Source organism: Bradyrhizobium sp. Kon37 (genome assembly GCF_055807535.1).
Genome location: NZ_JBVVOY010000001.1, coordinates 164548 through 277298, shown reverse-complemented (window position 1 = coordinate 277298; position 112751 = coordinate 164548). Strand labels below are relative to the sequence as shown.

Annotated in this window: 107 protein-coding genes, 1 tRNA gene, 1 pseudogene and 1 riboswitch (2 of these 110 only partly in view); of the genes and pseudogenes, 58 read left to right on the top strand and 51 right to left on the bottom strand. The window is 64.8% G+C overall.

Annotated features, from left to right (window positions below; genetic code table 11):
• The 3 genes from AC0L3J_RS01435 to AC0L3J_RS01425 form a co-directional block, all read left to right on the top strand.
• Positions 1-450, top strand: the 3' end of a protein-coding gene (locus AC0L3J_RS01435) for an acetylornithine transaminase (RefSeq protein ID WP_473345623.1). The gene continues 753 nt to the left of window position 1, outside the view; 450 of the gene's 1203 nt are visible here — the last part of the coding sequence; the start codon falls outside the window, past its left edge; the stop codon is at positions 448-450.
• The gene (argF, locus tag AC0L3J_RS01430) at positions 450-1385 is read left to right on the top strand and encodes an ornithine carbamoyltransferase (RefSeq protein WP_473292908.1); all 936 of its coding nucleotides are present in this window, start codon (positions 450-452) and stop codon (positions 1383-1385) included. Before AC0L3J_RS01435 ends, argF begins: the two co-directional genes overlap by 1 nt.
• Positions 1386-1622: 237 nt before the next feature.
• Positions 1623-2642, top strand: a complete 1020-nt coding sequence (locus tag AC0L3J_RS01425; RefSeq protein ID WP_473345622.1) for an Hsp33 family molecular chaperone — start codon at positions 1623-1625, stop codon at positions 2640-2642.
• Between the two features lie 109 nt (positions 2643-2751).
• On the opposite strand, the gene apaG is transcribed toward AC0L3J_RS01425, so the two are convergent.
• Positions 2752-3144: a Co2+/Mg2+ efflux protein ApaG gene (gene apaG / locus AC0L3J_RS01420; RefSeq protein ID WP_027514422.1), complete on the bottom strand. Its 393-nt coding sequence runs from the start codon at positions 3142-3144 to the stop codon at positions 2752-2754.
• 204 nt (positions 3145-3348) lie between these two features.
• On the opposite strand from apaG, the gene AC0L3J_RS01415 reads away from it, so the two are divergent.
• Genes AC0L3J_RS01415 through AC0L3J_RS01405 form a run of 3 tightly spaced genes read left to right on the top strand, consistent with a single transcriptional unit; the run spans position 3349 to position 6398 of the window.
• A complete protein-coding gene (locus AC0L3J_RS01415) occupies positions 3349-4614 on the top strand; it encodes an OpgC domain-containing protein (RefSeq protein ID WP_473345620.1) in 1266 nt (421 codons plus the stop codon).
• A complete protein-coding gene (locus AC0L3J_RS01410) occupies positions 4614-5393 on the top strand; it encodes an SGNH/GDSL hydrolase family protein (protein ID WP_473345619.1) in 780 nt (259 codons plus the stop codon). The genes AC0L3J_RS01415 and AC0L3J_RS01410 overlap by 1 nt, the downstream gene beginning before the upstream one ends.
• Positions 5394-5405: 12 nt before the next feature.
• A complete protein-coding gene (locus AC0L3J_RS01405) occupies positions 5406-6398 on the top strand; it encodes an SGNH/GDSL hydrolase family protein (RefSeq protein WP_473345617.1) in 993 nt (330 codons plus the stop codon).
• Positions 6399-6521: 123 nt separating this feature from the next.
• Here the strand turns inward: AC0L3J_RS01405 and AC0L3J_RS01400 are convergent, their stop codons facing one another.
• Positions 6522-7718, bottom strand: a complete 1197-nt coding sequence (locus tag AC0L3J_RS01400; RefSeq protein WP_473345616.1) for an O-succinylhomoserine sulfhydrylase — start codon at positions 7716-7718, stop codon at positions 6522-6524.
• Positions 7719-7788: 70 nt separating this feature from the next.
• A riboswitch (SAM riboswitch) is annotated at positions 7789-7868 on the bottom strand.
• 80 nt (positions 7869-7948) lie between these two features.
• On the opposite strand from AC0L3J_RS01400, the gene AC0L3J_RS01395 reads away from it, so the two are divergent.
• The 4 genes from AC0L3J_RS01395 to AC0L3J_RS01380 all read left to right on the top strand — a co-directional run bounded on the left by AC0L3J_RS01395 (position 7949) and on the right by AC0L3J_RS01380 (position 12595).
• Complete coding sequence (locus tag AC0L3J_RS01395; RefSeq protein ID WP_473345615.1) at positions 7949-9085, top strand: 2'-deoxycytidine 5'-triphosphate deaminase; 1137 nt, start codon at positions 7949-7951, stop codon at positions 9083-9085.
• A 105-nt stretch (positions 9086-9190) separates the two neighbouring features.
• Complete coding sequence (locus tag AC0L3J_RS01390; protein ID WP_473345614.1) at positions 9191-9601, top strand: PAS domain-containing protein; 411 nt, start codon at positions 9191-9193, stop codon at positions 9599-9601.
• 123 nt (positions 9602-9724) lie between these two features.
• Positions 9725-10777 (top strand): hypothetical protein, encoded by a 1053-nt coding sequence (locus tag AC0L3J_RS01385; RefSeq protein WP_473345613.1) that lies wholly within the window; start codon positions 9725-9727, stop codon positions 10775-10777.
• A gap of 372 nt (positions 10778-11149) precedes the next feature.
• On the top strand, positions 11150-12595 hold the full coding sequence (locus AC0L3J_RS01380; RefSeq protein WP_473345612.1) for an MATE family efflux transporter: 1446 nt from the start codon (positions 11150-11152) through the stop codon (positions 12593-12595).
• Here the strand turns inward: AC0L3J_RS01380 and AC0L3J_RS01375 are convergent.
• From AC0L3J_RS01375 to AC0L3J_RS01355, 5 genes and pseudogenes are all read right to left on the bottom strand, one after another.
• On the bottom strand, positions 12592-13065 hold the full coding sequence (locus AC0L3J_RS01375; RefSeq protein WP_473345611.1) for a hypothetical protein: 474 nt from the start codon (positions 13063-13065) through the stop codon (positions 12592-12594). The genes AC0L3J_RS01380 and AC0L3J_RS01375 overlap by 4 nt on opposite strands.
• A 100-nt stretch (positions 13066-13165) precedes the next feature.
• A pseudogene (locus tag AC0L3J_RS01370) lies at positions 13166-13566 on the bottom strand (SRPBCC family protein).
• A gap of 137 nt (positions 13567-13703) precedes the next feature.
• On the bottom strand, positions 13704-14063 hold the full coding sequence (locus tag AC0L3J_RS01365) for a VOC family protein (protein WP_473345610.1): 360 nt from the start codon (positions 14061-14063) through the stop codon (positions 13704-13706).
• A gap of 56 nt (positions 14064-14119) precedes the next feature.
• Entirely contained in the window at positions 14120-14959 is an 840-nt protein-coding gene (locus AC0L3J_RS01360) for a helix-turn-helix transcriptional regulator (RefSeq protein WP_473345609.1), read from the bottom strand.
• A gap of 9 nt (positions 14960-14968) precedes the next feature.
• Positions 14969-15547, bottom strand: coding sequence for a methylated-DNA--[protein]-cysteine S-methyltransferase (locus AC0L3J_RS01355; protein ID WP_456767239.1), 579 nt, complete (start codon positions 15545-15547; stop codon positions 14969-14971).
• A gap of 171 nt (positions 15548-15718) precedes the next feature.
• On the opposite strand from AC0L3J_RS01355, the gene AC0L3J_RS01350 reads away from it, so the two are divergent.
• The 6 genes from AC0L3J_RS01350 to AC0L3J_RS01325 all read left to right on the top strand — a co-directional run bounded on the left by AC0L3J_RS01350 (position 15719) and on the right by AC0L3J_RS01325 (position 19700).
• Positions 15719-15792: transfer RNA gene (locus AC0L3J_RS01350), tRNA-Gly, on the top strand.
• A gap of 276 nt (positions 15793-16068) precedes the next feature.
• Positions 16069-16602, top strand: coding sequence for a DsrE family protein (locus AC0L3J_RS01345; protein ID WP_473345608.1), 534 nt, complete (start codon positions 16069-16071; stop codon positions 16600-16602).
• Positions 16603-16628: 26 nt separating this feature from the next.
• Positions 16629-17693, top strand: coding sequence for a TAXI family TRAP transporter solute-binding subunit (locus tag AC0L3J_RS01340; protein ID WP_473345607.1), 1065 nt, complete (start codon positions 16629-16631; stop codon positions 17691-17693).
• Positions 17690-18502 (top strand): hypothetical protein, encoded by an 813-nt coding sequence (locus tag AC0L3J_RS01335; RefSeq protein ID WP_473345606.1) that lies wholly within the window; start codon positions 17690-17692, stop codon positions 18500-18502. The genes AC0L3J_RS01340 and AC0L3J_RS01335 overlap by 4 nt, the downstream gene beginning before the upstream one ends.
• A gap of 138 nt (positions 18503-18640) precedes the next feature.
• Entirely contained in the window at positions 18641-19222 is a 582-nt protein-coding gene (locus AC0L3J_RS01330) for a helix-turn-helix domain-containing protein (RefSeq protein WP_473345605.1), read from the top strand.
• A 10-nt stretch (positions 19223-19232) separates the two neighbouring features.
• A complete protein-coding gene (locus AC0L3J_RS01325) occupies positions 19233-19700 on the top strand; it encodes a GNAT family N-acetyltransferase (protein WP_473345604.1) in 468 nt (155 codons plus the stop codon).
• Position 19701: 1 nt separating this feature from the next.
• Here AC0L3J_RS01325 and AC0L3J_RS01320 read toward each other — a convergent pair whose 3' ends face one another.
• Positions 19702-20229, bottom strand: coding sequence for a DUF1003 domain-containing protein (locus tag AC0L3J_RS01320; RefSeq protein ID WP_473345603.1), 528 nt, complete (start codon positions 20227-20229; stop codon positions 19702-19704).
• Positions 20230-20341: 112 nt separating this feature from the next.
• Here AC0L3J_RS01320 and AC0L3J_RS01315 point away from each other — a divergent pair, with 112 nt between their 5' ends.
• From AC0L3J_RS01315 to AC0L3J_RS01280, 8 genes are all read left to right on the top strand, one after another.
• A complete protein-coding gene (locus tag AC0L3J_RS01315) occupies positions 20342-21400 on the top strand; it encodes a LacI family DNA-binding transcriptional regulator (RefSeq protein WP_473345602.1) in 1059 nt (352 codons plus the stop codon).
• A gap of 83 nt (positions 21401-21483) precedes the next feature.
• Positions 21484-22938 carry a xylulokinase gene (gene xylB, locus AC0L3J_RS01310; protein ID WP_473345601.1) on the top strand — a complete coding sequence of 485 codons (1455 nt, stop codon included), beginning with the start codon at positions 21484-21486 and terminating at the stop codon, positions 22936-22938.
• Positions 22939-24261: a xylose isomerase gene (gene xylA / locus AC0L3J_RS01305; RefSeq protein WP_473345600.1), complete on the top strand. Its 1323-nt coding sequence runs from the start codon at positions 22939-22941 to the stop codon at positions 24259-24261. It begins immediately after the preceding gene.
• 12 nt (positions 24262-24273) lie between these two features.
• Positions 24274-25032, top strand: coding sequence for an ATP-binding cassette domain-containing protein (locus tag AC0L3J_RS01300; RefSeq protein WP_473345599.1), 759 nt, complete (start codon positions 24274-24276; stop codon positions 25030-25032).
• Positions 25032-26114, top strand: a complete 1083-nt coding sequence (locus tag AC0L3J_RS01295) for an ABC transporter permease (RefSeq protein ID WP_027565874.1) — start codon at positions 25032-25034, stop codon at positions 26112-26114. The genes AC0L3J_RS01300 and AC0L3J_RS01295 overlap by 1 nt, the downstream gene beginning before the upstream one ends.
• A 94-nt stretch (positions 26115-26208) precedes the next feature.
• Positions 26209-27141 (top strand): sugar-binding protein, encoded by a 933-nt coding sequence (locus AC0L3J_RS01290; protein WP_247426944.1) that lies wholly within the window; start codon positions 26209-26211, stop codon positions 27139-27141.
• Between the two features lie 103 nt (positions 27142-27244).
• On the top strand, positions 27245-28222 hold the full coding sequence (locus AC0L3J_RS01285; protein WP_473345598.1) for an aldo/keto reductase: 978 nt from the start codon (positions 27245-27247) through the stop codon (positions 28220-28222).
• Positions 28223-28225: 3 nt separating this feature from the next.
• Entirely contained in the window at positions 28226-29074 is an 849-nt protein-coding gene (locus AC0L3J_RS01280; RefSeq protein ID WP_473345597.1) for an amidohydrolase family protein, read from the top strand.
• Between the two features lie 21 nt (positions 29075-29095).
• Here AC0L3J_RS01280 and AC0L3J_RS01275 read toward each other — a convergent pair whose 3' ends face one another.
• A complete protein-coding gene (locus AC0L3J_RS01275) occupies positions 29096-29899 on the bottom strand; it encodes an ATP-grasp domain-containing protein (RefSeq protein ID WP_473345596.1) in 804 nt (267 codons plus the stop codon).
• Between the two features lie 394 nt (positions 29900-30293).
• Between AC0L3J_RS01275 and AC0L3J_RS01270 the strand changes: the two genes are divergently transcribed.
• From AC0L3J_RS01270 to AC0L3J_RS01260, 3 genes are all read left to right on the top strand, one after another.
• Positions 30294-31067 (top strand): ferredoxin--NADP reductase, encoded by a 774-nt coding sequence (locus AC0L3J_RS01270; protein ID WP_007597827.1) that lies wholly within the window; start codon positions 30294-30296, stop codon positions 31065-31067.
• 223 nt (positions 31068-31290) lie between these two features.
• Positions 31291-32991, top strand: coding sequence for an FMN-binding glutamate synthase family protein (locus AC0L3J_RS01265; RefSeq protein WP_473345595.1), 1701 nt, complete (start codon positions 31291-31293; stop codon positions 32989-32991).
• A 99-nt stretch (positions 32992-33090) separates the two neighbouring features.
• Complete coding sequence (locus AC0L3J_RS01260) at positions 33091-33333, top strand: PilZ domain-containing protein (protein WP_007597823.1); 243 nt, start codon at positions 33091-33093, stop codon at positions 33331-33333.
• A 180-nt stretch (positions 33334-33513) separates the two neighbouring features.
• On the opposite strand, the gene AC0L3J_RS01255 is transcribed toward AC0L3J_RS01260, so the two are convergent.
• Positions 33514-34809, bottom strand: coding sequence for a hemolysin family protein (locus AC0L3J_RS01255; RefSeq protein ID WP_473345594.1), 1296 nt, complete (start codon positions 34807-34809; stop codon positions 33514-33516).
• Between the two features lie 238 nt (positions 34810-35047).
• Between AC0L3J_RS01255 and AC0L3J_RS01250 the strand changes: the two genes are divergently transcribed.
• Together AC0L3J_RS01250 and AC0L3J_RS01245 are read left to right on the top strand one after the other, a co-directional pair.
• A complete protein-coding gene (locus AC0L3J_RS01250; protein ID WP_473293008.1) occupies positions 35048-37123 on the top strand; it encodes a methyl-accepting chemotaxis protein in 2076 nt (691 codons plus the stop codon).
• Between the two features lie 117 nt (positions 37124-37240).
• Positions 37241-37972: a sulfite exporter TauE/SafE family protein gene (locus AC0L3J_RS01245; RefSeq protein ID WP_473345593.1), complete on the top strand. Its 732-nt coding sequence runs from the start codon at positions 37241-37243 to the stop codon at positions 37970-37972.
• A 7-nt stretch (positions 37973-37979) separates the two neighbouring features.
• Here AC0L3J_RS01245 and AC0L3J_RS01240 read toward each other — a convergent pair whose 3' ends face one another.
• The 3 genes from AC0L3J_RS01240 to AC0L3J_RS01230 all read right to left on the bottom strand — a co-directional run bounded on the left by AC0L3J_RS01240 (position 37980) and on the right by AC0L3J_RS01230 (position 41556).
• Positions 37980-39950 (bottom strand): carbohydrate porin, encoded by a 1971-nt coding sequence (locus AC0L3J_RS01240; RefSeq protein ID WP_473346054.1) that lies wholly within the window; start codon positions 39948-39950, stop codon positions 37980-37982.
• Between the two features lie 396 nt (positions 39951-40346).
• Entirely contained in the window at positions 40347-40610 is a 264-nt protein-coding gene (locus tag AC0L3J_RS01235; protein ID WP_007597808.1) for a hypothetical protein, read from the bottom strand.
• A gap of 139 nt (positions 40611-40749) precedes the next feature.
• Entirely contained in the window at positions 40750-41556 is an 807-nt protein-coding gene (locus AC0L3J_RS01230; protein WP_473345592.1) for a creatininase family protein, read from the bottom strand.
• Positions 41557-41694: 138 nt separating this feature from the next.
• Here AC0L3J_RS01230 and AC0L3J_RS01225 point away from each other — a divergent pair, with 138 nt between their 5' ends.
• Genes AC0L3J_RS01225 through AC0L3J_RS01205 form a run of 5 tightly spaced genes read left to right on the top strand, consistent with a single transcriptional unit; the run spans position 41695 to position 46069 of the window.
• Positions 41695-42717 (top strand): ABC transporter substrate-binding protein, encoded by a 1023-nt coding sequence (locus AC0L3J_RS01225; protein ID WP_027565862.1) that lies wholly within the window; start codon positions 41695-41697, stop codon positions 42715-42717.
• A gap of 10 nt (positions 42718-42727) precedes the next feature.
• A complete protein-coding gene (locus AC0L3J_RS01220) occupies positions 42728-43573 on the top strand; it encodes an ABC transporter ATP-binding protein (protein WP_473345591.1) in 846 nt (281 codons plus the stop codon).
• Positions 43570-44388, top strand: a complete 819-nt coding sequence (locus AC0L3J_RS01215) for an ABC transporter permease (RefSeq protein WP_473345589.1) — start codon at positions 43570-43572, stop codon at positions 44386-44388. Before AC0L3J_RS01220 ends, AC0L3J_RS01215 begins: the two co-directional genes overlap by 4 nt.
• Positions 44388-45377, top strand: a complete 990-nt coding sequence (locus tag AC0L3J_RS01210) for a 2-hydroxyacid dehydrogenase (RefSeq protein ID WP_473345588.1) — start codon at positions 44388-44390, stop codon at positions 45375-45377. Before AC0L3J_RS01215 ends, AC0L3J_RS01210 begins: the two co-directional genes overlap by 1 nt.
• The gene (locus tag AC0L3J_RS01205) at positions 45377-46069 is read left to right on the top strand and encodes an AprI/Inh family metalloprotease inhibitor (protein ID WP_473345587.1); all 693 of its coding nucleotides are present in this window, start codon (positions 45377-45379) and stop codon (positions 46067-46069) included. The genes AC0L3J_RS01210 and AC0L3J_RS01205 overlap by 1 nt, the downstream gene beginning before the upstream one ends.
• Positions 46070-46135: 66 nt before the next feature.
• Here AC0L3J_RS01205 and AC0L3J_RS01200 read toward each other — a convergent pair whose 3' ends face one another.
• Positions 46136-47524: a peptidoglycan-binding protein gene (locus AC0L3J_RS01200; protein ID WP_473345586.1), complete on the bottom strand. Its 1389-nt coding sequence runs from the start codon at positions 47522-47524 to the stop codon at positions 46136-46138.
• Between the two features lie 253 nt (positions 47525-47777).
• On the opposite strand from AC0L3J_RS01200, the gene AC0L3J_RS01195 reads away from it, so the two are divergent.
• Positions 47778-48152 (top strand): hypothetical protein, encoded by a 375-nt coding sequence (locus tag AC0L3J_RS01195; RefSeq protein WP_473345585.1) that lies wholly within the window; start codon positions 47778-47780, stop codon positions 48150-48152.
• Positions 48153-48315: 163 nt separating this feature from the next.
• Positions 48316-48636, top strand: coding sequence for a glycine zipper domain-containing protein (locus AC0L3J_RS01190; RefSeq protein WP_473345584.1), 321 nt, complete (start codon positions 48316-48318; stop codon positions 48634-48636).
• Between the two features lie 32 nt (positions 48637-48668).
• Here the strand turns inward: AC0L3J_RS01190 and AC0L3J_RS01185 are convergent, their stop codons facing one another.
• Entirely contained in the window at positions 48669-49580 is a 912-nt protein-coding gene (locus AC0L3J_RS01185) for a DMT family transporter (protein WP_473345583.1), read from the bottom strand.
• Positions 49581-49746: 166 nt separating this feature from the next.
• Here AC0L3J_RS01185 and AC0L3J_RS01180 point away from each other — a divergent pair, with 166 nt between their 5' ends.
• The 3 genes from AC0L3J_RS01180 (at position 49747) to AC0L3J_RS01170 (ending at position 51462) form a co-directional block, all read left to right on the top strand.
• Positions 49747-50166: a nuclear transport factor 2 family protein gene (locus AC0L3J_RS01180; RefSeq protein ID WP_473345582.1), complete on the top strand. Its 420-nt coding sequence runs from the start codon at positions 49747-49749 to the stop codon at positions 50164-50166.
• A gap of 11 nt (positions 50167-50177) precedes the next feature.
• Positions 50178-50693: a DUF3237 domain-containing protein gene (locus tag AC0L3J_RS01175; RefSeq protein WP_473345581.1), complete on the top strand. Its 516-nt coding sequence runs from the start codon at positions 50178-50180 to the stop codon at positions 50691-50693.
• A 79-nt stretch (positions 50694-50772) separates the two neighbouring features.
• Positions 50773-51462 carry a TetR family transcriptional regulator C-terminal domain-containing protein gene (locus AC0L3J_RS01170; protein WP_473345580.1) on the top strand — a complete coding sequence of 230 codons (690 nt, stop codon included), beginning with the start codon at positions 50773-50775 and terminating at the stop codon, positions 51460-51462.
• Between the two features lie 51 nt (positions 51463-51513).
• On the opposite strand, the gene radC is transcribed toward AC0L3J_RS01170, so the two are convergent.
• The 3 genes from radC to AC0L3J_RS01155 form a co-directional block, all read right to left on the bottom strand.
• Entirely contained in the window at positions 51514-52227 is a 714-nt protein-coding gene (radC, locus tag AC0L3J_RS01165) for a RadC family protein (RefSeq protein WP_473345579.1), read from the bottom strand.
• A gap of 99 nt (positions 52228-52326) precedes the next feature.
• Entirely contained in the window at positions 52327-53145 is an 819-nt protein-coding gene (gene map / locus AC0L3J_RS01160; RefSeq protein WP_018460078.1) for a type I methionyl aminopeptidase, read from the bottom strand.
• Between the two features lie 128 nt (positions 53146-53273).
• On the bottom strand, positions 53274-54590 hold the full coding sequence (locus AC0L3J_RS01155) for a mechanosensitive ion channel family protein (RefSeq protein ID WP_473346053.1): 1317 nt from the start codon (positions 54588-54590) through the stop codon (positions 53274-53276).
• A gap of 435 nt (positions 54591-55025) precedes the next feature.
• Here AC0L3J_RS01155 and AC0L3J_RS01150 point away from each other — a divergent pair, with 435 nt between their 5' ends.
• Positions 55026-56819 carry a potassium/proton antiporter gene (locus AC0L3J_RS01150; protein WP_473293074.1) on the top strand — a complete coding sequence of 598 codons (1794 nt, stop codon included), beginning with the start codon at positions 55026-55028 and terminating at the stop codon, positions 56817-56819.
• A 186-nt stretch (positions 56820-57005) separates the two neighbouring features.
• Here AC0L3J_RS01150 and AC0L3J_RS01145 read toward each other — a convergent pair whose 3' ends face one another.
• Genes AC0L3J_RS01145 through AC0L3J_RS01125 form a run of 5 tightly spaced genes read right to left on the bottom strand, consistent with a single transcriptional unit; the run spans position 57006 to position 61689 of the window.
• Complete coding sequence (locus AC0L3J_RS01145; RefSeq protein ID WP_473345578.1) at positions 57006-57917, bottom strand: polysaccharide deacetylase family protein; 912 nt, start codon at positions 57915-57917, stop codon at positions 57006-57008.
• Between the two features lie 4 nt (positions 57918-57921).
• Positions 57922-58722, bottom strand: a complete 801-nt coding sequence (locus AC0L3J_RS01140; RefSeq protein WP_456767267.1) for an ABC transporter permease — start codon at positions 58720-58722, stop codon at positions 57922-57924.
• On the bottom strand, positions 58719-59582 hold the full coding sequence (locus tag AC0L3J_RS01135; RefSeq protein WP_456767268.1) for an ABC transporter permease: 864 nt from the start codon (positions 59580-59582) through the stop codon (positions 58719-58721). The genes AC0L3J_RS01140 and AC0L3J_RS01135 overlap by 4 nt, the downstream gene beginning before the upstream one ends.
• Positions 59579-60658 (bottom strand): ABC transporter ATP-binding protein, encoded by a 1080-nt coding sequence (locus tag AC0L3J_RS01130; protein ID WP_456767269.1) that lies wholly within the window; start codon positions 60656-60658, stop codon positions 59579-59581. The genes AC0L3J_RS01135 and AC0L3J_RS01130 overlap by 4 nt, the downstream gene beginning before the upstream one ends.
• Entirely contained in the window at positions 60655-61689 is a 1035-nt protein-coding gene (locus AC0L3J_RS01125; RefSeq protein WP_473345577.1) for an extracellular solute-binding protein, read from the bottom strand. Before AC0L3J_RS01125 ends, AC0L3J_RS01130 begins: the two co-directional genes overlap by 4 nt.
• A gap of 207 nt (positions 61690-61896) precedes the next feature.
• Between AC0L3J_RS01125 and AC0L3J_RS01120 the strand changes: the two genes are divergently transcribed.
• Positions 61897-62652 (top strand): GntR family transcriptional regulator, encoded by a 756-nt coding sequence (locus AC0L3J_RS01120; protein WP_456767271.1) that lies wholly within the window; start codon positions 61897-61899, stop codon positions 62650-62652.
• 181 nt (positions 62653-62833) lie between these two features.
• Here AC0L3J_RS01120 and modC read toward each other — a convergent pair whose 3' ends face one another.
• The 5 genes from modC to mepA all read right to left on the bottom strand — a co-directional run bounded on the left by modC (position 62834) and on the right by mepA (position 66932).
• On the bottom strand, positions 62834-63496 hold the full coding sequence (modC, locus tag AC0L3J_RS01115; RefSeq protein WP_027565845.1) for a molybdenum ABC transporter ATP-binding protein: 663 nt from the start codon (positions 63494-63496) through the stop codon (positions 62834-62836).
• A gap of 2 nt (positions 63497-63498) precedes the next feature.
• The gene (gene modB, locus AC0L3J_RS01110; RefSeq protein ID WP_473345576.1) at positions 63499-64194 is read right to left on the bottom strand and encodes a molybdate ABC transporter permease subunit; all 696 of its coding nucleotides are present in this window, start codon (positions 64192-64194) and stop codon (positions 63499-63501) included.
• A gap of 12 nt (positions 64195-64206) precedes the next feature.
• Positions 64207-64992, bottom strand: a complete 786-nt coding sequence (gene modA, locus AC0L3J_RS01105) for a molybdate ABC transporter substrate-binding protein (protein WP_473345575.1) — start codon at positions 64990-64992, stop codon at positions 64207-64209.
• A 180-nt stretch (positions 64993-65172) separates the two neighbouring features.
• A complete protein-coding gene (locus AC0L3J_RS01100) occupies positions 65173-65676 on the bottom strand; it encodes a hypothetical protein (RefSeq protein WP_473345574.1) in 504 nt (167 codons plus the stop codon).
• A gap of 311 nt (positions 65677-65987) precedes the next feature.
• Entirely contained in the window at positions 65988-66932 is a 945-nt protein-coding gene (gene mepA / locus AC0L3J_RS01095; protein WP_473345573.1) for a penicillin-insensitive murein endopeptidase, read from the bottom strand.
• A gap of 53 nt (positions 66933-66985) precedes the next feature.
• Here mepA and AC0L3J_RS01090 point away from each other — a divergent pair, with 53 nt between their 5' ends.
• Both AC0L3J_RS01090 and AC0L3J_RS01085 read left to right on the top strand, forming a co-directional pair.
• The gene (locus AC0L3J_RS01090; RefSeq protein WP_473345572.1) at positions 66986-67237 is read left to right on the top strand and encodes a hypothetical protein; all 252 of its coding nucleotides are present in this window, start codon (positions 66986-66988) and stop codon (positions 67235-67237) included.
• Positions 67238-67399: 162 nt separating this feature from the next.
• Positions 67400-69556 (top strand): EAL domain-containing protein, encoded by a 2157-nt coding sequence (locus AC0L3J_RS01085; RefSeq protein WP_473346052.1) that lies wholly within the window; start codon positions 67400-67402, stop codon positions 69554-69556.
• Positions 69557-69600: 44 nt separating this feature from the next.
• Here the strand turns inward: AC0L3J_RS01085 and AC0L3J_RS01080 are convergent, their stop codons facing one another.
• The 3 genes from AC0L3J_RS01080 to AC0L3J_RS01070 all read right to left on the bottom strand — a co-directional run bounded on the left by AC0L3J_RS01080 (position 69601) and on the right by AC0L3J_RS01070 (position 73493).
• Positions 69601-70344, bottom strand: coding sequence for a hypothetical protein (locus tag AC0L3J_RS01080; RefSeq protein WP_473345571.1), 744 nt, complete (start codon positions 70342-70344; stop codon positions 69601-69603).
• Positions 70345-70551: 207 nt separating this feature from the next.
• Positions 70552-71706 carry an acyl-CoA dehydrogenase family protein gene (locus tag AC0L3J_RS01075; RefSeq protein WP_473345570.1) on the bottom strand — a complete coding sequence of 385 codons (1155 nt, stop codon included), beginning with the start codon at positions 71704-71706 and terminating at the stop codon, positions 70552-70554.
• 161 nt (positions 71707-71867) lie between these two features.
• Entirely contained in the window at positions 71868-73493 is a 1626-nt protein-coding gene (locus AC0L3J_RS01070) for an amidase family protein (RefSeq protein ID WP_473345569.1), read from the bottom strand.
• 257 nt (positions 73494-73750) lie between these two features.
• Here AC0L3J_RS01070 and AC0L3J_RS01065 point away from each other — a divergent pair, with 257 nt between their 5' ends.
• Positions 73751-75151: a TAXI family TRAP transporter solute-binding subunit gene (locus AC0L3J_RS01065; protein ID WP_473346051.1), complete on the top strand. Its 1401-nt coding sequence runs from the start codon at positions 73751-73753 to the stop codon at positions 75149-75151.
• Positions 75152-75205: 54 nt separating this feature from the next.
• Here AC0L3J_RS01065 and AC0L3J_RS01060 read toward each other — a convergent pair whose 3' ends face one another.
• Positions 75206-75667, bottom strand: coding sequence for a GNAT family N-acetyltransferase (locus AC0L3J_RS01060; protein ID WP_473345568.1), 462 nt, complete (start codon positions 75665-75667; stop codon positions 75206-75208).
• A gap of 123 nt (positions 75668-75790) precedes the next feature.
• On the opposite strand from AC0L3J_RS01060, the gene AC0L3J_RS01055 reads away from it, so the two are divergent.
• Positions 75791-75964 (top strand): hypothetical protein, encoded by a 174-nt coding sequence (locus tag AC0L3J_RS01055; RefSeq protein ID WP_473345567.1) that lies wholly within the window; start codon positions 75791-75793, stop codon positions 75962-75964.
• Between the two features lie 14 nt (positions 75965-75978).
• A complete protein-coding gene (locus AC0L3J_RS01050; protein ID WP_473345566.1) occupies positions 75979-76188 on the top strand; it encodes a hypothetical protein in 210 nt (69 codons plus the stop codon).
• Between the two features lie 20 nt (positions 76189-76208).
• Here AC0L3J_RS01050 and AC0L3J_RS01045 read toward each other — a convergent pair whose 3' ends face one another.
• Positions 76209-76532 (bottom strand): response regulator, encoded by a 324-nt coding sequence (locus tag AC0L3J_RS01045; protein ID WP_456767282.1) that lies wholly within the window; start codon positions 76530-76532, stop codon positions 76209-76211.
• Between the two features lie 181 nt (positions 76533-76713).
• Here AC0L3J_RS01045 and AC0L3J_RS01040 point away from each other — a divergent pair, with 181 nt between their 5' ends.
• Positions 76714-77487: an SDR family NAD(P)-dependent oxidoreductase gene (locus AC0L3J_RS01040; RefSeq protein ID WP_473345565.1), complete on the top strand. Its 774-nt coding sequence runs from the start codon at positions 76714-76716 to the stop codon at positions 77485-77487.
• A 129-nt stretch (positions 77488-77616) separates the two neighbouring features.
• On the opposite strand, the gene AC0L3J_RS01035 is transcribed toward AC0L3J_RS01040, so the two are convergent.
• Positions 77617-77910, bottom strand: coding sequence for a hypothetical protein (locus AC0L3J_RS01035; protein ID WP_473345564.1), 294 nt, complete (start codon positions 77908-77910; stop codon positions 77617-77619).
• Positions 77911-78128: 218 nt separating this feature from the next.
• Complete coding sequence (gene lepA / locus AC0L3J_RS01030; protein WP_007597755.1) at positions 78129-79940, bottom strand: translation elongation factor 4; 1812 nt, start codon at positions 79938-79940, stop codon at positions 78129-78131.
• Positions 79941-80054: 114 nt separating this feature from the next.
• Between lepA and AC0L3J_RS01025 the strand changes: the two genes are divergently transcribed.
• Complete coding sequence (locus tag AC0L3J_RS01025; protein WP_473345563.1) at positions 80055-81737, top strand: glycosyltransferase family 39 protein; 1683 nt, start codon at positions 80055-80057, stop codon at positions 81735-81737.
• A gap of 126 nt (positions 81738-81863) precedes the next feature.
• On the opposite strand, the gene AC0L3J_RS01020 is transcribed toward AC0L3J_RS01025, so the two are convergent.
• The 5 genes from AC0L3J_RS01020 to AC0L3J_RS01000 form a co-directional block, all read right to left on the bottom strand.
• A complete protein-coding gene (locus tag AC0L3J_RS01020; protein WP_473345562.1) occupies positions 81864-82181 on the bottom strand; it encodes an HPr family phosphocarrier protein in 318 nt (105 codons plus the stop codon).
• Positions 82178-82579 (bottom strand): PTS sugar transporter subunit IIA, encoded by a 402-nt coding sequence (locus tag AC0L3J_RS01015; RefSeq protein WP_007597752.1) that lies wholly within the window; start codon positions 82577-82579, stop codon positions 82178-82180. The genes AC0L3J_RS01020 and AC0L3J_RS01015 overlap by 4 nt, the downstream gene beginning before the upstream one ends.
• Positions 82580-82712: 133 nt before the next feature.
• Positions 82713-83252 carry an HPr kinase/phosphorylase gene (locus AC0L3J_RS01010; RefSeq protein ID WP_473345561.1) on the bottom strand — a complete coding sequence of 180 codons (540 nt, stop codon included), beginning with the start codon at positions 83250-83252 and terminating at the stop codon, positions 82713-82715.
• Positions 83249-85054, bottom strand: a complete 1806-nt coding sequence (locus AC0L3J_RS01005; protein WP_473345559.1) for a stimulus-sensing domain-containing protein — start codon at positions 85052-85054, stop codon at positions 83249-83251. The genes AC0L3J_RS01010 and AC0L3J_RS01005 overlap by 4 nt, the downstream gene beginning before the upstream one ends.
• Before the next feature lie 116 nt (positions 85055-85170).
• Entirely contained in the window at positions 85171-85872 is a 702-nt protein-coding gene (locus AC0L3J_RS01000) for a response regulator transcription factor (protein WP_007597749.1), read from the bottom strand.
• 242 nt (positions 85873-86114) lie between these two features.
• On the opposite strand from AC0L3J_RS01000, the gene AC0L3J_RS00995 reads away from it, so the two are divergent.
• From AC0L3J_RS00995 to AC0L3J_RS00985, 3 genes are all read left to right on the top strand, one after another.
• Complete coding sequence (locus AC0L3J_RS00995; RefSeq protein ID WP_473345557.1) at positions 86115-86864, top strand: HugZ family pyridoxamine 5'-phosphate oxidase; 750 nt, start codon at positions 86115-86117, stop codon at positions 86862-86864.
• 63 nt (positions 86865-86927) lie between these two features.
• Positions 86928-89522, top strand: a complete 2595-nt coding sequence (locus AC0L3J_RS00990; protein ID WP_473345556.1) for a CHAT domain-containing protein — start codon at positions 86928-86930, stop codon at positions 89520-89522.
• Positions 89523-89821: 299 nt separating this feature from the next.
• Positions 89822-91438, top strand: a complete 1617-nt coding sequence (locus AC0L3J_RS00985) for a phosphoenolpyruvate carboxykinase (RefSeq protein WP_473345555.1) — start codon at positions 89822-89824, stop codon at positions 91436-91438.
• 165 nt (positions 91439-91603) lie between these two features.
• On the opposite strand, the gene AC0L3J_RS00980 is transcribed toward AC0L3J_RS00985, so the two are convergent.
• Together AC0L3J_RS00980 and AC0L3J_RS00975 are read right to left on the bottom strand one after the other, a co-directional pair.
• The gene (locus AC0L3J_RS00980) at positions 91604-92419 is read right to left on the bottom strand and encodes an acyl-CoA thioesterase (protein ID WP_473345554.1); all 816 of its coding nucleotides are present in this window, start codon (positions 92417-92419) and stop codon (positions 91604-91606) included.
• A gap of 94 nt (positions 92420-92513) precedes the next feature.
• Positions 92514-95030: a glycogen/starch/alpha-glucan phosphorylase gene (locus AC0L3J_RS00975; protein ID WP_473346050.1), complete on the bottom strand. Its 2517-nt coding sequence runs from the start codon at positions 95028-95030 to the stop codon at positions 92514-92516.
• 230 nt (positions 95031-95260) lie between these two features.
• On the opposite strand from AC0L3J_RS00975, the gene AC0L3J_RS00970 reads away from it, so the two are divergent.
• Complete coding sequence (locus AC0L3J_RS00970) at positions 95261-95494, top strand: hypothetical protein (RefSeq protein WP_473345553.1); 234 nt, start codon at positions 95261-95263, stop codon at positions 95492-95494.
• Between the two features lie 63 nt (positions 95495-95557).
• On the opposite strand, the gene AC0L3J_RS00965 is transcribed toward AC0L3J_RS00970, so the two are convergent.
• Positions 95558-95848, bottom strand: coding sequence for a GIY-YIG nuclease family protein (locus AC0L3J_RS00965; RefSeq protein WP_473345552.1), 291 nt, complete (start codon positions 95846-95848; stop codon positions 95558-95560).
• A gap of 189 nt (positions 95849-96037) precedes the next feature.
• Between AC0L3J_RS00965 and AC0L3J_RS00960 the strand changes: the two genes are divergently transcribed.
• Positions 96038-96469, top strand: a complete 432-nt coding sequence (locus AC0L3J_RS00960) for a hypothetical protein (protein ID WP_027514353.1) — start codon at positions 96038-96040, stop codon at positions 96467-96469.
• A gap of 116 nt (positions 96470-96585) precedes the next feature.
• Here the strand turns inward: AC0L3J_RS00960 and AC0L3J_RS00955 are convergent, their stop codons facing one another.
• Entirely contained in the window at positions 96586-97362 is a 777-nt protein-coding gene (locus AC0L3J_RS00955; RefSeq protein WP_473345551.1) for a DUF2865 domain-containing protein, read from the bottom strand.
• A 267-nt stretch (positions 97363-97629) separates the two neighbouring features.
• Positions 97630-98193, bottom strand: coding sequence for an orotate phosphoribosyltransferase (gene pyrE, locus AC0L3J_RS00950; protein ID WP_018460046.1), 564 nt, complete (start codon positions 98191-98193; stop codon positions 97630-97632).
• A 174-nt stretch (positions 98194-98367) separates the two neighbouring features.
• Here pyrE and AC0L3J_RS00945 point away from each other — a divergent pair, with 174 nt between their 5' ends.
• Positions 98368-98994, top strand: coding sequence for a glutathione S-transferase family protein (locus AC0L3J_RS00945; protein WP_473345550.1), 627 nt, complete (start codon positions 98368-98370; stop codon positions 98992-98994).
• A 122-nt stretch (positions 98995-99116) separates the two neighbouring features.
• Here the strand turns inward: AC0L3J_RS00945 and AC0L3J_RS00940 are convergent, their stop codons facing one another.
• The 3 genes from AC0L3J_RS00940 to AC0L3J_RS00930 form a co-directional block, all read right to left on the bottom strand.
• The gene (locus AC0L3J_RS00940; RefSeq protein WP_106941212.1) at positions 99117-99752 is read right to left on the bottom strand and encodes a LysE family translocator; all 636 of its coding nucleotides are present in this window, start codon (positions 99750-99752) and stop codon (positions 99117-99119) included.
• Positions 99753-99991: 239 nt separating this feature from the next.
• On the bottom strand, positions 99992-103072 hold the full coding sequence (gene polA, locus AC0L3J_RS00935) for a DNA polymerase I (protein ID WP_473345549.1): 3081 nt from the start codon (positions 103070-103072) through the stop codon (positions 99992-99994).
• 251 nt (positions 103073-103323) lie between these two features.
• Positions 103324-104391 (bottom strand): acyltransferase family protein, encoded by a 1068-nt coding sequence (locus tag AC0L3J_RS00930; RefSeq protein ID WP_473345548.1) that lies wholly within the window; start codon positions 104389-104391, stop codon positions 103324-103326.
• Between the two features lie 193 nt (positions 104392-104584).
• Between AC0L3J_RS00930 and AC0L3J_RS00925 the strand changes: the two genes are divergently transcribed.
• The 4 genes from AC0L3J_RS00925 to AC0L3J_RS00910 all read left to right on the top strand — a co-directional run bounded on the left by AC0L3J_RS00925 (position 104585) and on the right by AC0L3J_RS00910 (position 110839).
• On the top strand, positions 104585-105901 hold the full coding sequence (locus tag AC0L3J_RS00925; protein WP_473345547.1) for a UDP-glucose dehydrogenase family protein: 1317 nt from the start codon (positions 104585-104587) through the stop codon (positions 105899-105901).
• Between the two features lie 135 nt (positions 105902-106036).
• Positions 106037-108514, top strand: a complete 2478-nt coding sequence (gene hrpB, locus AC0L3J_RS00920) for an ATP-dependent helicase HrpB (RefSeq protein ID WP_473345546.1) — start codon at positions 106037-106039, stop codon at positions 108512-108514.
• A 125-nt stretch (positions 108515-108639) separates the two neighbouring features.
• The gene (locus tag AC0L3J_RS00915) at positions 108640-109149 is read left to right on the top strand and encodes a TIGR02281 family clan AA aspartic protease (protein WP_473345545.1); all 510 of its coding nucleotides are present in this window, start codon (positions 108640-108642) and stop codon (positions 109147-109149) included.
• Between the two features lie 190 nt (positions 109150-109339).
• Positions 109340-110839: a phosphomannomutase/phosphoglucomutase gene (locus tag AC0L3J_RS00910; protein WP_473345544.1), complete on the top strand. Its 1500-nt coding sequence runs from the start codon at positions 109340-109342 to the stop codon at positions 110837-110839.
• A gap of 133 nt (positions 110840-110972) precedes the next feature.
• Here AC0L3J_RS00910 and AC0L3J_RS00905 read toward each other — a convergent pair whose 3' ends face one another.
• From AC0L3J_RS00905 to nudC, 3 genes are all read right to left on the bottom strand, one after another.
• Positions 110973-111482 carry an Lrp/AsnC family transcriptional regulator gene (locus AC0L3J_RS00905; RefSeq protein ID WP_027514344.1) on the bottom strand — a complete coding sequence of 170 codons (510 nt, stop codon included), beginning with the start codon at positions 111480-111482 and terminating at the stop codon, positions 110973-110975.
• A gap of 67 nt (positions 111483-111549) precedes the next feature.
• A complete protein-coding gene (locus AC0L3J_RS00900) occupies positions 111550-112503 on the bottom strand; it encodes a sugar kinase (RefSeq protein WP_473345543.1) in 954 nt (317 codons plus the stop codon).
• A 6-nt stretch (positions 112504-112509) separates the two neighbouring features.
• Positions 112510-112751 carry the 3' end of an NAD(+) diphosphatase gene (nudC, locus tag AC0L3J_RS00895; protein WP_473345542.1) on the bottom strand. Its footprint extends 697 nt past the window's final position, so 242 of the gene's 939 nt are visible here — the last part of the coding sequence; its start codon lies off the right edge, out of view; it ends in the stop codon at positions 112510-112512.

Sequence of the window (112751 nt, the reverse complement as noted above, 5' to 3'; positions counted from 1 at the left end):
GGCTTCCCGATCGGCGCCTGCCTTGCGACCGCGGAAGCGGCGTCCGGCATGACGCCGGGCTCGCACGGTTCGACCTTCGGCGGCAATCCGCTCGCGATCTCGGCGGCGAACGCCGTGCTCGACGTCATGCTCAAGCCCGGCTTCTTCGACCACGTGCAGAGGATGTCGCTGCTGCTCAAGCAGAAGCTCGCCTCCGTGATCGACCGTCACGGCGATGTCGTCAGCGAAGTGCGCGGCGAGGGCCTCCTGATCGGCATCAAGGCCGTGGTGCCTTCCGGTGATCTCGTTGCCGCCTTGCGCGCCGAAAAGCTGCTCACCGTCGGCGCCGGCGACAATGTCGTGCGTTTCCTGCCGCCTTTGATCGTCACCGAAGCCGAGATCGAGGACAGCGTCGGGCGGCTCGAGCGCGCCTGCACGGCCTTGTCCGGCAACAAGCGGGCGGCAAGCTGATGAGCAAGTCGCCCGATAAAGCACCGAAGCACTTCCTCGACATCAACGAGCTGCCGCTGTCGGAGCTCAAGCGCATGCTCGCCGCGTCCACCGCGATGAAGGCGAAGCAGAAGGCGCATCAGCCGGTCAGGCCGCTCGAAGGCAAGACGCTGGCGATGATCTTCGAGCGCCCCTCGACGCGGACGCGGGTGTCGTTCGATGTCGCCATGCGCCAGCTTGGCGGCGAGCCCATCATGCTCACCGGCGCCGAGATGCAGCTCGGCCGCGGCGAGACCATCGCCGACACCGCGCGCGTGCTGTCGCGCTATGTCGACGCCATCATGATCCGCATCCTCAATCACGATGCCCTGCTGGAGCTTGCGGCAAACGCCACCGTGCCCGTCATCAACGGCCTGACGCGGCGCTCGCATCCCTGCCAGGTGATGGCTGACCTCATGACCTACGAGGAGCATCGCGGCCCGATCGAGGGCAAGACCGTGGCCTGGACCGGCGACGACAACAACGTGCTGGCGTCCTGGGCGCACGCCGCCGAGCGCTTCAAGTTCCAGCTCAATGTCGCGACGCCTCCGGAGCTCGCGCCGAAAAAGGCGATGCGCGACTTCATCAAGGCGACCGGCGCGCCGATCATGCTCGGCACCGATGCCGAAGCCGCCGTGAAGGGCGCCGATTGTGTCGTGACCGACACCTGGGTGTCGATGGGCGACAAGGAAGGCGAGCACCGCCATAACGTGCTCAAGCCCTATCAGGTCAATGCCCAGCTGATGTCGCTGGCCAAGCCCGATGCGCTGTTCATGCACTGCCTGCCCGCCCATCGCGGCGAGGAGGTCACCGACGAGGTGATCGACGGTCCGCAATCCGTCGTGTTCGACGAGGCCGAAAACCGCCTCCACGCGCAGAAGGGCATTCTGGCCTGGTGCTTCGACGCGGTGAAGTAACGCGGGCCGGTGAAGTAGCTTTGGATCGTCGTCCTGGCGAAAGCCAGGACCCATTACCACCGGCCGTGGTTTGGCGAAGATCGGACATTCATCGCATGCCGCGACTTCTCCCTGGGGTAATGGGTCCTGGCTTTCGCCAGGACGACACTGAATTTGCTGTATCGTGATCAAACCAGTGTCCAGATGGGCTGCTCCGAACCCCTTCCAATTCCGCCTTCCGACCCCAGATAAAGCGCCATGGTTTCCCAATCCCCTGACATGAAAACCGGGCCCGAGGGCCCGGTTCGCGCGCCATCCGCGGTTCCGATCGATGACGCCGTGCTGCCCTATGAGGTCGACGCGCTCGACGTGCGCGGTCGGCTGGTGCGGCTTGGTCCGGCGCTCGACGAGATCCTGACCAAGCACGATTATCCGGCGCCGGTCGGCAAGCTGCTCGGCGAGGCCATCGTGCTGACCACGCTGCTCGGCTCGGCGCTGAAGTTCGAGGGCCGCTTCATCCTCCAGGCCCAGACCGACGGTCCGGTGTCGTTCCTGGTCGTGGACTACCAGGCGCCGGATCGCCTGCGCGCCTATGCGCGCTACGACGCCGCGCGCCTCGATGAGGCCAAGGATTTAGGCAAGACTTCCGGCGCGCTGCTGGGCCACGGTCATCTCGCCATGACCATCGACCAGGGCCCCGACATGAGCCGCTACCAGGGCCTGGTCGCGCTCGACGGCGGCAGCCTCGAAGACGCCGCTCACGAATATTTCCTGCGCTCTGAGCAGATCCCGACCCGTGTGCGCCTCGCCGTGGGCGAGGAGTGGCGTTCGAACGACGGCGGCAAGCATCGCTGGCGTGCCGGCGGCATGCTGATGCAGTTTTTACCGAAGGCGCCCGAGCGCGCGCGGCAGGCCGATCTGCATCCCGGCGATGCGCCCGAAGGCGTCGAAGTGCATGCCGTCGCTGAAGACGATGCCTGGGTCGAGGCGCGCTCGCTGATCGAGACCGTCGAAGATGTCGAGCTGATCGATCCCGAGCTGTCCGGCGAGCGGTTGCTCTACCGCCTGTTCCACGAGCGCGGCGTGCGCGTGTTCAATCCGCTGCCCTTGAAGGCGCAATGCTCCTGCTCGCGCGATGCGGTGGCATCGATGTTGAAGAGCTTTTCGTCCGACGACCGTGCCGCGATGGTCAAGGACGACAAGGTCGTCGTGACCTGCGAGTTCTGCAGCTCGGTGTACGAGTTCACACCGGATGAGGCGGGCGTGGAAGACGCGTAAAGGCGTTAGCCCGTAGCCCGGATGGAGCGCAGCGCAATCCGGGGCCGCTCGCCCGGCGTTCGGCACCTTCCCGGATTACGCTGCGCTCCATCCGGGCTACGGGACCGCGCTAATTCAGCACCCGCTTGTTGTCCGGGCTGTCCAGCGAGAACGTCGGCACGTCGATCTCGAAGCGTTCGCCGGTTGCGCTGACCATCTGGTAGCGGCCAGTCATGAAGCCCGAGGCGGTCGTGAGCGGCACGCCGGAGGTGTATTCGAAGCGTTCGCCGGGGGCGAGCGTCGGCTGCTCGCCGACCACGCCCTCGCCCTTCACCTCCTGCTGCCGGCCGGTGGCGTCGGTGATGATCCAGTGCCGCGTCTTGAGCTGCACGGTCTCGTCGCCGGAATTGGTGATGACGATGGTGTAGGCCCAGAAATAACGGGAGCGGTCGGCCGACGACTGCTCCGGAACAAAGTTCGGCTCGACGGTCACTTCGATCTGGCGGGTCACGGCGCGGTACATGATTGCCATCATACCGAAAACCGCTCGGGAACCAAACGCCGGAGGCGGTCCTAGCGACATCGTCCCGCCAGAATTCGCAGGGAAGTACACGTCCAAGGTACGTCAAAGTGTCTTTGCATGTGATCCGGTCGCTTTGCGAGATGACGGCCGGACCGGTACACTCCTTGCCACGTCGCGATTTGCGGAAGGGTTTTTAGGCCCCCGATGACCATTGCCGACCAAGTGACGGGATCGACGATCGCGGGAACCGCCAAACCTGTGGAGGTCAAGTCCGCGGGAACGAAGCGGCGCGCGGCCGCGCCGGCCATTTCGCTGCCCGCCATCGGCGAGCGCGAGCTCCGGCTCGACCTGTTCCGCGGCCTGGCGCTGTGGCTGATCTTCATCGACCATTTGCCGCCGAGCCTTCTGACCTGGTTCACGATCCGCAATTACGGCTTCAGCGACGCCACCGAGATCTTCATCTTCATCTCCGGCTATACCGCCGCCTTCGTCTACGGTCGGGCGATGTTGGAATCCGGCATCGTCGTCGCCACCGCGCGCATTCTGCGGCGCGTCTGGCAGATCTATGTCGCCCACGTCTTCCTGTTCACGATCTTCCTTGCCGAGATCTCCTACGTCGCGACCAGGTTCGAGAACCCGCTCTACACCGAAGAGATGGGCATCATGGATTTCCTCAAGCAGCCCGACGTCACCATCGTGCAGGCGCTGCTGCTGCGCTTCCGTCCCGTCAACATGGACGTGCTGCCGCTCTACATCGTGCTGATGCTGGCGCTGCCCTTGATCCTGTGGCTGATGAAATGGCGCCCCGACGTGACGCTCGGCCTCTCGGTCGCGCTCTACGCGGTGACCTGGGAATACGATCTCTACCTGTCGGCCTATCCGAACGGCTTCTGGGCCTTCAATCCCTTTGCCTGGCAATTGCTGTTCGTGTTCGGGGCATGGTGCGCGCTCGGGGGTGCGCGACGCATGTCGCACATTCTGGCTTCGCGGGTGACGATGTGGATCGCGATCGCCTATCTGGTCGCGGCATTCTACGTGACGCTGACCTGGTATGTGCCGCAGCTCTCCCACTTCATGCCGAAGCGGCTCGAGCAGTGGATGTATCCGATCGACAAGGCCGACCTTGACGTGCTGCGCTTCACGCATTTCCTGGCGCTGGCCGCGCTCACCGTGCGCGTCCTGCCCCGGGACTGGCCGGGCCTGAAATCGCCCTGGCTGCGGCCGCTGATCCTGTGCGGCTCGCATTCCCTTGAGATATTCTGTCTCGGCGTCTTCCTCGCCTTTGCCGGCCATTTCATCCTGGCCGAAGTCTCGGGCGGCCCGGTCATGCATGCGCTAATTAGTCTCTCCGGAATCCTGATCATGTGGGCCATGGCCTGGCTGATTTCGTGGTACAAGCGGGTGGCTGACAAGAGCGGTTCGAAAACCAAAAGCGCCGTCGGCAGCGCCGATATGGCGGGAGGGGGCTGATGAAGGCGAAGGTTTTCCTGAGCCTGATCCTGCTGTGCGGTGGTCTCGCCGCGCCTCCGGCGCGCGCGGACGATGCTGCGCCTGCTGCTTCGGCCGCGCCCGCAGCCTGCGAAGTGCCGTCCTATCTGCTCACCAGCGAAAGCCAGCTTCCCAAGGTCGCCGATGCCATCAAGGCCGGCAAACCGCTCGAAATCCTGGTCATCGGCAGCCGCTCGACCACGATTCCGGCCTCCGAGGACAGCTCTTATCCGGCGCGGATGCAGGCCATCCTGAAGGAGAAGCTGCCGCCGTCCGAGACTGTGCACGTCTCCGTAGAAATACAGAGCAAGAAAACGGCCGAGGAGGCGGCCGCCAGCTTCGTTAAGCTGATGGAAGCAAAAGCGCCTACTTTGGTCATCTGGCAGACCGGGACTGTCGATGCTATTCGAGCCATTGATCCCGATGATTTTCGCGGCGCGGTGACCGAAGGGGTTGTTGCGTTGCAAAAGGCAGGGGCTGACGTCGTCTTGATGAATTTGCAGTACAGTCCGCGTACCGAAACCATGATCTCGGTGCCGCCATACCTCGACAATATGCGGGTGGTGGCGCAGGAGCACGATATTCCGCTGTTCGATCGTTTCGCGATCATGCGGCAGTGGAATGACCAGGGGCAGTTCGACCTGTTCAGCCCGTCGCGCGGGCCTGAGCTGGCGAAACAGGTCCATGATTGCCTTGGCCGGGCGTTGGCACAGTTCGTGATCGACGCTGCGCATCTGGAGCCGGCCCAGCAGCAAAATTGAGGTCTAGCGTTAATGAGTTCTCTCCGCCCTTTTTGCCTGACGGCATGGCTGGCTGCGTCCGCCGCAGCGCTGCTGCTGTTGCTGAGTCCGGCCTCGCAGTCGCACGCGCAGACGCAGGCCGCGCAGGCAACGCCGGCCCCGCAGCAGTCGGCTAATCCGGCTCCCGCTTCACCGTCCCAGACCGCTGTCGCAGCGACGTCCCCCGAGCAGCGCGGCATCACGGCGCGCGCCATCGACAAGGTGAAGCAGGTCGCGAAATCCGCCGGCGACGTCTTCAGCCGCGTGCCCTGCCTGTCGCCGAAGGGCGGCGCGAAGGCGATGGGCTCGCTGCCGCATGTCGCGGGCAAGCTCGTCGCCGGCCAGCCCGTCGTCATCGTCGCGTTCGGCTCGTCCTCGACCGCGGGATTCGGCGCGAGCTCGCCGGAGTTCAACTATCCCAATCGCCTTGCCGCGCAGCTGCACCGGCACTATCCGACCGCCGACATCACCGTCGTCAATGCCGGCGTCGGTGGCGAGGACGCGCCCGAGATGATGAAGCGCCTCCAGAAAGAGGTGATCGACGTGCATCCGGATCTGGTGATCTGGCAGGTCGGCACCAATGCGGTGCTGCGCAATCTCGATCCCGGCGATACCGCCAAGCTCGTCGAGGACGGCATCAGCCGCATCCAGGCTGCCGGCGGCACCGACGTCGTGCTGGTCGATCCGCAATATTCGCCCGCCGTCAACCAGCGCGCCGAGAGCGCCGGCAAGATGGTGAAGCTGCTCGGCAAGGTCGCCGAGCTCCGTCACGTCGGCATCTTTCCGCGCTTCGAGGTGATGCGCGACTGGCACGAGAAGCAATCGCTTCCGGTCGAGAGCTTCGTGATCGCCGACGGCCTGCACATGAACGATTGGGGTTACGCCTGCTTCGCCCAGCTCCTCGGCGACGACATCATCCGCTCCGTCGGCCAGATCAAGCTCGGCGTGAACGTGCCCGCGGACGTGCGGACGTACCGGCCGATGTGAGCATCGGTGCGTAGGGTGGGCAAAGGCGCGCTCTTCGCGCGCCGTGCCCACCATCTATCGGCACCGCCATCGTGAATGGTGGGCACGCTTCGCTTTGCCCACCCTACGATGTCGAATGCCTGGCTACGCCTTCTCCAGCGCCGCGGTCAGATCCTCGATCAGATCGTCCGCGTGCTCGAGCCCCGCCGAGAAGCGGATGAAGCCCTCGCTGATGCCCAGCGCGGCGCGGTCCTCCGGCTTCAAACGCTGATGCGTCGTGGTGGCCGGATGCGTGACGAGGCTCTTGGCGTCGCCGAGATTGTTCGAGATCTTGGCGAGCTTGAGCGCGTTGAGCACGCGGAACGCTGCCTGCTTGCCGCCCTTGACCTCGAGGCCGACCAGCGTCGAGCCACCGCGCATCTGCTTCTTCACCAATGCAGCCTGCGGATGATCGGCGCGGCCGGGAAACACCAGCCGCGAAATCTTCGGATGGCTCGCCAGCACGTCCGCAATGCGCGCGGCCGTCTCGGTCTGCGCGCGCACGCGCACGGCGAGCGTCTCCAGCCCCTTGAGCAGGACCCAGGCGTTGAACGGCGAGATCGACGGGCCGGTCTGGCGCATGAAATTGTGGATGTGCTCGGCGATGAACGCTTCCGAGGACAGGATGATGCCGCCGAGACAGCGGCCCTGGCCGTCGATATGCTTGGTCGCGGAATAGACCACGACGTCGGCGCCGAGCGCGAGCGGGCTCTGCCAGATCGGAGTGGCGAACACGTTGTCGACGACGAGCCGCGCTCCGCCGCTGTGTGCGATCTCGGCAATGCCGGGAATGTCGAGCACGTCGAGCGTCGGGTTGGTCGGGCTCTCCAGGAAGAGCGTCTTGGTGTTCGGCTTCATGGCGCGCTGCCACTGGTCGAGATCGAGACCGTCGACCAGCGTGGTCTCGATGCCGTAGCGCGGCAGCAAATCCTGCACGACGTAGAGACACGAGCCGAACAGCGCGCGCGAGGCCACGACGTGATCGCCGGCTTTGAGCGGCGCCAGGATCGCGGTCGTCACCGCGGCCATGCCGGTCGCCGCCGAACGTGCCGCTTCGGCGCCTTCGAGCTCGATCATGCGCCGCTCGAACATCGAGATGGTCGGATTGGAGTAGCGTGAATAGATGAAGCCGGGGTCCTCGCCCTTGAACCGCGCCTCGCACTCCTCGGCGCTGTTGTAGACGTAGCCCTGGGTCAGGAACAGCGACTCCGAGGTCTCGCCATATTGCGAGCGCAGGGTGCCGGAATGAACCAGGCGAGTTTCGGGACGGTAGTGGGCGGTTGGCGCCGGGGACTTCGACATAGGACCTCCTGAAGTGACCATCGGAAATGGTCACAAAAAAACCGGCCTGGAATATCTCCACGGGCCGGGATCACAGAGGTCCCCGGCCTGTTTAGCGACTTATTTAACGTGGCTGCAAGCCGGCCGGCTCAAATCACCACGGGATAAGTCATGCTCATATTCCGCAATGCCCTTTCCGTCAAGACGTCCATCGGATAGCCGTAAAACACTCATATTTCCCGCATGTCGGGATGTGTTTGATCCCTGATGAGGACCCCGGGTTGACGTTCACGGTCGCCGCCGACGCCAATGGTATCCTGCCCGACCGCATGATCGCGGCGATGGCGGAGGGCGGTCTCATCCTGCCCGCTTACGACTTCGTCGAAAGCCAGATCCAGCCGGCGAGCCTCGACCTTCGCCTCGGCGACATCGCCTATCGCGTTCGCGCCAGCTTCCTGCCGGGCCCCGGCGCCACTGTCGCCGAGCGCATCGACGAGTTGAAGCTGCACGAGTTCAGCCTCGCCGACGGCGCCGTGCTGGAGACGAACTGCGTCTACATCGTGCCGCTGCTCGAAAGCCTCGCGCTGCCGCCGGAGATCGTCGCGGCCGCCAACCCGAAAAGCTCGACCGGCCGGCTCGACGTTTTCACCCGCGTGATCGCCGACGGCACCCGCCGGTTCGACATGATCGGTGCCGGCTATCACGGTCCGCTCTATGCCGAGATCAGCCCGAAGACGTTCCCGGTGCTGGTCAGCGAGGGCTCGCGCCTGAGCCAGGTGCGCTTCCGCACCGGCGATGCCATCCTCAATATCGACGACCTCGAGGCGCTGCATGCGACCGAGCGTCTCGTCGATGTCGACGATGCCGATCTCACCGGCGGCGTCGCCGTCTCTGTTGATCTTTCCGGCGAAAAGAGCGGCGGCTTCGTCGGCTACCGCGCCAAGCGCCACACCGGCGTGATCGACGTCGATCGCCGCGCTGGCTATTCCGTCGAGGAGTTCTGGGAGCCGATCTCGGCCCGCCCCGACGGCAGCCTGATCCTCGATCCCGGCGAGTTCTATATCCTCGCGTCGAAAGAGGCCGTGCAAGTGCCGCCCGATTACGCCGCGGAGATGGTGCCGTTCGATCCGCTGGTCGGCGAGTTCCGCGTGCATTATGCCGGATTCTTCGATCCCGGCTTCGGCTATGCCGGCGCCGGCGGGCTGGGGTCGCGCGCCGTGCTCGAAGTGCGCTCGCGCGAGGTGCCGTTCATCCTCGAGCACGGCCAGATCGTCGGCCGCCTCGTCTACGAGAAGATGCTGGCCCGTCCCGACGCCATGTACGGCCAGCGCATCGGCTCCAACTACCAGGCCCAGGGCCTGAAGCTGAGCAAGCATTTCCGGGTGTAGCGATCATCCGTCGCCCGGATGGAGCGCAATCGTCATCCGGGAAAGTCTCACTTGTGGCACGATCCCGGCTTACGCTGTGCTCCATCCGGGCCACCAGGTGCTGACATGACCAATTCATCCCAACTGGACGCACATATTGTCGACGACGTTGCCGATGCGCTGATCTATTCGGATCGCTCCGGCACCATCATGCGCTGGAATCGCGCATCGTCCGCACTGTTCGGCTTCTCCGCGGACGAGGCGCTGGGCCAGAATCTCGACCTGATCATTCCCGAACATCTGCGCGCCGCGCACTGGAAGGGTTTCGAGGCCGCGCTAGCCAGCGGCGCGATGAAGCTTGCGGGCAAGCCGACACTGACCCGCGCGCTGCACAAGGACGGACGCAAGCTGTACATCGAGATGACCTTCGCGCTGGTGCGGGACGCCGCTGGAGTGGTGCAGGGATCGGTGGCGATGGCCCGCGACGTCACCGAGCGCGTCGAGCGCGAGCGGGCCGCCAAGGCTTCGCAAAATTAAGCCTGCGCAAAATTCGTGATGCGGAATTGGCGAGCCGGCGTGCAGGGCGCCCTGCATGCGGCTCAGCTTGTCCGTCGCCGGCTGCAGTGACACACTCGATCAAAACAACGATCGGGAGCGAACATGACCGCCGCATCTGACCCCGCGCAGGAAGCTCAATGGAAACGCTGGCGCGCGGTTGCCGATCTCTATCACGCCTATTTCACCGGTCTGATCCTCACCGTGGTCACGCGGCGCGGCACGGCGGATGCTGCCGAGTTCGTCTTCCGCGTATTCCGCCGCCAGCAGCAGGAGCGCTTCCTGCCGGGGCTGGAGAAGCTCGGGCTGAGCCATCTGCCGCCAGCAGTCGCCGCCGCGCAATATCACTACCTCTCGAACTGGATCGGCGGCGTGCACGTCGAATACATGCACGAGAGCGACCGCAAAGCCTGGATCCGCTATCCGCCGCCGCGCTGGATCTGGAAAGGCACTGCCATCTGCGGCGTGCCGGGCGAAGTCTCTCGCGCGATGCTGCGCGGCTGGCACGCCAACAACGGTGTGGCGCTCGGCGATACCAGATTGGGGTTCGTCTGCACCAAGCAGAGCGTCGACGGCCAGGACGGGCTCGAAGGCTACTATCACCAATATGACCAGCCGCTCGAGCTCGACCAGCGCCTCGTGTTCGCACGGCATCTCGAAGCGCCGCTGTTCGATGCAGCCGCGGCTCCGGCGTTGCCGGTCGCAAGCTGGCCGAGACCGCGACTGGAAAAAGCCTATCGCAATTACGCCATGGAATATGTCCGCACCGCCGCGCCCGTGATGGTGCAGCTGTTCGGTCCGGAGGATGCGGGCTATCTCCTGCATCTCACCGGCAAGCTGATCGGGATGCAATATTTTGATGAGGTCGCTGCGGCGCTGTCGATGGGCCGCGGCGGTGCGCGCGAATTCGCGGCGTTCCTCGGCGCGCTGTTGGCCGCGCAGGACGATGTGGCTGAGCCGACGCAATCCGAAGGCGCGTTCGAAATCCGTCAGCAGAGCTGGAAATTGATGGACGACGTCGCCGATCACCACCCCGCTTGCGCCAAAGTGCTGGCGGGGTTGTTCGAAGGGCTCGCGGCCGGATGCGGCCGGCACATCGGCGTGCAGCTGTCCCCGACATCGGGTGGCCGTCCGCCATTGCTCTGGACGATTGGGTAGACGACGGCGCCACGGCACCTTCACCTCGCCCCGCTTGCGGGGAGAGGTCGGATTGCATCGAAGATGCAATCCGGGTGAGGGGGAGTCTCCGCGAGGGCAGCTGTCACCGAATTTGCTGAAGCAGCCCCTCACCCCAACCCTCTCAGCGCGAGCGAAGCTCGTCGCGGCCCCGTAAGAACGGGGAGAGGGAAAAGAAAGAGGAGTCCAATTCCTCCACGAAATGCGCTGCCGCAGGGCACGCCTGCACCTGGCGCAGGAGGAATCGCTGCGTGTCGTGCTAACAAGCCTCTCGTTGCGCCCTGCGCGCGAACCAATTCATTGGCACACCCAAGCATTGCTGCGCCGCAAATGGCGCTTTCCCCCGGAGAGGACATGTCAGACATCGCCGAAATCCCGGTCGATGAACAGGAGCGTCCGCTGCCGCCGCCTCCGCGCCCCGTCAGGAGCGCGCTGATGGACGGGCCGATCCTGCGCACGCTGCTCGGACTTGCCTGGCCCAACGTGGTCGCGCTCTCGGCCGGCACCTGCACCGTGATCGCGGAGACCTCCTATATCGGACGTCTTGGCGTGGAAGCGCTGGCCGCGATGGCGCTGGTGTTTCCGACAGTGATCCTGACCATGACCATGTCGGGCGGTGCGATGGGCGGCGCGGTGGCCTCCGCCATCGCGCGCGCGCTCGGCGCCGGCGATCGCGAGCGTGCCGGGACGCTCGCCGCGCACGCGCTGCTGATCGGAATCAGCTTCGGCCTCGTCTTCATGCTGGGCATGCTGATCTTCGGGCCGCGCGTTCTGGAAATGCTCGGCGGTCGCGGCGATGTGCTGACGCATGCGATCGCCTACACCCAGGTGTTTTTCGGCGGCGCGGTGCTGCCCTGGCTGCTCAACACCATGGCCGGCGTCCTGCGCGGCACCGGCAACATGAAGCTGCCGTCGCTGTTGATCCTCAATTCCGCGGCCTGGCAGATCGTGCTCGGCGGCACGCTCGGCCTCGGGCTCGGTCCGGTGCCGCAATTCGGCATGCGCGGCGTGGCCGCCGGCGCGCTGATTGCGTATTGCATGAACATCGGCGTGATGGGCTGGTACCTGTTCTCCGGCCGCGCCCGCGTGACGCCGAAGCTGCGCGGACTTCGCATCCAATGGGCGATGTTTTTCGACATCCTCAAAGTCGGCGCCATCGCCTGCTTCTCGCCGCTGCAATCGGTGCTGACGATCTCGATCTTCACCCACCTGCTTGCGAAATTCGGCACCGCGATCCTCGCCGGCTATGGCATTGGTGCGCGGCTGGAATTCCTGCTGACCTCGATCGCGTTCTCGTTCGGCATCGCCTCGGTGCCGATGATCGGCATGGCGGTCGGCGCCGGCCGCATCGCCCGCGCGCGGCGCATCGCCTGGATCGCGGCGGCGAGCGCCTTCGTCGCCGTCGGTGCACCGGCGTGCCTGGTCGCAGCCTTCCCCGATCTCTGGGTCAACATCTTCACCGACAGCGCGACCGTGCGCGCCACCAGCCATCAATATTTGTCCACGGTGGCGCCGTTCTACGCCTTCATCGGCCTCGCCTCGACGATGTATTTCTCGTCGCAGGGCGCTGCGAAGGTGATCGGACCGGTGCTGGCGCAGACTGCGCGGCTGATCTACATCTCGGCGGTCGGCTGGTGGCTGTCGACACATGATGCCACCGCGCAAAGCTTCTTCTGGCTGGCGGCGAGCTCGATGGTCGTGCTCGGCCTGCTCTCGTGCTCCAGCGTGGTGCTGACGCGCTGGGGACCGCGCCAAACCAAACCTGCGATCAGGCCGGCTCTGTCGGCCGCTGCGGACTAGCGATGCCTGTGGCGGCGATGGCCGCCACTGCCGCCGACATTGGCGAGCCGCATCAGTTGCGGAATCATCGCCATCATGTCGCCGCCGCCCGTGCCGCCGATTCCGGTCGGCATGTAGCCGCCGCCGGCCGTCGGCGCGTAACCGCCGTAATTGGGCGCACCGAAACCGCCGCCGAGATTGCCGCCGCCGAGGCCGCCAATTCCGCCGCCGCCCATCATGCCACCAAGACCACCACCGCCATTCTCCATCATGCGGCTCATCATCGGGCCCATGGTCTGCATCATCATGCCGAAGCGGCGCTTGCCCATCTTGGCCTTCATCATCTCCAACATCGGCGCCATCTGGGTCATCATGTCCTCGCCGCCGGCACCGCCGCCGCCGAGGAACTGCGCCTTTGCCGGTCCGCTCGAAATCGAAAACATCAGCAGCACGGCGGCCGCCTGGCAGATCACCTTGTCCGCACCTCTCATGGCCTGCTCCTCGCGTGCGGGACGCCGCCGGGAGAGCGGAGCCAACCGGACGCACGCCGCCATGGTTAGTGCGGACGAGGGTTGAACTCCGTGAGAAAGATCACGCAGCTGCGGCCGGAAACGCTCGGTGTATGGCGGGACGGCGTCCTTGGTCTGTCCCTGCACATAGGACGCGAGCTCGTTCGGCAGCATGTCGATGATCCAGACCAGGCGGCATCTCCGCTCGCCCTCGGCGATCACCTGCACCGAGGCGCTGTAATGCTTCAGACGTTCGTTGTTGATCGCGTAGACCAGCCGCTGCCGCCCGTCGTCGCAATCGACCAGCACTTCGCGCGCCACCGATCCGTTGGCAAAGGTGACGACGCGCGCGTCGCCGTCGAGCGTGCAGGCCGTAACGAAGCCCGGCGCCAGCCGCCGATGCAACGCGCCGAAATCGCGCACCGCATCCCAGACGTCGTGAGCCGGGGCGGGGAGGGGAATGTCATTGTGTATGGAGGCCATTGGTAAGTATCCTTGATTTGCGACGGTGGTTGCCAAGCCGCCGTCATTGCGAGCGCAGCGAAGCAATCCAGAAATGATTCCGCGGAGGCAGTCTGGATTGCTTCGTCGCAAGGGCTCCTCGCAATGACGGAGCGTACTCACACACAGACTGCCTCGACATTGTTGCCGTCGGGATCGATCAAAAACGCCGCGTAGTAAGTCGGGCTGTAATCCTTGCGCGGGCCGGCGCCGCCATTGTCGCGGCCGCCGCTCTTCAAGCCTTCGCTATGGAATGCCTTGACCGAATCATGATCCCCCGCGCGAAACGCGATATGCGCGCCGTCGGCTTTGCGCCCTTTATTCAGGTGCAGCCACAGCGCCGGCTCGCCCTTCGGCCCGAAGCCGGCATAACCATCGCCGCTCGAGCACAGGACATAGCCGAGCGGCGCCAGCACCGCGGTGTAGAAGCGCGTGGCGGCATCGAGGTCGGCAACGCGCAATCCGATATGGTCGTACATGGTCGTCTCCATTGCCAAAGCGCGCCGCAATCGGCGCGCGCCGGAGACGAACCTAGTCAGTTGAGGGCAAGCTGCTCTTGGAGAATCTTGCGCTCTCCCTTCGAGGCCTGACGGAACTTGGTCGGCGATACGCCGGCGGCGCGGTGGAAGGTGCGGACGAAGTTGGAGAGATCGCCGAAGCCGACGTCATAGGCGATGTCGGTGACGGCGATGTCGTCGTCGGTCAGCAGCCGCGCCGCATGCCGAAGGCGCGAGCGCACCAGATATTGATGCGGGGTGACGCCGAGCACGGCGGAGAACAGCCGCAGGAAATGGAACGGGCTGAGCCCAGCCTGCCGCGCGGCCTGTTCGAGGTCGACCTCGGCATGCGAATTGGCGTCGATCCATAGCGCGGCTTCCACGGCGCGGCGGCGGTCGCGTGCGGTCGGTGTCGTTGGCTTGCGCGCCTTGCCCGAGACGACATCGACGAAGCGGCCGGCGAGGATCTGACCGACCTCGTCGAGACCGAGGTCGCTGTTGCCATCTGCTGCCGTCTGGGCGAGCTCGCCCAGCACCATCAGCTCGGGCAGCGGCGGGGTCGCGCCGACCTGCCAGACGTCGCGCCGGCCGCCGAGCGCGTCGACCAGGTCCTCGCTGAGGAAAAAGGACAGGCAGACGTCGCCGGCGACGTGCTCATGCGTGCAGGTGTATTCCTCGCCCGGCGCGCCGACCAGCATCGACCCCGCCACCAAATCGAAGAAGCCGGCGCGGCAATGACAGCCAAAGCTGCCGGCGCGGACATAGGCGATGGAATGGCCGGTGCGGCACTCCGCAAACGGGCTGTCGTCCGGTCCCGCGTCGCAGCGAAACTCGGAGACGGTCATCGAGGGCGTGGTCAGCAGCGTGGTTGCGTCCATCCCGCCTATCTAGGTGGGCGCTCGGGGCGGGGCAACGGGCAGCAGGACGTCGAACAGCGTCTTGCTGGCGATCGGATGGGCGCCCTCGAGCGACAGCAGCCGCCGCTTGGAGATCACGCCGCCATAGGGCGAGAGCCGGTCGGTGTAATTGCCGGCCTCCAGCACCCGGTGGCAGGGAACGATCAGCATGTAGGGATTTCTCGCGATCGCTTGGGCTACCGAATGCGCGGCGCCGGAGGCGCCCAGCGTCTTGGCGATCTCGTGATAGGTGCGCGTCTCCCCGCGCGGGATGGCGCAGGCGGCTTCATAGACCCGCCGGTTGAAACCGGGCACCCCGCTCGCGTCCAGGCTGACCTCGGAAAAATCAGCATCGCTGCCTTGCAGCAAGCCCACGATGCCCTCGATCGCGAACGCGGCGTTCGCGGAAGGCCGCTGCTCGCGCGCCTCGGGATGGACCTGGAAAATCCGGCGGCGGGTGTCGATCTCCCGCGCCTCCGGCAATTGCACGGCGACGATACCGGTGCTGCTCCAGATGATTCCGCAGCGCCCTATGGTCGTGTCGAATATCGCGTAGCCACGCCCCACCATGCACACGCCCCACTCAGTGCACGTCTCCCCAGACAGATAATCATAACACCGCCACAATCCGGCGCACCCAAAATCTTGGCGGAAACTCAAGAAGGGGCAGGCGGGCTGCGCCAAAGCGCTTGGCGAGATGCGCCGTCTCGGCTAATCAGAGCGGGCGCAGGCTGCGCATCCGCGGGCGTAGTTCAATGGTAGAACGGCAGCTTCCCAAGCTGCATACGAGGGTTCGATTCCCTTCGCCCGCTCCAAAGCCTCGGCCGCAGCACAGTCGCACTGACTTGAAGTCTCCCTTGGCGATCCGCCCGGGCGCAATGGGACGTGGAGCTGACGCTCGCTGCGCTTAATCCATTGCGCTTAGCACGAACTGCAGGCTGTCGAAGGGCGGGCCGGGAGTTCATGTTTCCCGGTCCGGGTCACCGCCAACGCAAGTCCAGTGCGCAACACCTGCGGGCTCACTGAGGTCCTGGTCCGGATCAAGCGAGTTGCACTCCGGGTCGAGCGCAAATCGCAGACGGAGATGGTCCATGCGTGATGCACGAATCCATATCGCCGCAGCTATGCTCGCGACATTCGCAATCGGCTCGGTGTACGCCATGAGCTCCGTGCAACAGCCGCCGGCCTCTGCGACTTCTGCCCACGCCATGATCCCGAGGAAGCAACCAGCCGTGCGCCCGGTCAAGCCGGCGCCGCACAGGCTCGTGATCCAGGTCAACCAGAACGACGCCGCCGTGATGAATCTCGCGCTCAACAACGCCACCAATGTGCTCGACTATTACCGCAAGAAGGGCGAAGAGGCCGATGTCGAGATCGTGGCGTTCGGTCCTGGATTGCACATGCTGCGCAAGGACACGACGCCGGTCGCCGATCGCATTCACGCCATGACGGACCTCGCCTTCCCGAACAAGGTTCGCTTCGCCGCATGCGGCGTCACTCGGGAGGGGATGGAAAAGAAGGAAGGCAAGCCGCTCGAGCTGCTGCCGGAGGCTTCCATGGTTGCCTCGGGTGTCGTGCGGATGATGGAGCTGCAGGAAAAGGGCTGGAGCTACGTCCGGCCGTAGACAGGAACCAACGAGGGGAGGCCGGGATGATGCGCAAGCTGCTGTTCGTGCTGGCCGTGTCGCTGTTCGCGTTGCCCGCGTCCGCCCAAACTGCCACAAGGCCCGGCGCTGCCAAACAGACGGCGGAATCGGTCGCGTTGGCGCCCGCGCGAGGGAACCGGTCGGTGCGGCCCGCTCAACAGCGGACGGCCGAAGAGGATGTGAGAGATCGCATCAATGCAGGCACGGTCGGATTAGCCGCCGGGCTCCTGGAAGGCGCACCGCTCCGCTTCGCGACCGAGATCTCGCGCGTGGTCAACGAGAGCGGAAAGGTGCACGTGCTTCCGGTGGTGACGCGCGGACCGACCGAGAATGTCAACGATGTGCTCTATCTGAAGGGGATCGACATCGCGATCATCAACAGCGATTCGCTCGACGAGTATCGCGCGCAGGTGCCCGAGATCGGAAAGCGCATCGTGCACGTGATGAACCTATTCCCGTCGGAGCTGCATGTCTTCGTGCGTCCCGAGATCAATTCGCTGGCCGACCTCGCGGGCAAGAAGGTGAACTTCAACACGCAGGGCACGGCCGCCGCCTATTCGGGTCCACTCATCTTCAGTCGTCTCGGCATCGAAGTGGAGAAGGCCTTCGTGCCTCACCCGGCCGCGCTGGAGCAGATGCGCAAAGGCGAGATGGCGGCTGTGGTTTTCGTCACGTCGAAGCCGGTGGACGCGTTCGTCAAGCGCAAATGGGACGACGGCTTCAAGTTCCTGCCGGTCCCCTGGGGTGCCAAGCTGGCGGACTATTATGTGCCGGCCTCTCTAACGTCGGCCGACTATCCCGCTTTGGTGCAAGCAGGGCGGGATATCGAGACGATCGCGGTGCCGACGGTGCTGGTCGCCTATAACTGGAATCCTGGCACCCCACGCCATGACAGGGTCACGGCTTTCGTGAATGAATTGTTCAGCAGGCTCGATCAGCTGCGCGCGTCCGGCTTCGATCCGAAGTGGAAGGAGGCCAATCCCGGTGCGGGCGTTCCCGGACTCCAGCGCCTCAAGGCGGCTGAGAACTGGCAGGAGTCCCAAATGTCCAATCGGACGGGACGTCCATGAGACGGCTCGCCGCCGTCCTTTTCGCCAGCCTTGAGATCGCGGAAGCCCATGGTCAATCCGCCTCCAGCACGCTTAGGGGTCTGGACCAGTGCTTTGCCCAGACGCGTGCAGCGGAAGCCGCCTGCGATCAGGCGGGCATCGACACCGCGCTGCGTCTCGGATGCAGGCTGAAGGCACACAGCGCGGAGAAACGGTGCCTCGATAGCCTGTTCGCCAACAAAGACGAGGTCCGACAACCCAGCGATATCCCATCCAAACCGCACGCCGATATGCAGCCGTTGCCACTCGAAGCTGAACCGGCGCCGGCGATGACGCCGGCCAATCGGGACGACGCAATCGCGGGACCGTCAATCGCCGAGGGCTGGTTGATCAGCGAGACCACGTCTCCAAGGGACTTCTCGCCGCTCTTCGTCGCCAAATTGTATGCGCTTGCCCCGGTGACGGCCAATGCACCAGAAATGCTCGTGCTACGTTGCCGTAACCAGCGGACCGAGCTGTCCCTTGGCTCTAATGGCCTCTGGCGCGCGTTGCGCGGAGGGGAAGTCGACGTCGCGATCTCTCCCGACCAGGTCACGGCGCGGCCAATGCGTTGGCGATTGGCATCTGACGGTCGCACGGCGTCCATGCCGGAGGATCCGGTCCAATTGGTGCGCGCATTGCGCGCCGGAAAGGCGTCTATCTCCGTTACCGACGGTGCGGGGCGCAACACCAGCGCCATCTTCGAGCTCGCCGGCGTCGATGCCGTCCGCGCCAGGCTCGCAAGCGCCTGTCGCTGGACGAATGCGACGGTCGAATCCCGAGGACGATGAACGGATTTTGCGCCGAGGATGCATTCGCGTGCGCCGAAATTCTAATATATTAGCATCTCATCCCCGGCATTCGCTGTTTCCCGCGCTAGGCTCTCTCCCAAGCAAATGCGGCTGCCGAAACAACGTTCGGATAGGGCTATGGACCAGCAAAAGCTCGATCGCGCGATCGGTCGTCGCTTGAAGACGGTGCGGACGCAGGCCGGCATGACGTTGAACGAGCTTGCCGCGCGCTCCGGCGTCAGCCGGGCGATGATCGGGCGGGTGGAGCGGGCGCAGAGCAGTGCGACGGCTGCGCTGCTCAACAAGCTCTGCGCGGCGCTCGATGTCACGCTGAGCGACGTCGTCGCGCTCGCGGAGAAGCCGCCGGAGCGGCTGGTGCGGCTCGCCGACCAGCCGCATTGGCGCGATCCCGACAGCGGCTATCGCCGCCGCCACGCCTCGCCGACGGACGCGGCGAGCGGCATCGAGATCATCGTCGTCGATTTGCCGGCCGGCGCGCGGGTGCCATACAGCCCTTGGGGGCGCAATGCCTTCACCCAGCAACTGCTGATGCTGGAGGGCGCGATCGCCGTGCACATCGACGCGAAGGCGGTTCGCCTGCGCGAAGGCGACTGTCTCGATTTCGACGTGATGCGCGCGGTGATCTTCGAGAACGAGACCAGACAGGATGCGCGCTACGTCATCATCACGCGCCGCGGCGCGTCCTACGGCAAGATGTGAGACGCTGACGATGCAGATCCGCACCGGCGACACCTTTGACCCGCGCGTCATCGCGCTGCTCGACCATCACGTCACGGCGGCGCGGGCGCAGACCGCGCCGGGCAGCGCCCATGCACTCGATCTCGCCGGGCTGCGTGCCCGGGAAGTCGCGTTCTGGACCGGCTGGGACGGCGACACGCTGGTCGCCACCGGTGCGCTGAAGTCGCTGTCGGGAGCGCATGGCGAGGTGAAGTCGATGCACACGCTCCAGACCACGCGGCGGCGCGGCTTTGGCGGTGAGATGCTCCGCCACATCATCACGGAAGCCCGCGCGCGCGGCATGGCGCGGCTCAGCCTCGAGACCGGCTCGTGGGACTATTTCAAGCCGGCGCACGCGCTCTACCAGGCGCATGGCTTTGTCCTCTGTGGCCCGTTCCAGGGCTATGTCGAGGATCCCAACAGCCTGTTCCTGACCCTGGATCTGTCGGCGAGCCGATAGCTCAGGAGCGCGTCTCCTCGATCCTGTCGAGCACGCGCTCGGGGGCGATGTCGCGGCTTGCTTCCTCCAGATCGCGCTTCGAATCGGGCTGGACGTCGAGCCGCTCGGCGATCTGCGTGAGGAGGCGGGCTACCTTGGTCAATTCGTGCTCGGCGAGCAGGCTGATCTGGAGATCGAGATCGGCGCGCTTGTCCGCTGCTGCGCTCATGCGGTTCTGCGAGATCAGCACGAAGGTCGACAGGAAGATCGCCTCGACCGAAGCAATCATCGCCAGCACCACGAAGCTCTCGTCCCAGGCCGGGATTCCCGGCAGCCAGTGCAGATTGGCGATGATCCAGAAGCCGAACACCGCGACATGGAGGTAGACGAACGCCATGCTGCCGGTGAACGCCGTGATCGCATCGGCGACCTTTTCCTGACCCTTGGCGGCGCGCTGCTCGCGGCGGCGGCGCTCGACCAGAGCCTGGATGTTGCGCTCGAGCGTCGGGCTCAATCCCTCGCCGGGATCATGGGTGATATCGTTACGCACGGGGCAGCAACGGCGGATGGGAGAGGCTGTTCCTGGGCTCAGCTGCGGGAAAATGCCTGCCGCCCCTCAAAATGAGTTGCGTACCTCAAAACACCTCTGCTAGCCTTCAGCCATGGCCGAGACGCTCACCACGACCGCGCTGACGCTGAAGGACATCGCCCGCCAGGCCGGCGTCAGCCTCGCGACGGTGGACCGCGTCCTGCATAATCGTCCGGGCGTGCGGCCGGATACGGTCCGGCGCGTCAAAGAGGCGATCGAGCGCAATTCGTTCCAGCCGCACGTGGCCGCCGCCGAGCTCGCCCGCGGCCGCGCCCGCCGTTTCGCCTTCGTCATGCCGTCGGGGCCGAACCCGTTCATGCAGCAGATCCAGGACTATCTCGGCGAGATGTCGGGCTGGCTGTCGTCCCGCCGCCTCGGCGTCGAGACCGTCGCAACCGACGTGTTCGATCCGTCCGTGCTCGCGGCTTCCCTGGAGGGGCTCTCGGACGATTACGACGGCATCGCCGTGGTGGCGCTCGACCATCCCGGCGTTCGCGCCGCCATCGACGATCTCGTCGATGCCGGCGCCAAGGTCGTGACGCTGGTCTCCGACGTGCCGTCGTCGCGCCGGCACCATTATGTCGGCATCGACAACATTGCCGCCGGACGCACCGCCGGCGCGCTGGTCGGGCGGCTGGTCGGCCAAAAGTCCGGCAAGGTCGCGATCGTCGCGGGCTCGCAGGGCCTGCGCGACCATGCCGAGCGCATTTTTGGCTTCAACCAGGTGATGGCCTCTGAATTCCCCGGTCTCAGCGTGCTGCCGGTGCTCGAAGGACGCGACGAGGACGCGCGTTCGGAACAATTGTTGGCGCGGCTGTTGAGCCGGCATGCCGACATCGTGGGCCTTTATAATGTCGGCGCCGGCACGCAAGGCGTCGCCAACGCGTTGAATGAAAAGGCCTTGAGCGATGCCGGCCGCGACAGGCAGGTGGTGTTCGTCGGACACGACCTCACCGCGCTGACGCGTCGCCTGCTGCTGCAGGGCGTGATGCATGCCGCGATCTCGCAGAACCCCGGACACGAAGCGCGCGCCGCGGTGCGCGTGCTGCTCGCGCTCGCCCGTGGTGAGCCGATCTTGCGCGAACAGGAGAAGATCAGGATCGACATCGTGATGCGGGACAATCTGCCTTAGCGGCAGGTGGAATTCAAAACGACCCCGTTGCGGATAAGGCGACCTTGAGTTCGCGCACTGCAACAGGCGAAAGGGAGGATGGCGTGTATCTCGGAATCGACATCGGCACATCAGGTGTGAAAGCGGTGCTCGTGAGCGAAGCCGGCGCGGTTGTCGCGACGGCGGCGCGCGAGCTTGCGCTGTCGCATCCCGCGCCGCTGTGGTCCGAGCAGGATCCCGATGGCTGGGTCGATGCGGCGGTCGGCGCGGTCGACGATCTTGCCGCCCGCCATCCGCGCGAGGTCGCGCGGGTGCGCGGCATCGGGCTATCGGGCCAGATGCATGGCGCGACGCTGCTGGACGAGGACGGAGCGCCGCTGCGTCCCGCGATCCTCTGGAACGACGGCCGCTCGCACGCCGAATGCGTCGCGCTGGAGCGGCGCTGCCCGTCGCTGCACACGATCGCCGGCAATCTGGCCATGCCCGGCTTCACCGCGCCGAAGCTGCTCTGGGTCGCCAGGCACGAGCCAAAAATCTTCGCGCGCGCCGCAAAGGTGCTGCTGCCGAAAGCCTATGTCCGCTATCGCCTGACCGGCGAGATGATCGAGGACATGTCGGACGCGGCCGGCACGCTGTGGCTCGACGTCGGTCTGCGCCGCTGGTCGGCGCTGCTACTGCATGCCACCGGGCTCGATCTCCATCACATGCCACGCCTCGTCGAGGGCAGCGAGGTCAGCGCGACGCTCGCGCCGGACTACGCGCAACGCTGGGGCATGGCTAGGAATGTCGTGGTCGCCGGCGGCGCCGGCGATAATGCCGCGAGCGCGATCGGGCTCGGCGCCATCGCGCCGGGCGATGCGTTTCTATCTCTGGGAACCTCAGGTGTGGTGTTCCGCGTCACCGATCGGTTCGCCCCCGCGCCGGCCTCGGCCGTGCATGCGTTCTGTCACGCACTGCCCGGCCGCTGGCATCAGATGGGCGTGATGCTGTCGGCTGCGGCTTCACTGGCCTGGCTCGCGGGCGTGATGGAGGTTCCGGCCGCAGCGCTGCTGGCGCCGCTCGGAGAGCGCGTCGATGGACCGAGTCCGGTCAAATTCCTGCCTTATCTCGACGGCGAGCGCACGCCGCACAACGATGCCGCCGCCAGCGGTGCCTTCGTCGGCCTGCGCGGTGCGACCGGGCGCTCCCAGATCGTTCAGTCCGTGCTCGAAGGCGTCGCCTTCGCCGCGCGCGACAATCTGGCGGCACTGAGCGCGGCCGGCGGACCGCTTGCCGAGGTTGATCTCGTCGGCGGCGGTTCGCGCTCGCCGCTGTGGGCGCAGATCTGCGCCGATGTGCTCGGCATCCCCGTCCACCGCGTCGAGGAGGGCGAGGTCGGTGCCGCGCTCGGTGCCGCCAGGCTCGGCCGGCTTGCCGCCACCGGCGAAGACGCGGCTGCGGTTTGCACCCGTCCGCGGCGGCTTGCGAGCTTTACGCCTCGCGCATCCGTGGCTGCGGCCTATGACGAGGCCTATCGCCGCTGGCGCGAGCTTTATCCTGCGTTGAAGGAGTGTGCCTAAGTGAACGCGTCAGTGAATTTCTTCGATACAAGCGTACCTGTCGCCTTCGCCGGCAAGGATGCGGGAAACACGCCCGCCTTCCGCTGGTACGACAAGGACCGCCTCGTCCATGGCCGCAGGATGGAAGACCATCTGCGCTTTGCGGTCTGCTATTGGCACTCGTTGTGCTGGCCCGGCGGCGATCCCTTTGGCGGCGAGACGTTCCTGCGGCCCTGGCATCACGGCACCGATGCGATGGCGCAGGCGCGCGCCAAGGCCGGCGTCGCCTTCGAGCTGTTTCGCCTGCTCGACGTGCCCTTCTTCACCTTCCACGACGTCGATGCGGCGCCGGAAGGGAACTCACTCGCGGAATCCGTCGCCAACCTCAATGCCATCGCCGATCTGTTCGAAGCGAAGATGGCCTCGAGCAAAGTGCGCCTGCTCTGGGGCACCGCCAATCTGTTCACGCATCGCCGCTACATGGCGGGCGCGGCCACCAATCCGGACCCCGAGATATTCACCTATGCCGCCGGCCAGGTCCGCGCCGCGCTGGAGGTGACGCACCGTCTCGGCGGCCAGAACTACGTGCTGTGGGGCGGGCGCGAGGGCTACGAGACGCTGCTCAACACCGACCTCAAGCGCGAGCTCGACCAGCTCGGCCGCTTCGTCTCGCTCGTCGTCGAGCACAAGCACAAGATCGGCTTCAAGGGACCGATCCTGATCGAGCCGAAGCCGAAGGAGCCGACCAAGCATCAATATGATTTCGACGTCGCCACCTGCTACGGCTTCCTCGCGCGTTACGACCTGCTGAAGGACGTCAAGCTCAACATCGAGCAGAACCACGCCATCCTCGCCGGCCACTCCTTCCATCACGAGGTCGCGCTCGCGGAGGCGCTGGGCGTCTTCGGCTCGCTGGACATCAACCGCGGCGACGATCTGCTCGGCTGGGACACCGATCAGTTCGCGATGAACGTGCCCGAGCTCGCTTTGGTGTTCCACGAGCTCCTGGGCCGCGGCGGTTTCAGCTCCGGCGGGCTGAATTTCGACGCCAAGATCCGGCGCCAGTCGATCGATCCCGACGATCTGATCCATGCCCATGTCGGCTCGATGGATGCCTGCGCGCGTGCGTTGCTCGCCGCCGCGGACATGCTCGACGCCGGCGTGCTCACCGCGCCGCTTGCGAAACGTTACGAGGGATGGGCCGGGCCCGAGGGCCGCGCCATTCTCGGCGGCCAGCGCTCGCTCGCCGAACTTGCCGACCGCGCGCACGGCCCGGGCTTTGACCCGCAGCCGCGCTCGGGCCGGCAGGAATATCTTGAATCCCTCGTCAACCGCTACGTCTGAGGAAGGCCGCTGATGACAAATGCACAAGCGACACCGGTCCTCGAGCTGACCGGCATCGGCAAGGAGTTCGGCGCGATCCGCGCGCTGCATGACGTCGACATGCACGTCCTCCCCGGCGAAGTCGTCGGCCTGATGGGCGACAACGGCGCGGGCAAGTCGACGCTGGTCAAGATCATCGCCGGCAATTTCCGCCCCAGCCATGGCGAAATCCGTTTCGCCGGCAGCGCGGTTCATTTCAACCGGCCTGTCGATGCCCGCGGCGTCGGCATCGAGGTGGTCTATCAGGACCTTGCGCTCGCCGACAATCTCACCGCAGCGGCGAACGTCTTTCTCGGCCGCGAGCTCAAGCGCAGGATCGGGCCGTTCGCGTTGCTCGACCACAAGGCGATGGCGGCGCGTGCGCTGGAGCTGTTCGGCGAGCTGCGCTCGGAGACGCGCCCCGACGATCTCGTCAAGCAGATGTCGGGCGGCCAGCGCCAGGCGGTTGCGATCGCGCGGACGCGGCTCTCCAATGCGAAGCTGGTCATGATGGACGAGCCCACGGCCGCGATCTCGGTCCGCCAGGTCGAGCAGGTGCTCGGCCTGATCCACCGGCTGAAGGAGCAGGGCGTTGCCGTGATGCTGATCTCGCATCGCATGCCCGACGTGTTCGCGGTGTGCGATCGCGTCATCGTCATGCGCCGCGGCGAAAAGCGGGCCGACAAGCCCATCCACCAGACCTCCCCCGAGGAAGTCACCGCCCTGATCACCGGCGCGAAGGAGGCGGCGTGATGGCCATGCCCATGGAATCCCCGATCACCTTCTCGAATGTCGGCAAGATCAGATGGTGGCAGCGCGGCATCTTCGCGTCCCAGACCGGCTATGTCCTGCTCGCGCTGGCGGTGCTGCTGGTGGTCATGCATTTCGCCAGCCCGTACTTCTTCACCGAGGGCAACATGCAGAACGTGGCGAAGAATTTCTCCTTCATCGCCATTGCCACCCTCGGCGTCACCTTCGTGATCATCACCGGCGGCATCGATCTGTCGGTCGGCTCGATGATGTGCTTCTCCGCCATGGTCACCTCGATGGTGATGACCGAGCTGTCGGCGCCCGGCTCGCCCGCAGGCTCCCTGTTCGTGCACATGGCGGCCGACGGCAAGACCGTGCTCGCCAATGTCCCCGGCCTGATCCTGGTGGTCTCGCTCCTAGCCGGTCTCGGCGTCGCGCTGCTCGCCGGCCTCGTCAACGGCTTCTGTATCGCGGTGCTCGGCCTGTCACCGTTCGTCACCACGCTCGGCATGCTCTCGATCGTGCGCGGGCTCGGCTATGTCGTCTCCAATGGGCGCGGCAGCTTTCCGGGTGGACCGGATGCCGATTATTTCTACGCGCTCACCTCGGGCGACGTGCTCGGCGTGCCCGTGCCGTTCATTTATCTGATCGTCCTCGCGCTGGCGATGGCCGTGGTGCTGCACCACAGCTCGTTCGGCCGCCACGTGTTCGCGCTCGGCGGCAACGAGAAGGCGGCCGAACTCACCGGCATCCCGGTCGTGCGGGTGAAGATCGAGGTGTATGTGATCTGCGCGCTCGCCGCAGGCCTCCAGGGCATCATCATCTCGGGCTGGCTCGGGTCGGCGCCGGCCAACATGGCGACGTCCTACGAGCTCAACGTGATCGCTGCGGCCGTCATCGGCGGAGCCAATCTCGCCGGCGGCATCGGCGGTCCGCTCGGCGCCATCGTCGGCTGCGTGCTGCTCGAGGTGATCCGCAACGGCCTCGTGCTCGCCCAGGTCAGCTCCTACTGGCAGCAGACGCTGGTGGGCGTGATCATCATCCTGGCCGTATTGGTCGACCGCATCCGCTCGCGGATGATCTGAAACGAAATCGTTCCGGGACGGCAACGAAAATGCCGCCTGTCCGCTTCCCGGACGATCTCAAGAGGACAGGCGCCAAAGAAGGGTGGAGGAGACGATGAGGAAATTTCTACTTGCCGGCATCGCGGTCGCGATGATGGCTACGCCGGCGTTTGCCGCAAACTACCGGTTCGTGATCGTGCCCAAGGCGATGAACAATCCGTTCTTCGACTTCGCGCGCGACGGCTGCCTGAAGCGTGCGAAGGAGCTCGGCAATATCGAGTGCATCTACAAGGGGCCGGTCGAGCACGAGCCGGCGACGCAGGCCCAGATCATCCAGGACTTCGTCACCCAGAAGGTCGACGGCCTCGCCATATCGGTTGCCGACGTCGCGGCGATGACCAAGTCGATCGACGCGGCGACCGCGGCCGGCATCCCCGTCATCACCTTCGACGCCGATGCGCCCGGCGCCAAGCGCATCGCCTATATCGGCACCAACAACAAGGAGTTCGGCGTGGCCCTCGGCAAGCAGCTCCTGAAGCTGCGGCCTGACGGCGGCAAATACGCTATGGTCTCGGGCGGTCCCGGCGCCAAGAACCTCGCCGAACGCGTCGACGGCGTCCGCGAGGCGTTGAAGGGCTCGAAATGGACCGAGGTCGCGGGCTCGCCGACGTTCTGCAACGACGATCCCGCGCTGGCGGTTCAGCAGATGACTGACATGCGCACCGCGACGCCCGACCTCGCCGCGATCGTTCCCATCGGCGGCTGGCCGATGTTCGCCCCCGAAGGCTTCAAGGCCTTCGCGTCCAGATACAAGAAGGATATCGATTCCGGCAAGTTCACGCTTGTCGTGGCCGATACGCTGAAGATGCAGCTCGAGCTGTTGCGCGATGGCTATGCCAATGCGCTGGTCGGCCAGCGTCCGTTCGAGATGGGCGAGAAGGCGATGGACACGCTGCTCGCCATCAAGAAGGGCGAGAAGGTGCCGGAGATCGTCTATACCGGCCTCGATCTCGTGACCAAGGACAACGTTGCGCAAATGTTGAAGTAGGAGCGTCGCCAGCCCCGCGCTCCTGCGTGCCTCTCCCGCTTGCGCTTTTCGCAAGCGGGAGAGATGATTTTGGCTGTTGGGGAAGACTGTTGAGGCAATGGGAATGAAAAGGTCGCGGCTCGGCTCTCTCGATGTCACGTCACTCGGCCTCGGTTCCGCCCCGCTCGGCGGATTGTTCACCCCCGTCAGCGATGCCGATGCGGAAGCGACGATCGCCCGCGCCTGGTCGCTCGGAATCCGCTTCTTCGACACCGCGCCGCTCTACGGCTTTGGCCTCGCGGAGCGACGCCTCGGCGCATTCCTGCGGCAACAGCCCCGTGATTCCTACGCCATCTCGACCAAGGTCGGCCGTCTGCTGCGTGCGCCGGATGGCGCTGCCTCCGAGGACGAGCATTACAAGGGCACGTCGCGCGAGCGGCCGGTGTTCGATTTCAGTTATGACGGCGTGATGCGATCGGTGGAGGAAAGCCTGGCGCGGCTTGGGCTCGATCGCGTCGATGTCCTGCTCGTGCATGATCCCGACGATCACTACGACGACGCCGTCGCCGGCGCTTTCCGCGCGCTCCAGCGCCTGCGCACTGAGGGCACCGTCAAGGCGATTGGTGCGGGCATGAACCAGTCGGACATGCTGGTCCGGTTTGCAGAGGCCGTTCCGGTCGACTGCTTCCTGCTCGCCGGCCGCTACACGTTGCTCGACCAGGGTGCGCTGGATGCGCTGTTCCCGGTCTGCGCCGCGAAGAACATCGGCATCCTGCTCGGCGGCATCTACAACAGCGGCATCCTGGCCAATCCGCACACGGGCGCGAAGTTCAACTATCAGGACGCCGATGCGGCACTCGTCGCCCGCACGCTCGCGCTCGACGAGCTTTGCCGAAAGCATGGCACCGAACTGAAAGCCGCCGCGCTGCAGTTCTGCATGGCCCATCCGGCGGTTACGGTCGCCGTGATGGGTGCGCGCAACGCCGCGGAGATTGCCGACAACATCGCGATGTCGGAGATGGCGGTGCCGGCGGCGTTCTGGCAGGAGCTGCGTGCGCGAAAACTCGTCGACGCCCGCGCGCCATTGCCGGGCGGAGCGTAAGGCATGATCATCGACGCTCACCAGCATTTCTGGGATCCCGCGCGCGCCGACTATCCCTGGATGGACGCGCCCGAGCTCACGCCGATCCGGCGTGCCTTCGGTCCGGCCGATCTCGCGCCGCTTCTGAAAGCCGACGGCATCGACGCGAGCATCCTGGTGCAGTGCCGTTCCGCGCTGGCGGAGACCGAGGAATTCCTACGGATCGCGCATGCGACGCCCTCGGTGATCGGCGTCGTCGGCTGGGCCGATCTGACCGACGCTGCACTTGGCGAGACGCTGGACCGGCTGCGCGCTTTACCCGGCGGCGACAAGCTGGTCGGCATCCGCCACCAGGTCCATGACGAGGCCGACCCGGATTGGCTGTTGCGCGAGGACGTCCAGCGCGGCCTCACGGCTGTGTTCGCGCACGATCTCGCCTACGATTTCCTGGTCCGCACCCGCGAGCTGCCGGCCGCGATCGCAACCGCACAGGCCTTCCCGCAGGCGCGCTTCGTGCTCGACCACGCAGCCAAGCCGCCGATCGCCGATGGCGGAAGCACTGAATGGTCCAATGGCATCGCGGCACTCGCGGCCTGCGGCAATGTCTGGTGCAAGGTCTCGGGGCTGGCGACGGAGGCGGTTTGGAGCGACTGGAATGCGGAGCGGCTGTTTCCGTTCGTCGCGCACGCCGCGACATGCTTTGGCGAAGATCGCCTGATCTTCGGCTCGGACTGGCCGGTATGTTTGCTCGCGGGAAGCTATGGTGAGATCAAGGGCGCGCTGGAGAGCTGCCTGATGAAGCTCGGGCCGCAGGTGCGGGAGAAGGCGTTCGGCGTGAATGCGAAGGCCGCGTATCGGTTGGCGGTGAGTTGAAGCCGACAGCGTGCGTGTTGCTCAGCGTTCGTCCCCGAACACCCGATCCAGCGCTGCATCGTACGTCCTCTGCACCAGCTCCGGATGCAGCTTCGCCAGCGTCTCCATCATCACGCCGGAATTGATCTCAAGCACGCGCCAGACGCCGTCGACGTAGACGAGGTCGATCGAGGCGAAGGCGATGCCGATGGCATTGGCGGCGTCGATGGCGAGCTTTGCGCAGCCTGCGCGTAGATCGCCGTCCTGCATCAGCACGGGCTTTGCACCCGCATCGAGATTGTGCCGCCAATCCGAGCCGCGCTGCTTGCTGTAGACGACGAGTGGCACATCATCGAGCAGCACCACGCGAACTTCATCCTCGATCACGACATAGGGCGAGATCACGAGTCCGGCGCTCATCGAAAAGGCTTCGCCAACCGCATGATCGAGTTCTGTTTCCGTCGTGACCCTGAAGACGGATCGTCCCGACGTCCCCTCGTTCGGCTTCACCACCACGCCTTGCGGATTGTCGCGAAGCAGCGCCAGCATTGGCTCTCGCCAGGCGACGCCGACAACCTTCTCGCCCAACTTCGGATTGAGGAAGAGGCGATGGGGAATGCAGGGCACGCCCTCGAGCGTGAGCACCTCGGCGGTGGCCGATTTGTCGTTGGCCAGCCGGTGCGCGATGGCGCTGTTGAGGCCGATGTCGTAGCCGAACGCGAAGCGGCGCTGCCCGCCCCGGCGCATCGCGAGCAGCCAGCCATCGGCGCGGACATCGAGCGCGATGCCATGGGTGGCGCAATAGCGCTTGATCGCCTGGACGAAAATCCGCTCGCCGTTCGCCATGTGTCTCAGTCGCCCGTCCCAGTCGCCAGTTCCAGTTGGCGCCAAAAGCCGCAAAAATCCGCGAAACGGCGCCAAATGGGAGTGAAATCAGAGCTATTCTTAATGAAATTCTCGCGAGCGCCACGGAAATTAAGTGCTGTATTCGAGCCCCGGGGGGAAAAGAAATTGCCCTCCACATGCGCCGGACAGCAGATCCATTAATGATGTGACCATTTCCGCCGCAAATGCCGGTTTGACCGGCATCAATTGCATCCGGAACGAGGTTGATTATTGGTCTCAATGGCGTAGATCACACACGCGAAATCCTCCGCCATGGCAATGGTGTCCGCTCCGCTTTCAGGGGCCGGGCAACGCTTTTGCCCTAAAACCGCAATTATTCGGAATATCGAAAATCATGAGCGCGTTTTACCGAGAGAAGGTTCTTTCCGTCCAGCACTGGACCGACACCCTGTTCAGCTTTCGCGCAACCCGCGATTCCGGCTTCCGCTTTCAGAACGGCCAGTTCGCGATGATCGGCCTCGAGGTTGAGGGACGCCCGCTGCTCCGCGCCTACAGTATGGCGAGCGCCAATCACGAGGAAGAGCTCGAGTTCTTCTCAATCAAGGTTCAGGACGGCCCGCTGACGTCGCGTCTCCAGAAGATCAAGGAAGGCGACACCATCCTGGTCGGCCGCAAGGCGACCGGCACGCTGATCACCGACAATCTCATTCCCGGCAAGCGGCTGATGCTGCTCTCGACCGGCACGGGCCTGGCGCCCTTCGCCAGCCTGATCAAGGACCCTGAGGTTTACGACCAGTTCGACAGCATCGTGCTGGTGCATGGCTGCCGTCAGGTCTCCGAGCTCGCCTATGGCGAGAAGCTCGTCGCCGGTCTTCGCGAGGACGAACTGTTCGGGGAGTTGCTCGCGGACAAGCTCATCTACTACCCGACCGTGACTCGCGAGCCGTTCAAGAACCGCGGCCGCATCACCGACCTCATCAGCTCCGAGCAGATCTTCAACGATATCGGCCAGGGCCCGCTCGACATCGCGACCGACCGCATCATGATGTGCGGCAGCCCGGCGATGCTCGAAGAGCTGAAACTGATGTTCGAGGGCCGCGATTTCGTCGAGGGCTCCGGCAACAAGCCCGGCCATTTCGTGATCGAAAAGGCGTTCGTCGAGCGGTAGGCCCTCTCGACGTCGTCCTGGCGAAAGCCAGGACGCTTGCCTGGGTAAAGCGCCTTGACCGGTTAGTGCCCATTCCGAGCCCTGCTGCACCGCAGCAGCCCGCCCATCGGGCTGATTGATTTGTCCCCGCCGAATTCGCTAGCCTGAAACAACCGCCGCGTCATATCCGTATGACAGGCGCGGGCGTATCGTACCGCCTCATGCTGGCGAGAGGGTGGGAATCGTGGCCGACGAGAATAAGACGCAGGAATCGCCCAACTTATCGCCCAAACGGCTGCCGCTGGCGGAAGAGGGGATCATGGAAACCCTGCTGCTGCCATTCTCCCCGCGGTTCATCGTCCTGACGATCTGCGCGGTGGTCACCGCGCTGCTGATCGGCATCGGCATCGCCGACCGCAAGATCTTCGACATCCTGCTGATCCCGATCCTGATCTTCGGCGCGCTGACGGCTCTTGGCGTCCGCGACCTCATGCAGAAGGGCCACGCCGTTCTGCGCAACTATCCGATCTCGGCGCATATCCGTTTTTTGCTCGAAGAGATACGCCCGGAGATGCGGCAGTATTTCTTCGAGAGCGAGAAGGACGGCATGCCGTTCTCGCGCGACATCCGTGCGGTGGTCTATCAACGCGCCAAGATGCAGCTCGACAAGCGTCCGTTCGGCACCCAGGAGGACGTCTACCGCGAGGGCTATGAGTGGATGCATCACTCGGTCTCGCCGAAGACGCATGCCGAGGAGAAATTCCGCGTCACCATCGGGGGGCCGGATTGCGCCAAGCCGTATTCGGCTTCGGTGTTCAACATTTCCGCGATGAGTTTTGGCGCGCTCAGCCCGAACGCCGTGCGCGCGCTGAATGCCGGCGCCAGGAAGGGCGGCTTCGCGCACGACACCGGCGAGGGCGGCTTCAGCCCCTATCACGCGGAGATGGGCGGCGACATCATCTGGGAGATCGGCTCGGGCTATTTCGGCTGCCGTCATCTCGACGGCGCCTTCGATCCCGAAGCCTTCGCGCGCGTCGCGAGCCAGGACCAGATCAAGATGGTCGAGCTCAAGATCAGCCAGGGCGCCAAGCCCGGTCATGGCGGCGTGCTGCCGGCGGCGAAAGTCTCGGAGGAGATTTCAAAGATCCGCGGGGTCGCGATGGGTGAGGATTGCATCTCGCCGGCCTCGCATCGCGCCTTCTCGACGCCTGTTGGCATGATGCAGTTCATCGGCGAGATGCGAAAGCTCTCCGGCGGCAAGCCGACCGGCTTCAAGCTGTGCATCGGCCACCCCTGGGAATTCTTGGCGATCTGCAAGGCGATGATCGAGACCGGCATCTATCCCGACTTCATCGTCGTCGACGGCAATGAGGGCGGCACCGGCGCCGCGCCGCTGGAGTTCATGGACCATCTGGGCATGCCGATGCGGGAGGGCGTCAGTTTCGTTCACAACGCTCTGATCGGCATCAACGCGCGCGACCGCATCAAGATCGGCGCCTCCGGCAAGATCGCCACCGCCTTCGACATGGCACGTGCCATGGCGATCGGCGCGGATTACTGCAATTCGGCGCGCGGCTTCATGTTCTCGCTCGGCTGCATCCAGTCGCTGAGCTGCCACACCGACCGCTGCCCGACCGGCGTCGCGACCCAGGACCCGACGCGGGCGCGCGCGCTCTATGTGCCGCTCAAGATCGACCGCGTGCACAATTATCACCTTGCGACGCTGCACTCGCTGACCGAGCTGATCGCCGCGGCCGGTCTCGAACATCCGCAGCAGCTGCGCCCGATCCACTTTTCCCAGCGCACCTCGACGACGGACGTGAGATCGTTCGCGCAGCTTTATCCGTCGCTGCGTCCGGGCGAGCTGCTCGAAGGCACCGAAGACCCGCGCTTCCGTGATGCCTGGCGGATGGCGCGGACCGAGACGTTCCAGCCGGCGCTGTAGGCGCCGATGCACTGGCAAGGCCGCAGGCCCCGGGCACAAAAGCATCGTGATGAGGGCTGCGTTTAACGCTTGGTTCAACTTTGGGTGTAGATTGTCGCCATGGACGAGCGGCGCGACAAGGCAAGGCATCGCGTGCTGAAGGCCGGAACGATCGAGTTCGGCGGCGGCGGCGCGATCGACTGCACCATCCGCAACCTGTCCGATACCGGCGCGGCGCTCGACGTCAGCAGTCCGGTCGGCATCCCCGACCATTTCAGCCTGTTCGTCCAGGCCGACGGAACACATCTCGCCTGCACCGTGATCTGGCGCAAGGAAAAGCGGATCGGGGTGAGATTCGGGTGAGGGCCAGCGCAACAAATTCCACTGTCGTCCCGGCGAAGGCCGGGACCCATACCGCGTGATTTATCGATAGTGCGCAGACGGCAGCACCGCGCAACTCTCAATCTTCGCCAAACTCAATTGTGTGGTTATGGGTCCCGGCTTTCGCCGGGACGACGTGTTGAGAGTATCGCGAGCGCGCGCTCACCCCGTCTCGACTTCACCCAGCCGGCTCGCGAGAATCTTGTCGATCCTCCGTCCGTCGAGATCGACCACCTCGATGTGCCAGTCGCCGAAGTCGAAGGCGTCGCCGACATCAGGCAGCACGTTGAACTGCTGCAGCACCAGGCCGGCGACCGTGTTGTAGCGGTGCGGCGGCAGTTCGATGCCGAGCAGCTCGCCGAACTCGTCGACCGGCATCCAGCCTGAGACCAGCAGCGAATCGTCCGCGCGCTTGACATAGGCCGGTTCCGGCGGGCCTTCCTCGGAATGGAAGGCGCCGACGATCGATTCCAGAATGTCGGCCGTCGTCACGATGCCTTCGAAGGCGCCGTATTCGTCGTAGACGAGGCCGACATGCACCGGCGCAGCCTTGAGGATCGCCAGCACGTCGCGCGCATCGGCCGACGCGGGAATGCCGGGCGCCTCGCGAACCAGCACGCGCAAATCCGGCGTGCGCTCGTTCATGAAGGCGACCAGCAGGTCCTTGGCCTGGAGCACGCCAATCGGCTTGTCGCGGTCGCCGTCGGACACGGGAAAGCGTGAATGCGGACTCTTGGCGATGATTGCTTGAATGCTCTCCGGCGTATCGTTCAGGTCGATCTCGTTGACCTCCGTGCGCGGCGTCATGATCGCGCCGACCGGCCGGTCGCCGAGCCGCATCACGCCCGCGATCATCTCCTTTTCGCCCGACTCGAGCACGCCCGCGGTTTCGGCCTCGCTGACGAGATGATGGATCTCGTCTTCCGACACCTTCTCCTCCGACTTGCCGCCCTGGCCGAGCAGCGTGAGGATCAGCTTGCCGGAGAGATCGAGCAGGAAGACCAGCGGCAGTGAGACCTTCGCAAGCACGTGCATCGCGGGTGCGACCCTGACCGCGATGCTCTCGGGGTCACGCAGGGCCACCTGCTTCGGCACCAGCTCGCCAACGATCAGGGTGGCGTAGGTGATGAGCGTGACAACCAGGCCCACTCCGACGATGTCGGCAATTCCTGCGGACAGGCCGAGCTCGAGCAGCCACTGCGTCAGCCGCTGTCCGAGCGTCGCGCCCGAGAACGCGCCGGAGAGGACGCCGACCAGGGTGATGCCGATCTGCACCGTCGAGAGAAACTTGCCGGGATCGGCCGCGAGCGTCAGCGCCCGCTCGGCGCCGCGGACGCCCTTTGCGGCGAGCATCGACAGCCGGGCCGGGCGCGACGAGACCACGGCCAACTCGGACATGGACAGCAAGCCGTTGATGACGATCAGGACGACGACGATGGCGAGTTCGGCCGAGAGCATTGATGTTCCGAGGTAAGGGAGTGTGGCCCGGATGGCGGCACAGGCATTGATATAGGTATTCGAGGAAGAAATGCCGACGATTCTGTCGCATTGGGCATCGCGAAGGAACTTCGGCGACCCCGTCCCGGAAGGCAATCCCCGATACCCCGCGGAACTACGGGCATGCCGTTGCTTAACGGGCTCTTAGCGGCAACCGGCTAAGTTTTCGGCATTTGCAGGAATGTATTCGGGGGATCAGATGCGGATCGGGAAGCTCTTTGCGCTGTCGATGCTGACGGTGACGGTGTTTGCAGTCATCCTTGGCGCCGAGGTGCTCATACCCCAGGCGCGCATCTTCACGAACCGCTCCGACGCGATCAAGACGGTCGACGCCTTTGGCGCGACCCTGATGGTCAGTCAGCACGTTGCCGGCCTTCGTGCTCCCTACATTTCCCCGATCTTCCAGGAGAATTCTGCGACGCAGGTCCAGATCGAAGCCGCCGCGAAGGCCGCGAAAGCGGTCGATGCCGCATTCGAGGGGGCCAGGCGTGCCATCATGGTGCTGGATGATTCCGGACCGATGATCGAAAACCTGGACCGTACCGCGCGGCGGCTCAAGGACATCACCACGGCGGCAGACCGCGCGATGAGCCTTCCCCTGGCGGCACGCGACAGCGCTGTGGTCAAGGGCTTCCTTCCGGGCGTTGCCGAGGTCATCGGCAATATCGAGCCGATCATGAACCGGCTCGAAGCGAAGGTCATCAATGCTGATTCCTCGCTTGCGGCGCTGTTGAGCCTGGCGCGAACGGCGCAGGATCTGCGCGTCTCGGCCGGCAGCCGCGCCGCCACGCTGTCCCCTGCGCTGAGCGCACGCCGACCGCTCACGGCTCCCGAATTCTCGCTGATGGATCGTATGCAGGGGCGTGTCGAGGCCGACCGCGAGCGCATCGAGGCCGGCATCGACGAACTCGGAAGCCCGCCCCGCATCGCCACGGCGCTGAGGGCGGCGACCGACTCTTACTTCGGGAAAGCAGCCGCTGCCGTGGACAAGGAGATGCCCACGGCCCGTGGTGACGGCAAGTACGGCATCAACGCCGAAGAGCTGGCCAACGTCATCGTACCCGCCATCCAGATGTTCTACGGCGTGCGCGATGCCGCGCTGGCCGAAGCTGCCGAGCGCGCCTCGGCCGCGCGCGACGGCGCGTTGGCGATGTTCGCGCTCGCGGGCGTGGCGGTGCTGGCGTTGCTGGGGACACTTGGTGGCGTGACCATGATGCTGCGCCGGCGCGTGGTGACGCCGCTCAGCCGGCTCGCGGACGTGATCGCAACGCTTGCCGCCGGACAGCACGAGGTCGAGATTCCCGTGACGGGCCGCAATGACGAGATCAGCCAGGTGGCGGGCTCGCTCCAGCACTTCAAGGACTCGCTCTCCGCCAAGAAGGCCGCCGACGAGGCCGCTGCGGTCGAAGCCGAGGCAAAACTCCGGCGCAGCCAGCGCATGGACCAGATCGCGCGCGATTTCGAAGCGTTGATCGGCGACGTCATCAACACGGTGTCGTCGGCATCGTCGGAGTTGGAAGTGTCGGCGGGAACGCTGACGAGCACCGCCGATCAATCGGAAAAGGTCACCGCGACCGTCGCGGCCGCCTCCGAGCAGGCCTCCAGCAACGTGCAGACCGTTGCCGCGGCCGCGGAGGAAATGGCGTCCTCGGTCGACGAGATCGGCCGGCAGGTCCAGGACTCCGCGCGCGTGGCCAGCGAAGCGGTGCAGCAGGCAGCGCGGACCAACGACTATGTCGGCGAGCTCGCCAAGGCTGCGGGCCGGATCGGCGACGTGGTCGAGCTCATCAGCCAGATCGCGGGCCAGACCAATCTTCTGGCGCTCAATGCCACGATCGAGGCGGCGCGCGCCGGCGAGGCCGGGCGCGGCTTCGCCGTGGTCGCCTCAGAGGTCAAGGCGCTGGCCGAGCAGACCGCCAAGGCCACCGGCGAGATCAGCCAGCAGATCACGGGAATCCAGAGCGCGACAGAGGATTCCGTCGGCGCCATCAAGTCGATCAGCGACACCATCACCCGCATGTCCGAGATCGCATCGGCGATCGCCTCCGCGGTCGAGGAGCAGGGCGCGGCGACGCGGGAGATTTCCCGCAACGTGCAGCAGGCGGCACGCGGCACCCAGCAGGTCTCCGCCAGCATCGTCGACGTGCAGCGCGGCGCGAGCCAGACGGGATCGGCCTCCTCCACCGTGCTTGCGTCAGCGAAGTCGCTGTCCGGCGAGAGCAGCCGCCTCAAGGTCGAGGTCGGGAAATTCCTGGACGCGATCCGGGCTGCATAAGAAGGTCATTGTGAAGGGAAGCGGCTTCACCTAGGCTCGCAGCACCGGGGATGTCGCAGCCTCCCCGTAAAGTGGTGATCCCACGCAAGCGCTGCTCGCTGACGTTTGGAGCGAGCAATGGACGGGATCACGATCGAACTACCGCTTTTCCTGTTAGCAACCTTCGCCGGCGCGTTCGTCGCCGGCCTCTCCGGTTTTGCCTTCGGCCTCGTCGCGGCATCGCTGTGGCTTTATGTGCTGACGCCGCTTCAGAGCGCCAGCCTGATCGTCGGCTTCGGCCTCCTGGTGCAGGGCTACTCGGTCTGGAAGCTGCGCAGCGCGCTCGACTGGCGCCGGCTATGGCCCTTCATGATCGGTGCCGTCGTGGGCGTGCCGGTCGGCGTGTCACTCCTGACTTCGGCCGATCCCAAGAGCGTCCGGATCGCGGTTGGAGCGATCCTGATCGTCTACAGCCTCTATGCGTTCTTCAGGCCAAAGCTCAACGTCGCGACCATCGTGCCGCCGGCCGCCGACATGACCATTGGTTTCGTCAACGGACTGCTGGGTGGATTGACCGGCCTTGCCGGCATCATCGTCACCATCTGGTGCAATCTGCGCGGCCTGCCCAAGGAGGTCCAGCGCGCCACGTTCCAGCCCGTCGCAGTCGTGGTGTTCGCCACGGCGGCACTCTTCCTGGGGGCCAAGGGGGCGCTCACGCTCGACACCGCAAAGCTGTTCGCGCTCGGCCTGCCGTTTCTCTTTGCGGGAACGTGGCTCGGGCTCAAACTGTTCGGCCGCATCGACGAGGCCACGTTCCGCAAGATCGTGCTCGCGCTGCTGTTGGTCTCGGGCGTCGCGCTGCTGTTCTGAGCCGCGCTCAGAACTCGCCGTGCAGCCGTCCCGAGAATACCGACACCGGGCCGCGATCAGCGTTGTAGGCAGGGTTGACGATCAGCTGGTAGTCGGCGGTGAGGGTGAGACTCTTGTTCAGCGCGTAGGCGTAATAGGTTTCGAGGATGCGCTCGCGGCGGTAGTTGAGCGCGCCATCGCCGATGAGAACACCGAGGCCGCCGGCGGCCAGGAAGTCGCGATAATCCTGCGAGATGGCATTGACGGCGCCACCGACGCCGATCACGTCATCGGGCCGGCCCCATTTCGTGCCCTTGATCGACAATCCCGCGGACAGGCTGCGGTGAATGTCGGTGAAGGCCAGCGTCTCGGTCTTGCCGTCGTTCCAGCTGCAGCGGCTGAACAGCCCGACATCGTCGGTGATCGCCTGCTCGAGGTTGAGCACATAGCCATACTTCAGACGGCCGCGCCGGGTCTGCGCGATGTCGAGGTTGAGCGCGGGATTGGCCAGCGTCTCGCGGAAGCTGCCCATATTGGCGCTGTCGAGCCAGCCGATGGTCCTGAGCTTGCCGGGTTGGCCAAGCAGCGAGAAGCGCGTTTCGAGCTCGAGCACGTACTGGCCGCGCTCGCCGACCCTGGTGTCGAAATGATTCGAATTGGATTCGGCGACCATCAGGAAGTAGCCGCCGCGCAACGCCCACTGCTTCTGGTTCAGCTCGGCGGTGACGCCGTAGGTGAGGCCAACCTTGTCGGCGGAATAGTCGAACGCGCCTGGCGCCCACAGCGACCAGTTCATGAAGTCCTTGCGGGTGTCCTTGGCGTAGGCGTTGCCGTCGAACACGTCGATCACCGGGAATTTGCCGGCCTGCACCGTGAGCCTGGAAACATCGACCTTCTGCCCGAGCTGCAACTGGCCGCTCGCGAGCTCTTCCTGCTCGCCGCCAAAGCCGAACGTCTGGCGCACGAACAGGCGCGAGGTGTTGTAATGCGGATAGGGAAAGTTCGACTTCTGCGCCTCGCCGTTGGGGAAACCGGCGGCACCAACGGTGTCGTTCAGTCCAAATCCCTGCAGCAGTTCGGGATTGTAATAGACCTCGCCGCCGTCCCACAGCTTTGCATTCAGGAACAGGCTGTTGCTCCAGGTCGCCTTGGCCTGCCTTGATGGCGAGAGCGAATTCGGGCCGGTGTAGAGGGCGGGGAACGAGGGGTAGCCTTGCGGCAGATACGTGCTCTGGCCGTGGATCTCCCAGCGGTCCGATTCCGTGTCGATCAGCGAGCTCTTCGGGCTGTAGCTCGGCATGCCCGGCCAATCGACCTTGCGGTTGAGGCCGAGCCGGACCGACTGGAAGTCGAGCGATGACGAATTGTATTGGGCGCCGGTGGAGAAGGCGACATTGGCGCCGTCGAAGCGGCTGTAGAGATATTCGATCCGCGCGCTCCAATGCGGCGCGAAGCCGTACTCGATGCCGCCACCGGCGATCCAGCCGGGCCTCGTGCTCAGGATTTTCGGGACTGCTTCGCCCGTGGCCGGCGTGTCGAAATAGCGCTCACCCATCCAAGCAAAGCCGCCGGTGGCATAGACCAGCCAGGGGCCACTGGTGTAGCCGACGCGGCCGCGCAGGCTCGCGGTGTAGTCCCATTGCTGCGTGACGGTGTTCGCGGGTGTCGCCAGGAAGGACACGATCGAGTTCGAGGTGATGTAGTTCGGAAACGAGAAATCGCCTTCGACGCCGAGAAGCCAACCGGAATTGAGCCGGTAATTGTAGCCGGCCTGCACGCCGCCGATCATGCCGCTGAAGACGCCGCTGTCGTTGATGCCGGTGCCGTCGTTCAGCGCAAAGCGCGACGAGCCGAGGCTGTAGCCGGCGTGCGCGCCGATATAGAGCCCGGTCCAGTCGTAGATCGCTTTCAGCGCAGGTGCCTTCAGCGGCAGATCGGCCGCGCGGCTGGTGGCGGGCAAAGCCAAGACGCCCGTGGCAATCGCCGCAGCCGTCCGCAAATACCTGTAACGGTGACCCCTCAACGTCAAAACGCACGCCCCCAAAGCGAGTGTGTCCACTCGCCGCACTATCCCTGCCGATTCGCGGCGACCCTGTCATCAGGATTAGGTGCTCTGCGGTCGGTCGAGATGATCTCGATCCGGCGCGACTTCTTCCCAAGCCCCTGAGCCTGTTGCGAACCTTATTGCGATTAATTCGCAATAGCAACTGATGCGGATTGCCGCAGGGGATGGTTCGCACCGCTGTGTGACGGGACTGCAACAAATTCCCGAGGCGCTAAAACAGTTGACCCCGCCCGGGGGGACATCCGGGCGGGGTCGGGGGCACGACACGGGGTGGATGAGGCGCCCGTGTCGGACGCAGGATCCACGTGAGATCGGCCTCAGGGCCTGAAATCAGAAGCAGGTGCGAACGCGGCCGACGTACTGGCCAAAGGCGTTGTACTGGGCGGCCCAGCCGCAGCGGTGATAGCCGTTGTAATAGGGGTCGTTGCTAGCGGCGATCGCGGAGCCGACGACGGCGGCGGTGGCGATGCCCAGGCCGACGCCGACGCCCCAGCCGAGCGGCTTGGCTTGCGCCTGCGAGGTGGTGGCGACGACGCTGCCAGTCAGGGTGAGCGCGGTGAGGGCAACTGCAAAAATCTTGGTCTTGATCGACATGTGAAACTCCATCCGGGTTGAGGCGGTCCGTTGTGGCCCGCGTACCGAGTTGGACGGAGGCTCCGCGCGTCCGGTTCGAAACCGGCAAAAGCGGAGGTCGAGTTTGACTCTTTCCCGAATGTTTCCAGGAGGATAGGCGCTAACCGAGAGGGCCTTTGGCGAGCCTGTTCACGTCGAAGTTATCAACCTCGGCAAGCAGCTCGCAAAAAGCGCGAGCGCCCTGGTCGATCAGCTGCTCGCCCTTCGCGGCCACGGCCAGCGTCGCATTTCCGACGGCGCCGCTTGGGTTGAGATCCTGCGCCTGCCAGGCGAACGGTGCGGGTCGCTGCGTCGACAGCCAGCGATATTGCTGCTCCATCGCGATGCTGCTCGCGGGAAAATCCGCGATCGCATCAACGCGCACCTGATCGGGATAGCGGGCCAGCATGATTGAGGTCTCGACTGCACCGCCGTGGATGCCGTGCCGTACTTCGCCGGCCGGGAACAGCTGGTCCGCGCCCGACAGCCGCGACCACGACGTGGTCACCACGAACAGCTTCTGATGTGCGCGAAGATCTTGCGCGATCAGCATCATGGCCGCGCTGTTGCCGCCATGGCTGGTGATGATGACGAGCTTCTTCAATCCGCGGCGCGCGATGTCTTCGCCGATCGCGGTCCATTTTTTCAACGCGATGTCGGTCGGCAGCGTCTGCGTGCCCGGATAGTCGACATGCTCGGTGGAAATCCCGATCGGTTCAACGGGCAGGAAACTGGCCGGAGCGCTCTCGGGCAGGAGCTCGCGCACCCGCGCCAGATAGGTGTCGGCGATCAGCACGTCGGTCTCGAGCGGCAGATGCGGGCCGTGCTGCTCGGTCGCCGCCAGCGGCAGCACTGCGATCCAGCGCGACACCTCGGCGGGGCTGGCATCGGCCCAGCGGATCTCGGTCCAGTCGCGGGAAGGCGTCATCAAGGTTTCTTTGCCCGAATTTGTCACGTAATTTGGGTTATCAGGGGACGCGGGCCAGGCCGGCTCGCGTCCCTGAATGTCTTGCGGTTTTATCGCGTTGCTTGGACATCGGCTAGAAGCGATCGACGGAGTCCCATCATGAGCCCTTCTCATCTGCGGCGAGCCTTAACGGCGGGCCTGATGGCCGCTTTGGTCTCGGTCGTTCCGGCGCGCGCCGAAACCCTGGACAAGGTCATGTTCGGCACCAATTGGGTCGCCGAGGCCGAGCATGGCGGCTTCTTCCAGGCGGTTGCCGACGGCACCTACAAGAAATATGGGCTGGACGTCACCATCGTCCCCGGCGGGCCCAACGAGAACAACCGGATGCTGCTGATCGCCGGCAAGATCGATTTCTTCATGGCAGCGAACACGCTGATGTCGTTCGACGCGGTCGCCAACAACGTCCCGGTCGTCACCATCGCCGCGGTGTTCCAGAAGGATCCGCAGGTGATGCTGACGCAGCCCGATGCCAAGGTCGCCAAGATCGAGGATCTCAAGCCGCTGACGCTGTTCGTCTCCAAGGAAGGCATGACCAGCTATTTCCAGTGGCTCAAATCCGAATACGGTTTCAGCGAGAAGAACGTTCGCCCCTATAATTTCAATCCGCAGCCCTTCATCGCCAATCCCAAGAGCGCGATGCAGGGTTACGTCACCTCCGAGCCCTTCGCGGTCGAGAAGGCCGCCGGCTTCAAGCCCAACGTGTTGCTGCTCGCCGATTACGGCTTCAACACCTATTCGACCCTGATCGAGAGCCGCCGCGACGTGGTCGAGAAGAAGCCCGACCTGGTGCAGCGCTTCGTCGATGCCTCCATGGTCGGTTGGTACAATTACATCTACCGCGACAATTCCGCGGGCAACGCCATGATCAAGAAGCTCAATCCGGAGATGACCGACGAGCTGCTCGCCTATTCCGTTGCCAAGATGAAGGAGTACGGCATCGTTGATTCCGGCGATTCGCTGAAGAACGGTATCGGCGCGATGAGCGACGAGCGCTACACCTCCTTCTTCAACAAGATGGTGAAGGCGGGCGTCGTGAAGGCAGACCTCGATTTCCGCAAATCCTATACGCTGCGTTTCGTCAACAAGGGCGTCGGCGCCGAGCTGCGCCCGAGCAAGCCGTAGCGCAAGGCCGATGTCATCAGTCCAAACGTCGGCGGGGGTCGAGACCGGCCTGACGGCCCTTGCCGTCAGCCTGCGCGGCGTGACGAAGACCTATGACAACGGCGTGATGGCGCTCGGCCCGCTCGATCTTGCGGTGCGCAAGGGCGAGTTCATTTCGTTGCTGGGACCGTCAGGTTGCGGCAAATCCACTGCGCTGCGGCTGATCGCCGAGCTCAGCGCGCCGTCATCAGGAATCGTGAGGCTGGCGCGTCGGGAGGGCGGACCCCAGCCAGGTCTTGTTCAACCAGGTCATATTCAACCAGGTCATGGCATCGGCTTCGTGTTTCAGGAGCCGACCCTGATGCCCTGGACCAGCGTACGCGAGAACGTGCGATTGCCGCTGAAGCTCGCAGGCGTTCCGAAGGCGGACGCGCGCGCGCGTGCCGACGAGGCGCTGGCGAGCGTCGGGCTTGGCGATTTCGCCGACGCCTTTCCGCGCGAGCTCTCTGGCGGCATGAAGATGCGGGTGTCGCTGGCGCGTGCGCTCGTCACCGACCCTGATATCCTCCTGATGGATGAGCCGTTCGCGGCGCTCGACGAAATCACGCGCTTCCGCCTCAACGATGATTTGCTCGCGCTGTGGCGCAGGCTCGGCAAGACCGTCATCTTCGTCACGCATTCGGTGTTCGAATCCGTCTATCTGTCGCAGCGCGTGGTGGTGATGACGGCGCGGCCGGGCCGCATCCAGGCCGACTTCCGCATCGAGACGGTCGAGCCGCGCGGCGAGGAGTTTCGCACTTCAGTCGCCTATTCCGACTATTGCCGGAAAGTGTCGGCGGCGCTGGCGCCGTCCTATGCGGGGCAGTCGACGCTATGAACGCGCAAGCTTCCGTCACTGCGAAGCCGTCGGGCGCGCAACGTGCGGTGCGCTTCGCGCTGCCCGTCATCGTGTTCGCGGCGGGACTGCTCGCCTGGGAGCTCGTGGTCCGCGTCAAGGACATCCCGCCTTACGTGCTGCCGGCGCCCTCCGTCATATTCGTGACACTGATCAAGGATTGGTCGGTGCTGTCACAGTCGCTCGCCGCGACGCTGCTGACCACGCTTGAAGGGTTTGTCGCGGCCAGCGTCGGCGGCATCGCGCTGGCACTGCTGTTCAACCAGTCCAAATGGGTGGAAGCATCGCTGTTTCCCTATGCCGTGGTGCTTCAGGTCACGCCTGTCATCGCGATCGCGCCGCTGCTGCTGATCTATCTGGAGCAGCAGACCGCGGTCGTGGTCTGCGCCTTCATCGTCGCCTTTTTCCCGGTGCTGTCCAACACCACGCTCGGACTCAATTCGGTCGATCGCAACCTCGCCGGCCTGTTCCAGCTCTATGGCGCCTCGCCGCAGCAAACCCTGCGCTTTCTCAAGCTGCCGGCGGCGCTGCCTTACATTCTCGGCGGCCTGCGCATTGCCGGTGGCCTGTCGCTGATCGGCGCGGTCGTGGCCGAGATCGCGGCGGGAACGGCCGGGGCCGGCTCCGGGCTCGCCTACAGGATCGCGGAATCCGGCTACCGATTGAACATACCCCGCATGTTCGCAGCGCTGCTGCTGTTGTCGCTGGCCGGGATTGTCATCTATGGGGTGCTGGCGCTAATTTCCCACCTCGTTTTACGGCGCTGGCACGAGAGCGCGCTTGGAAAGGACAACTGATGACCACCGGTTCGATTTCGTCCGAAAAGATCGACCTTCTGATTTATGGGCCGGTCCGGCCGATCCTCGAGAACGGGTTTTCCGATCATTTCGTCGTGCACAAGGCGGAGACGCGGGGCGATCTCGAGCGGCTGACGCCGGCGATCCGCGAAAAGATCCGCGGCGTGGCGGTGACCTATCACACCGTGCGCGCCGACCGGGATTCGCTGTCGCAATTGCCCAAGATCGAGATGGTGGCGAGCTTCGGCGTCGGCTACGACCACGTCGACGCCAAATACGCCGCCGAGCACAACATCATCGTCACTAACACGCCCGACGTGCTGACCGAGGAGGTCGCCGACGTCGCGATGGGGCTTCTGATCTCCACGGTGCGTGAGTTCATCAAGGCCGATCGTTATGTGCGCTCCGGTCTCTGGCAGACCCAGAACTATCCGCTCAGCGTCGGCTCGCTGCGCGATCGCAAGGTCGGCATCGTCGGCATGGGCCGGATCGGACAGGCGATCGCGCGGCGGCTCGATGCCTCGCTGGTGCCGGTGGTCTATCACACCCGCAATCCGTCCAAGGACGTCGCCTACAAGCACTATCCCGATCTGATCGAGATGGCGAAGGCGGTGGACACGCTGATGGTGATCGTGCCCGGTGGCGCCAGCACGAACAAAATGATCAATGCCGAGGTGCTGAAGGCGCTCGGCCCGCGCGGTGTACTGGTCAACGTCGCGCGCGGCTCGGTGATCGACGAGCCGGCTCTGGTTCAGGCGCTCAAGTCCGGCACCATCCTTGCGGCCGGCCTCGACGTGTTCGCGGCCGAACCGAACGTGCCGGACGAGCTCAAGACCATGCAGAACGTCGTGCTGCTGCCGCATATCGGCTCGGCCTCGGTGGTGACGCGCAACGCGATGGACCAGCTCGTGGTCGACAATCTCAAGTCCTGGTTCTCAGGCAAGGCGCCGTTGACGCCGGTTGCGGAAACGCCTTTCAAGGGGCGCTGATGAGAGTTCTTCGGGTCGTTGGATTCGCCGTCGCGGCCTCCTTGGCCGCGATCGGCATCGCGCAGGCGCAGGATACGACGACCCTGAAGAAGGAGATGCCCGGGCAGTGGGAGCTCTCGACCACCGAGCGCAGCAAGACCTGCGTCGTCACGCTCAAGGCCGACACTGCTGCTCAAGGCTTCAAGCTCGAGCTGGAGCCGGCCTGCAAGTCCGCGCTGCCCTTCACCAAGGACATCGTCGCCTGGAGCGTCAGGGGTCTCGACATCGTCCGCTTGCAGGATTCGAGCGGTGAAGCCGTGATCGACTTCACCGAGGTCGAGGCCGGCATCTTCGAGGGTCTGCGGCAGGGCGAGGGCGTCTACATCCTGCAAGATCTCGCCGCCGCCCGCTCGATGGCGAAGTCGATGGACCAGATGATCGGCGACTGGTCGATCGTGCGCGGCAACGGCCAGCCGGTCTGCGGGCTGACGCTGACCAACACCGAAGCCGGCCCGGACAATTTCCAGGTCTTCCTGAAGCCGAAATGCGACGCGGCCATCGCGCAGTTCAACCCGACGCAATGGCGGCTCGACCGCGGACAGATCATCCTGCTGTCGAAGGCCGGCGAGGCCTGGCAGTTCGAGGCCGACGACAATGCGCAATGGCGGCGCGTCCCCGACACCGCCGATCCCCTGATCATGCTGCGTCAGTAGGCGCCGCGAAACGCGACCTCATCCTGAGGGCCCGCCATAGGCGGGCGTCTCGAAGGATGGCCCAGACTACGTCGTCGGCTTGGGCGGCGGCGCGGTGCCTTGGGCCCACTTCTCCATCTTGCCGAGCACGCCCCAGGCCGTGAGCGCCAGCGAGATCGGCATCGCGAATTGGCCGAGGCCCGGCACCGCCGACACCAGCGTCCCGAGCAACCCGGCAAGACCGCCAGCGTTGGGGCTCGCCGTCACCGACGACAGCAGCGCCGTGATCAGCGAGCCGCCGATGCCGAGCGCAGTCTTCTTGCCGTCGAGCATCTTGCCGATGGTCTCGCCGAGCGCGCCATTGACCTGGCCGAGGACGGGCTTGCCGTCCCGGTTGAGCAAGGTGCCGAGCAGGTCGACGACCTGCTTCAACTGATCGACGGGGGCGGGGCTGGTCGGGGTGAGGGGTCCTGGCATGGGGGCTGTCTTGTTGACGAGGGAAAAGAGCCGTTCGAACAGGCTAATCGGATCATTCGTGGCGGGCAGCGTATTGCCCGATGTCGTCGTTGCCGGGATCACGGCGCCGACCGGTGGCCGCAGCAATTGCGCGAGATCCTCCAGCCGCTTCATGATCCTGGACACATCGCCGCTCGATCCGGTGGGGCGCGACTGTACAGCGCGCGTGAGGGCGGCGACCGTGGCGCCATCGAGAAGTCCGGTATCCCTCAGGCCGTTCTGCTGCTGAAACTGCGAGACCGCGGTTCTGGTCTTCGGTCCGCTGATGCCGTCCTCGGCGAGCGGCGGATTGGCGCCGAGCTTGTTGAGCGCCTGCTGCATGAGAACGATCGTCGACGCCGCGTCGTCCTCCGGTTCGGCGCGGCTCGCGAATTGCGGGCTGCCGTCGAGGCTGATCGAGGAATCCAGCGACATCATCGCATGCAGGATCACAGCCGCGCCGAGCTGGGAATCGACATGGTTCGAATCAAACTCATGATCGCGGACGAATTTGCCGGCCCTTGCCTCGGGCGGGCCATACAGCGTCGAACCGCCATAGAGATAGGGCGAATTGCAGCCCTTGGCGTGATAGCCGAAGCCGTTGAACGCTTCCAGCCGGAACAGAATCCGCGCGATCCCCCAATCGTGAGCGCCGACGAAATTCTCAATCCTGAAGGCGTCCACGGCGCCGTCCACGAACGTGGCAAACGGGCCGCGCCCCTTCGGAACGAGCGTCGTCACGCGATGAAGCGTTTCGCCGTTGCCGAGATAAGTGTCGAAATCGAAATTGGACTCGCGGTAATGGCAGAGGGCAGCGAAATACCAGGGGACGCCGGTCAATCGCTCGATCTGTTGATAGGTCGCCTTGCCGTTAATGGCCTTGCGCGCGACTGCGTTCGCGTCGGAGAGGCGTGAAGGCCGGATCTCGAGATTGGCCCAATTTCGCTCGTATTCGCTTTTCAGACTCTCGAATGAAATCATTTTCCGCTCCCGCAATAAATGGATTATCGCAACTCCGCGTCAGATGAGGTGAACCAGGTGCCGTGACAGGGCGTGAGCCCAGCGTGATCTCCCGCAAGTCTGGCAGGCCGCCGGCGCGGTGCGTGTGAAGTGGGTTACAGCCTCGCTGGGAAAAATGAGCGGCACGACCGGGATCAGGGCGGCCGCCCGCGAGGGAACCGGCAGGGCCGCTGCTCCGTTAGCGAGACGAGGCAGTCCGGCTAAGGAGTCCTGCATGACCACGCGCGTCCTCGCGATCGGCATCGAGCCCGGCAACGCGGACTACAGCGCATTCCCGCAGCTCACGCCGGAGCTCGTGCGCAACTATATCGATGCGCAGCTGCTGCGCCTGCGCGATCTCGGTTACGAGGTCACGAGTTGCCTGATCGATCTCGATGCCGCGGCGGAAGCCGCCGTCACGGCGACGTTGCGCGAGGAGAATTTCGACTGCATCGTGATCGGCGCGGGCCTGCGCGAGCCCAGGGAGCGCCTGCTGCTGTTCGAGAAGGTGCTCAACCTCGTCCACCGCCTGGCGCCCGACGCTGCGATCTGCTTCAACACCACGCCGGCCGACACCGCCGAGGCGGTGCAGCGCTGGGTCGATGCTTGAGATGAATGGGGGCGGCCCGCGCTGCACACGGGACGTGGCCTGAGCCGCCTTCGAGCCGAGCCTCCGACGCCATCGCGAGAGTGCGGGTCCCGGCATGGTGATTTTTCTGGTCCGAATCCGGCTGCGGCGCTATGACTCGTCTGACCACAGGGGGAGGGCGAGCATGCTTCGAGGTCTTCGCATTGGAAGTTTCGCTATTGCGGCATGTCTGACAGTTGTGCTGGCGATGCCGGCTCATGAGGCGGCAGCGCAGGACGCCATTGGCGGTGCCATCCTCGGCGGCGTCGGTGGAGCGATCGTGGGGGGCGCCATCGGCGGAGGCCGCGGCGCTGCCATCGGCGCTGTCGTCGGTGCCGGCACGGGCGCTGCAATCGCCTCCGAGGGCGAACGCCGCCGCTCCGGCTATTACGCCTATCAGCGCGGCTGCTACATGCAGCGCCGGGACGGCTCCTACGTTCCGGTCGATCCGCGCTATTGCTACTGAGCGATCGGCCCGATCGCGTTTGACGTTGGCGATCACAATCCATCGGGCGGCAGGCCGGTCGTGCTTGGCGCCACCGGTCGCGCCTGCGCGCGCTCGCGGTAGAACGCGTAGAGACCGGACAGCACGATGATCGTCGCCCCGGTCACCATCATGGCGTCGGGCCTGTCCCCGAACACCAGATAGCCGAACAGCATGGCCCATAGCAGCGCGGAATAACGGAACGGTGCCACCGCCGAGATATCGCCTGTTCGCAGCGCCAGGATGATGCACTGATAGCCGATCAGGATCAGAACCGCGGCGAACGCCAACAGTGCGAGCGCCCGGCCGGATGGCGGCGTCCAACCGCCGAGCGGAACAACGATGCCGGCTCCGGCGATGGTAACGCTAACGGCGGTCAACAGGGTGACGAACAGCGATGGAATTGGCGCGGGTATTCGCTTGGTCGCGAGGTCGCGGATCGCGCAGAAAACGACCGAGATCAGCACGAGCAGGGAAAATTGGTTGAACCCCTCGCCCCCGGGGCGAACGATGATGAGAACGCCGATAAAGCCGGCCGTGATCGCCAGCCAACGCCGCCAGCCGACGGGTTCGTCGAACGTCAGGGCCGCACCAAGCGTGATGGCGAGTGGCAGCACCTGAAGGATCGCCGTGGCATTCGCCAGAGGCAAGTTCGCGATCGCCGCCAGCAACAATATCGTTCCACCGATTTCGCCGGCCACCCGTAGCATGACAGCCTTCATGATCAGCACGCGTAGCGGCCGCAGCGCCCTCTGATGCTTTGCGAGGGCTGCGATCAGCACCACCGCGAACAAGCCGCGCACCAGCATGATCTGACCGAAATTCATCTCGGCGGACACCGCCTTGGTGATCGCGTCGTTGATGGTGAAAGCGGCCATGGCCGAAGCCATCAGCAGGCTTCCGCGAATATTCAGGGAATAGGCCAAATCGGTTTCCAGGCCGGACTATCTCGCGTCTGTGTCTTCAGACGAACGCCGGTAACGGTAACTTACCCGAGGCCTCGAATAAAACAATACGGTCGACCGTATTGACATGCTGTTTTGTAGATCATAGGCTTGTGTACGAGTTCAACAATCCTTTGGAGGGTCGACCATGACGGCAACGACTGTGTTGAAAACCGCAGCCACCAAGTTTGACATCGCGGCGGTCGCGGAGCGCTATTTGAGCGCCTGGATAGCCCACGACCCGGCTGCCATCCTCGCGATGCATGCGCCGCAATCAACGTTTCAGGCGCACGGTCGGACCAACGTGATTCGTGGTATCGACGCGTTGCGTACAGAGTTCACCCAGGTTTTCGAGCGTTACCCCGGTTTTGCCGCCGAGACGCATCGCCTCTTGTTCGGCGAGCGGCACTGGACGCTCGACTGGACACTGACATTCGAGCCAGCCGGCAAGACGCGCCGTGGATTTCGTGCGCTGGACGTTGTTGAGGTGGACGACAGCGGACTCGTCACACGCAAGGACACGTTCTTCGATTTTTCGCAGGTCAAGGCAGCGTTCGAAGCGGCATGACGGAGGCGAGCATGACCAGCGCAAAAACTCTCGTCGCAAACCAGAGGAAACCGCTGTTCGACCGGGCGTTGATCGACGCGTTGCCGGTCGAGCATCTGTGCGATCTCAGCATCGATCTGGAATTGGGCCAGGTGATCTCGACTCCCCTCGGCACTCGTTTGACCTTTGTGGTCAAAGGCGGTCGCTTCGAAGGTCCACGCTTCCGGGGTGAAATGCTGCCGGGCGGCGGCGACTGGGTCTCCCTCGGCGCCGACGGCACCAGTCGCATGGACGTTCGCGCAACCATGCGCACCCATGATGGTGTTCTCATCCATTATGAGTCGCATGGCGTCCTCAGGTACCCGCCAGATGGCCGTCAGCGTCTGGCGAAAGGCGAACGGTTGTCCTTCGACGAGAGCTATGTGCGGCCGACGCCCAGGTTCGAGACGTCAGACGAGCGCTACGCGTGGCTTTGTGGAATCGTGACCGTTGGCTACGGTGAGTACGGTCCGGGCCGCATCGATCATCGGATGTTTATCATCCTCTGAGCCTTGCGGCGAAGCAGCAGGTGGCCACATCGACTGCCGGATGTGCTAAGTCTCTGAGGATCATGTTAGGATTGTACAAATGCGGGCGCCAAGGTCGCCAAAAGTCAAGCCCGCGCGCAGCCCATTGACTTCGAGACTGGCCTCGCCGGACCGACTGCCTGTCGACGAGACCACGGACAAGCGACTGCTTCGCGGCCTGCGCTCGCGAAAATTGGTGTTGGCCAGGGCCGTCGATATTGCGTCCCTGGAAAGCCTGGAGGGCCTGAGTTTCGGGCGGCTTGCGACCGAAACCGGAATGAGCAAGGCCGGCATTCAAGCCTTGTTCGAAACCAAGCAGACCCTTCAGAAGGATACCTTCGCTTGTGCCCTCGATATGTTCCGCGACTTCGTCGTTCGTCCCGCCGAAGCAAAACCGCAAGGCGTCCACAGATTTCGGGAGTTGATTGACCGATGGCTGCAATATGCCGAACGGCCGCTTTTCGCCGGCGGCTGTTTCTTCGCGGCCAACCTCACTCAACTTGACTCCCACCCAGGGCCGCTGCGCGACCTGGTGGCGGGCGCTCAAAGGGCATGGGTCGCTCGACTTTCCGCCGAGCTGAAACATGCGGTCAAGCAAAAGGACATCGTCAACTCGGATCCCGAGCTCTCCGCGTTCCAGATCGAAGCCGTCCTCCGTTCGGCGAACACCGCGTTCCGGCTCGGCGAGCCGACCGTTACGCGCAAGGTATGGCGCGTCGTGGACAGCTTCTTGACCGCCGCCGACAAATAACGGGTTGTTCTGCGGTGCGCTGGCCGCCGGGCCGCCGGCCTTTCGACATCGCTAGATCAGCCGCATCCCGCGCAAACTCGCATGCCCGCTCTTGCCGACGATGATATGGTCGTGGACGGCGATGCCGAGCGGTTTTGCGATGTCGATGATCGCCTTGGTCATCTGGATGTCGGCCTGCGACGGCGAGGGATCGCCTGAGGGATGGTTGTGCACCAGGATCAGCGCGGTCGCGGACAATTCCAGCGCGCGCTTGATCACCTCGCGCGGATAGACCGGGGTGTGATCGACGGTGCCGGTCTGCTGCACCTCGTCGGCGATCAGCTGGTTGCGCTTGTCGAGGAACAGCAGGCGAAACTGCTCCTTGTCGGCAAACGCCATGCTGGTGCGGCAATAGTCGATCACCTCGTTCCAGGACGACAGCGCGTTGCGGCTGTTGACCCCGCCCTTGGCGACGCGATGCGCCGCCGCCGCGAGCAGCTTGAGCTGGTGGATCGCGGATTCGCCGATGCCGTCCACCTCGCGCAGGCGCGCCACCGGCGCATGCACGACCTCGGCAAACGAGCCGAAAATCTTGATCAGCGTCTTCGCCAGCGGCTTGGTGTCACGCCGCGGCAGCGCCGGAAACAGCGCCATCTCCAAAAGCTCGTAGTCGCTGAGCGCGTCCGCACCCGCGCTGTAGAAGCGCTCGCGCAGCCGTTCGCGATGGCCGAGATAGTGCGGCGCTTCTTCGGGCTTGCTCTTGTCGTGGTCGGGCTTGGCGGGCATCGGCCGCCAGCATTGCCGCGGATAATCGTTTTTGCAACCGTCAATTGCGGCGGCAAATCCGGTTCACGTCAGCCGGCGACCCGAAGGTCGGCCGCGCCCTCACCCGATCTGCTTCTCGCCGTGCCGCTCCGACAGCGTAAAAATCTCGACGCCGGTGGCGGTGACGCCGACGGAATGCTCGAACTGCGCCGACAGCGAGCGGTCGCGGGTCACGGCGGTCCAGCCGTCGGAGAGGATCTTCACATGCGGCTTGCCGAGATTGATCATCGGCTCGATGGTGAAGAACATGCCGGGCTTGAGCTGCACGCCTTCGCCGGGCCGGCCGATATGGATGATGTTCGGTTCGTCGTGGAACATGCGCCCGAGGCCATGGCCGCAGAAATCGCGTACCACGCTCATGGCCTGCGGCTCGACGAAACTCTGGATGGCGTGGCCGATGTCGCCGGTGGTGGCGCCGGGCTTCACCGCGGCGATGCCGCGCATCATGGCCTCATAGGTCACCTCGATCAGCCGCTCGGCCTTGCGCGCGATCGGGCCGACCGCATACATCCGGCTGGAATCGCCGTACCAGCCGTCGACGATGAAGGTAACGTCGATGTTGACGATGTCGCCCTCTTTCAGCGGACGGTCGCCGGGCATGCCGTGGCAGACCACGTGGTTGAGCGAGGTGCAGGTCGAATAGCGGTAGCCGCGATACATCAGCGTCGCCGGATAGGCATTGTTGCTGAAGGCGAAGTCGCGGACGAACTGGTCGATGCGGTCGGTCGGAACGCCGGGCCCGACGATGTCGGTGAGCTCGTCGAGGCACTTCGCCACCAGCGCGCCCGCCTTGCGCATGCCGGCAAAGGCGCTTGGCCCATGCAGCTTGATCTGCCCGGTCTTGCGGAGCGAGGTATCGGTAGCTTCGACGTAGCTCATGCGGATGCGGTCTTCTCGGCACGGGGCCGGTATCGAGGTGGGCGCAAGGGACTGATTTAAGGCCCTAATTTAATGATCGCGAGCCTTCATGCAAGCCAAGCTTGTCGGGCATGCGCCCGAAAACCGGCTCAATTCGGGACTTCCATGATGGTTTCCACCGGTAGGGCGCCGCCGCGGACGCGGATTTCGCGGACGGGGTAGGGAACCCGGATGCCCTCGCGCTTGAAGGCCTCCCACAGCGCCAGCATCACGTCGCTCTTGACGTTGTCCATGCCATCAGGATCGGCGATCCAGAAGGTCAGCGAGAACTTCATCCCGGCTTCGGCGAACTCGGTCAGGATGCAATTCGGCGGCTTGCCCTTCTGTGCGCGCGCATGCGCGGCCGCGGTCTCGGCGGCGAGCTTGCAGACCAGCCGCGGATCCGCGTCGTAATTGGTGCCGAAGGCGATCTTCACCAGCGTGTTCTTGTCGGTGTAGGTCCAGTTGACGACCTTTTGCGTCACCAGATCCTCGTTCGGCACCAGGAATTCGCGGCCATCGCCGGCGGCGACGGAAATATAGCGGGTCTTCATCGCGCTGATCCGCCCGGTGTTGTCGCCGATGGTGACGAGATCGCCGGGCTTCACCGATTTGTCGGCGAGCAGGATGATCCCCGAGATGAAATTGGCGACGATCTTCTGCAGGCCGATACCGATGCCGACGCCGACCGCACCGGAGAACACCGCGAGCGCCGAGAGATCGATGCCGACCGTGCCGAGCGCGATCACGATCGCGACCGCAAGCAGGCCGATGCGGATGATCTTGACCAGCAGCACCTGCACGGATGGCGTCAGATCTGTGGTCGAGTTGATCCGGCTCTCGGCGAAATTGCTGGCGATGTTGGTGAGCCAGAGCGCGATGAGCAGCAGCGCGCCGGCCTTGATCACGAGCAGCGGCGTCAGCCGCAGGCCGCCGAGCACGATGGCGAAGGAGTCGAGCAGGTCGACCGTCGCATCGAGCTGGCCCACGATCGAGAGCGCCGCGACGAACCAGGCCGTGATCGACACCAGCTTGACGATGAAGGCGTTGCGCAGCACTGAGGTCACCAGCCGGACCGCGAGCCAGGCCAGGCCCAGCTTGGCGGCGACCATCAGGAGATAGCTGCGGCTCGGCCAGGTGGCGTGGTACATGATCACGCGCGAGATGATCACGAGCAGCGTGAACACCGCCGTCGAGGCGCTGGAGACCATCACCCGGGCGAAGTGCCGGAGCGGCAGCGGCCAGCGCATCGCCAGCGAGGTCATGTCGACGCGGTTGCGGACGCCAGCTTCCGCGGCATAGGCGAGTCCCGCCGCGGCCAGGATCAGGCCGAATTGCAGGTAGAACCAGGGCGAGGAGATTTCGGCCCCGACGCTGCGCGCGGTGGTCTGCACGAACTCCATGAAGTCTTTGAGGTCCATGTCTATCGGTCTCGTCGGGGAGCGGGCGGGAGATGTTGATTCGAGCGCGCCGGAGAATCCCACAAACGGCCCGGCCGGACCACCGATACACCGCCAAGTGAAGTGCGTTAAGGCCGCAAAATGCGGGCAGATTGCCGCGAGCGGGAGAAAATGGGTTGGCGTGCAGGGGCGGCGACGATAAGGATGCTGAAGCGCATGTTTTCGAGACGGGCAAATCTGTTGGTCGCGGCACACTTCACCTCGCCCCGCTTGCGGGGAGAGGTCGAAATTCAAGCGCAGCTTGAATTTCGGGTGAGGGGGACTCTCCGCGAGTCCCACTGTCACCACCCCCGCGGAGGCTCCCCCTCACCCCACCCTCTCCCCGCAAGCGGGGCGAGGGAGTACCCGGCCGGTGGCCCCCTGACTGAAATCGTCGATCTCCCGGAGTAACCGCAGCACCGCATGGCTTCCCTCGACACTGTCAGCCTCGCCATATTGCTCGGCGCCGTCCTGGTGTTGGCCGGGATCCTGTCAAGCCTGCTTGCGCTGCGCTTCGGCGCGCCCCTTCTGCTCGTCTTCCTCGCGATTGGCATGCTCGCGGGCGATTCCGGTCCCGGACAGCTGCAGTTCGACGACGTCCGAACCACCTATCTGGTCGGCTCGGTCGCGCTCGCACTGATCCTGTTCGACGGCGGCTTGCGGACCCGCTTTGCCAGCATCCGCACCGTGCTCGCGCCTTCCATGGTGCTCGCGACCGTCGGCGTGCTGCTGACCGCGCTGATCACGGCACCGTTCGCAAAATATGCGCTCGACCTCAACTGGACGGAGTCGCTGCTGGTCGGCGCCGTGGTGGCTTCGACTGACGCGGCCGCAGTGTTCCTGCTGGTGCATACCCAGGGCCTGCGCCTGCGCCCGCGCGTCGGCGCGACGCTGGAGGTGGAATCCGGCACCAACGATCCCTTCGCGATCTTCCTCACCCTGATGCTGGTCGAATACATCTCGCTGGGAACGGGCACGGCCGCGCACGTGGTGATGGAGTTCGCCCAGGAGGCCGTGCTGGGCGCCGTCGTCGGGGTGATCGGCGGGCGGCTGGTCGTCATCGCGCTCAACAAGGTCGCGCTGCCGCAGGGCCTCCATGCGCCGTTTGTCACCACCGCCGCGCTCGTCATCTTCGGCGGCTCGCAGATCATGCACGCCTCGGGATTTCTCGCGGTCTATCTCGCCGGGATCATCATCGGTAACCGCCCGACGCGCGCGCATAATTCGGTGGTGGCCTTTCTGGACGCCGCGACCTGGCTGGCGCAGATCGTGATGTTCGTGCTGCTCGGCCTGCTGGTCTCGCCGAGCCGGCTTGGCGGCAGCGTGCTGCCGGCGGTCGGGATTGCGTTCGTCCTGATGCTGGTGGCGCGGCCGATCGCGGTGTTCGTCTGCCTGGCGCCGTTCCGCTTCAACTGGCGCGAAAAGATCTTCATCGCCTGGACCGGCCTGCGCGGCGCGGTCGCGATCTTCCTGGCCTCGATCCCGATGCTGGTCGGGCTGTCGAAGGCCTATCTCTATTTCGACGTCGCCTTCGTCGTCGTCATCATCTCGCTCCTGCTGCAGGGCTGGACCCTGGGGCCGGCCGCGCGCAAGCTGCATGTGGCGCTCCCGCGCGCCGAGCGCGGCCCGCGCCGTGTCGAACTGGATCTGCCTGGGCAGCTCGAGCAGCAGCTCGTCGGCTATCCGGTGCGGTCCAAGAGTCTGTATTTTCGCCGCGGCCTGATCCCGTCCTGGTCGAAGCCGACGCTCGTGATCCGCAAGGAGAACATTTTGACGCCGGCGGAAGCCGAGCCGATCGCGCCCGGCGATTACATCTATCTGCTGGCGCCCCCGGAAAAAGCCGAATCGCTCGACCGCTTTTTCGTCGACATGCAGCCGAGCTCGGCGCCGGACCCGCATCTGCTGGGCGACTTCATGGTCTCGGGCGAGCACACGCTCGCTGAGCTCGCGGAGATCTACGGCGTGAAGGCCGGCGAAGACGAGAGCAAGCTCACTTTGGCCGATTATTTCGACGTCCATCTCGACCGCGCGCCGAAAGAGGGGGCGGAGCTCGTGCTGGATCCGATCGTGCTCGTGGCGCGCTCGATCTCCGGTGGCCGAGTCAACGTCGTCGGCCTGCGCCTGCCGGAAGACGAGGAAACGCCCGCGCCATTGACGCGCAGGCAGGTCCTGCGGCGCAAGCTGGCGGATTTGTGGAGCTCGGTGGCCGGGGTTTAGGGCTCGCGCCGTTTTGCGAGCCGCTCCCACACCCTCGCTCTCATCGCCCGCCTTTGTGCGCGATTGCGCACTGGGGCGGGCAATCCAGTATTCCAGAGGCAGTCGTGATAGAGCCGAGACGCCGCGGCGTACTGGATGCCCCGCGTGCGCGGAGCATGACATCTTCTGTGTGGTGACGGCTGGAGATCACGCCCCCGCCGGCACCTCCTGCATCCAATGCCGCGCGATCGCCGCTCGCGGCGCGATCCACGCCGCGCCGCTTCCGGTGATGTGTGCCAGGATCCGCTCCAGCGCGCCGATCCGGCCGGGGCGGCCGATCATGCGCAGATGCAACCCGATCGACATCATCTTTGGTGCCGTCTCGCCTTCGCGCTTGAGCCATTCGAAGGCGTCGATGACATAGTCGGCGAAGTCGTTTCCGCTGAAACGCGCGGCGTTGTAATACTGCATGTCGTTGGTGTCGAAAGCGTAGGGCAGCACCAGATGCTGCTTGCCGGCGACCTCCTTGTAGTAGGGCAAGTCGTCGTTATAGGCGTCACTGTCGTAGAGGAAGCCGCCGTCCTCGACCAGGAGCCGCCGCGTGTTCGGTGAGGTCGCCGAGCGCGTGTGCCAGCCAACCGGGCGCTGCCCGGTGGCGCGCTCGATCGCCGCCACGGTCCTGGCAATGATTTCGCGCTCGCTCGCTTCATCCATGTCGGCGTGGCTCTGCCAGCGCCAGCCATGGGCCGAGACCTCGTGGCCGCGGGCAATGGCATCGCGCGCCAGCTCCGGCGAGCGTTCGACCGCACGGCCGCAGGAGCTCACTGTCGCCTTGACGCCGTAGGCGTCGAACAGGTCCATGATGCGCCACCATGCAGCGCGCGTGCCGTATTCGAAATGACTGTCGATGCAGGAATCCGGGCCGTCGAGCTTGTGAACCACTTCGTAGATCGCCTCGTTGGCCGCATCGCCGTCGTTGACGGAAAACTCCGAGCCCTCCTCGAAATTCACCACCAGCGACACCGCGACGCGCGCGCCGTTCGGCCAGTGCGGGTTCGGCAGCTTGCCGCGATAGCCGGCGAAGTCGCGATGTGAGACGGGTTGCTTTGCTTCGCTCATGGAATCAGTCCGTGGTTCCGGCCATGCGATGCAGGCCGACGACGCGGTCGCTGACGAACAGCAGGATCACCGTGCCCGCGAGGATGAGGGTGGAGAGCGCCGCGAGCGTCGGGTCAGGCGCCTCCTCGATATATTGCAGCATGCGGATCGGCAGCGTCTTGGTGCGGACGTCGGCGAGGAAGATCGATACCGGATAATTGTCGAACGAGGCCAGGAACGAGAAGATTCCCGCGATCAGGAATGACGGCGCCAGCGCCGGCACCATCACCCGCAATACGCTGCCGGGATAGGTGCAGCCGAGCGTTCGCGCCGCCTCGATCAACGTGAAGTCGAACCGCGCGAGACCCGCGATCATCGTGCGCGCGACATAGGGTAGCGTGATGACGAGATGTGCGACCAGCAGCGTCGCCCAGGGCGCGGTGAAACCGACGGCGCGAAAGCCCTGCAGCAGCGCGATGCCGAGCACGAGGCCCGGCATCATCAGCGGCGAAACCAGCGCGGTCGCAAAGATGCCGGCGCCCGGCAGCTTTCCGCGCGCGATCGCGATCGCCGCGAGCGTGCCTGATATCAGCGAGATCGCCGTCGACAGCAGCGCGATCTGAAGCGACAGCAGCAGCGACGGCCAGAAGCCGTCGAGCCGGCCGATCTTGCCGTACCAGCGCGTCGATGCGCCGGTCAGCGGCAGGTCGAACACCGGTGTCGGCGAGAAGCTCGCGGCGGCGATCACCAGCAGCGGCGCGATCAGGAACAGGGCCAGCCCGATCGCCATCACCCAGCAGACGATGATTGCGGCGCGCGTCATCATTTCGGCTCCCGCGACAGGCGCGCACTGAGCGCAACGATCGCGATCGCGATCGCCAGCAGCACGACGCCGGCGGCGGCACCGAAGCCGGGTTCGCGCGCCAGCAGATAGGCTTTTGCAATGGCAGTCGCGAGCGTCGGGTATTTTTCGCCAATCAGGAGCGTTGGCACCACATAGGCGGAGACCGAGAGCGAGAACACCAGCGCCACGCCGGCGACGATGCCGGGCAAGGTCAACGGCAGGATCACGCGAAAGAACGTCACGACCGGCGAGGCGCCGAGCGTGGCGGCGGCTTCGGCATAGCGCGGATCGAGCTGCGCCACGATCGCATAGATCGGCAGGATCATGAACGGTAGGAAGATGTTGACAGCGCCAACGATCAGCGCCGTCTCGGTGAAAATCATCCGGATCGGGTCTTCGATGATGCCGAGCGCGATCAGCGTCTCGTTGACGATGCCGTCGCTGCGCAACAGGATCGTCCAGGCAAACGCCTTGACGATGACGCTGGCCGCCAGCGGCAGAAACAGCGTCGCCAGTAGCACGGAGCGCAAGGCACCGCGGGCGCGCGCCAGCGCGAAGGCGGCGGGATAGCTGATCAGAAAAGCGATCAGCGTCGTCAGCAGCCCGAGCCGCAGGGAATTCCAGACCACGCCGAGATAATAGGGCGTGCCGAGCAGGCGCCTGTAGTTGGCGAAGGTCAGTCCGTTGGCATCGACGACGCTGACGCCGAGCAGCAGCACCAGCGGCAGCGCGAACACGCCGGCGATGATGACGAAGGACGGCAGCACGAATCCGATCGCGGCGAGCCGCTCGCGATCGACCGATGGCGCGGCCATGGGTGCCGGAAGGGCCGCCTCGGTCATGCCTGCGCCTCGATCGGAAATGCAAAGGTCTCCGCCACCGGCCAGCTCAGGCGAATCTCGTCATGCACAATAGGAATCGTGCCGTCGCGCCCGGAGAGCTCTGCGAGCAGGCTTTCACCGGCCCCGGCATCGACCTCGACCAGCGTGCGCGAGCCCTGGAACACCACGGAGCGGACCCGGCCCGCGGCCGTATTCGCTTCGCCTTGCGCGCCGATCCGAAGCTGTTCGGGGCGCGCTGCGACGATGACAGGCGAACCCGCCCGGAAGTTGCCGACCGCCGACAAGCGGCCGACCTTGGTCTCGACCTCCACCTGGCCGTTGCCAGCCGCCAGCACCGTGCCGGCAATCCGTGTCGAGAGCCCGACGAAGTTGAGTGCGAACAGGCTTGCGGGACGCAGATACAGCTCCCGCGGCTCGGCGAGCTGCTCGATGCGCCCCTTGTTCATGACCGCGACACGGTCGGACATGGTCAGCGCCTCGTCCTGATCATGCGTCACGAAGATCGCGGTGGCCTTCACGTCCTGGAGCAGGCGGCGCAGCTCGACCTGCATCTCCTCGCGCAACTTCCGATCGAGCGCCGACAGCGCTTCGTCGAACAGCAGCACATCGGGCTCGACAGCGATGGCGCGCGCCAGGGCCACGCGCTGCTGCTGGCCGCCCGACAGCGCCGTGATGCGCCTGCTGGCGAGATGGCCCAGCTTGACCAGCGACAGCGCGCGTTCCACTGCGGCGTCGATCTCGCGCCTCGCCGCGCCGCGCACCTTCAGCCCGAATGCGATGTTGCCGGCGACGGTGAGATGCGGAAACAGCGCGTAGCTCTGGAACACCACGCCGACATTGCGCTTGTGTGGCGGCACGTGGGTGACGTCGCGCCCGGCGAGCTCGACCTTGCCGGTGTCTGGTTGCGCCAGGCCGGCGATGGCACGGAGCAGCGTGGTCTTGCCGCAACCGGACGGGCCGAGCAGCGTGACCAGCTCGCCGCGCCGGATGGTCAGGTCGATGTGGTCGAGGACTGTCGTGGGTCCGTATGTCTTGGAGACGCCGCGAACGACGAGATGCGGGGCGGCCTCGCTCATGTCATCTCCTTGCTCCAGCGGTCGACCCAGGAGGCGCGGTTCTTGGCCACGAATGCCCAGTCCGGCGCGAACAGCGAAGCCGGGTCCGGGAAGCCCGCCGGCGTCGGCGTGCCCTTGTTGGTGGGCGCGACGAAAGCCTTGTCGGCGAGGATGATCTGCGCTTCCGGGCTCAGGAAGAAGTCGATCACGGCATCGGCGAGATCGCCGGCCGGTGCGCCGTTCACCTTCGCGATGCCCGACGGCATCGCAAAGCCGCCGTCCTGCGGAACGGCGAGATCGACCGGTGATCCTTCCGCCTTGCGGATCAGCGTGTAGGCCGAGAATTGGCCGCCGATCATCCACGCCTCGCCCTGCTCCATCAGATTGATGGCCTGCGGCGCGTTGGTGTAGACATTCAAGAGGTTGGCCCTCAGCTCCTTCACCTTCTTGAAGGCGGCGTCGATCTCGTACTGCGCCTCCTTGTAGGGCTTGCCGGTCTCGAGATGGGCGGCCGCGAGCAGCGTCCAGAATCCTTCGGTGTTCGACAGCGACGGCACGATCACCTTGGAGGCATATTTCGCGTCCCACAGGTCGGACCACTTTGCGGGCGCCGTCTTCATGCGCTTGGTCGAATAGGCGATGCCGGCCCAGGGCCGCTGATAGTTCGCCCACATTCCGTCCTGATGCACCGAGCCGTCGACCAGCTTGCCGAGGTTGGCGATCGCCGCTGCCGACATCTTGGTGATCAGGCCGTCGCTGGCTGCCGGCAGCATCACCGGATCGTCCATGATGACGACGGAGATTTTCGGCGCGGCCTTGTCAGCCTGCATCTTCTGGAGATTGGTCAGCGAGTTGGTGCCCTCATAGAGCACCTTGCAGTCGAGCTTCTTCTCCAGCACGGGAAACAAATCGGCATTGAAATATTTCGCGGCGCCCGCGGGGCCGCCGATGACGATCTCCCTGGGCGCGGCGCGCAGCCGCGCAGGGGCGGCAATGATCGCGGCCAGGGCCGCGCCGGATGTCAAAACGCTGCGTCGGGAGGGGGTGTGCATGGGCATGTCCCGTTTGTTGTGCGTAAAGCTTGCAGCGAGGACGCAGCAAGCGGCGTGCCAAATGTGCACATTTTATTAATTATGAGTTGTATCAATGGGCTGAGCGGATGGTGATCCTGCCCCCTGCGCGGCGCCTGCATGCCGACAAGGCAAATGTGCACATTTTTTGGAGGTGACGCTGCGCAGTCTTTGGGCCTAGCTACCACCATGGCGACGCAGCGTAGGCGAGACGACAAGGGAAGCGGCAAGAGGAACGGCAAGGCCAATCCGGCGGAGGACGAGGCGGTCTATCAGGCCATCCTGCACGCGCTGCTGGAAGGCAAGCTGAAGGCCGGCGCCAAGCTCGCCGAGCCGCCGCTGGCCGAGATCTTCGGCGTCTCGCGCGAGCGCATCCGCAAGGTGCTGCATCGGCTCGGCGCCGAGCGGCGGCTGGAGATGATCCCCAACCGCGGCGCTCGCGTGCCGCGTCCGACGCTCGACGACGTCCGCAGCGTCTACGAGGCGCATCGCGTGCTCGAGGCCGGCGTGCTGACGCAGCTCGTGCGTCGTGTCGACGATGCCCTGATCGAGCGGCTGACGGCGCATCTCGCCGAGGAGCGCGCCGCCGCCACGCGCGGCGACCGCGCCGCCTCGGTGCGGCTGTCGGGCGCCTTTCACGTTCATCTGGTGGAGGCGCTCGGCAATGCGGAGCTGACGCACTTCCTCGCCGATCTGCTCAGCCGGTCCTCGGTGATGGTCTCGGTCTACGAACCCGCCAGTGATTCGATCTGCGCCGTGGATGAGCACGGCGCCATCATCGAAGCGCTGCGCGCCCGCGATGTGGCAAGAGCGATTGCGGTCTCGCGCGAGCATTTTTTGCATGTGGAGAGCCGGCTGCATCTGGACGACGATGCGGTGCCGGCGAGCGAGGATTTGACCGCGGTGTTCGCGGCGGTGAAGCCGAAGCGGCGGAAGTCGCGTTAGCCCCCGCTGTCTCCTCAATGTCGTCCCGGCGAAGGCCGGGACCCATAACCACAGGAAGTCATTTGGCGAAGACTGTCTGTTATTCTTCGCCGGTACTCCCACTGCCGCCTACCGATAAAGCACGCGGTATGGGTCCCGGCCTTCGCCGGGACGACGGCGGTGGGTGTGACGGCCGGTATGGCTACGTCAGCACCTTCACCCCGCCGAACGACGTCACGCGGCCCTGTTTCAGCATCACGATCTGCGTCGCGAGCTGGCGCAGCTCGGCGACATCGTGGCTGACATAGACCATGGGGACGTTCGCCTCGTCGCGCAGCCGCACCAGATAGGGCAGGATCTCCAGCTTGCGGCCCTCGTCGAGCGCGCCGAGCGGCTCGTCGAGCAGCAGCAGGCGCGGCCGCGACAGCAGCGCGCGACCGAGCGCGACGCGCTGACGCTCGCCGCCGGAGAGCTTTCCGGGGCGACGCCCCTGCAGCGCGCCGATGTCGAGCAGCTCGATGACGCGCTTGTGCTGCGCCGGGTCGGGCGCGAGGCCGTTCATTCGCCTGCCATAGTCGAGATTTTGCGCGACGTTGAGATGCGGAAACAGCCGCGCATCCTGGAACACATAGCCGATGCGGCGGCGCCAGGTCGGGACATGAATGCCGGCCGCGCTGTCGTCGACGGTCTCGCCGTCGATCACGATGGTGCCGCGGTCGGGCCGCAGCAGCCCCGCGATCATGTTGACCAGCGAGGTCTTGCCGGCGCCCGACGCTCCGAACAGGCCGATGACGCGGCCTTCGCTTTCGAAAGATGCGGACAGCGAGAACTCGCCGAGCTGCTTTTCGATGTCGACGCGCAGCATGGTCAGTTCCCGTGCAGGCGCGCGGTGGCGCGGCGGGCGAACCATTCGGCGGCAATCAGCGCGCCGAGCGCCAGTACGATCGAGACGATCACGAGCCGTCCCGCGGCGGCGTCGCCATCGGGGGTTTGGATCAGCGAATAGATCGCGGACGAAATCGTCTGGGTCTCGCCGGGAATGTTGGAGACGAAGGTGATGGTGGCGCCGAATTCGCCGATCGCTTTGGCAAAGCCAAGCACCATGCCGGCGAGCACGCCGGGCAGCGCCAACGGCAACGTCACCGTGAAGAACACTTTGAAAGGAGTGGCGCCCAGCGTCTCGGCGGCCTGTTCGAGCCGGCGGTCGATCGCCTCGATCGACAACCGCATCGGGCGCACCAGCAGCGGAAACGCCATCAGGCCGCAGGCAAGCGCAGCACCGGTCCAGCGGAAGGCGAAGACGACGCCGAGAGTATCGGCCAGAAAACCGCCGACGAGGCCGCGGCGGCCAAAGGTCAGCAGCAGCAGATAGCCGGTGACGACAGGCGGCAGCACCAGCGGCAGATGCACCAGCGCATCGAGCACCGACTTGCCCCAGAAATCACGCCGCGCGAGCAGCCACGCCAGCGCAATGCCGAACGGCGTTGCCACCAGCGTCGCGATCACGGCAACCCTGAGCGAGAGCAGGATCGCCGTCCATTCGGCGGGAGAGATGTCGAGCATCAAATCGCAAAATCAAGTGGAGGGGCTGATCAGGAACTTGAAACCGTATTTTTCCAGAATGGTCTTGGCGGCGGTCGAGCGCAGGAAGGCGAGATAGTCGCTGGTCTCGCCCTTTGCCGTCGCGGTCGCAGCGACGGGATAGATGATCGCGGGATGCGAATCCGCCGGGAAGGTGCCAATGATCTTCACGCCGGGCTCGACCTTGGCATCGGTGGAATAGACGATGCCGAGATTGGCCTCGCCGCGCGCGACCAGCGTCAGCGCGGCACGCACGCTCTCGGCCATGGCGAATTTCGGCTCCGCGGCCTGCCAGGCGCCGAGCTTTTCCAGCGCCGCCTTGGCGTACTTCCCAACCGGCACCGACTTGACGTCCCCGGTCGCGATCCTGCCGTCGCCGGCGAGCTTTGCGAGATCGAAACCCTGCGCGATCGCGACGTTGTCGAGCTTGGAATCCTTCGGCGCGATCAGCACGATGCTGTTGCCGAGCAGATTGACCCGGGTCGCCTCGTCGATGGTCTTCCTGGAGATCGCGTAGTCCATCCAGTCGGTGTCGGCGGAGACGAACACATCGGCCGGCGCGCCCTGCTCGATCTGCCTGGCGAGCACGGAGCTTGCGGCATAGCTGACGCTGAACTTGACGCCGGTCCTGGCGGTGTAGGCCGCGTCGACCTCGTCGAGCGCGTTCTTCATCGAGGCTGCCGCGAACACGGTGATGGTCTTGTCCTCGGCTCTAGCAGGCGGAAGGCCCGCACCCGCGAGGATCACGAAGGCGGTGAAGAGTCCGGCAATACGAATCATGGATGCGCTCCGTGCGAGATCGCGCGCGCAAGAAGCGCGCGCAGATCCGGCGTTGGTGGGTCTGGGCGACGGGCGGAAGCGCTGTTCCACGGGGTCCCGGCGGCGGCTTACGGCCGGCAGGGATATCGCTGCTCTCGAAGATAGCAGGCCGGGGCCTCAGGTCAAAGGCGACCGTTTGGCTTATTGCGCCGGCAGGATGACGATCGACAGCGAATTGTCCTTCGCGCCGCTGACCTGGAGCACGACGGGCTGGCCCGACAGCTCGTATTTCATGGTCTTGCGGATGCCGTCGCAATCGGTCGCGCCGCTGAAGGCCACGGGCTTGAGGGCATGCCCGTCCTGGACCACGTCGATCCACGCGCCCGAGGACAGGCTGACCGTGTAGAGCCCGGCCTTCGGGGCCTTAATGCCAGTGAAGCCGGCAAACGTGCCGTCCTTTGGCGCGCGCTCCGGGGGCGTCGGCAGTTTGGCCTCCGCGGACTCGACCAGTCCCAGCGTGATGGCCGACGACGGCAATGCGGCCTGCTCGCTTCCCGATGTCATCTTGGCACGGTCGGGCGCAGTCAGCGCGGCGCGGTCGCGCTCGATCGGCCATTTGAACTTGTCGCAGCCGCTGGGTTCTTCGGCAGCGAGGGCCGAGCTCGCGCCGAGCGAAAGCGCGGTGAGGAGGGCGAGGATGCGCATGTCGTATCTCGTCATTGGCCACGCGAAGACGCGGGCTGGCGGTCAGGCTTGTTGAAAGGGATGCGCATCCCGGGAGGGCCGCGGGCTTACGGCACGGCGGCAAGGCGATCGTAGCGCATTTGGGCCGAACGAACTAGCCGTCGGCTCAAACTCCATGCGTCATCCCGGACAAGCGCAGCGAAGCGGAGCGCAGATCCGGGATCCATAGCCACAGCGAGTAGTTTGGCGAAGACTCGTGGTTATCACTTCGCCCCACGACTCCTCCTTGGGGTAATGGGTCCTGGCTTTCGCCAGGACGACAGCAGTGCTGCCTACGGCTTCGCATTGCCCGCGTGCAGCACGGCTTTGCACGCCGCCGGCATCTGCGCCAACGTCATCGGCGGTTTCGGCTTCGGCGGCTCCGGCGGGGGTTTGGGGTGCAGCACGCCGTCGCTGAACCAATAGGCGAGATCGGAGGGCTTGCAGCCTTCGTCGTCGGATTGCGACGGCTGGCCCTCGCAGTCGCTCGCGCCCGCCGGGCAGTGCATGCGGATGTGGAAGTGATAGTCGTGGCCCCACCACGGCCGGATCTTCGATAGCCAGGAGCGGTCGCCCTTGGCCTCGCGGCACAGCGCCTTCTTGATCGCGGCATTGACGAAGATGCGCTGCACCGCCGGCTCCTGCGCCGCGTCGCGCAGCACCAGCACATGGCCCGGCGTGAACACCTTCGGATCGACGTCGAGCCGATCCGGGCGCACCATCATCACCGCCGACATGTCCTCGCGCTCCTCGCGCGACAAGCGATGGTCAGGCATCGGCGTCAGCCAGATGTCGGCATCGAGGCCGATCTGGTGGCTGGCATGGCCGGACAGCGCCGGCCCGCCGCGCGGCTGGGCGATGTCGCCGACCAGGATGCCCGGCCATCCCGCGTCCTTGTGCGCCCTGGCGGCAAGCCTCTTGATCAGCGCGATCATCGCGGGGTGACCGTAGCTGCGATTGCGCGACAACCGCATCACCTGCCAATTGTCGCCGTTGAGCGGCATCTGCTCGGCGCCGCCGATGCAGCCCTTCACATAGGAGCCGATGACGTGCGCCGGTCCGCTCGAGGGAAGCAGCTTGCGCGCGAACAGCTCCTTGGCGCCGATATTGGGATCGTTCGGATTGGCGAGCGGCGGCAGCGGCTTTGGGTTGACGCTGCCCTTGTCCTGGGCCAGCGCGTCGCCGGCGGCCAAGAGCGTCATGACGAGCAGGAGAGGGGCGAGGCGGCGGGGACTCATGTTGACATCCTTATAGCCCAACACCGCGTCAGGGTTAAGGAACAGTCCAGCGGATGAAAGATCGTCTCAACTCGCGGTTCCGCGGCGTCGGCCCGCCGATTTTTAACGGCGCGATAACCCTCTCATGCATTGACCAAAATTCGTGCGCGGCACGCCTGCTCACTCCCTTCTGCATGCAATCGCACGGGATCCCGGAAATGATTCAAGGCGGCGCGCAATTTTGCGCCATCTCGTTCTCCGATGACGACAATGCGATGCGCCTGGAGCGCCCATCGGCACTGCCGCGCCTTGCAAACGGGCAATGAGGGCTGTTTTTTCGAGACTGCCAGACCGTGCGTCCCACCGCCATGCCACCCAAGATTACCTTTTTTTCAGACACTTGCCCCAAGAGTTGCGGTCGCTGGGTGCGACTGGGACGAGTGAAGTTGAGTTTGGGGTTTCGAAAGCCGAAAAAGCGAAAGGGCAGCGTGCTCGGCGGCCTGCACCGGCGCAAGCCGCGCTTTGCGCGCGCCCCTCATCTTCCGTCCGAACGCGACGAAGGTCTGCGCAGCCGTGCCGAGGCCGCGATCGCGGAAGCGCGCAAATCCCATGAGCGCCTGCGCCAGGCCATCGAGATCCTGCCGCAAGGCATCGTGTTTCTAGATGCCGAGGGCCGCTATGTCCTCTGGAACAAGCAATACGCGGAGATCTACAGCAAGACCGCCGATCTGTTCGAGGAAGGCGCGCGCCTCGAGGATACGCTGCGCATCGGCGTCGCCCGCGGCGACTATCCAGAGGCTGCCGGCCACGAGGAAGAATGGATCGCCGAGCGGCTGCAAAAGCTCTATCAGCCCGGCGCGCGCCACGAGCAGAAGCTGGCGGACGGCCGCGTCATCCTGATCGACGAGCGGCTGACCGAGGACGGCGGCGTCGTCGGCCTGCGCGTCGACATCACCGAGTTGAAGCAGCGCGAGGCCTCGTTCCGCCTGCTGTTCGACGGCAATCCCGTCCCCATGATCGTCTGCGCACTAGACGACGAGCGCATCCTCGGCGTCAACGATGCCGCTGTCGCCCATTACGGCTACAGCCGCGCCGACTTCGAGCGGCTGACGATCCGCTCCCTTCAGGCTTTCGACAGTGAGCCGCCATGGACCGCCGCTTCGGCCGGTGAGGAGCAGGCCGGGCGCACTTGGAAGCACGTCAAGGCCGACGGCGCCCTGATCGACCTTGCGATCTATTCGCGCGAATTGACCTATGCCGAGCGGCCCGCGGTGCTGCTCGCGCTGATGGACATCACCGAGCGCAAGCGCGCCGAGGCACGGCTCGCCTTCATGGCCCAGCATGACGGGCTGACCGGTCTGCCAAACCGCAATCTGCTGCGCCAGCAGGTCGACGAGATGCTGCTGCATACGAGGCGCAGTACCGACAAGGTCGCCCTGCTGATGCTGGGGCTCGACAATTTCAAGGCGGTCAACGACACGCTGGGGCACGCGGTCGGCGACAAGCTGCTGCGCGGCGTCGCCAAGCGGCTGCGTTCGGCCTTGCGCGAGGACGACGCGCTGGCGCGTTTGAACTCGGACGAGTTCGCAATCGTGCAGAGCGGCCTGACGCGTCCCGAGGATGCGGTGCTGCTGGCCAAGCGCCTGCTCGAAGCCATCGCCGATCCCTATCTGCTCGACGGCCATTCCGTGGTGATCGGCGCCTCTGTCGGCATCGCGATGGCGCCGGGCGACGGCGACGATTCCGAAAAGCTGCTCAAGAGCGCCGACATGGCGCTGTCGCGCGCCAAGCTGGATGCGCGCGGCTCGTTCGCGTTCTTCGAGGCGGCGCTCGATGCGAAAGCGCAGACCCGCCGCAAGATCGAGGTCGAGCTGCGCGACGCCATCCAGAACGACGTGCTGCGGCCGTACTACCAGCCGCTGATCGACCTCCAGAGCGGCCGCATCACCGGCTTCGAGGCGCTGGTGCGCTGGCCGCATGCCGAGCGCGGCATGGTCTCGCCGGCCGAGTTCATTCCGGTCGCGGAAGAAACCGGGCTGATCAATCCGCTCGGCGGTTTGATGCTGCGCCGGGCCTGCCACGATGCCGCGACCTGGCCGGACGACGTCCGCGTCGCCGTCAACCTGTCGCCGCTCCAGTTCCGCAGCGGCAATCTGCTCTCGGTGGTGACGGATGCGCTGAAGCATTCCGGCCTGCCGCCGCGGCGGCTCGAACTCGAGATCACGGAGACGCTGCTGCTGGAGAAAAGCGCCCAGGTGCTGGCGACATTGCACGCGCTGCGCGCGCTCGGCGTGCGCATCTCGATGGACGATTTCGGCACCGGCTATTCCAGCCTGAGCTATCTGCGCAGCTTCCCGTTCGACAAGATCAAGATCGACCAGTCTTTCGTGCGCGATCTCGGCGCCAACCGCGAGGCCCAGGCGATCATCCGCTCCATCGTCAGCCTCGGCAAAGGCCTCGGCGTCACCATCACCGCCGAAGGCGTCGAGACCGAAGCCGAGCTGAGCTGTCTGCGCACTGAGGGCTGCGACGAAGGCCAGGGCTTTCTGTTCAGCAAGGCCCGGCCGAATGCGGAGATCGTCAGCCTGCTCGCGGCGCAGCGCGGCATCGACGGTGCAGGCGAGGACGCCGCGCTGGTGGCCTAGGCTGCGGGATGCCGGCTTGCGTCTTGAGTTGGGCACAGTTGAATTCAGTGGCCGACAAGTGTTACGGCCTCGGCAGGAGCGGTTTCATGGGACCGCACGAATACGAAGCGGGATGCCGCGGGGATCTGTGCGTCGGCGCTGCCATCCTGGCCGATGAGAATGAGTCCCGCGCCGCCATTGGCTACATTCAAGATGACGGGGGCGCCCTGCCAGGTCCTGATCGGCTCCATTCCGACGATGAGAAATTCGCCGATCGGCTGATCGAAATATTGAAGCCTCAGTTGTGGTCCGACTTCTGCAGCCGCGAGGCCGAAACCCAAGCGTTTGGCGCGCGCATAGATGTCCGCCAGCAACGCCGTGTCGGTTCGAAAGCCCAGTTCGGCAGCCGACACCGTGAAAAGCTCTACGCTCGTTTTCGTGCCGCTAACGGTAAACGTCGGCCGCGCGAGAATTTCGCCGGCCGAGTTTCCGATGCCGCAACCTGCCGCATCCAATGCGTTACTGAGAGCGAAGACATTTGCAAACGTTCCGATCCTGATCGTCTTCCACGCGGGGTGATCGACGGCGGATCTGATCGGGATCTGCGGCCCATCAGAGCGCGCTTGCTTGAGCTTCAGGTGATTCCGCAGGACGTCTCGCGCCGAGCATTGAGCCACAGCTTCGCTCGCAAACAGGAGAGTGCATGCGATGCAAAGGATGGCAACAATGAGAATGCCACCATGGTGCCATCCCGGCGAATGAACCTGAATGGAATGGCAATTGACTTTCCTGCCAGCTGTTCGGCCCATAACGGACCTCTCTTGCGCAAATGCAGCGCGCTAAGAACAATTCGGAATTATCACTTCCATATGGTCGGCGCGGTCACGGCGGAAAAGCCGTCGTTCCTGTAGCTATAGAAATTGGTCCGGCAAAATCTACAAAGGTTCAGCGACAAAGACGCCGGTTGGCGAACTCAATATAGGTCAGCGTGCGTGCACTGTCGCAACTGGTCGACGTCAGCGGTCTCCGGAAAGGATCATCTTACCGACGTCTTCGTAATGCGTGTCGCGTGCCTGGATCTGCTGGGCGATGGCGTGCATGTCGCGAAACCGTCGCTCGAACGGATTGCTGCGGAATACGGCCGTGGCGCCCGCCATGTGGTAGGCGGTGTCGACCACCCTGGCCGACTGGTGAATGGTCCAGGTCGCGGCGAGGCGAACCGAGCTCCGATGCGCCGCGCTGAACGCGCCGGTCGCGCAGAGATCGCGCCACATCGCGCTTGCCGTCGCGTAGAGATAGGCGCGCGCGGCCCGCAGGTCGCCCTCGGTGCGGCCGATCAGGCCCTGGACCGCCGGGTTGTCGCGCATGGTGCTGGTCGCCAGCGACTGATGCTTGCCGCGCGCCAGCGCGATTGCGGCATCCAGCGTCGCGCGCGCCACGCCGAGCGACACCGCGGCAAAGCCGAGGCTGAATGTCGGGCCAGTGCCGATCCTGTAAAGCGGACCCTGCTCGCGCAGCGCGGACGGCACGTCACGAAACGCGGTGAAGCGCTCGGGGACGAACAGGTCGGCGACCTCGTAGGAATCGGTGCCGGTGCCGGCGAGCCCGATCGCCTGCCAGACGTCGTGCAGCACGGCGCTCGCGACCGGAAACAGGATAGTGCGCACCTCCGCCGAGCCGTCGGCATTTTTCCGCGGCGCGCCGTCGGCTCTGACGATGCGGACATGCGCCCCGAGCCAGCTCGCCTGCCGCGAGCCCGAGGCAAAATCCCAGCGGGCGGTGACGCGATAGCCGCCCTCGACCGCCCGCGCCTCATGCGCGATTGCACCCCAGGCGAGGATGCCCGGCGCCGTGTTGAAGATCTCCTGCGCGGTGTCGTGGTCGAGCGACGCTGCGATCATTGCGCAGACGCTGCATTGGCCGAGGCACCAGGCGGTGGAGGCATCCGCTTTCGCGATCTCCTCCAGCATCTGCATGAAGGCTTCCGGCGCAGCTTCAGTGCCGCCAAGGCTTTGCGGCAGCAGCGCGCGGTAGAGCCCGTTCTCGATCAGTGCTGAGACGACGGCCGGCGTCAGCCGCCGCGTCCGCTCGATCTCGTCGGCTTCGCGCGCGATCAGCGGTGCGATGGCCCGTGCCCGCTCGACGAGGCCAAATCCGGGAGTTGCGTTCATGCGCGTTTCCTCGCCCATTCTTGCTGTGAGCGGTAAGGAGGCAATGGTGGTCTATCTGGCGGGGAGGATCAAGCTGGTCCCACCGTCATTCCGCGCCCGCGCCATTTGGCGCGCCGTGGAATGACGGTTCGATCTTCGAGCTCGCGCTGACGCGGGCGATATCACAGCTCGGACAAACCCGGCGGCGGCTTGCGTGCGTTGGTTGCTTGCTCGAAGGCATACGCCAGACGCAGCAGCTTGTGCTCGCTCCAAGGGCGCCCTGCGAAAGTGACGCCGAGCGGATAGTCGGGCGTGTCTTTGCCGTCGTCTGTGCCCGAGACGAAGCCGCCAGGCACCATGACGCCGGGATAACCTGCTTTGGCGGCAATTGCGGCGCCATAGGCGCCGGGGAATAGCACCGCATCGAGCTCGTGCTGGTTCATATAGGCGTCCATTCCGTGCGTCCTGGCGGAGAGCAGGTCCATGTTACGTGCGGACTTGTACTCGGGCTCGCTCAGATCGCCCCTGGTCAAGTCAGCGGCGAGAAAGTGGTCCTGTCCGAAACGGAGCGCTTTGTCGGCGTTCGCTGCGTTGAAGGCCACGATGTCGGCCATGGTCTTGATGTCAGTGTTGGTCGCCCAATCCCTCAGGTAGAGATTGAGACCGTGCTTCATCTCATACAGAAAGACGACCGGCGGTCTTGCGACCGTACCTTTGTGGGCGCTCAGCGGATTGCGGTTGAGCACGGCCATGGTCGTGCCCGGCCCACCGATCCAGCCAAGTGTCGGCATGCTGGCGCGCACGATGACGGCGCCGAGATCCTCCAGCACCTTGATCACCTCGGCCATCAGCTTGGCCGACTTCGGCAGCAGCTTGCCGTAATAGCAATCGTTCAGCGGGTCGGCGGGGTCGCTCGGCACGCCGATGCGCGCGCCCTTCATCGCGTCGGTGACGAGGCCGGCGGTGTAGTCGGCCGGCCGCCGCTGCTCTCGCGTCGCTGGGTCGAGCGGGTCCTTGGCAGCCAGCACATTCAGCAGCATCGCGGCATCGCGCACCGTGCGCGTCATCGGACCGGCGGTGTCCTGGCTGTGCGCAATCGGCAGGATGCCGGCGCGGCTGATCAGCCCGACGGTCGGTTTCACGGTGACGAGGCCGTTCAGGCTGGCGGGGTGCAGCAGCGAGCCTGAGGTCTCGGTGCCAATTGAGGCTGCGCAGAGGCCGGCTGTCACGGCGACCGCCGAACCCGAGCTCGATCCCCCTGGAGACACCACCGGAATCCCGCGATCGTCCATCAGCGCCGGCGCATAGGGGTTCTTCACCTGGCCGCCCAGCGATGAATAGCCCGCGGGCATGTCGATCGCGAGCATGTTGGCGAACTCCATCAGGTTCGCCTTGCCCAGGATCACCGCGCCGGCGCCCCGCAGCAGCTTGACGATGGTGGCGTCATCCCTGGCGCGCGCGCCCTCCAGCGCCAGCGAGCCCGCCGTGGTCGGCTGTTCGTCGCCGGTCGCGATATTGTCCTTCAGCAGGATCGGCACGCCCGCCAGCGGCCGCTGGGCCGACGGCCTCGTGCCGTCGAGCGTGCCCGCGAGCGCATCGGGATTGAGTGCGCGGACCGAGTTGAGTTTAGGCCCGTCGCGGTCATAGACCGCGATGCGGGCAAGATAGAATTCGGCCAGCGCCCTCGCGGTGATCCGTCCGCCGGCCAAGGCATCGATGACGTCGCTCATCGGCGCGTGCGCGAGCGTCTGCATGGTCGACGCCGGCGGCGTCCGTTCAGTCAGGCAAGATCCAGGAAGCTCGGACATGCGCGTTTCCTCGCCCATACTGCCGTGAGCGGTCAATCGCGCGATGGTGATCTATTTGGCGAAGACGATCAAGGTGGTGCGGCGTCAATCCGGCAATCGTTACGTGAAGTGCGGAATCAGAGATGATGGCGCAAGCTCGAAGAGCTCACGCTGGCCCCAAGAAACTATTGGCGCTGCTCGGACATTATCGTTTTCCAGAAGGGCATGATACTCTTCCGAAACAGGCAGCGATTTTGACCTCCAACCGGCAGCGGCAAATGTCCTCGTCTGATGCTCCCATGAAACGCAGTGACGCGGCTCGCCGAGGGCGGAGACAGACGAAGACCCTGCTGCTGATTTTAGCCATCGGATTTCTCGTTTTCGGTGCCGCTGCGGGCACGTTGTATTACGCGCTACGGCCGATAACGCTTCGGATTGCCGTCGGACCGCCGGGAAGCAACGATTACAAAGTGGTCGAGGCGATGACCGAGGCCTTTGCTAACGAGAGCAGGACCGTGAGGCTGTCTCCGATCACGACTGCCGGAGCGGCCGAAGCTCTCGCTCTGCTCGGTGCCGGCAAGGCCGACCTTGCGGTCGGTCGCGGCGATCTGGAAATGCCGGCCGACGCGCAAACAGTCGTCATCTTGCGCAAGAACTTCGTCGTGCTGTGGTCTTCTTCGGGACCGGCGGGCAAGGGCTCCAAGCGAAAGCCGGCGCCGAAAATCAAGGAGGTCGCCGATCTCGCAGGGCACAAGGTGGGGGTGATCGGCGCGACGGCGGCGAACGCCGCGTTGCTGAGAGTCATCCTGAGCGCCGCCGGTGTGGCGCCGGACAAGGTCACGGTCACTCAATTCGGCACGGGCCAGCTCGAGGAACTGGCGCGCGACCCGAGCCTCGACGCCTTCATGGCTGTCGGTCCGCTCGACAGCAAGATAACCGCCGACGCGGTCGCCGCGACCGCCCGGGCGCGTGGCGAGCCGAAATTTCTCGCGATCGACGCATCGGAAGCCATCGCCTTGAAGCATCCGCGTTATGAATCGGAGGAAATTCCGCCAAGCATTTTCAATGCGAATCCAGCCTGGCCCGATGACAAGGTGGAGACTGTCAGCGTCAGCCATTTGATTGTCGCACGGAATGCCTTGTCCGAAACGACAGTGGCGGCGTTTTACCGCCAGCAATTCGCCCTCCGCCAGGCGATTGCGAGGCAAGTGCCTGGCGCTGCGCAAATCACCAAGCCGGACACCGAGAAAGAAGCCGAGCTGCCGGTACACCGGGGAGCGGCGGCCGTGATCGACGGCACTGAGCGCACCTTCCTCGACAGATACGGCGACTATTTCTGGTTTGCGCTCCTGCTTCTCTCCGGCATTGGTTCGGCCGGCGCCTGGCTGCGTCAATACCTAAATCGGGATGAAAGGGACGAGAACACCAGCCATCGCAACAGGATTCTGGCGCTGGTTTCCAAGGTGCGCACTGCGGAGTTCGACCACGAACTATTGGCCATGCAGCAGGAGGTCGATGCTATCATCGAGGAAACGCTTGGCTGCTACGATGACGGCGCCATCGAGGAGGAGGAGCTGGCAGCCTTCGGCCTGGTGCTCGAACTGTTTAATCATGCCGTCGTCGAGAGGCGCGCGGCGTTGCAGCCGGCTCCGTTGAACGTGCTCGCCGCGCGGCGCTAGGCGATACGATAAGCCCTGAGGCTGCTGAATCCCAGAGAACAGCCCCAGCCGGATCTAGATCGGATCCTTTAGCAGGCGCTCCATGATGGTCGTGCGTTCGTCGCCATGATAGCTGTCGTGCACCGCTTTGAACCCGAGCCGCGCGTAGAAAGTCTCGGCGGTGACGGAAGAAGGGACGGTCAACGAAGCAATGTTTCGTGCGCGCGCCGTGCGCTCGATCTCGGCCATCAGCAGCTTGCCGATGCCGCGTGCTTGAACGTGTGGAGCGACGAACACCGTGCGGACTACGCACCCGTCGAGGCTCGCAGTTCCAACGACGCGGCCGCGGATGGTGGCGACGAACACGGTGCGTTGTCCGATTAACTGCCGCACGGCCTCCGGGCTGAAGCTGCGCACGATCCTTTCGATGATCTCGTTCGTATAATCCTTCGCGTTCGTTTCCCGCAGTGCACGCGCGATGACAGCACTGATATGGGCGGCGTCATCTCGAAGTGCGGGTCGGATTGCGCATTCCATGGGTCGCTCCAGCTGCGCGCGCTTTCTGAATTATCCATTCTACACCAAACCGCGACAGCATTGGTTCCATGAAAAGGAACGGTCATCAGCTCAAGGCGTTTGAGGTAGCGAAAGGACACTTGCATGACCGAGAAATTCAATCCGGCTCCGCCGGACAAGAACGCGGAGGATCTCAAGCGGGGCATCCGACGCGACAAGGCCAAGGACGACGAGTTGGAAAAGGGCTTGAAGGACAGTTTCCCGGCGTCTGACCCGGTGAGCAGCACCCAGGCCTCCAAGGCAACCCCGGACGCATGAAGGAGGGATAGATTATGGGCCTCGCAGCCTATGACATTGTTGGCAGGGACGGTGCCTGGCACGTCGATCACGATGGCGAAATCCGGAACACGTACCAGACCAAGGAAGCCGCTTTCGAGGCGGCTGTGGCCGCGGCATCGCTCGCCATGCGGCAGGGTCACTCCGTCCGGCTGACGGTGCCGGAGAGCGAGAACGCCGTTGGCGCGGCAAATTCGGGCGGATGACCTCCGAGAGCATCCTGGTTCTACACGGCCGCCAGCAAATGGGCGGGCGCAAACGGCTTGCGCAAAAAAATCGTGTTGGGCGGCAGCGGCGCCATCACCGTCCCGGACATCAGCACGATGTTGAGCCCGGGATGAGCGCTGCGCGCGTACTCTGCGAGCTCGAGCCCGGTCATTCTCCCCGCGAGGTTGTGATCGGTGATGAGCGCCCGTAGCTCCGTGCCCGTCGACGCCACGATAAGCTCCGCCGCTTCTGCGGTGGCACATTCGACGACTTCGAACCCTTCGTCCTTGAGAAGGTCAGATAGAACTTCGCGCTGGAGCGAGTCGTCCTCGACCAGCAGCATGACGTAATTCGACATGCGGTCATTCCCAACTTATCGAATGTTAATGCGCATCCTGGAAGATTGTTCGGTTGTGATGTCTTCGTTCGGCGCTCCTTGCGCCACGGCATGATCAGTCGAACATGTTGCATTCTCCTTGAGGTTTCGAGGCAGGCGCCGAAGCGGGGATCGAACAGGAGTGGCCATGGCAATCGTCTTCATCACGGGCAGCACGGACGGTCTGGGCCGCGCAGCTGCCCAGTCTCTCCTCGAACAGGGCCACCAAGTCGTCCTGCACGCACGATCGGCGGAACGTGCGGCGGCAATCGCCGGGCTTGAATCGCATTCCGCACGGGTCGTGATCGGCGACCTCAAGAGCGCCGCCCAGACGAGGCACGTGGCAGACCAGGTCAACGCAATCGGACGAATGGACGCGGTCATCCACAACGCCGGGGTCTATACCGAGCGCAGCCGCGGCCCGACCCCCGAAGGCCACGCCTCCACCCTGGCGGTCAACACGCTGGCGCCCTATTTGCTCACTGCCCTGATGAAGCGCCCCGATCGGCTGGTGTATCTCAGCAGCGGACTCCATCGCGGCGGAGAGGGATCGCTAGGCGATCTCGACTGGACCAGGCGAACCTGGGATCCGGCCAAGGCGTATGCGGAGAGCAAGCTGCACGTGGTTGCACTGGCCTTTGCCTTGGCGCGGCGTTGGCCGCAGGTGCTGAGCAACGCCGTCGATCCCGGCTGGGTCCGCACCAAAATGGGCGGTGCCGGCGCGCCGGTCGGCGTGGCCACCGGACAACGGACGCAGACCTGGCTCGCGGTCAGCGATGATCCCGCCGCCCTGGTCAGCGGTCGCTACTGGCACGACCTCCGGCAACAAGAGCCGGCCCACGAAGCGACCGATCCCGATTTTCAGGAGCGGCTTCTCGACAGGCTGAGCGAGTTGACAGGGGTGATGTTGCCTCCGGCGTAGGAGCAATTCGCCTGAAGGCCTACGAGCTACGAGCTGATCGTGCGTTGGTCCAAATGACCGGAATGTGCACCGATACCTTGTCGAGCCGGTGTTTCCTCCAATCGCACCGAAGACCTCGCGTGAGGTCCGTCAGACGTCCGCCATCGGAAACACTTCCAGCTTGGCTGCTGATTTTTCCAGCAACGAGGCTTGAGCTGTCCGCCGAGGGTCATTCCGATAGTTTTGAAAGTCCTGATCGGATGCGAAGCTGACGATGTGCATCTCGATGGTGCCATCAGGATTTCGAAGCCGACGGTCCAGACGTCCATTGAACTCGGGCAAGAGCGGCAGAACCGCATCCTCGTAGGCTCGAAAGTCCGCGACACCTTCTGCCGGTATTCGGGCCATGAGTACGAGCGTGATTGGGCTGGTTTGATGGGACATCGCGGCCTGTCGATCGCATCGCTGCCATGATGCCATCATGCCCCTGTTTTGCCCGACGAGTCAAACAGGTTTCGTAAAATCGGAAGCTCGAAAAAACCCAATGCCGACAAAGGGCCGGCTACTGTGCATGGGGTTGTTTTCGCGTTTTTTATTATCCGGCCCTAAAGCTCCCGAACCGGATCTGTGTCGTCTCGCTCGAGCCGGGCGAGGCGCTCGCCTCAGCTATCCACCTTCAGCGCGGCAATGAAGGCTTCCTGCGGGATGTCGACCTTGCCGAACTGCCGCATCTTCTTCTTGCCTTCCTTCTGCTTCTCCAGAAGTTTGCGCTTACGCGTGATGTCGCCGCCGTAGCACTTTGCGGTGACGTCCTTGCGCAACGCGCGCACCGTCTCGCGCGCGATCACCTTGCCGCCGATCGCCGCCTGGATCGGGATCTGGAACATGTGCGGCGGGATCAAGTCCTTCATCTTCTCGACCATGGCGCGGCCGCGCCCCTCCGCGCGGGTGCGATGGACCAGCATCGAGAGCGCGTCGACCGGCTCGTTGTTGACGAGAATCTGCATCTTCACCAGATCGGCCGGCTTGTAGTCGGTGAGATGATAGTCGAACGAGGCGTAGCCCTTGGAGACCGACTTGAGGCGGTCGTAGAAGTCGAACACGACCTCGTTGAGCGGCAGATCGTATTTCACCATGGCGCGGGAGCCGACATAGGTCAGCTCCTTCTGCACGCCGCGGCGGTCCTGGCACAGCTTGAGCACGCTGCCGAGATATTCGTCCGGCGTGAGGATCGTGGCCTCAATCCAGGGCTCCTGGATCTCCGCGATCTTGACCACGTCAGGCATGTCGACAGGATTGTGAATCGAGATTTCCTGCCCGTCAGTGAGGCTCATCTTGTAGATCACGCTCGGCGCGGTCGCGATCAGGTTGAGATCGAATTCGCGCGACAGACGCTCCTGGATGATCTCCAGATGCAACAGCCCGAGGAAGCCGCAGCGGAAGCCGAAGCCGAGTGCGGCCGAGGTCTCCATCTCGTAGGAGAAGCTGGCATCGTTGAGGCGCAGCTTGCCCATCGCCGCGCGCAAGGTCTCGAAGTCGTCGGCGTCGGCGGGGAACAGGCCGCAGAACACCACGGGAATGGCCGGCTTGAAGCCCGCCAGCATCTCGGTGACCGGCTTCTTGTCGTCGGTGATGGTGTCGCCGACGCGGGTATCGGCCACTTCCTTGATCGCGGCGGTGATGAAGCCGATCTCGCCGGGGCCGAGCTCGTCGACCTGCGTCATCTTCGGGGTGAAGAAGCCGACGCGCTCGATGTCATAGGCCGCGCCCGTGCCCATCATGCGGACCCGGCTGCCCTTCTTCATGACGCCGTCGACGACGCGGATCAGCACCACCACGCCGAGATAGACGTCGTACCAGCTGTCGACCAGCAACGCCTTCAGCGTCGCCTCGCGGTCGCCCTTCGGCGGCGGCAGGCGGGTGACGATCGCCTCCAGCACATCGGGCACGCCGAGGCCGGTCTTGGCCGAGATCATCACGGACTCGGAGGCGTCGATGCCGATGACGTCCTCGATCTGCTGCTTGACCTTCTCCGGCTCTGCGGCGGGAAGGTCGACCTTGTTCAGGACCGGAACGATCTCATGCCCCGCATCGAGCGCGTGGTAGACGTTGGCGAGCGTCTGTGCCTCCACGCCCTGGCTGGCGTCGACCACCAGCAGGGAACCCTCGCAGGCCGCCAGCGACCGCGAGACTTCGTAGGCGAAGTCGACATGGCCGGGCGTGTCCATCAGGTTGAAGATGTAATCCTTGCCGTCCTTGGCGCGGTAGGCGAGGCGCACCGTCTGCGCCTTGATGGTGATGCCGCGCTCGCGCTCGATATCCATGGAATCGAGCACCTGCTCCTTGCCCGCCATTTCCCGGTCGGTGAGGCCGCCGGTCATCTGGATCAGGCGGTCGGCCAGCGTCGATTTGCCATGGTCGATATGGGCGACGATGGAGAAATTGCGGATGTTGGAAATGGGGACGGTCGTCATGGGCGCGGGATACCACTCACACCCCCGTGCGGCAACCATATTGCTGTAATTTCAGGGCCTTTGTTCACGCCAAGCTGATCCCACGAAGGCCCGAAACGCGCTACGCAACGGCTCATGTCAACCACCTCGATCCCGTCCGCCCGAGCCCGCGCGAAGACCCGGGTGAGCTATGCCCGCTTTCGGGCCTGGCTGGTTGCCAGCGCGACCCGCCCCGAGGCACGCCTGTGGCTGGTGATCCAGCTCGCCATCCTGCATGCGGTGCTCTGGACCTTCATCCTGATCAATCTGAAGGCAGCGCAGGACGTTCACATGGACGTCGCGGAAGCCTGGGGCTGGGGCCAGAAATTCCTCTGGGGCTATGGCAAGCACCCGCCGCTGTCGGGCTGGGTCGCCGGCCTCTGGTTCACGATGTTCCCGCCGACGGACTGGGCGACCTATGCGCTGGCGATGGCGACCGTCGGCACCGGTATGGTGATCTGCTGGCTCATCGCGCTGCGCGTCGTGGATGCGCGGCGCGCATTCCTGGTCGTGGTGATGGTCGCGCTCTACCCGATCTTCAATTTCAAGGGCTTCAAGTACAATCCCGACCTGCTCCAGCTCGTCACCTTGCCGCTCCTCGTGCTCGCTTATCTCAATGCGTTCGAGAAGCGGAGCTGGCAATCCGGAGTCTTGCTCGGACTTGCCGGCGCGCTGGCGCTGATGACCAAATATTGGGTGCTGACCATGATCGGCGCCATCGGGCTTGCCGCGCTGATCCATCCGGAGCGAATGAGGTTCCTGTCGTCGCCGGCGCCGTGGGTTGCGATCGCGACGATGGCGGCGGCGATGATCCCGCACATCGTCTGGCTGGCGCACGCGCATTTCTTGCCGCTGACGTATGCGGGCGACACCTACAGCCTCGAGGACAGCGGCCAGGTGCATCAGCTCGTGGCCGGCTATGCCTTGCACAATGTCGCGCTGCTGGCATTGCCGGTGGCGCTGGCCGCGCTGGCGATGGCGCTGGTGCCGCCTTGGTTAAGGCTGCTCCTGCGTTCGCCCTTGCGCATCGTCACGCGGGCCTGGGCCCGAGGCGCGAATGCGAGCGTGAACCTTTCGCAGGCGCGCAACGTCTGGATTATCCAGATCATCGTCGCGGTCGGCCCCGCGCTCGGCGCGCTGGCCTTCAGCATCTACATGAAGACCGATTGGGGCATCTCGCTGTTCTTCCTGGTGCCGCTCGCGCTGGTCGCGATTCCGGCGTTGCGGGTGCAGAGTGCTGCGCTGTTCAACATTGTCGCGATCTGGCTCGTGCTCAGCGTCGCCACGCTCGCTGCCTCGCCCTGGATCGCCGCGCGCGAGATGGCGGCCAATGCCGGCAACACGGCGACTTACGGCGCGCGCTCGGATCTCGCGCGCGAGCTGACGCAGGCCTGGCACGCGCGCTTCGCCTCACGCTGGGCGGTCGTCGCCGGCACCATGGAGTCGATCCAGCCGATGGTGTTCTACAGCCCGGATCATCCGGCCGCGTTCACGCCGCTCGAAGCCTGGGGGTCCGGGCTGATTTCGCCCGATGACGTCAAGCGATACGGCTTCATCGGCGTGTTCGATCCGACCGACGGCCGCCTGCCGGCGTTCGAGAAATGGGTGTCCGAGGTTGCGCCGAACGCCGAGCGCATCGTGATGACGACGCGCCGCTTCACCCACGGCAAGGCCGGTCCATCGATGAGCTGGAACATCTATATTGCGCCGCCGGGAATTGACCTTCTTACCTCTCCCCGCTTGCGGGGAGAGGTCGGATCGCTCTTGCGATCCGGGTGAGGGGGTACAGGTCCCTCGACAATCTCACGTGTGGAGAGAGGCCCCTCACCCCAACCCTCTCAGCGCGAGCGAAGCTCGTCGCGGCCCCGTAAGAACGGGGCGAGGGAGCGCAGCCGAGCGCGTGGCCTAAGTCCCTTCCTCGTTGAATTTGCTTTCAACGAGTTCGGTGATCGCCGCGAGCGCGGCTTCGGCATCGTCGCCGGAGGCGGCGACGGTGATGGTGGTGCCGGGACCGGCGGCGAGCATCATCAGGCCCATGATCGAGGTGCCGCCGACGGTTTCACCGCCGCGCGTCACCCAGACCTGCGCGCTGAAGCGCTCGACGGCCTGGACGAACTTGGCGGAGGCCCGCGCGTGCAGGCCGCGCTTGTTGATGATCAGGAGGTCCTTGGAGATCGCGCCCGCGGGCACGCCCGTCCCGGCTTGAGGCGCCTCGTCGCTCATTTGCCGGCGAGGACGCGGCTGGCGATGGTGACGTATTTGCGGCCGGCTTCCTGGGCCATCGCGATCGCGTCGGGTAGCGGACGCTCCTCGCGCACCTTGGCGAGCTTCACCAGCATGGGAAGGTTGATGCCCGCGAGCACTTCGACCTTCGGCCGGCTCATGCAGGATATTGCCAAATTGGACGGCGTGCCGCCGAACATGTCGGTGAGGATCGCGACGCCGTCGCCGGAATCGACGCGGTTAACCGCCTCGATGATGTCGCTTCGACAGAGATCGGAATCATCTTCGGCGCCGATCGTGATCGCTTCGATTTGCTTTTGTGGGCCCATGACATGTTCAAGCGCTGCCTTGAATTCGTCGGCAAGGCGCCCGTGGGTCACAAGTACTAGACCAATCATCGGAAAACTCCTCGCGGGCGCTTTTGGTGCACCGCACGAACGCGCCACTTTGACCATCCAGAGCCCCCGCGCAAGAGGGGATGTTGCGTATCTCCCTGAATCTAGACGGATGGATAAGGGGAGCTGCGCCGGTCTATTCGGTCGCGAGTGTGGGGTTCATATGGTTACCATTTCCCTTCAAACAATCGCCTGAAGGGTTAACGGAAGATGAACTCTTGGTAGTGGTCAAGGCCGCAACAACCAGAGGAAGGGGCGAATAGTCGCGGCCGATGGGGATTCGCGGTATTTCGACACCTAAAATGACTGTTTTCAGGGATTCGGCCGGCGGCAGCCGCTCCGCATCCGCGGCGTCCAGATCGACCACGAGGCCGACGGTCGCATGCTCCACAAAGTCGCAGCGGCGGATTCCGAGCCCCCGGATCTCGATCAGGCCGGCCAGGACCGGAGCGGGGCGGACCTCAATTTCGCGGCCGAGTGTCGCCAGATGGACACGGTCATCCCCGACCAGAACGGCCCTTTCGAGCACGCCGCTACGCCCCGCCATGATCAAATCGAAGGCAAGGCGCGACTTGCCGGAGCCCGAGGGCCCGCGGATCAGCACCGCCAGATCTCCAACCTTGACCGCCGAGGCGTGAACGCTGGGGCCGCCTTCGTCCGAGCTGCCTTGGCTCATAGCGCCGGCAGCCTCACCACGAAGCGCGCGCCGACAACAACAGGCGCTCCGTCCTCGTCCGGCGGGCCGGGACGGTTCTCCGCCCAGATGCGTCCGCCATGCGCGTCGACGATCTGCTTGGAGATCGACAGGCCGAGGCCGGAGTTCTGACCAAAGCCCTGATGAGGGCGGTCGGTGTAGAAGCGCTCGAAGATGCGCTCCAGCGCGTCGTCGCGGATTCCGGGCCCGTCGTCGTCGACCACGATCTCGATCTCGCCGCGCACGCGGCGGCAGGTGAGGCGCACCTTGTTGCCGGGCTCGGAGAAGGATTGTGCGTTCGAGAGCAGGTTGGAGACCACCTGTCCGAGCCGCGAATCGTGACCGGTCACGGCGAAACTGTCGGTCGGGCCGCGGCCCTCGAAACGCATTTCGACCGCGACGTCATGGCCGAGCTTGGTTTCATTGGCGACGGAGACGAGCGTCGTCAGCAGGCGGCGCAGATCGACCGGGATCGCATCCTGGCGCTGCAGTTCGGCATCGAGACGGCTGGCGTCGGAGATGTCCGAGATCAGCCGGTCGAGCCGCTTGACGTCATGCTCGATCACCTCGAGCAGCCGCGCGCGGCTGTTCTCGTTGCGCGCCAGCGGCAACGTTTCGACCGCGGAGCGCAAAGAGGTCAACGGGTTCTTCAATTCGTGCGCGACGTCGGCGGCGAACATCTCGATCGCTTCGATGCGGCTGTAGAGTGCACTGGTCATGTCGCGCAGCGCACCGGAGAGATGGCCGATCTCGTCGCGACGACGGGTGAAGTCGGGAATCTCGACCCGGGTCCTGATGCGGCGGCGGATCAGCTCGGCGCTGTCTGCGAGCCGGCGGACCGGACCTGCGATCGTGCTGGCGAGCAGCAGCGACAGCATGATCATGACCGCGGCGGCGACGCCGCCCACCTTGAGGATCGCGAGGCGTTCGGCGGTGACCATCTGGTCGATGTCGTCGCCCTGCGTCGACAGCATCAGCGCGCCGTGGATGGCGCGCGAGCGCAGCACGGGGACCGCGACAGAGACGATCACCTCTCCGCGCGCATTGACCCGCACCATCGAGCGCTTCTGGCCCTGGAGCGCATCGCCCACCTCCGCATAGCCATTGCCGTTCTCGGGGCCGAGCTCGCGATAGAGCGGCAGGTCGCCGCGATTGAGCCAGGTGCGGACCGCGACCATGCCGCGTTCGACCATGCCCGGCTTCTCGGCGGCGACCGAGGGCAGGGGGAAGCGCACCACGGTATCGAGACTGCGGCTGTCGACCAGCAGACTGCCGTTCGGGTCATAGATGCGGGCGCGCGTCTTGGTCGGCGAGATCAGCGTGCGCAGCACCGGCGCCACGCGCTCCGGATTGATCGGAAAATCCAGCGGGGAATACTCGTCCGAGCCGCCATAGGTCTCGCCCGGCTTGAGGTCGAGCAACCGGTCGGGGTCGATGGTGATGGCGTTGGTCTGCACCGTCGCGGAGGCCGCGATCGCGCCGGCGATGATCTCCGCCTGCACCAGCAGGCTCTGCGCGCGCGCGTCGATCAAACCGGCGCGGAATTGCGAGAGATAGAGGATGCTCGCGACCAGCGCGACGAGGCCGGCGAGGTTGAGCGAAACGATGCGGCGGGTCAGGCTCGAAAAAGACAGCGCGAAGAAGAATTGCCCGGCGCGCTTCAGCCAGTTCAGCGGACGCCAGCCCCGCACGGCCGGCTTGTCCTCGGCCAATTGATCCGGAGCGCCGTGGGCGGTGAGGTCCTCGGCGTTCTGGTTCTCGTCAGGCTGCGTTCGGTCAAGCAATGCTCACGCCCGCGTTAGGACAGCTCGTGCGAAGGTCCCCGCATCCTAGAGCCATCCCGGTGCCGATGGAATCAGAACCGGCGATGCTCTCGGTCTTTCGTGGAGGCGCGTGCGCCTCAGGCTTCCTTGAAGCGGTAGCCGACGCCGTAGAGCGTCTCGATCATCTCGAACTCGTTGTCGACGACCTTGAACTTCTTGCGCAGCCGCTTGATGTGGCTGTCGATGGTGCGGTCGTCGACATAGACCTGGTCGTCATAGGCGGCGTCCATCAGCGCGTTGCGGCTCTTCACCACGCCGGGCCGGGTCGCGAGCGCCTGCAGGATCAGGAATTCGGTGACGGTCAGGGTCACCGGCTCGTTCTTCCAGGTGCAAGTGTGCCGTTCAGGATCCATGCGCAGCAGGCCGCGGTCGAGCGCCTTGGCGTCGTTCTCCTTCGGCGTGACGGTCGGGTCCTTCGGCGCCGAGCGGCGCAGCACCGCCTTGACGCGCTCGACCAGCAGGCGCTGCGAGAACGGTTTGCGGATGAAGTCGTCGGCGCCCATCTTGAGGCCGAACAGCTCGTCGATCTCTTCGTCCTTGGAGGTCAGGAAGATCACGGGCAGGTCGGATTTCTGCCGCAGCCGGCGCAACGTCTCCATGCCGTCCATGCGCGGCATCTTGATGTCGAGGATGGCAAGATCGGGCTGGGTGGTGCGGAAACCGTCGAGCGCGGAGGCGCCGTCGGTATAGGTCATGATGCGATAGCCTTCGGCCTCCAGCGCGATCGAGACGGATGTGAGAATGTTGCGGTCGTCGTCGACCAAAGCGATTGTGGGCATGAGCCTCTGCTTTCTGCTTTCCGTTTGGGTCGTGGCTTGAAAACGGCGAGCAATCCACTGATGCGCCGCATACATGGGTGCCGATGTTGGCATTCGAACCTTGTCACCGAGCAATGCAAGCTAGGCTGAAGTGTGACCAAGTTCCACGAAACACGGCAGATTCGCCGCATCTCGACCCATAACCGGGCCCCGGTTTACCCGAAAAAAGGCCCTCCATGCAACCACCTGACCCGAGAAAGCCGATGCAACCGACCCTCGATTTCGACCCCGGAAAGCTGGCCAAATCGCTGCTGCGGCGGTCACGGCAGGGGGCATTGGCGACGTTGATGGCCGGCAGCGGCGATCCCTATTGCTCCCTGGTCAATCTGGCGAGCCATCCGGATGGCTCTCCGATCCTGCTGATCTCGGGATTGGCCGTGCACACCAGGAACATCCTGGCCGACAGCCGGGTGTCCCTGATGCTGGACGAGCGCGCGGCGGGCGATCCGCTGGAAGGTGCCCGAATCATGCTGTCCGGCCATGCTGAGCCGGCCGACGCGGACAAGGACCTGCTCCGGCGACGGTATCTCAATGCCCATCCCTCAGCGGAGGCCTTTGTTTCCTTTAAGGATTTCTCCTTCTTCCGGATTCGGCCCACGGGAACTCATCTGGTCGCCGGCTTCGGTCGGATCGTCGACCTCGAGCCAGAGCAATTCCTCACGGACCTCACGGGGGCCGAGGACTTGCTGGCGGCGGAGGAGGGGGCGGTGGAGCACATGAATGCCGACCACCGCGAGGCCATGAGCCTCTATGCAACAAAACTGCTGGGCGCTGCCGCGGGCGACTGGCGCTGCACCGGCTGCGATCCGGAGGGCTTGGACATGCAGGACGGCCAGACCGCCTTGCGGCTGGACTTCCCGGAGCGGGTTACTGATGGCACCGCGCTGCGCAAGATGCTGGTTCGCCTCGCCGGCGAAGCGCGCACCAGGATGGACCAGAGCGCTACACATTGAACGCTGCTGCCCATCGCCGCGACCCAAGTTCGTTACCGGTCAGAAGGCGGCGGCGAGAGCGTCATGGCAGAATGGAATAGACGGACGCTGGTTGTGGGTTTGACGCTCGCGATCACCGCATCGCTTGTCACGCCTAGCGTCGCCCAGAAAGGTCTCGCCGCGGAGAGCGCGCGGATCAACACCCTCATGAGCGCCGGCAGATATTCGGAAGCACTGCCTTTGGCGCAAGGCATGGTCGCGAGCCTGGAGAAGAGCGACACAGGTCGCGAACTCGCCGCCGCGCTGAACAACCTCGGCCAGGTTCATGCCGGTCAGGGCCACGACGATCTGGCCGAGCCGCTCTACAAGCGCGCCATCATGTTGATGGAAAAGTCGCTCGGTCTCGAAACCCCGCTGCTTGGCGCCGAACTGAGTAATCTCGCCGCGCTCTACCAGCGGCAGAGCCGCTATGCCGAGGCCGAACCTCTATTCAGGCGCGCGCTCGCCGTTCGGGAGAAGGGATTGTCGCGCGAGCATCCCGATGTCGGTCAATCCCTCAACAATCTCGCCACGCTCTATGTGAAACAGCAGCACTATGCCGATGCCGAACCGTTGTTTCAGCGGGCGCTCGCGATCTACCAGAAGGCCGGCGGCCCCGAGCATCCGGCGGTGGCCACCGTCCTGAACAATCTCGGCCAGGTCTATCGCGATCTCAACCGCGATGCGGAGGCGGAAGCTCCGATCAAGCGCTCGCTGACGATCCGGGAGAAGGTGCTGGGACCGGATCATCCCGACGTCGCCCGCTCGCTGAACAATCTCGCCGGCCTCTACGAGCACCAGCAGCGCTACGGCGACGCCGAGCCGCTCTATCGCCGCGCGCTGCTCATCCGCGAAAATGCGCTCGGGCCCGATCATCCTGAGGTCATGACCTCGACCAGCAATCTCGCTTATTTCCTCTACGTGGCCGGGCGCACCGCGGACGCATTGCGGTTCGCGGAAAGGACGCTTCGGGGCGATCGCGCCCAGCTGCGCGTCGTGTTGCCGGTCCTGTTCGACGCGCGCCAACAAGATCTGCTGTCCGGCGACAAGGCGCTGGACGAGGCTCTCGCCGCGATACAGCGCGGCACACAATCCTCCGCGGCGTCCGCCGTGAACAAGCTCGCGGTCCGGCTTGCCGCCGGCAGCGACCGGCTCGCCGAGCTGGTGCGCCGGGACCAGGATCTCGCAGCTGAGTCCGAGGCACTCGACAAGGCGATCGTCACGGCGGTGTCGAAGCAATCCGCGCAGCGCGATCTCGCAACCGAGCAGCGCAGCCGCGCGCGGATTGCAACGATTACCAACGAGCGTGCGGGCCTGCAGAAGACGCTCGCGGTCGAGTTTCCCGACTACGCGTCGCTCTCCAATCCTCTGCCGTTGACGGCAAAGGACATCCAGTCGCTGCTGTCGGCCGACGAGGCGATGGTGGTCTACTCTGTCGTCGACAAGCAGAGCTATGTCGTCGCTATCACGCGCGAGGGCGTGGACTGGAAGGCTATTCCACTCGGCGCGGATGCGCTGACGCAGAAGGTGACGGCATTCCGCAAGGGACTCGACGTCGGCAAAGCGCGCGATGCCTCCGGCAAGTCAGGCCTGTTCGATCTCGCACTCGCCAACGAACTCCATGTCGCGCTGCTCGGTCCGGTCGAGGCGTTGACAAAGGACAAGCGCAGCCTGCTGGTGGTGCCGTCGGCTGCGCTGACCGCGTTGCCGTTTCATCTGCTCGTCACCGAGAAGCCGCAGGCTGCGATCCCGGACACGCTCGAAGGCTATCGCGGCGCCGCCTGGCTGCTGCGGCGTCAGGCCGTCTCGGTGCTGCCGTCGGTGGTCAGCCTGAAATCGCTACGCGCCTTCGCGCGTCGGGATCAAAGCGTGAAGCCGATGACAGGCTTTGGCGATCCCGTGTTCAATCCTGCACTGGAAGGGCCCGCCGAGCGGCGCGCCGCGAACGGCAAGATCGCGGCGCGCAGCATCGCGACCATTGCCTATAGCGATTTCTGGCGCGGTGCCGGCGTCGATCGCGCGCGGCTTGCGCAGGCGCTGCCGCAACTGCCCGACACCGCCGATGAGTTGAATGCGGTCGCCAAGGATGTCGGGGCGGCCGAGGCCGATATTCATCTCGGCCGCGACGCCAGCGAGACGACGCTCAAGCGTGCAGCGCTTGCTCAATACGGCATCATCTACTTTGCCACCCACGGCCTCGTTGCCGGCGACATCAAGGGACTGGGTGAGCCCTCGCTGGCGCTCTCCATTCCCGATCAGCCGACTGAGCTCGACGACGGTCTACTCACCGCAAGTGAAGTCGCTCAGCTCAAGCTCAATGCGGATTGGGTTGTGCTGTCGGCCTGCAACACCATCGCAGGCGACAAGCCCGGCGCCGAGGCCCTGTCGGGACTGGCGCGCTCGTTCTTCTACGCCGGTGCGCGCGCACTGCTGGTCTCGCATTGGGCCGTGGATTCGGAAGCTGCCACACGCCTGACCACGATGACTTTCGAGCTGCTCAAAAACGAACCAAAAATCGGGCGTGCCGAGGCCTTGCGCCGCGCCATGTTAACCTATGTTGACGACACCTCGTCTCCGCGCAACGCCTATCCTGCGATGTGGGGCCCCTTCGCGCTCATCGGCGAAGGCGCGGTACGATAGGGTGGGCTGCGATTGTCCTTCAGTTGTCTTCGACATTGTGCGTCGCAATAACCTCAGGAAACGCCGAAACGCCTATTTGGTTGCGCGATCATTGTTGATTTTTTGATGCGCCTGCTCAGAGCTGACATGCGCGACGTTTGGCGCGGTCCTTGAATAAACCAAATCCTAAGGGATCAGCTTGGCAACGCCAGCGTTCATCAGTATTAGGTCGTTCCAACCGAGGCCGGACGGCCTGCAATCACGGTGACCGCGGCGGCGCCAAGCATGATCGCGCTGAGTGGGTTCTAGGAGGATTTTTCGTGCAAGAGACGGGCGTGCGCAACGGTGCCTTCGGCGCCGACAAATTCGGCTTAAAGAATCTCAAGCAGGTTCACTGGAACCTCGGTGCGCCGCAACTCTATCAATACTCGCTCTCCGCGGGCGAGGCGCTGCTGTCGGCGGATGGCGCGCTCTGCGCCGACACCGGCGAGTTCACCGGCCGCAGCCCCAAGGACAAGTTCACGGTGCGTGACGCCACCACCGACAAGAAGATGTGGTGGGCCGGCAACCAGTCGATCACCGCAGAGCAGTTCGAGACGCTCTACCAGGACTTCCTCAAGCACGCCGAAGGCAAGTCGCTGTTCGCGCAGGACCTCTATGGCGGCGCCGATCCGGCTTATCGCATCAAGACCCGCGTCTTCACCGAGCTCGCCTGGCACTCGCTGTTCATCCGCACGCTGCTGATCCGCCCCGAGGCGGTCGAGCTCTCGGCGTTCGTGCCCGAGCTCACCATCATCGACATGCCGAGCTTCCGCGCCGATCCGAAGCGCCATGGCTGCAAGTCGGAGAACGTCGTCGCGATCGATTTCGCCCGCAAGATCGTGCTGATCGCCGGCTCCTACTATGCCGGCGAGATGAAGAAGTCGGTCTTCACCACGCTGAACTACTATCTGCCCGAACGCGGCGTGATGCCGATGCATTGCTCGGCCAATGTCGGCGCCAAGGGCGATGCCGCGATCTTCTTCGGCCTGTCCGGCACCGGCAAGACCACGCTGTCAGCCGATCCGAACCGCACGCTGATCGGCGACGACGAGCACGGCTGGGGCCCGAACGGCGTCTTCAATTTCGAAGGCGGCTGCTACGCCAAGTGCATCAAGCTGTCGCAGGAAGCCGAGCCCGAGATCTACGCCGCCTCGACCCGCTTCGGCGCGGTGCTCGAGAATTGCGTGCTCGACGAAGACACCCGTGTGGTCGATTTCGACGACGGCTCCAAGACCGAGAACACCCGCTCGGCCTATCCGCTCGAATTCATTCCGAACGCCTCGCGCACCGGCCGCGCGCCGCAGCCCAAGAACGTGGTGATGCTCGCCGCCGACGCCTTCGGCGTGCTGCCGCCGATCGCCAAGCTCTCGCCGGCGCAGGCGATGTATCACTTCCTGTCGGGCTACACCGCCAAGGTCGCGGGCACCGAGCGTGGTCTCGGCAATGAGCCGCAGCCGGAATTCTCGACCTGCTTCGGTTCGCCCTTCCTGCCGCTCGATCCTAGCGTCTACGGCAACATGCTGCGCGACCTGATCGCCCAGCACAATGTCGACTGCTGGCTGGTCAACACCGGTTGGACCGGCGGCAAGTACGGCACCGGCTCGCGCATGCCGATCAAGGTGACGCGCGCGCTGCTGACTGCTGCGCTCGACGGCTCGCTTCGCAACGTCGAATTCCGCACCGACAAATATTTCGGCTTCGCGGTCCCGACCGCGCTGCCGGGCGTGCCGAGCGAGATCCTCAACCCGGTCAACACCTGGAAGGACAAGGACGAGTTCGACAAGACCGCCCGCGCGCTCGTCGGGATGTTCCAGAAGAACTTTGCCAAGTTCGAAGCCCAGGTCGACGCCGAGGTCCGCGCCGCTGCACCGGACGTGAAGCTCGCGGCGGAGTAAGCTTGCGTCGTTTGAAATTCAAAAGGGCGGCCGCGAGGCCGCCCTTTTGCTTCTCGAGATGTCTCTCCACGGTCATTGCGAGCGCAGCGAAGCAATCCAGAATCCCTCCGCGGAAACAGTCTGGATTGCTTCGCTGCGCTCGCAATGACGAACTTGCGGGAGCAGCTAAGCCTTGAAATAGGCGATCTGCGTCGTCGTCGCGAGCAGCCTTCCGTTCGGCGACCACAGCTCGGCGTTCTGGTCGGCGTAGCTCTTGTGCATGATCTTTGAATCTGCGGTCGCCAGGACGCGGGTGATGTCCTCGGCCGCGAGCTCTTCGCTGTCGGTGTGGAAATACGTCGTCAGCGACACCGTGCCGAACGGCACAAACTCGCGCCGCGCGTGGAAGATGCGGCCGAAGAATGCGTCCGACATCGACATCAGCGACGGCATGTCGAGCTTGCGCGGCTCGCGATCGCTGATCCAGAGCTTTGAGTAGGTGCTGGCGAGCTCGGGCTTGGGCGGGCCGATCCGCATCTCGCCCTCGACGAACCGAAATTCATACTGGTTGGCCCAGGACGCCGCGATCTTCGGGAACGGCATCGTCTCTTCGAACGGCTTTGCATCGGGATATTGCGCCACCCTGTGCTCCCAGGACGGCCGGCGTTCGGCGAACACGGCGGTGGCGAGCGTTGCGACCTCGCCGCCGCCTTGAGACAGTTCGACGCTCCAGTGCTGGCTGGAGCGATTGGCCTTCACCAGCCGCACGTCCAGATCGAACGGTCCCTTCGCGATCGGCGCACAATAATTGACGGTGAGTGCCAGCGGATCGCCGGCACGTTCCGGATGCTCGATCAGCGCGCGCAGGATAGTTGCGGCCGTGACGCCGCCGAACGGGCCGACAAAGGCCCAATAGTCGTCGCTGGTGTGTCCCTGCCAGCTGGAGTCGCCGGCGCTGACGCGGGTGGCGTCGTCGAAAGGGTGCGGGAGCTTGGCGTGCATTGTTCGATCCGGCGTTCAATGACGGACGTCATATCACGTCCACCGCCGGCTTGTGCAATTACCTCGTGGGTAACCGATTTCACCTCGCGGAAATTCAGCCAGCGACGTCGCGCAAGGTCGGCAGCAGCGGCGTGGTCGGGTTGACCGGCACGTTCCAGATCTCCTCGGCGTATTCGCGGATGGTGCGGTCGGAGGAGAACCACGCCATGCGCGCGACGTTGAGGATCGAGGCGCGGGTCCAGGCCGGCGCCACCTGCCAGCGCGCATCGACGCTGCGCTGCGCCTCGTAATAGGAATCGAAATCGGCGCTGACCATGTAATGGTCGAGATAGCGCAGCGCGTGCGCGATGGATTCGAAGCGCCCGGGATCGCCGGGCGAGAACTCGCCGACCCCGATCGCGTTGATGGCGCGCTGGAGCTTTGGCGAATTGCGGATCACGTCGGAGGCGTCCAGCCCCTGCTTGCGCCGGATCATCACGTCACCGGCTTCCATGCCAAAGATCGCGATGTTCTCCGCGCCGACATGGTCGCGGATCTCGATGTTGGCGCCGTCGAGCGTGCCGATCGTGAGGGCGCCGTTGAGCGACAGCTTCATGTTGCCGGTGCCGGAGGCTTCCATGCCGGCCGTCGAGATCTGCTCGGACAGGTCGGCCGCGGGAATGATCACCTCGGCGAGGCTGACATTGTAGTCGGGCAGGAAGACGACCTTGAGCTTGCCGCCGATGGCGGGATCGTTGTTGACGACTTCCGCAACGTCGTTGATCAGCTTGATGATCAGCTTGGCGTAGCGGTAGCTCGCCGCAGCCTTGCCCGCAAAGATCTTCACCCGCGGCACCCAATTGCCGTTGGGATCGTCCTTGATCGCCTGGTACAGCGCGACGGTCTCGATGACGTTCAGGAGCTGGCGCTTGTATTCGTGGATGCGCTTGATCTGCACGTCGAACAGCGCAGTTGGATCGACCTTGATGCCGAGCCGCTCGCCGATCAGGCGGGCCAGCGCCGTCTTGTTGTGAAGCTTGACCGCGCGGAACCTCTTCTGGAATTCGACGTCGCTGGCGCGGGCTTCGATCAGGCTGAGCTGCGTCGGATCATCGAGCACGGCATCGCCGCAGGTCTCGCGCAACAGATCGGTCAGCTTCGGGTTGGCCAGCATCAGCCAGCGGCGGAAGGTGATGCCGTTGGTCTTGTTGGTAATGCGGCCGGGATAGAGATGGTTGAGGTCGTGGAACACGGTCTCGCGCATCAGGTCCGAATGCATCGCCGAGACACCGTTGATGCGGTGCGAGCCGACGAAGGCGAGCTGGCCCATGCGCACGCGCCGGCCACTCCGCTCGTCGATCAGAGAGACCGAGGCGCGGAAGTCGATGTCGCCGGGGGCGCGCGCCTCTGCGAGCGCGAGGTGCTGCACGTTGATCCGGTAGATGATCTCGAGATGCCGGGGCAACAGCCGTTCGAACAGCTCGACCGGCCAGGTCTCCAGCGCCTCGGGCAGCAGGGTGTGATTGGTGTAGGACAGCGTGGCGACCGTGATCTTCCAGGCCTCGTCCCAGCGGAAATTGTGGTCGTCGATCAGGATCCGCATCAGCTCGGTGACGGCCAAGCTCGGATGGGTGTCGTTGAGCTGCACCGCGACCTTGCTCGACAGGCTGCGGAGCTGGCCATCCGACGCAAGGTGCCGCTTGATCAGATCCTGCAGCGAAGCCGAGACGAAGAAATATTCCTGGCGCAGGCGCAACTCGCGGCCCGCCGGGCTCTCGTCGTTCGGGTAGAGGAATTTGCAGATCGCTTCCGCGCGCGACTGCTCGGCGCTGGCGCTGACATAGTCGCCGGTGTTGAAGGCGTCGAGCTTCAACGGATCGGGCGAGCGCGCCGACCACAGCCGCAGCGCGTTGACGTGCTGGCCGCGCCAGCCGACGATCGGCGTGTCATAGGCCATCGCCTGCACGGTCTCCGACGGATGCCAGATCGCGCGATCGCGGCCCTTGTCTTCGACATGCTCGACACCGCCGCCGAAGCGAATGTCATAGATCACTTCGGGCCGCTGCAATTCCCAGGGGTTGCCGAAGCCGAGCCATTCGTCCGGATATTCCTGCTGCCAGCCCTGATTGATGATCTGACGGAACAGGCCGTAATCATAACGGATGCCGTAGCCGATCGCGGGGATCGACAGCGTCGCCATGCTTTCCATGAAGCAGGCGGCAAGGCGGCCCAGGCCGCCATTGCCGAGCGCCGCGTCCGGCTCGCATTTGCGCAGCTCCGGCAAGGAGACGCCGAGATCGCCGAGCGCGACCTCGAAGATCTTCAACAGCCCCATATTGTTCAGCGCATCGCTGAAGAGGCGGCCGATCAGGAATTCGAGCGAGAGATAGTAGACGCGCTTGCGCCCCGCATCGTAGCTGTGTTTCTCGGCCGTGAGCCAGCGATGCACGATGCGGTCGCGCAGCGCCAGCGCCGCGGCCTGGTACCAGTCGTGCTTGGTCGCCATGCCCGCATCCTTGCCGATGGCAAGGCGCAGCTTCGCCAGGATCGCGCCCTTGATCTCAGCCAGCGCGAGTTCGTCGATGGGCTGGTTGGCGGCGGGAAAATTGGGCTGGAACGATGAATCTTGCAAAGTCGTCACTTCCTGGTCGCGAGAACACTACTGACCCTACGCATCTTGCCTCTGTACCGGAACCATTGCTGGTGCGACCGTGCACTGCGCTGGCGTAAAATTATGCAAGGAACGGGCCGATTTGGGAACCCGGACGCATACGGGGAAACGTGGATTTGGTGCTAGAATGGCGGCCAATTCAGCCATCAGTGTGGAGGAGACGCCCCATGAACTCTCTGATGAGACCTGTGATGCGACGGCTGCTCGAAATCGCCGCCGCCACCTTCCTCGTCGTCTGCATCACCGCGTCCAGCGCCGCCTTCGCCGCCGGCAAGATGGGCCGCAGCGCCGACGGCCTGAGCTGCGCCGTCACGCTCCCGCAAAACGCCACGCCCGCCGCCCGCTGCGCCGCCATCAAGCGCCAATGCGGCGGCAAGTTTTATGCGAGCGCGTGCGGGGATAAGTTGATGTCGGCGGCGAATTGAGCATGACTGGTGCAACGAAGAAGGTGTCGTCCTGGCGAAAGCCAGGACCCATTACCCCGACTGTCAGATGAGGCCCGACCGGTCATTCCAGTCGGGATTCTCCTCCTCGATCAGCTTGATCTTCCAGTCTCGCTTCCAGAACTTCAATTGCTTCTCGCGCGCGATAGCTTCCTGGGGAGTCGCGAATGCTTCGACGTGCACAAGGCGGAAGATCTTGTACTTTTGCACGAACTTGGAGCCTCGACCCGACCGGTGTAATTCAAGCCGCGCGCGGATGTCGTTGGTAATGCCGATATAAACTGTCCCGTGATGGCGGCTCGCCAAGATGTAGACGTAGTAGCTGCTTGCGCTCATGGCCTCAGCTCGCAAGGTCAACGCTGACCGGGGTAATGGGTCCTGGCTTTCGCCAGGACGACGCTCTCCAACAACCGCGCCGGGCATCAGAACAAATTAAGAACACTTTAGCAAGTCTTTGATATATCATTGTGATTCGGCGCGTTGCCGACACAATATCTAGCGTCTGTCAGACTTCGCGAGGACTACATGTCCACCATTGCCTTCGACCAGTTTGCCCTCACCAGGATCGCCGATTTCGCGCGCTCGCTGTCGCGGCTGCATCAGGCGGCGCGGCGCTACGCGGTCGACGACGACCAGTTCGACCGCGAGTTCAACGCGGTGTGCCAGTCGATATGGGGCTACACCATCGACGACGTCAGCGACGATCTGTTCTCGGCGGAGGACCATCTGTTCCTCGACACGCTGGACGAAGCGCATGCGCGGATCTTCGCCGCCGAGCAGGGGTATGACCTCGTCGACGATCAGGGCATGCTCACCGACTGGTGGGGTTTTTGCTGGATGATCCTGGCCGAGAAGCGCGGCCTGCTCACGGCAGACAACCGCGCCGCTGCGCGCGCGGCGATCGAGGAGAAATATCTGGCGGCGCCGAACGTGATCGGGGTGATCATCGGACGGTAGTGCAGCAATCTCGTCATTGCGAGGAGCGTAGCGACGAAGCAATCCAGAGCCTCTCTCCGGAAAGATTCTGGATTGCTTCGCTTCGCTCGCAATGACGACTTGGTGAGAGTTGGGCTTTACTCCAGCCCAGCCCGCTTCGCCGGCTTCTGCGTTTTCGGCACCGTCACGTCGGGCAGCGTCTCGCGCACGATCTCCGCGGCGGGGCCATCCGCCGCCACCGTGTCGGCGCGCACCGGCGCCACCTTCATCTCGCCGAGCCGTGCACGGACCTGCGCGGTGAGACCGGGATAAGAGGCGACCGGGGTGAAGTCCGCGGCCTGGTCGTTGCCGACGCGGATGCCGGTATAGGCGACGAGGCCGTCGCTGGTGGCGATCACGTCGCCGGGCTTTAGCGACGAGTCCAGCGCCAGATCGACCGGCGCGAGGCCGACCGGCTCGCGACCGTTGCAGGTGCAGTCGGCGCGCAGCGCCTTGCGATAGGCGAACGCGTTCTCGCTATCGGCATAGCGCTCGCCGGTCTGCGACGCCGCGCCGTCGATCGAGGAGCCGAAATAGATCTTGGTCGCGCTCGCAGGACAGAAGGCCTGACACATCTGCGCGGGCGAGGCGAGGCCGCGCATCAGCGGAAAATATTTGCCGTCGCAGCTGCGCACGCAGAACGCCGGTCCCGAGCCGCCGGCCGCGGCCGAACGTGTCGGCGGCACGTATTGCGGGCTTGCGGCATTCTGCTGGCCGGTGAAGGGATCGGCGTAGGAGCTCGCCTGCTGCGGCACCTCACGCTGCGGCCGCTGTTGCTGCTGCATTCCGCCGAAGAAGAAATCGAACAGGCCTTCGGCCGAAACCGGGGCCGGAGCCGCGAGCAGCGGTGCTGCCAGCGTCGCGGCTACGAGCATCGCGCGATTCCGGCGCGCATGGGACATGACTGTACGCAAACGCTTACTCCACCCGACGCTACCAACCGGCCGAGACCCTCAGGTCTCAGCACATGATTCACCATAAGGCGGGATGGTAAATGAGCGGTTGAGGGGGAGGAGCGGTGTCGCCGGACGGGTGGATCTCGTCATGGCCGGGCTTGTCCCGGCCGTCCACGATCTCTGGTGCGGCAAAGACGTGGATGCCCGGGTCAAGCCCGGGCACGACGGCGGAGAAAGTCTAGCCGCTCAAGCCTTCAAAAATTCCGACGCCTTGTACAGCGACCGGAATGGCAGGCCCGCAGCGCCAAAAGTGTCGTCGGCGCCTTCCTCGCGGTCGACCATGGTCAGCACCAGCACCACTTCCGCGCCGGTCTCGCGCACCGCCTCCACCGCCTTCATCGCAGATCCGCCGGTGGTGGTGACATCCTCGACGATCACGACGCGCTTGCCCTCCAGCGTCTCGCCCCTGGGCAGCCCCTCGATCGCGAGCTTCGCGCCATGCTCCTTCGGCTTCTTGCGCACGAAGAAGGCCGCGATGGGATGGCCCTTGATCCAGGAGATCTGCGCCAGCGCGCCGGCCAGCGGCACCGCGCCCATCTCGAGCCCGCCGATGAAATCGAGCTGGTCGTCCTTCAGCGCCTCATAGGTCAGCTCGGCGAGCAGCGTCGCACCCTCCGGATCGAGCATGGTCGGCTTGAGGTTGAAGTAGAAGTCGCTCTTGCGACCCGACGCGAGCGTCACCTCGCCGCGGCCGAAAGAGCGCCGGCGGATGATCTCGAACAGGCGGGCGCGGGAGGCTGATTTAGACACGGCGGGCCCTCGGGAGCGTTTTTGGAAGTGGCGGAATTTATCCGCGACGGCCCCGACATTCCAGAGGGGGCTTCCCCCGTCAACAGGGATCGGCCATCCCGGCCCGTCGGTTGTGGGGGTGCAACGTTCTGGAGTAGGTGGATGCCGGATATCCCCGGGAAGGACACGCGACAAATGACCATCGAGCTGCACACCTGGAACACGCCGAACGGCCGCAAGATCTCGGTTGCGCTGGAGGAAATGGGGCTGCCCTACAAGGTGATCCCGGTGAACATCAGCAAGGGCGAACAGATGGCGCCGGAGTTCCTGAAGCTCTCGCCCAACAACAAGATTCCCGCGATCCTCGACCCCGATGGCCCGGATGGCAAGCCCGTCAGCATCTTCGAGTCGGGCGCGATCCTGCTGTATCTCGGCGAAAAGACCGGAAAATTCCTGCCGAAATCGCTTTCGGGCCGCATCCCCGTCTATGAATGGCTGATGTGGCAGATGGGCGGCTTCGGGCCGATGCCGGGCCAGGTGCACCATTTCATTGCGCTCGAGAACGAGCAGGACCGCGCCTACGGCCTCAAGCGCTACATGGCGGAGACGCGACGGCTCTATGGCGTCCTCGACCGCCGGCTGGAGGCCCGCGATTTCGTCGCCGACGAGCTCTCGGTTGCCGATTTTGCCATCCTGGGCTGGGCCTGGCGTCACCCTCGCCACAAGGTTGACCTGACCGATTTCCCCCACGTCAAGCGCTGGTACGAGGCCCTGATGGCCCGTCCGGCGGTGAAGCGGGGCATGGAGGCGAAGCTGGATTGAGGGGGAGGCTGTCGTCACCCGCGAAGGCGGGTGACCCAGTATTCCAGAGGCGGAAGGGATTGAGCCGAGAAGCCGTGGCGTACTGGATGCCCCGCCTCCGCGGGGCATGACAGCGTCGCGCCTCACACCTTCCGTGCTTCGACCGCCATCCGCACCGCGAGCCCGGCCAGCACCGTGCCCATCAGCCAGCGCTGGACCAGCATCCAGCTTGGCCGGCTTGCGAGAAACAGCGCGATCGACCCGGCCGCGAGCGCGATCATGGCATTGACGCTGACGCTGATCGCGATCTGGATCGCGCCGAGCACCACCGACTGCGTCAGCACGCTGCCGGCGGTGGGATCGATGAACTGCGGCAGCAGCGCGAGATAAAGCATCGCGATCTTCGGGTTGAGCAGATTGGTGACGAACCCCATTGCGAACAATTTGCGCGGGCTGTCGATCGCAAGCTGCTTCACCTGGAACGGCGAGCGACCGCCCGGCTTCACCGCCTGCCAGGCCAGCCACAACAGATAACCGGCGCCGGCGAAGCGCAGCGCGTCATAGGCGAAGGGAACGGCGAGCAGCAGCGCCGTGATGCCGAACGCCGCGCAAAGCATGTAGAACACGAAGCCGAGCGCCACGCCGCCGAGCGAGACGATGCCCGCCGCCGGGCCTTGCGTGATCGAACGCGAGATCAGGTAGATCATGTTCGGCCCGGGCGTGAGCACGAGGCCGAGGCAGACGAGAGCGAAGCCGAGCAGGGCGGAGGTGTGGGGCATGGCTGAACCGGTGCGGGAGACCGCACGATTTTAATGTGCGGGCGATCGCGCCGCCATCGCGCAATTGCTCGGAGGACAATTCAGCTTGTGCGTGTCCCTCCAGCGTCGTCCCGGCGAAGGCCGGGACCCATACCGCGAGGTCTATCGATCGCAGATGGTCGGAGTACAGAACGACGAGTCTTCGCCGAATTCGACTCGTGGTTATGGGTCCCGGCCTTCGCCGGGACGACACCGTCCGATCAATGCGCCTCGTCCCAATTGTTCGCCGCGCGTGCATCGACATGCAGCGGCACCGAGAGCAGCACGGCCGGGAACGGCGCGTCCTGCATCACGTGCTGCACGACGGGGAGCGTGGCCTCGACCTCCGCGTCCGGCACCTCGAAGATCAGTTCGTCATGCACCTGGAGCAGCATCTGCGCCGACAGCTTCTTCTCGGCGAGTACAGCCTCCATCCGCGTCATGGCGCGGCGGATGATGTCGGCGGCGGTGCCCTGGAGCCGGGCGTTGATCGCGGCGCGCTCGTTGAAGGCGCGCACCGAGGCGTTCGAAGCCTTGATGTCGGGATAGTACATCTTGCGTCCGAACAGCGTGGTGACGTAGCCGTGGCTCCGGCAGAAGTCGCGCGTCTCGTCCATGTAGGCGCGGATGCCGGGGAAGCGCTCGAAGTATTTCTTGATGTAGGCGGAGGCCTCTTCGCGCCCGATGCCGAGCTGGTTGGCGAGGCCGAATGCCGAGATGCCGTAGATGATGCCGAAATTGATCGCCTTGGCGCGGCGCCGGATTTCGCTCGGCATGCCCTCGATCGGCACGCCGAACATTTCCGATGCCGTCATGGCGTGAATGTCGAGACCGTCGCGGAACGCCTGCTGCAGCACGGGGATGTCGGCGATCTCGGCGAGCAGCCGCAGCTCGATCTGCGAGTAGTCGGCGGAGACCAGCTTATGCCCCGGCGTTGCGATGAAGGCGCGGCGGATCTTTCTGCCGTCCTCGGTGCGCACCGGAATGTTCTGCAAATTCGGCTCGTTCGACGACAGCCGGCCCGTCGTGGTCGCGGCCAGCGCGTAGGTCGTGTGGACGCGGTGGGTCTGGGGATTGACGTAGGTCGGCAGCGCGTCGGTGTAGGTCGATTTGAGCTTCGAGACCTGGCGCCACTCCAGAATCTTCTTCGGGAGGTCGTGGCCCTGCTCGGCGAGCTCGTCGAGCACCTGCGCGGTGGTGGACCATGCGCCGGTCTTGGTCTTGGTGCCGCCGGACAGTCCCATCTTGCCGAACAGGATGTCGCCGATCTGCTTCGGGCTGCCGACATTGACGGGCTCGCCCGCGATCTGCTGGATCTCGGCTTCGACGCGGGCCGCGGTCTGGGCGAAGTCGCCGGAGAGACGCGACAGCACCTGGCGGTCGATCGAGATGCCGCGCCGCTCCATGCGCGCGAGCACCGATACCAGGGGCCGTTCCAGCGTCTCGTAGACCGTGGTCATGTGCTCGGCGACAAGGCGCGGCTTCAGCACGCGCCAGACGCGCAAGGTGATGTCGGCGCCTTCCGCCGACAGCGCCGCGGCCTTGTCGATCGGCACCTGGTCGAACGTGATCTTGCCCTTGCCGCTGCCGAGCAGCTCGTTCTCCTTCAGCATGGCGTGACCGAACCAGCGCTCGGACAGCTGCTCCAGCGCATGCGAGCCGCGGCCGGCGTCGAGCACGTAGGAGATCAGCTGCGCATCGTCGGTGTTGCGCAATGTGATGCCGTGCTGCGCCAGCATCACCGCGGTGAATTTGACGTCGAAGCCGATCTTGAGAATGCCTGACGATTCCAGCACCGGTCGCAGCGCCTCGATCGCCTCGCCATGCTTGACCTGATCGGGTGCGAGGCCGGCGTCGAACAGGCCGGCACCGCCGCCGGACTGTTTGTGTGCCAGCGGCACGTAGCAGGCCTCGTTCGGCGCCAGCGCCAGCGCGATGCCGCAGAGATCAGCCTGCATCGGATCGATCGAGTTTGCCCGGATCTCGACCGCGACATGGCCGGCGTCGTGGATGCGCGCGATGAACGCGTTCAATTCCGCGAGGCTCTTGACGGCCTGGTACTTGCTGCGGTCAACCGGGAGCTTGCGCAAAGCCTCTTCGCGCGCCGCGGCGAGAGAGATCGGCGCGCCCTTCGGGCTCGCGGCCTTGTCCTCCTTGCTCGCCGATGCATTGCGCTGGCCCACTGGCGCTTGCGCCGGCGCGCCGGTTCCCGGGGCCGGCACGACGTCCGAAGGCGGCAGCGGCGAGAAGACGCTGGCGCCGCTGGAATAGCCCGGATCGGCATCGACGTTGGCCGGATCTATCTGCGAGAACTCGGCGACGCGGCGCGTCAGCGTGGAAAATTCCATCGCCTTAAGGAACGCGATCAGCTTGCGCGCATCGGGTTCGTGGACGGCGAGATCGTCCAACGGGACGTCGAGATCGACCTTGTCGTCGAGCAATACGAGCTGCCGCGAGATGCGCGCCTTCTCGGCGTTCTCGATCAGCGCCTCGCGCCGCTTCGGCTGTTTGATTTCGGTGGCGCGGAACAGCAATTGCTCGAGATCGCCATATTCGACGATCAGCTGCGCCGCGGTCTTGATGCCGATGCCGGGCACGCCAGGAACGTTGTCGGTGGAATCGCCGGCCAGGGCCTGCACTTCCACCACCTTCTCCGGCGGCACGCCAAACTTCTCGATCACCTCGGGGATGCCGATGCGGCGGTCCTTCATGGTGTCGTACATGGTGACGCAATCGGTGACGAGCTGCATCAGGTCCTTGTCGGAGGACACGATGGTCGCGCTCGCGCCACGCTCGCACGCCTGCCGCACATAGGTCGCAATCAGATCGTCGGCCTCGAAGCCGACCTGTTCCAGGCAAGGCAGGTCGAAGGCGCGTACCGCTTCGCGGATCAGCGAAAATTGCGGGATCAGATCGTCCGGGGCCGGCGCCCGGTGCGCCTTGTACTCAGGATAGATCTTGTTGCGGAAGGTGATTTCCGACTTGTCGAAGATGATCGCCAGATGCGTCGGCCGGTTGTCCTCGGGCATCTCGCGCAACAGCTTCCACAGCATGTTGCAGAAGCCGAGCACGGCATTGACCTGCAAGCCGTCGGACTTGCGGTTCATCGGCGGCAGCGCGTGATAGGCGCGGAAGATGTAGCCGGAACCGTCGACCAGGAAGACATGGTCGCCCTTGCCGGCCGCCTTCGCGGCGACGGGCTTGGCAGCAGCTGTCGCGGCAGCGGGCTTGGTTTCGGCGGCCTTGGACGCGGCAGCCTTGGTGTCAGCTTGGGCGGTGGTCTTTGGGGAGCTCTTGGGCATGGCCGCAATGTATGAATTTTTGCGGGATTTGACAGCCTTGGATGTGGGAAATCTGGCCGGAGCCCACACTCAAATGTCGTCCCGGCCTAGTGCGCAATTGCGCACGGGGGGCCGGGACCCATAACCACAGGGCGAAGTTTGGCGAAGACTGGCAGCTAAGCGATCGTGCCGCAGTACGAAGACCGCGATCTATCGACTAATCACGCGGTATGGGTCCCGGCCTTCGCCGGGACGACGATGTGGAGGCAGGATTACTCCGCCGCCTGCAGCGCCGGTCCCGCCTTCTTCGGCGCGATCCAGAACGCATCGGGCCGCTCGAACAGGAAACTGCCGCCAAGGCGCAGCGCGATCTGCCAGATTGCGAGCGAGCCGATCACGCCGGCGATGGTCACGATCAGCGACACCGCACCGATGTCGGGAATGATGCCCGTGCGCAAGAGCAGCGTTCGTGTCGCCGCCATCGGCAGGAAGAAGGTGAGATAGATCACGATCGAATGCTCGCCGCAGAAGCGGAATACATTCAGCCATTGCGCGCGCGCGAGCAGCGTGCCCATCGTGATGATGGCGCAGGCGCCAGCGAAGCCGAGCACGAGCGATACGATTTTCCATTCGCTGGCCCCGAACGCAACGAGGCCGGCATTGACCAGCGCCCATGTCGCGAGCGCTGCGAGCGCCCATGAGGGATGATTGCGCGCGCGGTCCGACAGCGCGAACACGTAGGGCGCGAACAGATAGCCCGAATAGAAATAGACGAAACGCGCGCAGAACTCGTCGATCGCGGTCCACCCGGTCGAGATGCGCGCCGTCTCCAGTGCGGCCGCGATGAGCCAGATCGCGGGCGGCGGGACTCGTCGTGTCAGTTTTGTGACGACGAAGAAGATCGGCAGGAGATAGATGAACCACAGCGTGCCGAACGGCTCGACGAAGGATTCCAGATACAGCAAGCCGGCGTCGCGCCAGCTCGTTTCCGCCGCGAAGGCGGGGGCCTTGAAGCCGAACTGGATTGTCACCCAGACGACATAGAAATAGGCGAAATGCACCACCTTGCGGTCGAGATAGGTTCGCCAGTCCCGGTCGATCACCAGTGACAGGAACAGACCCGAAATCAGGAAGAAATCCGGCATCCGGAATGGCTTCGCGAAGGCCACCAAAACATGCATGAAACCGGTCTCACCGGCAGCAAGCTCGACCCCCAGCACCGAATGCATCATCACGACCATGACGATGCAGATGCCCTTGGCGTAATCGACCCAATCGACGCGCGCAGCAGCCGGGGCCTTGAGTCCCCCGCGCGCGGCGATTGTGCCTGATGGTGCCATGGTGTCTCTTTTTGAGGCGTGTTCCGCCAGGATCTGCGTGAACGCGGGGCAGTTTGCCGCCTTGCGGCTTACGATTTCTTTACCGGTACAAGTGCTGTGCCGTTTTTTGTACGCGGGCTGTTCCCTCACCCCGGGAAAATGCTAAACCGCCTTGGAATAGGGATTTTGTTAACCAAGCCAAACAGGGTTTTTCATGCGCATTGCTATGATCGGCACGGGCTATGTGGGACTGGTGTCCGGGGCCTGCTTTGCGGATTTCGGTCACGACGTCGTCTGCGTCGACAAGGACGAGAAGAAGATCGCGGCACTTCATCGCGGAGAGATCCCGATCTACGAACCCGGGCTTGACGAACTGGTCGCGACGAATGTGAAGGCCAAGCGGCTGGAGTTCACCACCGATTTGTCCAAGCCGGTCGCCGATGCCGATGCCGTCTTCATCGCGGTCGGCACGCCGTCGCGCCGCGGCGACGGCCACGCCGATCTGTCCTACGTTTATGCCGCTGCGAAAGAGATCGCGCAGTCGCTGTCCGGCTTCACCGTGGTCGTGACCAAGTCGACCGTACCGGTCGGCACCGGCGACGAGGTCGAGCGCATCATCCGCGAGACCAACCCCAAGGCCGACGTCGTGGTCGCCTCGAATCCCGAATTCTTGCGCGAGGGCGCGGCGATCCGCGACTTCAAATTCCCCGACCGCATCGTCGTCGGCACCTCCGACGAGCGCGGCCGCAAGGTGATGAGCGACATCTATCGGCCGCTGTCGCTGAACCAGGCGCCGCTGATGTTTACGGAACGCCGCACCGCCGAGATGATCAAATACGCCGCCAACGCGTTTCTCGCGACCAAGATCACCTTCATCAACGAGATCGCGGACCTCTCCGAAAAGGCCGGCGCTAACGTGCAGGAGGTCGCGCGCGGCATTGGCCTGGACAATCGCATCGGCACCAAGTTCCTGCATGCTGGCCCGGGCTTCGGCGGCTCGTGCTTTCCGAAGGACACCAAGGCGCTGATCAAGATCGCGCAGGACTACGATGTATCCTTGCGCATCGTCGAATCCGTGCTGGCGGTCAACGAGAACCGCAAACGGGCGATGGCGCGAAAAGTGAGCCAGGCGCTCGGCGGCTCGCTGCGCGGCAAGACCATCGCCGTGCTCGGCCTCACCTTCAAGCCCGACACCGACGACATGCGCGACGCGCCGTCGATCCCGCTGGTCACGGGCCTGATCGATATGGGCGCGAAGGTGAAGGCGTTCGATCCCGTCGGCATGGAGCAGGCGAAGAGTGAGCTGCCCAGCATCACTTATTGCGAGGACGCCTATTCCTGCGCGGAAGGCGCCGATGCGATCGTCATCGTCACCGAATGGGTGCAGTTCCGTGCGCTCGACCTCGACCGGCTGAAGGCGACCATGGCCCAGCCCGTCATCGTGGACTTGCGCAACATCTACCGTCCCGAGGAGATGGCTACGGCCGGCTTCGTGTATGAGAGCATTGGACGACCGCCGGTGCAGGGCTGATAGCGGCAAATGATTGTCATACCCCGCGAAGGCGGGGTATCCAGTAATCCGCGATCTTCGTAATAACCGGGATCCGAGTTTGCTGGATCACCCGCACAAGTGCGCACAAGGCGGGTGACGACGGAAGCGAGATATTTGCCCCGCAGTTTCGACACGCCCCTCCCGATCGATGCCGTGCTCGACGAGCTCTCGCGCACGCTGGAGGCGCATCATGCCGCCGTGCTGGTGGCGCCGCCGGGCGCCGGCAAGACCACGCGCGTGCCACTGGCGCTGCTCGATGCCCCCTGGGCCAAAGGCAAGAAGATCATCGTGCTGGAGCCGCGGCGCATCGCGGCGCGCGCCAGCGCCGACCGCATGGCCAAATCGCTCGGCGAACGCGCCGGCGAGACCGTCGGCTATCGCGTCCGCTTCGGCTCGAAAATCTCGCGCGCGACCCGCATCGAGGTGGTGACGGAGGGCATCTTTACCCGCCAGATCCTCGACGATCCCGAACTGTCGGGCATCGCCGCAATCCTGTTTGACGAATTCCACGAGCGTTCGCTCGATGCCGATATGGGCCTCGCGCTCGCGCGCGATGCGCAAACCGGCCTGCGCGAGGATTTGCGCATCCTCGTGATGTCGGCCACGCTCGATGGCGCCCGCGTGGCAAAATTGCTCGGCGAAGTGCCCGTCGTCGAAAGCGAGGGCCGCGCCTTTCCGGTCGAGACGCGCTATCTCGGCCGCAAGGCGGACGCGCCGGTGGAGCGGCAGATGGCGGATGCGATCGCCTCGGCGCTGCGCGCCGATGCCGGCTCGGTGCTGGCGTTCCTGCCGGGCGCCGCCGAAATCCGCCGCACCCAGAATTTTCTCGGCGAGCGTATACAGGATTCCAGCATTGAAATCGTGCCGCTGTTCGGGGCGCTCGACGCCGCCGTGCAGGATCGTGCCATCTCGCCGGCGCCCAAGGGCACGCGCAAGGTGGTGCTGGCGACCTCGATCGCGGAGACCTCGCTCACCATCGAGGGCGTGCGCATCGTGGTCGATTCCGGTCTTGCCCGCGTGCCGCGCTACGAGCCCGACATCGGCCTGACCCGGCTCGAGACCGTGCGCGTCTCGCGCGCGGCGGCGGACCAGCGCCGCGGCCGCGCCGGCCGCACCGAGCCCGGTGTCTGCTACCGGCTCTGGGATGAACCTCAGACAGCCTCGCTCGCGCCCTACAACCAGCCCGAGATCCTCAGCGCCGATCTGTCCTCGCTGGTGCTCGATCTCGCGCAATGGGGCGTCGCCGATCCTGCCGCGCTGTCGTTTCTCGACCCGCCGCCGCAGCCGGCCTGGAAGGAAGCAAAAAGCCTGCTCGCCGAGCTCAACGCGCTCGATGGCGATGGCCGCATCACCGCGGAGGGCAAGAGCCTGCGCGCGCTGGCGCTGCCGCCGCGGCTCGCGCGCATGATCGTGGATTCGCATCGTGCCGGCGAGGGCGAGGCCGCCGCCGAGATCGCCGCCATCATCACCGAGCGCGGGCTCGGCGGCGATAGCGTCGATCTCGAGCACCGTTGCGATCAGTTCCGCCGCGACCGTTCCCCACGCGCCGCAAGCGCGCGCGACCTCGCCCGGCGCTGGGCCTCGCAGGTGGCGGCGTCAGAGAAGATGGCGGCCGGTGAAGGTGATCTCTCGACCGGCCTGATGCTCGCCTACGCCTTCCCGGATCGCGTCGCGCGCAACCGCGGCAATGGCAGCTTCGTGCTCGCCAACGGTCGAGGCGCTGGCGTGGATCAGACCTCGTCGCTCGCGCGCGCGCCCTATATCGCGATCGGCGAGATGACCGGCACGGCGGCGAGCGGGCGCATTCTGCTCGCAGCGCAAATCTCGCAGGACGAGATCGAGCGGCATTTCGCCGAGCATATCGAATCCGTCGAGGAGATATCGTTCGATCGCGGCGCGATGGCGCTGCGGGCGCGGCGCAAGCGCGCGCTGCACGCGATCACGCTCTCCGAGGCGACACTTGCCGTGTCGCCCTCGGAGGACACCGCGCGCATCTTCGCAGACGGGCTGATCGCCGCCGGCCTCGACCGGCTGCCCTGGTCGAAGGCCGCAAGACAATGGCGCGACCGCGTGATGTTCTTGCGCAAGGCCGAGGGCGACAGCTGGCCCGATTTGTCCGACGACGGATTGATCGCGCGGCGCGACGATTGGCTGGTGCCGGCGCTCTACGACAAGATCGCGCTGAAGGATATCTCCGCCGGCGATCTCTCCGACGCGTTGATGGCGTTGTTGCCGTGGGAGATGCGCGCGCGGCTCGACCGCGAGGCGCCGACGCATTTCGAGGCTCCGACAGGCAGCGTGCTCGCGATCGACTATGAAGCCGAGCAGGGGCCGACCATCGCGGTACGGCTCCAGGAATTGTTCGGCCTCAACACCCATCCCTCGATCGCCGCCGGCAAGGTGCCGCTGGTGCTGGAGCTGCTGTCGCCGGCGCAGCGCCCGGTGCAGGTGACGCGCGATCTGCCCGGTTTCTGGCGCGGCAGCTACAGCGCCGTGCGCTCCGATTTGCGCGGCCGCTACCCGCGCCATCCCTGGCCGGAAGATCCGGCGAATGCGCCGCCGACCCGGCGGGTCAAGCCGCGGGGGACGTGAGCGTTACGAACACCCATTAACCGTCCGCTCATCCTTTTCGTCAAAATAGCACAGCTCCGGCCGCAGCGTCGCTCGCGGAGCGGCCTGCCGCGTGGTGAAATCGAGCTTCGGCTTCGAGTGGTGTGATGCGTAACATAATGATCTTCGCGGCGATCATGATCGGCCTCGGCACCTTCATGGCGCAGATGGCGGACAGGATGAGCTCCGCCTCGGCAACCTCGGTGCCGCGCACGGTAGCAGCCGCGTCCATCGCGCCGGCCGGCGGCCGCAGCCTCAGCATCCCCCGCGACGGCCGCGGCCACTTCCAGACTGAAGGTCGGATCGAAGGCCAGCGCATCGGCTTCATGGTCGACACCGGCGCCTCCGTGGTTGCGCTGAACGAGACCTCGGCCGCCCGTTTCGGCCTGCGTCCCTCGCGCGGCGATTACAACGCCACCGTCTCCACCGCCAACGGCACCATCAAGGCCGCGCGCACCCGCATCGCCATGCTCGATGTCGGCGGCCTTATCGTGCGCGACGTCGATGCCATGGTGCTGCCCGACGGGGCGCTGTCCGAGAACCTGCTCGGCCTTTCCTTCCTCTCCCGCCTCAAGCGCTTCGAATACGCCAACGGTCAGATGGTGCTGGAGCAGTAAAGGTTCTCCCAAAGACTCCAGCGATCACATATTTCAAGAAGATCCCTATTTCGGCCACTCTCGCGGCCAGATTTCCCCGTTACCAAACTGCCGCAATTATCATCCATAAGCTGCCATTCCCGCCTTCCGCTGCAGCCCGGCTTTCGCTAAGGCTGCATTAAATCTGGCTCTTTTTCACGAGACCGTCTCAATGTTCCCCAAGCCGAAATCCGTGTTGCTGCCCAACACCTATGCCTTCGAATCCGAGCCGATGGTGAAGGCCACGGGCTTTCGCGAATACGATGCGCGCTGGCTGTTCCAGAAGGAAATCAACCTGATGGGAATTCAGGCGCTCGGCATGGGGCTGGGCGCGCTGATCGCGGAGCTCGGCGTCAGCCAGGAGATCGTCACCGGTCATGATTTCCGCGGCTATTCGGCCTCGATCAAATATGCGCTGATTTCCGGCCTGATGGCAGCGGGCTGCAAGGTGCACGACATCGGGCTCGCGGTGACGCCGATGGCCTATTTCGCGCAGTTCGACCTCGACGTGCCCTGCTGCGCCATGGTCACGGCCTCGCACAACGACAATGGCTGGACCGGCGTGAAGATGGGCGCCAACCGCCCGCTGACCTTCGGTCCCGACGAGATGACGCGGCTGAAGGAGATCGTGCTGGGCGCCGAGTTCAAGAACAAGGCCGGCGGCTCCTATCAATTCCACGAGAATTATCCGGCGCGCTACATCGCCGACCTCACCAGCCGCCCGAAGCTCAAGCGCAAGCTCAAGGTCGTCGCGGCCTGCGGCAACGGCACCGCCGGCGCATTCGCGCCGCAGGTGCTGGAGGCGATCGGCTGCGAGGTGATCCCGCTCGACACCGAGCTCGATCACACCTTCCCGAAATACAATCCGAACCCCGAAGACATGGAGATGCTGCACGCGATCCGTGACGCGGTGCTGCAGCACAAGGCCGATGTGGGTCTCGGCTTCGACGGTGACGGCGATCGCTGCGGCGTCGTCGACAACACCGGCGAGGAGATCTTTGCCGACAAGGTCGGCGTGATGCTGGCGCGCGACATGTCCGCGATTCACAAGGATGCGCAGTTCATCGTCGACGTGAAGTCGACCGGCCTGTTCATCACCGATCCGGTACTGCAGAAGCAGGGTGCAAAAACCACCTACTGGAAGACCGGCCATTCCTACATGAAGCGCCGCACCCATGAGACGGGTGCGCTCGCCGGCTTCGAGAAGTCCGGCCACTTCTTCTTCAACAAGCCCTATGGACGCGGTTACGACGACGGTCTCGTCTCGGCGCTCGCGATCTGCGACATGCTCGATCGCGCGTCCGGCAAGTCGATGGCCGATCTCAAAAACGCGCTGCCGAAGACCTGGTCGTCGCCGACCATGTCGCCGCATTGCGCCGACGAGGTCAAATACGGCGTCATCGACAAGGTGGTGAAGCACTTCGAGGCCTTGCAGGCCAAGGGCGCCAAGATCGGCGGCCAGTCGATCCGCGATCTCGTCACCGTCAACGGCGTCCGCGTCACGGTCGAGGACGGCAGCTGGGGCCTGGTGCGTGCCTCCTCCAACAAGCCCGAGCTCGTCGTCGTGGTCGAGAGCCCGGTCTCCGAGCAGCGCATGCACGACATGTTCGAGATGGTGAACAGCGTGCTGCGCACCCATCCCGAAGTCGGCGAGTACAATCAGAAGATCTGAGGTGCAACTCCGGCCGTCATGCCCGGGCTTGTCCCGGGCATCCACGTTCTTCTCGCTGTGTCGATACGCGTGGATGGCCGGGACAAGCCCGGCCATGACGATGACCGATAAAGTCCGCGCCAGCGAGTAAACCTTAAGCCGCCACCACCGCCGGGATCGGCAGCGCGGTGACCGACTTGATCTTCTCCATCGCGAAGCGCGAGGTGACGTTCTTCAGCGGCACGGCGCTGATCAGCTTTTTGTAGAACACGTCATAGGCCTGCATGTCGGCGACGACGACGCGCAGCATGTAGTCGACGTCGCCGGCCATGCGATAGAACTCCATCACCTCCGGCATGGCGCTGACGGCGTCGGCGAACTTCTTCAGCCAGGCGTCGGAATGGTCGGAGCTCTCGACCGACACGAACACCGAGATGCCGAGCCCGATCTTGTTCTGGTCGACCAGTGCCACCCGCTTGGTGATCACGCCATCGGCCTCCAGGCGCTGGATGCGCTTCCAGCAGGGGGTCGAGGACAGGCCGACGCGGTCGCCGATCTCGGCGACGGAGAGGGAGGCATCGTCTTGGAGCACCATCAGAATCTTGCGGTCGATGGCGTCGAGGCGGCGGCTGGTCTCGGGGAGCGGGACGGCGAGATCGGTCATTTGAAGAACTTTGTTCCATATCATGGGCTGATTTCCCTGATATAGAGAAAATCTTTCCACGGCAAGCCTATATTCTCGCCACATCAGTGGAATCCCTCTGCTGCCCACCTCGCAAAAGCTCTTCAACTTCAACGCGTTGCGGAGCGGCCAGGCCGCCGCCGTGACGGGTGCATTTCAGCGCTGCGGCGGCCGCGGCGAATTGCAGCGCCTCCCGCACGCCGCCGCCTTCGGCGAGGCGAAGCGTGAAGGCGCCATGGAAGACGTCGCCGGCGCCGAGCGTATCGACGGCCTGAACCGGGAAGGCCCGCGTCTCCTCCAGTGCGCGGCTCTCGTTCAGCCAGATCGTGCCGCGCGGGCCGCGGGTGGCGGCGAGGAAGGCTGGCGTGAGCGCGGCAAGGCGCTGCAACGCCGCGCCGTCATCGGCGATGCCGGCGGTCTCCTGCACCTGTTCGCTGGCGAACAGCAGGTGCGAGGCGGCCGTGAGCAGGCCGTCCTGCAACGACATCGCGCGATCGACGCCGACGATGACGGCAATGCCGCGCCGGCGTGCCTCAGTGCAGAGGTCCGTGCAGAACGATGCGCAGCGGCTCTCGACGAGGACCGCCTGACAATCGGCGAGCAGCTTGTCGGCGTCGGGCAGCTCGACTGTCCAAAGGGCCGGATCGCGATAGATCGTGAGCGTTCGCTCGCCCGTCGCGTCAATGATGATGGCAGAGACGGGCGTGGTCGCATCAGGTATGCGCACGATATGGCTTGTGTCGATATTTTCGGATCTCATGCGCTCGAGAATGAAGCCGCTCGACGTCTCCTGCGCATCGCCCATCGGACCTGCGAACGCGACGCGGCCACCAAGCCGCGCGATCGCGATCGCGGCATTGAGCGCGTTGCCGCCGCAGATCTCCGCGAGATGGCTGGCATTCGCCTTGCTGCCGCGCGCGGGCACGGCCTCGACTCGAAACGTCAGGTCGCGCACGGGAATGCCGATGCAGAGGATGCCCGGCGCGATCACAGAGTGCGCCATCGGCGGTCAGCTCTTGTCGTGCACCCAGCGGCCGAGCAAATGATGCGCAATCGCAAACGGGTGCGGGCCGGCGAGCCCGTCGGGATGCGTCCGCGTCAGCATCAGAGCGGCCTCCTCACGCGTGAACCAGCGCGCATCCTCCAGCTCCGAGTGATCGACGACGATGTCCTCGCTCACAGCCCGCGCGCTGCAGCCGATCATCAGCGACGACGGATAGGGCCAAGGCTGGGTCATATAATATTGCACGT

Excerpts from the sequence above, each read along its gene's own strand:
- map (WP_018460078.1), bottom strand. The coding sequence starts at position 53,145 with ATGAGCTACGTCGAAGCTACCGATACCTCGCTCCGCAAGACCGGGCAG.
- AC0L3J_RS01270 (WP_007597827.1), top strand. The coding sequence starts at position 30,294 with ATGAGCGCGTTTTACCGAGAGAAGGTTCTTTCCGTCCAGCACTGGACC.
- AC0L3J_RS00945 (WP_473345550.1), top strand. The coding sequence starts at position 98,368 with ATGACCATCGAGCTGCACACCTGGAACACGCCGAACGGCCGCAAGATC.
- AC0L3J_RS01290 (WP_247426944.1), top strand. The coding sequence starts at position 26,209 with ATGAGGAAATTTCTACTTGCCGGCATCGCGGTCGCGATGATGGCTACG.
- AC0L3J_RS01375 (WP_473345611.1), bottom strand. The coding sequence starts at position 13,065 with ATGAGAGGTGCGGACAAGGTGATCTGCCAGGCGGCCGCCGTGCTGCTG.
- AC0L3J_RS01125 (WP_473345577.1), bottom strand. The coding sequence starts at position 61,689 with ATGCACACCCCCTCCCGACGCAGCGTTTTGACATCCGGCGCGGCCCTG.
- AC0L3J_RS00910 (WP_473345544.1), top strand. The coding sequence starts at position 109,340 with ATGTTCCCCAAGCCGAAATCCGTGTTGCTGCCCAACACCTATGCCTTC.
- AC0L3J_RS01360 (WP_473345609.1), bottom strand. The coding sequence starts at position 14,959 with ATGGACGCAACCACGCTGCTGACCACGCCCTCGATGACCGTCTCCGAG.
- AC0L3J_RS00960 (WP_027514353.1), top strand. The coding sequence starts at position 96,038 with ATGTCCACCATTGCCTTCGACCAGTTTGCCCTCACCAGGATCGCCGAT.
- AC0L3J_RS01335 (WP_473345606.1), top strand. The coding sequence starts at position 17,690 with ATGAGACGGCTCGCCGCCGTCCTTTTCGCCAGCCTTGAGATCGCGGAA.
- AC0L3J_RS01065 (WP_473346051.1), top strand. The coding sequence starts at position 73,751 with ATGTCCTCGTCTGATGCTCCCATGAAACGCAGTGACGCGGCTCGCCGA.
- AC0L3J_RS01255 (WP_473345594.1), bottom strand. The coding sequence starts at position 34,809 with ATGCTCTCGGCCGAACTCGCCATCGTCGTCGTCCTGATCGTCATCAAC.
- AC0L3J_RS01190 (WP_473345584.1), top strand. The coding sequence starts at position 48,316 with ATGCTTCGAGGTCTTCGCATTGGAAGTTTCGCTATTGCGGCATGTCTG.
- AC0L3J_RS01025 (WP_473345563.1), top strand. The coding sequence starts at position 80,055 with ATGTCAACCACCTCGATCCCGTCCGCCCGAGCCCGCGCGAAGACCCGG.
- AC0L3J_RS01135 (WP_456767268.1), bottom strand. The coding sequence starts at position 59,582 with ATGACCGAGGCGGCCCTTCCGGCACCCATGGCCGCGCCATCGGTCGAT.
- mepA (WP_473345573.1), bottom strand. The coding sequence starts at position 66,932 with ATGAGTCCCCGCCGCCTCGCCCCTCTCCTGCTCGTCATGACGCTCTTG.
- modB (WP_473345576.1), bottom strand. The coding sequence starts at position 64,194 with ATGCTCGACATCTCTCCCGCCGAATGGACGGCGATCCTGCTCTCGCTC.
- AC0L3J_RS01425 (WP_473345622.1), top strand. The coding sequence starts at position 1,623 with ATGGTTTCCCAATCCCCTGACATGAAAACCGGGCCCGAGGGCCCGGTT.
- AC0L3J_RS01075 (WP_473345570.1), bottom strand. The coding sequence starts at position 71,706 with ATGAACGCAACTCCCGGATTTGGCCTCGTCGAGCGGGCACGGGCCATC.
- AC0L3J_RS01020 (WP_473345562.1), bottom strand. The coding sequence starts at position 82,181 with ATGAGCGACGAGGCGCCTCAAGCCGGGACGGGCGTGCCCGCGGGCGCG.
- AC0L3J_RS01000 (WP_007597749.1), bottom strand. The coding sequence starts at position 85,872 with ATGCCCACAATCGCTTTGGTCGACGACGACCGCAACATTCTCACATCC.
- apaG (WP_027514422.1), bottom strand. The coding sequence starts at position 3,144 with ATGTACCGCGCCGTGACCCGCCAGATCGAAGTGACCGTCGAGCCGAAC.
- AC0L3J_RS01410 (WP_473345619.1), top strand. The coding sequence starts at position 4,614 with ATGAAGGCGAAGGTTTTCCTGAGCCTGATCCTGCTGTGCGGTGGTCTC.
- AC0L3J_RS01195 (WP_473345585.1), top strand. The coding sequence starts at position 47,778 with ATGACCACGCGCGTCCTCGCGATCGGCATCGAGCCCGGCAACGCGGAC.
- AC0L3J_RS01010 (WP_473345561.1), bottom strand. The coding sequence starts at position 83,252 with ATGAGCCAAGGCAGCTCGGACGAAGGCGGCCCCAGCGTTCACGCCTCG.
- AC0L3J_RS01400 (WP_473345616.1), bottom strand. The coding sequence starts at position 7,718 with ATGTCGAAGTCCCCGGCGCCAACCGCCCACTACCGTCCCGAAACTCGC.
- AC0L3J_RS00980 (WP_473345554.1), bottom strand. The coding sequence starts at position 92,419 with ATGCACGCCAAGCTCCCGCACCCTTTCGACGACGCCACCCGCGTCAGC.
- AC0L3J_RS01220 (WP_473345591.1), top strand. The coding sequence starts at position 42,728 with ATGTCATCAGTCCAAACGTCGGCGGGGGTCGAGACCGGCCTGACGGCC.
- AC0L3J_RS01405 (WP_473345617.1), top strand. The coding sequence starts at position 5,406 with ATGAGTTCTCTCCGCCCTTTTTGCCTGACGGCATGGCTGGCTGCGTCC.
- polA (WP_473345549.1), bottom strand. The coding sequence starts at position 103,072 with ATGCCCAAGAGCTCCCCAAAGACCACCGCCCAAGCTGACACCAAGGCT.
- AC0L3J_RS01035 (WP_473345564.1), bottom strand. The coding sequence starts at position 77,910 with ATGTCCCATCAAACCAGCCCAATCACGCTCGTACTCATGGCCCGAATA.
- AC0L3J_RS00955 (WP_473345551.1), bottom strand. The coding sequence starts at position 97,362 with ATGCTCGTAGCCGCGACGCTGGCAGCACCGCTGCTCGCGGCTCCGGCC.
- AC0L3J_RS01260 (WP_007597823.1), top strand. The coding sequence starts at position 33,091 with ATGGACGAGCGGCGCGACAAGGCAAGGCATCGCGTGCTGAAGGCCGGA.
- AC0L3J_RS01215 (WP_473345589.1), top strand. The coding sequence starts at position 43,570 with ATGAACGCGCAAGCTTCCGTCACTGCGAAGCCGTCGGGCGCGCAACGT.
- AC0L3J_RS01295 (WP_027565874.1), top strand. The coding sequence starts at position 25,032 with ATGGCCATGCCCATGGAATCCCCGATCACCTTCTCGAATGTCGGCAAG.
- AC0L3J_RS01170 (WP_473345580.1), top strand. The coding sequence starts at position 50,773 with ATGCGGGCGCCAAGGTCGCCAAAAGTCAAGCCCGCGCGCAGCCCATTG.
- AC0L3J_RS00965 (WP_473345552.1), bottom strand. The coding sequence starts at position 95,848 with ATGAGCGCAAGCAGCTACTACGTCTACATCTTGGCGAGCCGCCATCAC.
- AC0L3J_RS01140 (WP_456767267.1), bottom strand. The coding sequence starts at position 58,722 with ATGATGACGCGCGCCGCAATCATCGTCTGCTGGGTGATGGCGATCGGG.
- AC0L3J_RS01145 (WP_473345578.1), bottom strand. The coding sequence starts at position 57,917 with ATGAGCGAAGCAAAGCAACCCGTCTCACATCGCGACTTCGCCGGCTAT.
- AC0L3J_RS01245 (WP_473345593.1), top strand. The coding sequence starts at position 37,241 with ATGGACGGGATCACGATCGAACTACCGCTTTTCCTGTTAGCAACCTTC.
- AC0L3J_RS01060 (WP_473345568.1), bottom strand. The coding sequence starts at position 75,667 with ATGGAATGCGCAATCCGACCCGCACTTCGAGATGACGCCGCCCATATC.
- modC (WP_027565845.1), bottom strand. The coding sequence starts at position 63,496 with ATGCTGCGCGTCGACATCGAAAAGCAGCTCGGCGAGTTCTCGCTGTCC.
- AC0L3J_RS01080 (WP_473345571.1), bottom strand. The coding sequence starts at position 70,344 with ATGGGCCGAACAGCTGGCAGGAAAGTCAATTGCCATTCCATTCAGGTT.
- AC0L3J_RS01275 (WP_473345596.1), bottom strand. The coding sequence starts at position 29,899 with ATGGCGAACGGCGAGCGGATTTTCGTCCAGGCGATCAAGCGCTATTGC.
- AC0L3J_RS00915 (WP_473345545.1), top strand. The coding sequence starts at position 108,640 with ATGCGTAACATAATGATCTTCGCGGCGATCATGATCGGCCTCGGCACC.
- AC0L3J_RS01315 (WP_473345602.1), top strand. The coding sequence starts at position 20,342 with ATGGCCGAGACGCTCACCACGACCGCGCTGACGCTGAAGGACATCGCC.
- AC0L3J_RS01205 (WP_473345587.1), top strand. The coding sequence starts at position 45,377 with ATGAGAGTTCTTCGGGTCGTTGGATTCGCCGTCGCGGCCTCCTTGGCC.
- AC0L3J_RS01100 (WP_473345574.1), bottom strand. The coding sequence starts at position 65,676 with ATGCGCATCCTCGCCCTCCTCACCGCGCTTTCGCTCGGCGCGAGCTCG.
- AC0L3J_RS01070 (WP_473345569.1), bottom strand. The coding sequence starts at position 73,493 with ATGTCCGAGCTTCCTGGATCTTGCCTGACTGAACGGACGCCGCCGGCG.
- AC0L3J_RS01280 (WP_473345597.1), top strand. The coding sequence starts at position 28,226 with ATGATCATCGACGCTCACCAGCATTTCTGGGATCCCGCGCGCGCCGAC.
- AC0L3J_RS00905 (WP_027514344.1), bottom strand. The coding sequence starts at position 111,482 with ATGACCGATCTCGCCGTCCCGCTCCCCGAGACCAGCCGCCGCCTCGAC.
- AC0L3J_RS01050 (WP_473345566.1), top strand. The coding sequence starts at position 75,979 with ATGGGCCTCGCAGCCTATGACATTGTTGGCAGGGACGGTGCCTGGCAC.
- AC0L3J_RS01235 (WP_007597808.1), bottom strand. The coding sequence starts at position 40,610 with ATGTCGATCAAGACCAAGATTTTTGCAGTTGCCCTCACCGCGCTCACC.
- modA (WP_473345575.1), bottom strand. The coding sequence starts at position 64,992 with ATGATTCGTATTGCCGGACTCTTCACCGCCTTCGTGATCCTCGCGGGT.
- AC0L3J_RS00940 (WP_106941212.1), bottom strand. The coding sequence starts at position 99,752 with ATGCCCCACACCTCCGCCCTGCTCGGCTTCGCTCTCGTCTGCCTCGGC.
- AC0L3J_RS01395 (WP_473345615.1), top strand. The coding sequence starts at position 7,949 with ATGTGTTTGATCCCTGATGAGGACCCCGGGTTGACGTTCACGGTCGCC.
- AC0L3J_RS01385 (WP_473345613.1), top strand. The coding sequence starts at position 9,725 with ATGACCGCCGCATCTGACCCCGCGCAGGAAGCTCAATGGAAACGCTGG.
- AC0L3J_RS01380 (WP_473345612.1), top strand. The coding sequence starts at position 11,150 with ATGTCAGACATCGCCGAAATCCCGGTCGATGAACAGGAGCGTCCGCTG.
- AC0L3J_RS01300 (WP_473345599.1), top strand. The coding sequence starts at position 24,274 with ATGACAAATGCACAAGCGACACCGGTCCTCGAGCTGACCGGCATCGGC.
- AC0L3J_RS01250 (WP_473293008.1), top strand. The coding sequence starts at position 35,048 with ATGCGGATCGGGAAGCTCTTTGCGCTGTCGATGCTGACGGTGACGGTG.
- AC0L3J_RS00995 (WP_473345557.1), top strand. The coding sequence starts at position 86,115 with ATGCAACCGACCCTCGATTTCGACCCCGGAAAGCTGGCCAAATCGCTG.
- AC0L3J_RS01345 (WP_473345608.1), top strand. The coding sequence starts at position 16,069 with ATGCGTGATGCACGAATCCATATCGCCGCAGCTATGCTCGCGACATTC.
- AC0L3J_RS01225 (WP_027565862.1), top strand. The coding sequence starts at position 41,695 with ATGAGCCCTTCTCATCTGCGGCGAGCCTTAACGGCGGGCCTGATGGCC.
- AC0L3J_RS01130 (WP_456767269.1), bottom strand. The coding sequence starts at position 60,658 with ATGAGCGAGGCCGCCCCGCATCTCGTCGTTCGCGGCGTCTCCAAGACA.
- AC0L3J_RS01090 (WP_473345572.1), top strand. The coding sequence starts at position 66,986 with ATGAAAGATCGTCTCAACTCGCGGTTCCGCGGCGTCGGCCCGCCGATT.
- AC0L3J_RS01040 (WP_473345565.1), top strand. The coding sequence starts at position 76,714 with ATGGCAATCGTCTTCATCACGGGCAGCACGGACGGTCTGGGCCGCGCA.
- AC0L3J_RS01045 (WP_456767282.1), bottom strand. The coding sequence starts at position 76,532 with ATGCTGCTGGTCGAGGACGACTCGCTCCAGCGCGAAGTTCTATCTGAC.
- lepA (WP_007597755.1), bottom strand. The coding sequence starts at position 79,940 with ATGACGACCGTCCCCATTTCCAACATCCGCAATTTCTCCATCGTCGCC.
- AC0L3J_RS01015 (WP_007597752.1), bottom strand. The coding sequence starts at position 82,579 with ATGATTGGTCTAGTACTTGTGACCCACGGGCGCCTTGCCGACGAATTC.
- AC0L3J_RS01175 (WP_473345581.1), top strand. The coding sequence starts at position 50,178 with ATGACCAGCGCAAAAACTCTCGTCGCAAACCAGAGGAAACCGCTGTTC.
- AC0L3J_RS01230 (WP_473345592.1), bottom strand. The coding sequence starts at position 41,556 with ATGACGCCTTCCCGCGACTGGACCGAGATCCGCTGGGCCGATGCCAGC.
- AC0L3J_RS00925 (WP_473345547.1), top strand. The coding sequence starts at position 104,585 with ATGCGCATTGCTATGATCGGCACGGGCTATGTGGGACTGGTGTCCGGG.
- AC0L3J_RS01340 (WP_473345607.1), top strand. The coding sequence starts at position 16,629 with ATGATGCGCAAGCTGCTGTTCGTGCTGGCCGTGTCGCTGTTCGCGTTG.
- AC0L3J_RS01325 (WP_473345604.1), top strand. The coding sequence starts at position 19,233 with ATGCAGATCCGCACCGGCGACACCTTTGACCCGCGCGTCATCGCGCTG.
- AC0L3J_RS01415 (WP_473345620.1), top strand. The coding sequence starts at position 3,349 with ATGACCATTGCCGACCAAGTGACGGGATCGACGATCGCGGGAACCGCC.
- AC0L3J_RS01150 (WP_473293074.1), top strand. The coding sequence starts at position 55,026 with ATGGCTTCCCTCGACACTGTCAGCCTCGCCATATTGCTCGGCGCCGTC.
- AC0L3J_RS00990 (WP_473345556.1), top strand. The coding sequence starts at position 86,928 with ATGGCAGAATGGAATAGACGGACGCTGGTTGTGGGTTTGACGCTCGCG.
- AC0L3J_RS01055 (WP_473345567.1), top strand. The coding sequence starts at position 75,791 with ATGACCGAGAAATTCAATCCGGCTCCGCCGGACAAGAACGCGGAGGAT.
- AC0L3J_RS00900 (WP_473345543.1), bottom strand. The coding sequence starts at position 112,503 with ATGGCGCACTCTGTGATCGCGCCGGGCATCCTCTGCATCGGCATTCCC.
- AC0L3J_RS01285 (WP_473345598.1), top strand. The coding sequence starts at position 27,245 with ATGAAAAGGTCGCGGCTCGGCTCTCTCGATGTCACGTCACTCGGCCTC.
- AC0L3J_RS00970 (WP_473345553.1), top strand. The coding sequence starts at position 95,261 with ATGCGACGGCTGCTCGAAATCGCCGCCGCCACCTTCCTCGTCGTCTGC.
- AC0L3J_RS01355 (WP_456767239.1), bottom strand. The coding sequence starts at position 15,547 with ATGGTGGGGCGTGGCTACGCGATATTCGACACGACCATAGGGCGCTGC.
- AC0L3J_RS00930 (WP_473345548.1), bottom strand. The coding sequence starts at position 104,391 with ATGGCACCATCAGGCACAATCGCCGCGCGCGGGGGACTCAAGGCCCCG.
- AC0L3J_RS01390 (WP_473345614.1), top strand. The coding sequence starts at position 9,191 with ATGACCAATTCATCCCAACTGGACGCACATATTGTCGACGACGTTGCC.
- radC (WP_473345579.1), bottom strand. The coding sequence starts at position 52,227 with ATGCCCGCCAAGCCCGACCACGACAAGAGCAAGCCCGAAGAAGCGCCG.
- AC0L3J_RS01330 (WP_473345605.1), top strand. The coding sequence starts at position 18,641 with ATGGACCAGCAAAAGCTCGATCGCGCGATCGGTCGTCGCTTGAAGACG.
- AC0L3J_RS01210 (WP_473345588.1), top strand. The coding sequence starts at position 44,388 with ATGACCACCGGTTCGATTTCGTCCGAAAAGATCGACCTTCTGATTTAT.
- AC0L3J_RS01180 (WP_473345582.1), top strand. The coding sequence starts at position 49,747 with ATGACGGCAACGACTGTGTTGAAAACCGCAGCCACCAAGTTTGACATC.
- AC0L3J_RS01365 (WP_473345610.1), bottom strand. The coding sequence starts at position 14,063 with ATGTACGACCATATCGGATTGCGCGTTGCCGACCTCGATGCCGCCACG.
- AC0L3J_RS01120 (WP_456767271.1), top strand. The coding sequence starts at position 61,897 with ATGGCGACGCAGCGTAGGCGAGACGACAAGGGAAGCGGCAAGAGGAAC.
- AC0L3J_RS01200 (WP_473345586.1), bottom strand. The coding sequence starts at position 47,524 with ATGATTTCATTCGAGAGTCTGAAAAGCGAATACGAGCGAAATTGGGCC.
- argF (WP_473292908.1), top strand. The coding sequence starts at position 450 with ATGAGCAAGTCGCCCGATAAAGCACCGAAGCACTTCCTCGACATCAAC.